General features: G+C 72.0%; 90 protein-coding genes, 1 tRNA gene and 1 pseudogene (1 of these 92 running past the window's edge). 40 read left to right on the top strand and 52 right to left on the bottom strand.

The genetic code is table 11. The features are described from left to right. A protein-coding gene (locus Dsi01nite_RS07500; RefSeq protein WP_203845295.1) for a nucleotidyl transferase AbiEii/AbiGii toxin family protein crosses the window boundary here: on the top strand, nucleotides 1-114 show its 3' end. It extends 1,410 nt beyond the left edge of the window; the window shows 114 of its 1,524 coding nt (coding positions 1,411-1,524); its start codon lies off the left edge, out of view; it ends in the stop codon at nucleotides 112-114. 11 nt (nucleotides 115-125) lie between these two features. On the opposite strand, the gene Dsi01nite_RS07495 is transcribed toward Dsi01nite_RS07500, so the two are convergent. After that, nucleotides 126-887, bottom strand: a complete 762-nt coding sequence (locus tag Dsi01nite_RS07495) for a helix-turn-helix domain-containing protein (RefSeq protein ID WP_203845294.1) — start codon at nucleotides 885-887, stop codon at nucleotides 126-128. A 114-nt stretch (nucleotides 888-1,001) separates the two neighbouring features. Here Dsi01nite_RS07495 and Dsi01nite_RS07490 point away from each other — a divergent pair, with 114 nt between their 5' ends. Continuing rightward, nucleotides 1,002-1,946, top strand: coding sequence for a phytanoyl-CoA dioxygenase family protein (locus tag Dsi01nite_RS07490; RefSeq protein ID WP_203845293.1), 945 nt, complete (start codon nucleotides 1,002-1,004; stop codon nucleotides 1,944-1,946). A gap of 16 nt (nucleotides 1,947-1,962) precedes the next feature. Here Dsi01nite_RS07490 and Dsi01nite_RS07485 read toward each other — a convergent pair whose 3' ends face one another. After that, nucleotides 1,963-3,003: a LacI family DNA-binding transcriptional regulator gene (locus Dsi01nite_RS07485; protein WP_203845292.1), complete on the bottom strand. Its 1,041-nt coding sequence runs from the start codon at nucleotides 3,001-3,003 to the stop codon at nucleotides 1,963-1,965. A gap of 227 nt (nucleotides 3,004-3,230) precedes the next feature. Here Dsi01nite_RS07485 and Dsi01nite_RS07480 point away from each other — a divergent pair, with 227 nt between their 5' ends. From Dsi01nite_RS07480 to Dsi01nite_RS07445, 8 genes are all read left to right on the top strand, one after another. After that, on the top strand, nucleotides 3,231-4,778 hold the full coding sequence (locus Dsi01nite_RS07480; RefSeq protein ID WP_203845291.1) for a sugar ABC transporter ATP-binding protein: 1,548 nt from the start codon (nucleotides 3,231-3,233) through the stop codon (nucleotides 4,776-4,778). Further along, nucleotides 4,778-5,749 carry an ABC transporter permease gene (locus tag Dsi01nite_RS07475; RefSeq protein WP_203845290.1) on the top strand — a complete coding sequence of 324 codons (972 nt, stop codon included), beginning with the start codon at nucleotides 4,778-4,780 and terminating at the stop codon, nucleotides 5,747-5,749. The genes Dsi01nite_RS07480 and Dsi01nite_RS07475 overlap by 1 nt, the downstream gene beginning before the upstream one ends. Then, nucleotides 5,746-6,825 carry an ABC transporter permease gene (locus tag Dsi01nite_RS07470; protein WP_203845289.1) on the top strand — a complete coding sequence of 360 codons (1,080 nt, stop codon included), beginning with the start codon at nucleotides 5,746-5,748 and terminating at the stop codon, nucleotides 6,823-6,825. Before Dsi01nite_RS07475 ends, Dsi01nite_RS07470 begins: the two co-directional genes overlap by 4 nt. Nucleotides 6,826-6,925: 100 nt before the next feature. After that, nucleotides 6,926-7,894 (top strand): substrate-binding domain-containing protein, encoded by a 969-nt coding sequence (locus Dsi01nite_RS07465; RefSeq protein WP_203845288.1) that lies wholly within the window; start codon nucleotides 6,926-6,928, stop codon nucleotides 7,892-7,894. Nucleotides 7,895-7,979: 85 nt separating this feature from the next. Continuing rightward, nucleotides 7,980-9,146, top strand: coding sequence for an L-rhamnose isomerase (gene rhaI / locus Dsi01nite_RS07460; protein WP_203845287.1), 1,167 nt, complete (start codon nucleotides 7,980-7,982; stop codon nucleotides 9,144-9,146). Nucleotides 9,147-9,150: 4 nt separating this feature from the next. Continuing rightward, complete coding sequence (locus Dsi01nite_RS07455; RefSeq protein ID WP_203845286.1) at nucleotides 9,151-11,184, top strand: bifunctional aldolase/short-chain dehydrogenase; 2,034 nt, start codon at nucleotides 9,151-9,153, stop codon at nucleotides 11,182-11,184. Nucleotides 11,185-11,207: 23 nt separating this feature from the next. Further along, entirely contained in the window at nucleotides 11,208-12,653 is a 1,446-nt protein-coding gene (locus tag Dsi01nite_RS07450) for an L-fucose/L-arabinose isomerase family protein (protein ID WP_203845285.1), read from the top strand. Next, on the top strand, nucleotides 12,650-14,119 hold the full coding sequence (locus Dsi01nite_RS07445) for a rhamnulokinase (RefSeq protein WP_239135752.1): 1,470 nt from the start codon (nucleotides 12,650-12,652) through the stop codon (nucleotides 14,117-14,119). The genes Dsi01nite_RS07450 and Dsi01nite_RS07445 overlap by 4 nt, the downstream gene beginning before the upstream one ends. A gap of 67 nt (nucleotides 14,120-14,186) precedes the next feature. Here the strand turns inward: Dsi01nite_RS07445 and Dsi01nite_RS07440 are convergent, their stop codons facing one another. Beyond that, a complete protein-coding gene (locus Dsi01nite_RS07440; RefSeq protein WP_203845284.1) occupies nucleotides 14,187-16,523 on the bottom strand; it encodes a family 43 glycosylhydrolase in 2,337 nt (778 codons plus the stop codon). Nucleotide 16,524: 1 nt separating this feature from the next. Continuing rightward, nucleotides 16,525-18,510 (bottom strand): family 43 glycosylhydrolase, encoded by a 1,986-nt coding sequence (locus Dsi01nite_RS07435; protein WP_203845283.1) that lies wholly within the window; start codon nucleotides 18,508-18,510, stop codon nucleotides 16,525-16,527. A gap of 258 nt (nucleotides 18,511-18,768) precedes the next feature. Here Dsi01nite_RS07435 and Dsi01nite_RS58690 point away from each other — a divergent pair, with 258 nt between their 5' ends. Together Dsi01nite_RS58690 and Dsi01nite_RS07425 are read left to right on the top strand one after the other, a co-directional pair. Beyond that, nucleotides 18,769-19,959, top strand: coding sequence for a ThuA domain-containing protein (locus Dsi01nite_RS58690; RefSeq protein WP_308442022.1), 1,191 nt, complete (start codon nucleotides 18,769-18,771; stop codon nucleotides 19,957-19,959). An 88-nt stretch (nucleotides 19,960-20,047) separates the two neighbouring features. Further along, nucleotides 20,048-22,840 (top strand): PQQ-dependent sugar dehydrogenase, encoded by a 2,793-nt coding sequence (locus tag Dsi01nite_RS07425; RefSeq protein ID WP_239135751.1) that lies wholly within the window; start codon nucleotides 20,048-20,050, stop codon nucleotides 22,838-22,840. 54 nt (nucleotides 22,841-22,894) lie between these two features. On the opposite strand, the gene Dsi01nite_RS07420 is transcribed toward Dsi01nite_RS07425, so the two are convergent. Then, entirely contained in the window at nucleotides 22,895-24,016 is a 1,122-nt protein-coding gene (locus Dsi01nite_RS07420) for an acyl-CoA dehydrogenase family protein (protein ID WP_203845282.1), read from the bottom strand. Nucleotides 24,017-24,287: 271 nt separating this feature from the next. On the opposite strand from Dsi01nite_RS07420, the gene Dsi01nite_RS07415 reads away from it, so the two are divergent. Next, complete coding sequence (locus Dsi01nite_RS07415) at nucleotides 24,288-25,511, top strand: outer membrane protein assembly factor BamB family protein (RefSeq protein WP_203845281.1); 1,224 nt, start codon at nucleotides 24,288-24,290, stop codon at nucleotides 25,509-25,511. A 48-nt stretch (nucleotides 25,512-25,559) separates the two neighbouring features. Here Dsi01nite_RS07415 and Dsi01nite_RS07410 read toward each other — a convergent pair whose 3' ends face one another. Then, nucleotides 25,560-26,042 (bottom strand): GNAT family N-acetyltransferase, encoded by a 483-nt coding sequence (locus Dsi01nite_RS07410; RefSeq protein WP_203845280.1) that lies wholly within the window; start codon nucleotides 26,040-26,042, stop codon nucleotides 25,560-25,562. Nucleotides 26,043-26,201: 159 nt separating this feature from the next. Between Dsi01nite_RS07410 and Dsi01nite_RS07405 the strand changes: the two genes are divergently transcribed. Further along, nucleotides 26,202-26,975 carry a hypothetical protein gene (locus Dsi01nite_RS07405; protein ID WP_203845279.1) on the top strand — a complete coding sequence of 258 codons (774 nt, stop codon included), beginning with the start codon at nucleotides 26,202-26,204 and terminating at the stop codon, nucleotides 26,973-26,975. Nucleotides 26,976-27,005: 30 nt separating this feature from the next. Next, complete coding sequence (yidD, locus tag Dsi01nite_RS57200) at nucleotides 27,006-27,398, top strand: membrane protein insertion efficiency factor YidD (RefSeq protein ID WP_239135750.1); 393 nt, start codon at nucleotides 27,006-27,008, stop codon at nucleotides 27,396-27,398. 28 nt (nucleotides 27,399-27,426) lie between these two features. On the opposite strand, the gene Dsi01nite_RS58265 is transcribed toward yidD, so the two are convergent. Together Dsi01nite_RS58265 and Dsi01nite_RS07390 are read right to left on the bottom strand one after the other, a co-directional pair. Further along, nucleotides 27,427-39,858, bottom strand: coding sequence for a beta strand repeat-containing protein (locus tag Dsi01nite_RS58265; RefSeq protein WP_203845278.1), 12,432 nt, complete (start codon nucleotides 39,856-39,858; stop codon nucleotides 27,427-27,429). A gap of 188 nt (nucleotides 39,859-40,046) precedes the next feature. After that, complete coding sequence (locus tag Dsi01nite_RS07390; RefSeq protein WP_203845277.1) at nucleotides 40,047-40,640, bottom strand: metal-dependent hydrolase; 594 nt, start codon at nucleotides 40,638-40,640, stop codon at nucleotides 40,047-40,049. A gap of 196 nt (nucleotides 40,641-40,836) precedes the next feature. On the opposite strand from Dsi01nite_RS07390, the gene Dsi01nite_RS07385 reads away from it, so the two are divergent. Together Dsi01nite_RS07385 and Dsi01nite_RS07380 are read left to right on the top strand one after the other, a co-directional pair. Then, nucleotides 40,837-42,699, top strand: a complete 1,863-nt coding sequence (locus Dsi01nite_RS07385; protein ID WP_203845276.1) for a sensor histidine kinase — start codon at nucleotides 40,837-40,839, stop codon at nucleotides 42,697-42,699. Further along, nucleotides 42,696-43,301 (top strand): response regulator transcription factor, encoded by a 606-nt coding sequence (locus Dsi01nite_RS07380; RefSeq protein ID WP_203845275.1) that lies wholly within the window; start codon nucleotides 42,696-42,698, stop codon nucleotides 43,299-43,301. Before Dsi01nite_RS07385 ends, Dsi01nite_RS07380 begins: the two co-directional genes overlap by 4 nt. Before the next feature lie 15 nt (nucleotides 43,302-43,316). Here the strand turns inward: Dsi01nite_RS07380 and Dsi01nite_RS07375 are convergent, their stop codons facing one another. Next, the gene (locus Dsi01nite_RS07375; RefSeq protein WP_239135749.1) at nucleotides 43,317-44,159 is read right to left on the bottom strand and encodes an SDR family NAD(P)-dependent oxidoreductase; all 843 of its coding nucleotides are present in this window, start codon (nucleotides 44,157-44,159) and stop codon (nucleotides 43,317-43,319) included. A 104-nt stretch (nucleotides 44,160-44,263) separates the two neighbouring features. Between Dsi01nite_RS07375 and Dsi01nite_RS07370 the strand changes: the two genes are divergently transcribed. Continuing rightward, a complete protein-coding gene (locus Dsi01nite_RS07370; protein WP_373318741.1) occupies nucleotides 44,264-44,629 on the top strand; it encodes a winged helix-turn-helix transcriptional regulator in 366 nt (121 codons plus the stop codon). Nucleotides 44,630-44,732: 103 nt separating this feature from the next. On the opposite strand, the gene Dsi01nite_RS07365 is transcribed toward Dsi01nite_RS07370, so the two are convergent. From Dsi01nite_RS07365 to Dsi01nite_RS07355, 3 genes are read right to left on the bottom strand one after another with little or no spacing between them, the layout of a single operon-like run. After that, nucleotides 44,733-45,506 carry an ABC transporter permease gene (locus Dsi01nite_RS07365; protein WP_203845273.1) on the bottom strand — a complete coding sequence of 258 codons (774 nt, stop codon included), beginning with the start codon at nucleotides 45,504-45,506 and terminating at the stop codon, nucleotides 44,733-44,735. Then, nucleotides 45,503-46,438 (bottom strand): ATP-binding cassette domain-containing protein, encoded by a 936-nt coding sequence (locus Dsi01nite_RS07360; RefSeq protein ID WP_203845272.1) that lies wholly within the window; start codon nucleotides 46,436-46,438, stop codon nucleotides 45,503-45,505. Before Dsi01nite_RS07360 ends, Dsi01nite_RS07365 begins: the two co-directional genes overlap by 4 nt. A 29-nt stretch (nucleotides 46,439-46,467) precedes the next feature. Next, on the bottom strand, nucleotides 46,468-47,136 hold the full coding sequence (locus tag Dsi01nite_RS07355) for a DUF4097 family beta strand repeat-containing protein (protein WP_203845271.1): 669 nt from the start codon (nucleotides 47,134-47,136) through the stop codon (nucleotides 46,468-46,470). A 286-nt stretch (nucleotides 47,137-47,422) separates the two neighbouring features. Here Dsi01nite_RS07355 and Dsi01nite_RS07350 point away from each other — a divergent pair, with 286 nt between their 5' ends. Beyond that, nucleotides 47,423-48,319, top strand: a complete 897-nt coding sequence (locus tag Dsi01nite_RS07350; protein ID WP_239135748.1) for a LysR family transcriptional regulator — start codon at nucleotides 47,423-47,425, stop codon at nucleotides 48,317-48,319. A 111-nt stretch (nucleotides 48,320-48,430) separates the two neighbouring features. Here Dsi01nite_RS07350 and Dsi01nite_RS07345 read toward each other — a convergent pair whose 3' ends face one another. Genes Dsi01nite_RS07345 through Dsi01nite_RS07335 form a run of 3 tightly spaced genes read right to left on the bottom strand, consistent with a single transcriptional unit; the run spans nucleotide 48,431 to nucleotide 50,659 of the window. Continuing rightward, nucleotides 48,431-49,204 (bottom strand): phosphotransferase, encoded by a 774-nt coding sequence (locus tag Dsi01nite_RS07345; RefSeq protein WP_203845270.1) that lies wholly within the window; start codon nucleotides 49,202-49,204, stop codon nucleotides 48,431-48,433. Between the two features lie 52 nt (nucleotides 49,205-49,256). After that, nucleotides 49,257-50,138 carry a hypothetical protein gene (locus Dsi01nite_RS07340; protein WP_203845269.1) on the bottom strand — a complete coding sequence of 294 codons (882 nt, stop codon included), beginning with the start codon at nucleotides 50,136-50,138 and terminating at the stop codon, nucleotides 49,257-49,259. Further along, nucleotides 50,135-50,659, bottom strand: a complete 525-nt coding sequence (locus Dsi01nite_RS07335; protein WP_239135747.1) for a SigE family RNA polymerase sigma factor — start codon at nucleotides 50,657-50,659, stop codon at nucleotides 50,135-50,137. Before Dsi01nite_RS07335 ends, Dsi01nite_RS07340 begins: the two co-directional genes overlap by 4 nt. A 101-nt stretch (nucleotides 50,660-50,760) precedes the next feature. Between Dsi01nite_RS07335 and Dsi01nite_RS07330 the strand changes: the two genes are divergently transcribed. Next, nucleotides 50,761-50,834, top strand: a tRNA-Met gene (locus Dsi01nite_RS07330). A gap of 258 nt (nucleotides 50,835-51,092) precedes the next feature. Further along, entirely contained in the window at nucleotides 51,093-51,776 is a 684-nt protein-coding gene (locus tag Dsi01nite_RS58855) for a DUF4365 domain-containing protein (RefSeq protein WP_203845268.1), read from the top strand. On the opposite strand, the gene Dsi01nite_RS07320 is transcribed toward Dsi01nite_RS58855, so the two are convergent. Beyond that, nucleotides 51,767-53,038: a DUF6615 family protein gene (locus Dsi01nite_RS07320; protein ID WP_203845267.1), complete on the bottom strand. Its 1,272-nt coding sequence runs from the start codon at nucleotides 53,036-53,038 to the stop codon at nucleotides 51,767-51,769. The genes Dsi01nite_RS58855 and Dsi01nite_RS07320 overlap by 10 nt on opposite strands. A gap of 269 nt (nucleotides 53,039-53,307) precedes the next feature. Between Dsi01nite_RS07320 and Dsi01nite_RS07315 the strand changes: the two genes are divergently transcribed. After that, nucleotides 53,308-56,544, top strand: a complete 3,237-nt coding sequence (locus Dsi01nite_RS07315; protein ID WP_203845266.1) for a class I SAM-dependent DNA methyltransferase — start codon at nucleotides 53,308-53,310, stop codon at nucleotides 56,542-56,544. A 578-nt stretch (nucleotides 56,545-57,122) separates the two neighbouring features. On the opposite strand, the gene Dsi01nite_RS07310 is transcribed toward Dsi01nite_RS07315, so the two are convergent. Beyond that, a complete protein-coding gene (locus Dsi01nite_RS07310; protein ID WP_203845265.1) occupies nucleotides 57,123-57,311 on the bottom strand; it encodes a hypothetical protein in 189 nt (62 codons plus the stop codon). 14 nt (nucleotides 57,312-57,325) lie between these two features. Next, nucleotides 57,326-57,805 (bottom strand): hypothetical protein, encoded by a 480-nt coding sequence (locus Dsi01nite_RS07305; protein WP_203845264.1) that lies wholly within the window; start codon nucleotides 57,803-57,805, stop codon nucleotides 57,326-57,328. 749 nt (nucleotides 57,806-58,554) lie between these two features. On the opposite strand from Dsi01nite_RS07305, the gene Dsi01nite_RS07300 reads away from it, so the two are divergent. Together Dsi01nite_RS07300 and Dsi01nite_RS07295 are read left to right on the top strand one after the other, a co-directional pair. Beyond that, nucleotides 58,555-59,055 carry a hypothetical protein gene (locus tag Dsi01nite_RS07300; protein WP_203845263.1) on the top strand — a complete coding sequence of 167 codons (501 nt, stop codon included), beginning with the start codon at nucleotides 58,555-58,557 and terminating at the stop codon, nucleotides 59,053-59,055. A gap of 107 nt (nucleotides 59,056-59,162) precedes the next feature. Then, nucleotides 59,163-59,555 (top strand): SRPBCC family protein, encoded by a 393-nt coding sequence (locus tag Dsi01nite_RS07295; RefSeq protein WP_203845262.1) that lies wholly within the window; start codon nucleotides 59,163-59,165, stop codon nucleotides 59,553-59,555. On the opposite strand, the gene Dsi01nite_RS07290 is transcribed toward Dsi01nite_RS07295, so the two are convergent. From Dsi01nite_RS07290 to Dsi01nite_RS07275, 4 genes are read right to left on the bottom strand one after another with little or no spacing between them, the layout of a single operon-like run. Then, on the bottom strand, nucleotides 59,552-60,568 hold the full coding sequence (locus tag Dsi01nite_RS07290) for a LacI family DNA-binding transcriptional regulator (protein ID WP_203845261.1): 1,017 nt from the start codon (nucleotides 60,566-60,568) through the stop codon (nucleotides 59,552-59,554). The genes Dsi01nite_RS07295 and Dsi01nite_RS07290 overlap by 4 nt on opposite strands. Before the next feature lie 20 nt (nucleotides 60,569-60,588). Beyond that, a complete protein-coding gene (locus Dsi01nite_RS07285) occupies nucleotides 60,589-61,422 on the bottom strand; it encodes a carbohydrate ABC transporter permease (RefSeq protein WP_239135745.1) in 834 nt (277 codons plus the stop codon). Next, on the bottom strand, nucleotides 61,419-62,336 hold the full coding sequence (locus tag Dsi01nite_RS07280; protein ID WP_203845260.1) for a carbohydrate ABC transporter permease: 918 nt from the start codon (nucleotides 62,334-62,336) through the stop codon (nucleotides 61,419-61,421). Before Dsi01nite_RS07280 ends, Dsi01nite_RS07285 begins: the two co-directional genes overlap by 4 nt. Continuing rightward, nucleotides 62,333-63,634: an ABC transporter substrate-binding protein gene (locus Dsi01nite_RS07275; protein WP_203845259.1), complete on the bottom strand. Its 1,302-nt coding sequence runs from the start codon at nucleotides 63,632-63,634 to the stop codon at nucleotides 62,333-62,335. Before Dsi01nite_RS07275 ends, Dsi01nite_RS07280 begins: the two co-directional genes overlap by 4 nt. 176 nt (nucleotides 63,635-63,810) lie before the next feature. On the opposite strand from Dsi01nite_RS07275, the gene Dsi01nite_RS07270 reads away from it, so the two are divergent. After that, the gene (locus tag Dsi01nite_RS07270) at nucleotides 63,811-65,748 is read left to right on the top strand and encodes a beta-galactosidase (RefSeq protein ID WP_203845258.1); all 1,938 of its coding nucleotides are present in this window, start codon (nucleotides 63,811-63,813) and stop codon (nucleotides 65,746-65,748) included. Nucleotide 65,749: 1 nt separating this feature from the next. Beyond that, nucleotides 65,750-66,439: a DeoR family transcriptional regulator gene (locus Dsi01nite_RS58260; protein WP_203845257.1), complete on the top strand. Its 690-nt coding sequence runs from the start codon at nucleotides 65,750-65,752 to the stop codon at nucleotides 66,437-66,439. On the opposite strand, the gene Dsi01nite_RS07260 is transcribed toward Dsi01nite_RS58260, so the two are convergent. Continuing rightward, the gene (locus Dsi01nite_RS07260; protein ID WP_203845373.1) at nucleotides 66,411-67,493 is read right to left on the bottom strand and encodes a glycoside hydrolase family 53 protein; all 1,083 of its coding nucleotides are present in this window, start codon (nucleotides 67,491-67,493) and stop codon (nucleotides 66,411-66,413) included. The genes Dsi01nite_RS58260 and Dsi01nite_RS07260 overlap by 29 nt on opposite strands. A 186-nt stretch (nucleotides 67,494-67,679) precedes the next feature. After that, the gene (locus Dsi01nite_RS07255; RefSeq protein WP_203845256.1) at nucleotides 67,680-68,807 is read right to left on the bottom strand and encodes a glycosyltransferase; all 1,128 of its coding nucleotides are present in this window, start codon (nucleotides 68,805-68,807) and stop codon (nucleotides 67,680-67,682) included. Between the two features lie 310 nt (nucleotides 68,808-69,117). Between Dsi01nite_RS07255 and Dsi01nite_RS07250 the strand changes: the two genes are divergently transcribed. Both Dsi01nite_RS07250 and Dsi01nite_RS07245 read left to right on the top strand, forming a co-directional pair. Then, nucleotides 69,118-69,321 carry a cold-shock protein gene (locus Dsi01nite_RS07250; protein WP_203845255.1) on the top strand — a complete coding sequence of 68 codons (204 nt, stop codon included), beginning with the start codon at nucleotides 69,118-69,120 and terminating at the stop codon, nucleotides 69,319-69,321. Between the two features lie 255 nt (nucleotides 69,322-69,576). Next, nucleotides 69,577-72,399, top strand: coding sequence for an AbfB domain-containing protein (locus tag Dsi01nite_RS07245; protein WP_239135744.1), 2,823 nt, complete (start codon nucleotides 69,577-69,579; stop codon nucleotides 72,397-72,399). Here the strand turns inward: Dsi01nite_RS07245 and purE are convergent. The 7 genes from purE to Dsi01nite_RS07210 all read right to left on the bottom strand — a co-directional run bounded on the left by purE (nucleotide 72,380) and on the right by Dsi01nite_RS07210 (nucleotide 79,738). After that, on the bottom strand, nucleotides 72,380-72,883 hold the full coding sequence (purE, locus tag Dsi01nite_RS07240) for a 5-(carboxyamino)imidazole ribonucleotide mutase (RefSeq protein ID WP_203845254.1): 504 nt from the start codon (nucleotides 72,881-72,883) through the stop codon (nucleotides 72,380-72,382). The two genes, Dsi01nite_RS07245 and purE, sit on opposite strands and share 20 nt — an antisense overlap. Continuing rightward, nucleotides 72,880-74,010, bottom strand: coding sequence for a 5-(carboxyamino)imidazole ribonucleotide synthase (locus Dsi01nite_RS07235; protein WP_203845253.1), 1,131 nt, complete (start codon nucleotides 74,008-74,010; stop codon nucleotides 72,880-72,882). The genes purE and Dsi01nite_RS07235 overlap by 4 nt, the downstream gene beginning before the upstream one ends. A 65-nt stretch (nucleotides 74,011-74,075) precedes the next feature. Continuing rightward, nucleotides 74,076-74,624 (bottom strand): ATP-binding transcription factor AbmR, encoded by a 549-nt coding sequence (gene abmR, locus Dsi01nite_RS07230; RefSeq protein ID WP_203845252.1) that lies wholly within the window; start codon nucleotides 74,622-74,624, stop codon nucleotides 74,076-74,078. Between the two features lie 99 nt (nucleotides 74,625-74,723). Continuing rightward, a complete protein-coding gene (locus Dsi01nite_RS07225; protein ID WP_203845251.1) occupies nucleotides 74,724-76,688 on the bottom strand; it encodes a thioredoxin domain-containing protein in 1,965 nt (654 codons plus the stop codon). Nucleotides 76,689-76,770: 82 nt separating this feature from the next. Beyond that, nucleotides 76,771-77,910 carry a Fic family protein gene (locus Dsi01nite_RS07220; RefSeq protein ID WP_203845250.1) on the bottom strand — a complete coding sequence of 380 codons (1,140 nt, stop codon included), beginning with the start codon at nucleotides 77,908-77,910 and terminating at the stop codon, nucleotides 76,771-76,773. A gap of 137 nt (nucleotides 77,911-78,047) precedes the next feature. Beyond that, entirely contained in the window at nucleotides 78,048-78,146 is a 99-nt protein-coding gene (locus tag Dsi01nite_RS58850) for a DUF255 domain-containing protein (protein ID WP_373318740.1), read from the bottom strand. Between the two features lie 131 nt (nucleotides 78,147-78,277). Continuing rightward, on the bottom strand, nucleotides 78,278-79,738 hold the full coding sequence (locus tag Dsi01nite_RS07210) for a hypothetical protein (RefSeq protein WP_203845249.1): 1,461 nt from the start codon (nucleotides 79,736-79,738) through the stop codon (nucleotides 78,278-78,280). Nucleotides 79,739-79,903: 165 nt separating this feature from the next. On the opposite strand from Dsi01nite_RS07210, the gene trpB reads away from it, so the two are divergent. The 3 genes from trpB to Dsi01nite_RS07195 are packed head-to-tail and all read left to right on the top strand — an operon-like array spanning nucleotide 79,904 to nucleotide 82,579. Continuing rightward, nucleotides 79,904-81,112, top strand: a complete 1,209-nt coding sequence (trpB, locus tag Dsi01nite_RS07205; protein ID WP_203845248.1) for a tryptophan synthase subunit beta — start codon at nucleotides 79,904-79,906, stop codon at nucleotides 81,110-81,112. After that, on the top strand, nucleotides 81,109-81,840 hold the full coding sequence (trpA, locus tag Dsi01nite_RS07200; protein WP_239135743.1) for a tryptophan synthase subunit alpha: 732 nt from the start codon (nucleotides 81,109-81,111) through the stop codon (nucleotides 81,838-81,840). Before trpB ends, trpA begins: the two co-directional genes overlap by 4 nt. After that, on the top strand, nucleotides 81,803-82,579 hold the full coding sequence (locus Dsi01nite_RS07195) for a GntR family transcriptional regulator (protein ID WP_308442024.1): 777 nt from the start codon (nucleotides 81,803-81,805) through the stop codon (nucleotides 82,577-82,579). The genes trpA and Dsi01nite_RS07195 overlap by 38 nt, the downstream gene beginning before the upstream one ends. Nucleotides 82,580-82,673: 94 nt before the next feature. Here Dsi01nite_RS07195 and Dsi01nite_RS07190 read toward each other — a convergent pair whose 3' ends face one another. The 8 genes from Dsi01nite_RS07190 to mca all read right to left on the bottom strand — a co-directional run bounded on the left by Dsi01nite_RS07190 (nucleotide 82,674) and on the right by mca (nucleotide 90,540). Continuing rightward, nucleotides 82,674-83,336, bottom strand: coding sequence for a hypothetical protein (locus Dsi01nite_RS07190; protein ID WP_203845247.1), 663 nt, complete (start codon nucleotides 83,334-83,336; stop codon nucleotides 82,674-82,676). Between the two features lie 55 nt (nucleotides 83,337-83,391). Continuing rightward, entirely contained in the window at nucleotides 83,392-83,976 is a 585-nt protein-coding gene (locus Dsi01nite_RS07185; RefSeq protein WP_203845246.1) for a TIGR03086 family metal-binding protein, read from the bottom strand. A 99-nt stretch (nucleotides 83,977-84,075) separates the two neighbouring features. Then, a complete protein-coding gene (locus Dsi01nite_RS07180; protein WP_203845245.1) occupies nucleotides 84,076-84,861 on the bottom strand; it encodes an ABC transporter permease in 786 nt (261 codons plus the stop codon). Nucleotides 84,862-84,931: 70 nt separating this feature from the next. Next, nucleotides 84,932-85,705, bottom strand: a complete 774-nt coding sequence (locus Dsi01nite_RS07175; RefSeq protein WP_203845244.1) for an ABC transporter permease — start codon at nucleotides 85,703-85,705, stop codon at nucleotides 84,932-84,934. A gap of 40 nt (nucleotides 85,706-85,745) precedes the next feature. Next, nucleotides 85,746-86,711: an ABC transporter ATP-binding protein gene (locus Dsi01nite_RS07170; protein WP_239135742.1), complete on the bottom strand. Its 966-nt coding sequence runs from the start codon at nucleotides 86,709-86,711 to the stop codon at nucleotides 85,746-85,748. A gap of 87 nt (nucleotides 86,712-86,798) precedes the next feature. Beyond that, the gene (locus tag Dsi01nite_RS07165) at nucleotides 86,799-89,264 is read right to left on the bottom strand and encodes a putative bifunctional diguanylate cyclase/phosphodiesterase (RefSeq protein ID WP_203845243.1); all 2,466 of its coding nucleotides are present in this window, start codon (nucleotides 89,262-89,264) and stop codon (nucleotides 86,799-86,801) included. Between the two features lie 186 nt (nucleotides 89,265-89,450). Then, nucleotides 89,451-89,690: a hypothetical protein gene (locus Dsi01nite_RS07160; protein WP_203845242.1), complete on the bottom strand. Its 240-nt coding sequence runs from the start codon at nucleotides 89,688-89,690 to the stop codon at nucleotides 89,451-89,453. A 4-nt stretch (nucleotides 89,691-89,694) separates the two neighbouring features. After that, entirely contained in the window at nucleotides 89,695-90,540 is an 846-nt protein-coding gene (gene mca / locus Dsi01nite_RS07155) for a mycothiol conjugate amidase Mca (protein WP_203845369.1), read from the bottom strand. Nucleotides 90,541-90,663: 123 nt separating this feature from the next. Here mca and Dsi01nite_RS07150 point away from each other — a divergent pair, with 123 nt between their 5' ends. Beyond that, complete coding sequence (locus Dsi01nite_RS07150; protein ID WP_203845241.1) at nucleotides 90,664-91,080, top strand: DUF4307 domain-containing protein; 417 nt, start codon at nucleotides 90,664-90,666, stop codon at nucleotides 91,078-91,080. 85 nt (nucleotides 91,081-91,165) lie between these two features. After that, nucleotides 91,166-91,669 (top strand): transcription elongation factor GreA, encoded by a 504-nt coding sequence (greA, locus tag Dsi01nite_RS07145; RefSeq protein ID WP_203845240.1) that lies wholly within the window; start codon nucleotides 91,166-91,168, stop codon nucleotides 91,667-91,669. Between the two features lie 3 nt (nucleotides 91,670-91,672). On the opposite strand, the gene Dsi01nite_RS07140 is transcribed toward greA, so the two are convergent. From Dsi01nite_RS07140 to Dsi01nite_RS07120, 5 genes are read right to left on the bottom strand one after another with little or no spacing between them, the layout of a single operon-like run. Next, nucleotides 91,673-92,806 carry a M48 family metalloprotease gene (locus tag Dsi01nite_RS07140; RefSeq protein WP_203845239.1) on the bottom strand — a complete coding sequence of 378 codons (1,134 nt, stop codon included), beginning with the start codon at nucleotides 92,804-92,806 and terminating at the stop codon, nucleotides 91,673-91,675. Between the two features lie 9 nt (nucleotides 92,807-92,815). Next, on the bottom strand, nucleotides 92,816-94,042 hold the full coding sequence (ilvA, locus tag Dsi01nite_RS07135; protein ID WP_203845238.1) for a threonine ammonia-lyase: 1,227 nt from the start codon (nucleotides 94,040-94,042) through the stop codon (nucleotides 92,816-92,818). Further along, the gene (locus tag Dsi01nite_RS07130; RefSeq protein ID WP_203845237.1) at nucleotides 94,039-94,752 is read right to left on the bottom strand and encodes a hypothetical protein; all 714 of its coding nucleotides are present in this window, start codon (nucleotides 94,750-94,752) and stop codon (nucleotides 94,039-94,041) included. Before Dsi01nite_RS07130 ends, ilvA begins: the two co-directional genes overlap by 4 nt. Before the next feature lie 2 nt (nucleotides 94,753-94,754). Next, nucleotides 94,755-96,131, bottom strand: a complete 1,377-nt coding sequence (locus tag Dsi01nite_RS07125) for an amidase (RefSeq protein WP_203845236.1) — start codon at nucleotides 96,129-96,131, stop codon at nucleotides 94,755-94,757. Between the two features lie 40 nt (nucleotides 96,132-96,171). Then, nucleotides 96,172-97,314, bottom strand: a complete 1,143-nt coding sequence (locus Dsi01nite_RS07120) for a cystathionine gamma-synthase (RefSeq protein WP_203845235.1) — start codon at nucleotides 97,312-97,314, stop codon at nucleotides 96,172-96,174. Nucleotides 97,315-97,560: 246 nt separating this feature from the next. On the opposite strand from Dsi01nite_RS07120, the gene msrA reads away from it, so the two are divergent. Continuing rightward, nucleotides 97,561-98,157, top strand: a complete 597-nt coding sequence (msrA, locus tag Dsi01nite_RS07115) for a peptide-methionine (S)-S-oxide reductase MsrA (RefSeq protein WP_239135759.1) — start codon at nucleotides 97,561-97,563, stop codon at nucleotides 98,155-98,157. A gap of 26 nt (nucleotides 98,158-98,183) precedes the next feature. Here the strand turns inward: msrA and Dsi01nite_RS07110 are convergent, their stop codons facing one another. Beyond that, nucleotides 98,184-99,971, bottom strand: a complete 1,788-nt coding sequence (locus Dsi01nite_RS07110) for a substrate-binding domain-containing protein (RefSeq protein WP_203845233.1) — start codon at nucleotides 99,969-99,971, stop codon at nucleotides 98,184-98,186. A 125-nt stretch (nucleotides 99,972-100,096) separates the two neighbouring features. Beyond that, nucleotides 100,097-101,743 carry an IPT/TIG domain-containing protein gene (locus tag Dsi01nite_RS07105; RefSeq protein ID WP_203845232.1) on the bottom strand — a complete coding sequence of 549 codons (1,647 nt, stop codon included), beginning with the start codon at nucleotides 101,741-101,743 and terminating at the stop codon, nucleotides 100,097-100,099. 280 nt (nucleotides 101,744-102,023) lie between these two features. Between Dsi01nite_RS07105 and Dsi01nite_RS07100 the strand changes: the two genes are divergently transcribed. Continuing rightward, nucleotides 102,024-103,220 carry an IPT/TIG domain-containing protein gene (locus Dsi01nite_RS07100; RefSeq protein ID WP_203845231.1) on the top strand — a complete coding sequence of 399 codons (1,197 nt, stop codon included), beginning with the start codon at nucleotides 102,024-102,026 and terminating at the stop codon, nucleotides 103,218-103,220. 290 nt (nucleotides 103,221-103,510) lie between these two features. On the opposite strand, the gene Dsi01nite_RS07095 is transcribed toward Dsi01nite_RS07100, so the two are convergent. Beyond that, the gene (locus Dsi01nite_RS07095; RefSeq protein ID WP_203845230.1) at nucleotides 103,511-103,834 is read right to left on the bottom strand and encodes a hypothetical protein; all 324 of its coding nucleotides are present in this window, start codon (nucleotides 103,832-103,834) and stop codon (nucleotides 103,511-103,513) included. Nucleotides 103,835-103,995: 161 nt separating this feature from the next. Here Dsi01nite_RS07095 and Dsi01nite_RS07090 point away from each other — a divergent pair, with 161 nt between their 5' ends. Both Dsi01nite_RS07090 and Dsi01nite_RS07085 read left to right on the top strand, forming a co-directional pair. After that, nucleotides 103,996-105,669, top strand: a complete 1,674-nt coding sequence (locus Dsi01nite_RS07090) for an aminotransferase class V-fold PLP-dependent enzyme (protein WP_203845229.1) — start codon at nucleotides 103,996-103,998, stop codon at nucleotides 105,667-105,669. A gap of 38 nt (nucleotides 105,670-105,707) precedes the next feature. Further along, complete coding sequence (locus tag Dsi01nite_RS07085; RefSeq protein WP_203845228.1) at nucleotides 105,708-106,637, top strand: S1C family serine protease; 930 nt, start codon at nucleotides 105,708-105,710, stop codon at nucleotides 106,635-106,637. A 21-nt stretch (nucleotides 106,638-106,658) separates the two neighbouring features. On the opposite strand, the gene Dsi01nite_RS07080 is transcribed toward Dsi01nite_RS07085, so the two are convergent. Both Dsi01nite_RS07080 and Dsi01nite_RS07075 read right to left on the bottom strand, forming a co-directional pair. Next, nucleotides 106,659-108,023 carry a cystathionine beta-synthase gene (locus Dsi01nite_RS07080; RefSeq protein ID WP_203845227.1) on the bottom strand — a complete coding sequence of 455 codons (1,365 nt, stop codon included), beginning with the start codon at nucleotides 108,021-108,023 and terminating at the stop codon, nucleotides 106,659-106,661. A gap of 27 nt (nucleotides 108,024-108,050) precedes the next feature. Continuing rightward, complete coding sequence (locus tag Dsi01nite_RS07075) at nucleotides 108,051-108,401, bottom strand: YkvA family protein (protein ID WP_203845226.1); 351 nt, start codon at nucleotides 108,399-108,401, stop codon at nucleotides 108,051-108,053. Between the two features lie 285 nt (nucleotides 108,402-108,686). Here Dsi01nite_RS07075 and Dsi01nite_RS07070 point away from each other — a divergent pair, with 285 nt between their 5' ends. From Dsi01nite_RS07070 to Dsi01nite_RS07060, 3 genes are all read left to right on the top strand, one after another. Then, nucleotides 108,687-109,733, top strand: coding sequence for an SGNH/GDSL hydrolase family protein (locus Dsi01nite_RS07070; RefSeq protein WP_203845225.1), 1,047 nt, complete (start codon nucleotides 108,687-108,689; stop codon nucleotides 109,731-109,733). After that, complete coding sequence (locus Dsi01nite_RS07065) at nucleotides 109,730-110,515, top strand: SGNH/GDSL hydrolase family protein (protein WP_203845224.1); 786 nt, start codon at nucleotides 109,730-109,732, stop codon at nucleotides 110,513-110,515. The genes Dsi01nite_RS07070 and Dsi01nite_RS07065 overlap by 4 nt, the downstream gene beginning before the upstream one ends. 85 nt (nucleotides 110,516-110,600) lie before the next feature. Further along, a complete protein-coding gene (locus Dsi01nite_RS07060; protein ID WP_203845223.1) occupies nucleotides 110,601-111,848 on the top strand; it encodes an acetyl-CoA C-acetyltransferase in 1,248 nt (415 codons plus the stop codon). Nucleotides 111,849-111,914: 66 nt separating this feature from the next. On the opposite strand, the gene Dsi01nite_RS07055 is transcribed toward Dsi01nite_RS07060, so the two are convergent. The 3 genes and pseudogenes from Dsi01nite_RS07055 to Dsi01nite_RS07045 all read right to left on the bottom strand — a co-directional run. Then, nucleotides 111,915-112,232 carry a hypothetical protein gene (locus tag Dsi01nite_RS07055; RefSeq protein WP_203845222.1) on the bottom strand — a complete coding sequence of 106 codons (318 nt, stop codon included), beginning with the start codon at nucleotides 112,230-112,232 and terminating at the stop codon, nucleotides 111,915-111,917. After that, the gene (locus tag Dsi01nite_RS07050) at nucleotides 112,232-113,050 is read right to left on the bottom strand and encodes a Bax inhibitor-1/YccA family protein (protein WP_203845221.1); all 819 of its coding nucleotides are present in this window, start codon (nucleotides 113,048-113,050) and stop codon (nucleotides 112,232-112,234) included. Before Dsi01nite_RS07050 ends, Dsi01nite_RS07055 begins: the two co-directional genes overlap by 1 nt. A gap of 121 nt (nucleotides 113,051-113,171) precedes the next feature. After that, nucleotides 113,172-115,343, bottom strand: a pseudogene (locus Dsi01nite_RS07045) (hypothetical protein); the annotation flags it as partial.

The raw sequence follows: 115,343 nt of genomic DNA, 5'->3' as shown, positions 1-115,343 counted from the left end.
GCGTCGATCGCACCGTTGGCGGTCGACTGGGCGAACTTCCTCGACGAATACCCGCAGGTCCGCGGCGACTGCGAGGAATGGAAGGAGCGGCTGTCCCGCGCGCTGGACCGGTGAGGCCGGCGGGTTCAGGGAGGGGTCGCCTGGCTCCGGTAGGCGCCGGGTGCCACGCCGGTAGCGGCCGCGAACGCGGCGTAGAACCGGCTCGTCGATCCGAAGCCGACCCTGGCGGCGATCACCGCCGGCGGCAGGCCGGTCGTGATCAGGAGCCGCTTGGCCTGTGCCACCCGGCACTCGGTCACGAAGGCGCCGATCGTCGTGCCCATGACGGTCTTGAACACCGTCATCGCCCGGCTCGCCTGAAGATGGGCGGCAGCCGCGACATCGGCGCTGGAGATCTGATCGCAGTAGCGGGCGGCGACAAAGCTGACCATGGCGGCGGCCTGGGTGACGGCCTGGACTCCGACGCCGTGGTGGCCGGCGTCGGCGCCGGGCCGGGACAGCGCCAGACGGCGCAGGCGGGCCTGGATCTCCAGTTCGGCGATCTGCCGGTGCTCCGGACCGGAGGTGAGGTCCCGGGCCCACTGTGTGAACAACGCCGGGTCCTGGCCGAGGGCAGCGGCCGAGTCGTCGACCAGCGGCCGGGCACCGAGCAGGTCGGTCAGCACCTGCTCGGGCACGCCCCAGCCGAGGAAGGTCCGCAGTGGCACGGTCAGCCAGTGGACCCGGGTGCCGGGACGGAAGTCCAGGAGCTGATGGGGCATCGTCGCCCAGAAGGCGATCACGGAGTCTTCCCGCACTTCGAGCACATCACCGCCGACGGCGTACGCGAGCCGGCCGGAGGTGACGAGGTTGACCTCGATCTCGCCGTGGCGGTGCGGCGACCGCATCGCTGTCGGCGTCCCCGACCAGCAGGCCAAGCCATATTCCGAAGCCGTGGAATCCGGGAACACGACGCGAAGATACCGGAGTTTCCGACCCGCTCCCGGACCTAGCGTCGAAGGATGTCAACGAACCTTCGACCGTCGTTCGCGCTCGATGCGGACCAGCTCGACTTCTTCGACCGCAACGGCTATCTGATGCTCCGGGGCCTGATCCCCCCGTCGACGATCGACCGGCTGCGCGTCGACTCCGAAGCCTGGATGACCGCCGGACCTGACACCGGCAACCTCGCGCCCGGCGTGAATCCCGATGATTTCGACGTCGCCCACCGCGACGGCGTCGACGTGCCGTTCCGAATCAACTATGTACACGACAAGGGCGGTGCGGCGTCCCTGGAGCTGCTCGGCTGCCCCCGACTGCTGGGCGTCGCGCAGAGCCTGGCCGGGCCGAACTTCGTGCCCACGTACGAGTCGCTGGTCTTCAAGGCGGCCGGTGACGGGGCTCCGGTGCACTGGCATCAGGACGCGACGCATCCGCGGCACTGGCGCATCGCCAACCTGGATGTCTATCTCGACGAGTCCCGGCCCGGCGAGGGCGCGTTGCGCGTGCTGCCCGGCTCCCACCGCGACGTTCCCGACCTGTGCCGGCTGGAGACCGACCACGGCTGGGATCCGCCCGGCGCCGTCGAGATCGAGGCGCACCCCGGTGACGTGCTCGTCCACGACGTCATGCTGGTCCACGGCTCGCCACGGGTCCGGGGCAACCGCCTGCGCCGCACCCTGTACTACGAGTTCCGCGCGGCTGAGCAGATCCTCGCGGAAGGGCCCTGGGACGCCGGGTGGATCGAACGCCGGATGCGGTTGATCCCGCTGGCACTGGACGCGTGGGCCCACGCCAATCCCGCCGAGCCGGTCTTCCCCTGGCAGGCAGACGAACGCTGGCGCCCGGGAGCGGGTGCGGATGCGGCGCAGGAGCTACGGATCGTGCACCAGTGGCACTCGCCCGGCAATTACTGCAGTGCCGGTGATGTCCGCCCGGCTCCCGACGAGCCTGCTGCTCCACACTGAGACCGCCAGGATCGGCTCACCGGCTCCACGAAGGGTCCGGGCGGGTGGACGGCCCGGCCGGGGCGCTCGACTCGCGCACGACCAGCTCGGGCTGGAAGACGACGTGCCGGTGCTGGTGCTGCTCGGGTTCGTTGGCCTCTTCCAGCAGGAGCTGGGTGGCCGCGCGGCCGAGCTGCTCGCGGGGCTGGCGCATCGAGGACAGCGGCACCGCCGAGGCGGCGGCGAAGTCGATGTCGTCGTAGCCGACGATCGCGACATCCTGCGGCACCCGCACCCCGCGCATGGTCATCTCCTGGAGCACGCCGAGCGCCACCAGGTCGTTGGCGCAGAAGACCGCGGTCGGCCGGATCTCGGCGGGCAGGTCGGCGAGGTGTTCGCCGGCGAGGCGGCCCGCGGCGGCGGTGAGGTTGGCGGTCGGGATGACCCGCAGCTGCTGCCCACCGGTGAGGGCCTCGCGCAGGCCGGCGTGCCGGTCGGTGACCTGCGCGAGGGTGAAGGGACCGCCGGCGAAGGCGATCCGTTCGTGGCCCTGCTCGACGAGGTGGGTGCCGGCGAGCCGGCCGCCGAGCACGTCGTCGACGGCCACCGAGCAGCGGTTGTGGCGGCCGGAGCCGCGGTCGACCAGCACCACCGGTATGCCGCGCTCGATCAGCTGGTCCAGCCGGGGGTCGACGCTGCCGTCGAGCGGGGTGATGAGCACGCCGAGCACTCGCTGCTCTTCCAGGACGTCGAGGTGGCGGCGTTCGCGGGCGGCGTCCTCACCGCTGTTGAAGATCATGATATTGACGCCGCTCTCCTCGCCCACGATCTCGGCACCGCGCAGCACGTCGGTGAAGAACGGGTTGGCCAGGTCGAGGGCGACGACGGCGATGGTCCGGCTGCGCCCGGCGCGCAGTTGCCGGGCGGAGTCGTTGCGGACGTAGCCGAGCTCGGCGATCGCCTTGAGCACCCGCTGGCGGGTGGTGGAAGCGACCATGTCGGGATGGTTGAGCACGTTGCTCACGGTGCCGATGGAGACGCCCGCCCGCCGCGCAACCTCCTTGATGCTGGTCGCCATGGCTCCTCGAGTACGTGCGGGTGTTGGAAGCGTTGAGCTTACGTCCGAGATGAAACGTGTCAACCCCGGCGACGGTTGCGACACCGGGGCCTGACCCAGCTCGCACCCCGGTCTCCGAAACGATCCATTGACAGCCCTGCAACGGGATCGTAGCGTTCGAGCCGCAAAACTTCGAAACGATTCATTTTGATCTTCAGAGGCTCGGCGTGGTGGAGGGAGGTGGGGACATGACAGCCGACAACACGTCGCCGGAAGATCCGCCGTTGCTGCACGTCGACCGGTTGACGGTGGAGTTTCCCGGGGTCCGGGCCCTGGACGGGGTGCACTTCGACGTGCGCGGTGGCGAGGTGCACGCGCTCGTGGGCGAAAACGGCGCGGGCAAGTCCACGCTGCTGAAAGTGCTCGGGGGGTTGCACCGGCCCAGTGCCGGCGAGGTCAGGCTCGGCGGTCAGCCGTACCGTCCGCGTCGGCCCGCCGACGCGTTGCACGCCGGTATCGCCGTGATCTACCAGGAGTTCAACCTCTATCCCGACCTCACGGTGGCGGAGAACGTCTACTCGGGCCGCGAGCCTTACGGCAGGTTCTCCCGCGGCATCCGCTACGCCGAGATCAACCGCCGCTCGGCCGAGCTGTTCGGCATCCTGGGCGTGCACATCGACCCGGCGGCGACCGTGGACAGCCTCACCGTTTCCGAGCAGCAGCTCGTCGAGATCGCCAAGGCGCTGTCGGTGGACGGACGCATCATCGTGATGGACGAGCCGACCGCGGCGCTGTCCGCCGACGAGGCCACCCGGCTGCTGGACGTCGTGCGGCGGCTGCGCTCCGAGGGACGCAGCGTCGTCTATGTCAGCCACCGCCTGGACGAGGTCTTCGCCGTCGCCGACCGGGTCACGGTGCTGCGCGACGGCCGGCACGTGCGCACCGCGGCGCTGGCCGACACCGACCCGGACGAACTGGTCCGGCTGATGGTGGGCCGCGACATCGCCGCGGCGGCGCCGCGGGCCGGGGTCGCCGGCGACGAAGTGGTGCTCGACCTCGCCGGGGTGAGCGCGGGGCGGCAGTTGCGCGACGTGTCGTTGACCGTGCGCGCCGGCGAGATCGTCGGCATCGGCGGCGTGGCGGGAGCCGGCCAGCCCGAGGTGTCGCAGGTCATCTTCGGCGCGTTGCCGATCACCGCCGGCACCATGACCTTCGACGGCGCGCCGTACCGCCCCGGGAGCCCGGCGGACGCGATGGCGGCCGGCATCGGCTTCCTGCACGAGGATCGCAAGGCCGCGGGCCTGCTGCCCGACCTGTCGGTGCGGGACAACCTCACCATCTCGGTGCTGGGCCGGCTGCGGCACGCGCTCACCCGGCTGCTGTCACCGGCGGCGCAGGCCGGCGTCTTCGCCGACTACCGCAACCGGCTGGCCATCCGCACGACCGGCCCGGACCAGCTCATCGGCCAGCTCTCCGGCGGCAACCAGCAGAAGGTCCTGCTCGGCCGGGCGTTGGCGCCCGGTGGCCGGCTGCTGATCCTCAACGAGCCGACCCGGGGCGTCGACATCGGCGCCAAGTTCGAGATCCACCAGCTGATCAACGAGCTGACCGCCGACGGTGCCGCCGTGCTCATGATCTCCAGTGATCTGCCCGAGCTGCTGGGGATCAGTGACCGGGTCTACGTGCTGGCCGGTGGCCAGGTGGTCGGGCACCTGACCGGCGCCGACCTGACCGAGGAGAACGTCATCATGTGCGCCACCACCGAGCGTCGGATCTTCTCGCCGGCGGGCGTCTGATGTCCGCCGCGCTGCGCAAGGCCCCGCTGGTCGTCCCGCTGCTGCTGGTCGTGCTGTTCCTGGCACTGCGCACCGACAGCTTCCTGTCCGGTGGCAACATCGAGAACGTCCTGGTCAACGCGGCCATCGTGGCGGTTCCGGGGCTGGCGATGACCTTCTGCCTGGCGATGGGAGAGTTCGACCTGTCGGTCGGCTCGACGGTCTCGCTGGCCGCGGTGGTCTGCTGCTCGGCGATCATCGACGGGGTGCCGGTGCTGCTGGCGATGCTGCTGGCACTGCTGGCCGGCGCGCTGATCGGCCTGGTCAACGGGATGGTGGTCACCAAGCTCGGCGTGACACCGTTCATCGCCACCCTGGCCACCCTGGTCATCGTGCGGGGGCTGGCGCTGGCGTACACCGACGGTCACGACCAGATCGTCAGCTCGCCGGCCTTGAAGTACCTGGTCGGTGGCCGGCCCCTGGGGGTACCCATGCCGATCCTGCTGGCCGTGCTGGCCACCGCCCTGGCCTGGTGGAGCATCAACCGGACGAGGTTCGGCCGCTGGGTCTGCGCAGTGGGCTCCAACCGCGAGGCGGCCCGGGTCTCCGGCCTGCCGGTCGACCGGATCAGGATCGCGATCTACGTGCTGGTCGGCACCGCCGGCGGGTTCTGGGGCCTGCTGATCGCCAGCCAGCTGCAGAAGGGCAACGGGCAGCTGGGCCTGGGCTTCGAGCTGGACGCGATCACCGTGGTGGTGCTCGGCGGCACGGCACTGCTCGGCGGTCGCGCCTCGGTCCTGGGCACCGTGCTGGCCGCGGTGCTCATCGAGACCATTCGCAACGGGCTCAACCTGCTCAACACGCCGCCGGCCTACCAGCGCATCAGTGTCGGGCTGCTGCTCATCGCCGCGCTCGCACTGCTCGGACTGCGCCGGCGGGTCACCGCCGGCCCGGCCACCGTCCCCGCTGCCGTGAAGGAGGCTGTCGTATGAGCACCGACACGCAGACGCCCAAGCCGGCCCGGAGCGCCCCGGCCTCCCGCGCGGACCGTGCCGGTCGGCCGACACTGGGCAAACTGTGGGACACCTGGGGAATCACCGCGATCCTGGCGCTGCTGCTGGCGGCGACCCCCCTCGTCGCCCCGGACTTCCTCGAGTTCTCAAACCTGCAGTCGGTGCTGCGGGAGAGCGCCTACCTGGGGATCGTGGCCGCCGGCATGACCTTCGCCATCGCCAGTGGCGCGTTCGACCTCTCGGTCGGCGGGCAGCTGGCCCTGGTCAGCGTGGTGACCCTGATCGGCTATTCGGCCGGCGGCACGGCGCTGGCCGTGGCCGCCGCGGTGGCGACGGGCCTGGCCTGCGGCCTGGTCAACGCCGGTCTGATCACCGGGCTGCGGGTGCCGCCGTTCGTGGCCACCCTCGGGACGCTGTTCGTCTTCCGTGGCGTGGCGTACATCCTCACCCAGGACGGGCCGAAGACGCTGCCGTACGACCAGATCGGTTCGCCGTTCGTCAAGATCGGCGGGTTGAACGTGGCCGGCATCCCGTTGCCGTTCGTCATCATGCTGGTCGTCTACGGCGCCGCCTGGCTGCTGTTGCGCCGCACCGCGACCGGCCGGCGGATCCTGTCCTACGGCTCGTCGCCCGCGGCCGCCAGGTTCTGCGGCATCTCCGAGACCCGGATCAGGATCTTCGTCTTCGCCCTGGTCGGGGTGAGCGTCGGCATCGCGGCGCTGACCTACATCACCCGGGTCTGGACCGCCGACGGCTCGGCGCAGGACGGATTCGAGCTCAAGGTGATCGCCGCGGTGGTGCTCGGTGGCACCAGCCTCAAAGGCGGCAAGGGCACGCTGATCGGGACCTTCTCGGCGGTCCTGCTGGTCAGCGTCCTCAACGACATGCTCGTCAGCCAGGGTGTCCCATCGGCATACCAGCGCATCGTGCTGGGTTGCGTGCTGATCGTCGCCCTGACCATCGACGGGCTGCGGACCCGCTTCGCCGCGCCGGGATCGTTCCGGCGGGCGCTGTCGGTTCTGGTTCAACGGCCTTCACCCGTGGACGGCGCCTGACGATCGGCGCCGATGGCCGCAGCACTACCGTTCGGTTCGAGTTGAAACGTTCAAACACACCCCCGTAGGACACTCGAAAGGAACCTCCACGATGCGCAAGATGGGCCTCCTCCCGATCGCCCTCGCCGCCGCGCTGGTCATGGCGGGCTGCTCCGACTCCAATGCGACCGACCCGAAAACCGCCGGCAAGGACGACAAGGTCGTCGTCGGGTTCTCGGTCTACGACATGCAGTACGAGTTCTTCCAGAAGATGGAGGCCGGCACCCGCGCCGCCGCCACCGCCAAGGGCTGGGAGTTCAAGCTGCACGACGAGAAGAGCGACGAGAACGAGATGGTCACCGGCGCCCAGGCGCTGATCGACCAGGGCGTGGACGTGCTGATCATCAGCCCGTTCAAGCCGAGCGCGCTCGGACCGATCATCGCCAAGGCGAAGGCCAAGGGCGTGCCGGTCATCGTCGACGACATCGGCGGCGGCGGCGCGCCGTACGACGCGATCGTGATCTCCGACAACGCCGGCGGTGGCAAGCTCGCCGCCGACTACATGGTCAAGCAGATCGCCGCCAACAACAAGACCAGCAAGAACGTCGCCTCGATCACCTGCGAGCCGTCCGCGGTCTACGCCGCCCGGCGCAACGCCGGTTTCAAGGAGGCCATCGAGAAGGCCGGCTTCAAGGTCGTCGCCGAGCTCTCGGGCAACTCCAAGGCCGAAGAGGGCTACAAGGTCATGAAGGACATCCTCGCCAAGAACCCTGACGTGGCCGGCGTGTTCTCGTGCAACGACCCGATGGGTGTCGCCGCGGCCAACGCGATCAAGGACGCCGGCAAGAACCCGGTCACCGACATCGTCTCCGTCGGCTTCAACGCCGACCCGGAGGCGATCACCGCCATCAAGGCCGGTGGCCTGGCCGCGACCGTGGCACAGGACCCCAAGGCGATGGGCGAGCTGACCGTCAAGCTGGCCGAGCAGGCCATCAAGAAGCAGGCGATCACCTTCAGCAACCCGGCCGAGCGTGAGGTCTTCAACCCGGTTGCCCTGATCACCAAGGAAAACGCCGACACGGTCAAGTAACCCGGCGGGTCCGGCGGGCGGGCGCCAGCCAAGCACCCGCCCGCCGGGCCCTCTCGAGCCCTTCGGCGCACTACAGGAGAGATTGATGACCGACCACGCCGCTGTTATCGCCGCCGTCGCGGCCATGCGCATCGAGACGCCCTCGTGGGCGTACGGCAACTCCGGAACGAGATTCAAGGTGTTCGCCCAGTCCGGCGTGCCCCGCGACGCCTATGAGAAGGTGGCGGACGCCGCGATGGTGCACCGGCTCACCGGGGCCGCGCCCAGCGTCGCGTTGCACATCCCGTGGGACGCCGTCGACGACTATGCCGACCTCGCCCGGTTCGCCGCGGCCGAGGGCATCGCGATCGGCGCCATCAACCCCAACGTCTTCCAGGACAACGACTACAAGCTGGGCAGCGTCTGCCATCCCGACGCCGGGGTCCGCCGCAAGGCGATCGACCACCTGCTGGAGTGCGTCGACATCATGGACGCCACCGGCTCGACGATCCTGTCGGTATGGCTGGCCGACGGCACCAACTACGCCGGCCAGGACTCGATCGCGGCCCGGCAGGACCGGCTGGCCGACGCCCTGAGCGAGGTCTACGACCGCCTCGGCGACGGCCAGCGGATGCTGGTGGAGTACAAGCTGTTCGAGCCGCACTTCTACTCGATGGACCTGCCGGACTGGGGCACCTCCTATGCGCACTGCGTGGCGCTGGGTGACAAGGCGCAGGTCCTGGTCGACACCGGCCACCACGCGCCGGGCACCAACATCGAGTTCCTGGTCAGCGTGCTGCTGCGGTTCGGCAAGCTCGGTGGGTTCCACTTCAACAGCCGCAACTACGCGGACGACGATCTCATGGTCGGCGCCGCTGATCCCTTCCAGCTGTTCAGGATCGCCCACGAGCTGGTGCGCGCCGACGCGATCCGCCCCGAGGCCGAGGTGGCCTTCATGCTCGACCAGTGCCACAACCTCGAGGCGAAGGTGCCGGCGCTGATCCGTTCGGTGCTCAACGTGCAGGAGGCGGTCGCCAAGGCGCTGCTGGTCGACGCCGACGCACTGGCCGCCGCACAGCGGTCCGGCGACGTGCTCGGCGCGCACGCGGTGCTGATGGACGCGTTCGCCGGCGACGTGCGGCCGTTGCTCGCCCAGATGCGGGTCGAGCAGGGTCTGGACCCGGATCCGGTCGCGGCCTACCACCGGTCCGGCTACCAGCAGAAGATCGAATCCGACCGTGTCGGTGGCCAGCAGGCCGGATGGGGAGCCTGACCTGATGAGCAACTCCCCCGCCGAGCTCGTCGCCCGGTCCAACCGGCTGGGCGCCGACCCGCGCAACACCAACTTCGCCGGCGGCAACACCTCGGCGAAGGGCACCGACGTCGACCCCGTGACCGGCAAGGACGTCGAGCTGCTGTGGGTCAAGGGATCCGGTGGCGACCTGGGCACCCTGACCGAGGCCGGCCTCGCCGTGCTGCGCCTGGACCGGGTCCGGGCCCTGGTCGACGTGTACCCGGGGGTCGAGCGCGAGGACGAGATGGTCGCCGCATTCGACTACTGCCTGCACGGCAGGGGCGGCGCCGCCCCGTCGATCGACACCGCGATGCACGGTCTCGTCGACGCCGCGCACGTCGACCACCTGCACCCCGACGCCGGGATCGCGTTCGCCACCGCCGCCGACGGGCCGGCCCGCACGGCCGAGTGCTTCGGCGACCGGGTGCGGTGGGTGCCCTGGCGGCGGCCCGGATTCCAGCTGGGACTCGACATCGCCGAGATCCGCCGCGCGCATCCGGAGGCGATCGGCGTCATCCTCGGCGGGCACGGCATCACCGCCTGGGGCGAGACCAGCGCCGAGTGCGAAGCGCACGCGCTGGAGATCATCGAGACGGCCGACCGGTTCATCCGGGCCCACGGCAGGCCCGAGCCGTTCGGCCCGGTGCTGCCCGGCTACGAGCCGCTGCCCCCGGCCGAGCGCCGCGAACGGGCCGCTCAGCTGGCGCCGGTGCTGCGCGGTCTGGCCTCGACCGACCGCCCGCAGGTCGGTCACTTCACCGACAGCGACGAGGTGCTGGACTTCGTCTCCCGCCGTGAGCACCCGCGGCTGGCGGCGCTGGGCACCTCGTGCCCCGATCACTTCCTGCGCACCAAGGTCGCCCCGATGGTGCTGGACCTGCCGCCGACCGCGCCGCTGGCCGACACCGTCGCCCGCCTGCGCGAGCTGCACGCCGCGTACCGCAAGGACTACGCCGGGTACTACCACCGGCACGCGGACGCCGATTCGCCGGCGATGCGCGGTGCCGATCCGGCGGTCGTGCTGGTGCCGGGCGTCGGCATGTTCACCTTCGGCGCCACCAAGCAGACCGCCCGGGTGGCCGGCGAGTTCTACGTCAACGCCATCAACGTGATGCGCGGCGCGGAGGCGCTGTCGTCCTACGCGCCGATCGACGAGAGCGAGAAGTTCCGCATCGAGTACTGGGCGCTCGAAGAGGCGAAACTGGCCCGGCTGCCCAAACCCAAACCACTGGCGGCGCGGATCGCGCTGGTCACCGGCGCCGGGTCGGGCATCGGCCGGGCCATCGCGCACCGCCTGGCGGCCGAAGGCGCCTGCGTGGTCGTCGCCGACCGCGACACCGCCGCCGCCGACCGGGTGGCCACCGAGCTCGGCGGGCCCGACGTCGCGGTCGCGGTGACCGCCGACGTCACCGACCCGGCCGCGGTCGGCGGGATGGTCCGGGCGGCCGCGCTGGCCTTCGGCGGCGTGGACCTGGTGGTCAACAACGCCGGCCTGTCGGTCTCCAAACCGCTGCTGGAGACCACCGAGGCCGACTGGGACCTGCAGCACGACGTGATGTCCAAGGGCTCGTTCCTGGTCGCCCAGCACGGCGCCCGGCTGATGATCGAGCAGGGGATGGGCGGCGACATCGTCTACATCGCCAGCAAGAACAGCGTCTTCGCCGGGCCGAACAACGTCGCCTACAGCGCCGCGAAGGCGGCCCAGGCGCACCAGGTCCGGCTGCTCGCGGCCGAGCTCGGCGAGCACGGCATCAAGGTCAACGGCATCAACCCCGACGGCGTCGTGCGCGGCTCCGGCATCTTCGCCGGTGGTTGGGGCGCCCAGCGGGCCGCCGTCTACGGGGTTCCCGAGACCGAGCTCGGTGCCTACTATGCCCAGCGCACCCTCCTCAAACGGGAGGTGCTGCCCGAGCACGTCGCCAACGCGGTGTTCGTGCTCACCGCCGGCGAGCTGGCGCACACCACCGGCCTGCACATCCCCGTGGACGCGGGTGTCGCCGCCGCGTTCCTGCGCTGAACCGATCCTGAGGAGCGTAGCCAATGACCGCCACCGATTCGCCATCCGTCCTGCTCGAAAGGGTGCCGGCCCGGCCGGTGCGGGTCGGCCTCGTCGCCGGCGGGCTGGGCGCCTACTGGCCCCAGTTCCCGGAGCTGCTGCCCCAGTTGCAGGACAGCGCCCGGGTGGTGAGCCGACGCCTGTCGGGCATCGGCGCCCAGGTGACCGACGTCGGGTTCATCTCCGACGCGCCCGAGGCGGCGCGGGCCGGCGAGCAGCTGCGGGTGGCCGGCTGCGACGTCGTCGTGATCTTCATGACCACGTACATGACGGCCAGCATGGTCCTGCCGATCGCGCAGCGGGTCGGCGCGCCGGTGCTGTTCATCAACCTGCAGCCGACCGAGGCGATGGACCATCCGGCGATGACCACCGGCACCTGGCTGGCCTACTGCGGGGCGTGCCCGCTGCCCGAGGTGGCCAACGCGCTGCACCGGTCGGGGATCGAGTTCCGCTCGGTGTCGGGGTACCTCGCCGACGAGCAGGCCTGGGAGAAGATCCTGCGGTGGGTGCGCGCCGCCGGTGTCCGGGGCTCGCTGCGCGACTCCCGCCACGGTCTGATGGGGCACCTGTATCCCGGCATGCTCGACGTGTCCACCGACCTGACCATGGTCAGCGCCCAGTTCGGCGGGCACATCGAGGTGCTGGAGGTCGACGACCTGCGGGTCCGGGTGGCCGCGGTGAAGCCGGCGCAGGTCGCCGACAAACTGGAGCAGGCCCGGCAGGTCTTCGAGATCACCGACAGCGTGGTGGACGAGGACCTGCAGTGGGCGGCGACCGTCGCCTGCGGGCTCGACGCCCTGGTCGCCGACTTCGGGCTGGACTCGCTGGCCTACTACCACCGGGGGCTGGAGGGCGAGCTGCACGAGCGGCTCGGCGCCGGCCTGATCCTGGGCGCGTCGCTGCTGACCGCCCGGGGCCTCCCCGCGGTGGGCGAGTATGAGCTGCGCACCAGCCTGGCGATGCTGATGATGGACCGGCTCGGGGGCGGGGGCAGCTTCACCGAGCTGCAGGCGCTCAACTTCCGCGACGGCGTCGTCGAGATGGGCCACGACGGGCCCGGCCACCTCGCGATCAGCGACAGCCGGCCCCTGCTGCGCGGCCTGGGGGTCTACCACGGCAAGCGTGGCTGGGGTGTGTCGGTGGAGTTCGCGGTCGCGCCCGGCCCGGTCACGGTGTTCGGCGTCGGCCAGCGCCGGGACGGCCGCTACGTCTTCGTCGCCTCCGAGGGGACCGTGGTGACCGGACCGCTGATGCGGATCGGCAACACCACCTCGCGCGTCGACTTCGGCTGCCACCCCGGCGAGTGGACCGACCGGTGGAGCGCCAGCGGGGTCGGGCACCACTGGGCGCTGGGCACCGGGCACCGGGTGGCCGACCTGCGCTGCCTCGCCGAGCTGCTCGACATCGACCTCGTCGTCGTCGCACCGTGAACCAGGCGAGTGTCGCCGCGGTCGATCTCGGTGCGTCCAGCGGCCGGGTGATGCTGGCCCGCGTCGGCCCCGACGTGCTGGAACTGACCGAGGCGCACCGCTTCGCCAACCGGCCGATCCGGGTCGGCCCGACCCTGCACTGGGACGTCCTGGGCCTCTACCAGGGCGTCCTGGACGGGCTGCGGACGGCCGGACGGACCGGCGCGGGACTGCACAGCGTGGGGATCGACTCCTGGGCCGTCGACTACGGGCTGCTCGACGCGACCGGCGCCCTGATCGGCAACCCGGTCTGCTACCGCGACAGCCGCACCGACGGCGTGATGGACCGGGTGCTGGACCAGCTGGGAGCGGCGCGGCTGTATGCCGGCACCGGGCTGCAGAACCTGCCGTTCAACACCATCTTCCAGCTGGTCAGCGCGGCCGGCACACCCGCCGCGCGGACGGCCCGGCGGATGCTGCTGCTGCCCGACCTGATCGCGTACTGGCTCACCGGCGAGCAGACCTCCGAGATCACCAACGCGTCGACCACGCAGCTGCTCGACGCCCGTTCCGGTGGATGGTCCGCCGACCTGATCGCGGACCTCGGCCTGGACCCGGGGCTGTTCGCGCCGCTGTGCCGGCCCGGTGACCGGATCGGCGAGCTGACCGCGCCGGTGTGCGCCGAGATCGGCCTGCCGGGTCCGGTGCCGGTGATCGCGGTCGGCTCGCACGACACGGCGTCCGCGGTGGTGGCGGTCCCGGCGCGCGGCGACCGCTTCGCCTACATCTCCTGCGGCACCTGGTCACTGGTCGGCGTGGAGCTGGCCGCGCCGGTGCTCACCGACGCCAGCCGGCAGGCCAACTTCACCAACGAGACCGGCGTCGACGGCACCGTGCGCTACCTGCGCAACGTGATGGGGCTGTGGCTGCTGCAGGAGGCGATCCGCGGCTGGCAGGCCGACGGCTCCACGGTGGACCTCGAGGCGCTGCTGGGCCGGGCGGCGGCCGAGCCGGCGCTGCGCAGCGTGGTGGACCCGGACGACCCGGTGTTCCTGTCGCCGGGCGACATGCCGGCGCGGATCGACGAATGGTGCCGGCGGACCGGCCAGCCGGTGCCGTCGTCGCGGGCCGCGACGGTGCGCTGCATCATGGACAGCCTCGCCGTCGCCCACGCCCGGGCCGTCCGGCAGGCCCAGCACCTGGCCGGCACCACGGTCGACGTGGTGCACATCGTCGGTGGCGGGGCCCGCAACGAACTGCTGTGCCAGCTCACCGCCGACGCGTGCGGCCTGCCGGTGACGGCCGGCCCGGTCGAGGCCACCGCGCTGGGCAACGCACTGGTGCAGGCCAGGGCGCTCGGCGCGGTGCACGGCGAGCTGGACGACCTCCGCCGGCTGCTCACCCGGCACCTGCCGGTGCGGCACTTCCAGCCGCGGCCGGAGACCCGCGGGGACTGGGCCGGCGCCGAGGCCCGGCTGCACGCCTGACGTCAAACGGCGAAGGACCGGGACGCTGTCGGCAGCGTCCCGGTCCGTCCATGTGCCGCGCCGGACCTTACGGGGTCAGGTAGCAGGACTTCGCGATGCCGAACGCCGGGTCACCGCCGAACGCCGCCGCGGTGCACGCCGTGCCGCCGGTGAACGAGCGGTACGCGTACTGCCCGGCCGCGCCGTAGGCCACCGTGCGGAAGCCGCCGAACGAGCACGTGCCGCCCTCGCCGGAGCACGTGGTGCCGAAGCCGGCCGGTGCGCCGCCGCGCACGTAGCAACCCTTCACCACCCCGTCGACCGGGTCGCCGAACGTCGCGTTGTCGCAGGCGATCGAGCCGGTGCTCCACCGGGTGCCGAACGCGCCGCGGGCGCCGTAGATCACCCGCTGACCGCCGCTGACCGTGCACGTGCCGCCCTCGCCGGCGCAGGAGGTGTACCCGGGCGGCGCGCCGGCCGGGGGCAGGTAGCACGCCTTGGCCACGCCCGGGATCGGGTCCACCCCGCCGAACGCCGCCAGACCGCAGGCCGCGCCGCCGCTGAGCTTGCGGTGCACGAACGCGCCGTTCGCGCCGTAGGCCACCACGTTCGACCCGCTGAACGCGCAACTGCCGCCCTCGCTCCCGCACTGGGTCCAGCCGCTCGGGCCGCCCAGCGGGGCGACGTAGCACGACTTGAGCACCCCCACCGCCGGGTCGCCACCGAACGCCGCGATGCCGCACGCGGTGCTGCCCCCGGTCCTGTACGCGTAGGCGCCCGCGCCGTAGGCGACCCGGCGCGTCGCGGTGAAGGTGCAGGTGGCCCCTTCACCGGCGCAACTGGTCCAGCCCGCGGGCAGTTCGTCGGACACCAGCGCCGGGGTGGCGCTGACCTCGGTGGAGAACTTGAGGTCCCGGCCGTTCTCGGCGGTGAACGAGCCGCCGGCGCTGGTGCTGTACGACTCGACGCCGCCCGCGTACGGGTTCCCGTCGTTGTACTCCCAGCCGTAGCAGCCGCTGGTGGTGGCGGAGTGCGCCCGGAGCAGGTACTGGTGCCCGGCGGTGACGGTGATGCCCGGTCGCGCGGTGATGCCGGTCGGCGCCCACGGCACGGTGTTCACCGCGAACGTGGACCGGCCCAGCAGCACGCCGTTGGCCGCGTCCACCACGTCGAGGAGCAGCGGGGCGTTGGGCTTGCCGCTCTGGAAGCTCGTGACCGAGGCCGCGCTGAGCGTGCCGGTGCGCGACGGCGTGAAGCTCTGCTGCCGCCACACGGTGCCGGCGATGTCGCAGTAGTGCCGGAACCCGTCGAAGCCGCTGCGCTGGTCGAGGTCCGGCGGGTTGAGATAGGCGCCGCCGCTGCCCGGCAGGGAGATGGTGAACGAGTTGACGCACTGGATGTCCTGCAGCGTGCCGGCGCCGTCGAACGTCATCGGCCCGATGTAGAGGTTGGCCAGGGACTCGTTGGGCGCCCGGTTGTTCCAGCGGTCGGACACGAAGTAGTACCCGGTGCTGCCGTCGGCGTGCACGATCGGCAGGCTTGCCAGGGGCTGGCCGCCGCAGTTGGTGGCGTTGACGATCCGGGACCGCCAGCGCGGCTGCGGCCGGTTGTCGTTGAAGTTCCAGCCGTTGGGGTCGTACCACCGGCCGTTCCACGCGCCCAGCATCGAGGTCGCCGTCATCTCGCCGGTCTCGCCCGAGCAGTACGCACAGGTCGGGTCGGACATCAACGCGTGGTAGACGCCGTTGCGCTTGAAGACGGTGAACCCCTCGACGTTGCCCAGCCCGAGCCGGACGTACGCGCCGGTGGTGTTGAGGTAGTCGGGGGTGAGCTGCTCCACCACCATGTCGGCGGTGTCGCCGGCGGGCACCTGGACGGTGTTGTGGATGACGTAGGCGGTGCCGTCGTCGTCCAGGTACAGCGCCTCGTCGACGGCACCGCCGACCGCGAGGTTCGGGTCGGGCTGCCGCGTGAACAGCCCGGTCGGCGTGCCGCTGGTGTAGACGAGGTAGTGCCCGCCGCCGTCGGCCCACAGCACGTACTTCGCGGTCGCCGCGTTGTAGATGACGTGCGGCCGGAAGCAGTACCCGCAGGCGTCCGGGGCCACGACGTATCCGCGGTCGGTCCAGTGCGCCAGGTCCGGCGAGCTGTACACCTTGAACCCGCAGAAGTTCGAGTTGTGCTGGTACTCGTACCCGCACGAATAGCTGGTGCCGTACAGGTAGAACGTGTTGCCCACCTGGATCAGCGAACCGTCGTGCGCGTCGAGCGAGTTGCCGGCGACGTCGAACCGGCTGAGCTGGTTGCCGGCGGCGTCGCTGTTGGCGATGGTCGTGGTGACGTCGGCGTGTGCCGGCCCGGCCACCACCAGCGACGCGACGAGGACGAGCAGGGCGGCGACGGCCACCCGCAGGCGATGGGTCATCTCAGGCCACCTTCAGCTCGGCGAGCTGCATCCGGTACAGCGGGTCGTTCGGGTTGGTGTTGCGCAGGCCGGTGCCGACGACGCGGACGTAGCGCGCGGCCTGCGTGCCGAAGTCGAAGTGCTGGGCGACGGCGGCCGGCTTGGGGTAGCCGGTGCGGGCGGCGAGCACCGTCCACGTGACACCGTCCACCGAGGACTGCACGGTGAAGTCGGCCGGGAAGCCCTCGCCGGCGTTCCCGGCGTCGCCGCGCGGGAGCAGGGTGACGCGGCTGATGGCCTTGACCCCACCGAGGTCCACGGAGACCCACTCGGTGTGGTTGACGTTCAGCGAGTTGGTGCTGCTCCAGCCCATCGAGGTGGGTGTGGAGGCGTCCTGGCCGTCGGTGAGCGCGGTGAGCCGCCAGCCGCAGCAGCCCTCGAACGAACTGCTCGCGGTGGCGGTCGCGGTGAGCGCCGGGTTGGTGGTGCCGATGGAGGTCTGGAACTTGACGGTGCGGTTGCTCTCGGCGCCGAACGACGCGCCGTTGTTGCTGCTGTACGCCTCGCCGCCGCCCGGGTAGGGCGCACCGTCGTGGTACTGCAGGCCGTAGCAGCCGGTGGTGGTGCTGGACGACACGACGATGGCGTAGCGGGTGCCGGCGCTGACCGACAGTCCAGGATGGACGGTGATGTTCCGCGGTGACCAGCCGACCGCCGAGGCCGGCACCACGGTGGAGAACAGCGCACCGCCGGTCGGCCGGTACGCGGAGTCCGCAGTGTGGACGGCGATCCGCAGCCCGGCGTTCGGGTAGCCGCGCTGGAACGTGGTGTAGGAGACGGCGCTCAGCGTGCCGGTGCGTGACGCCACGAACGACTGCGAGCGCTGGACGTTGCCGCCGACGTCGCAGTACGTGCGGTAGCCGGAGACCCCGCCGTCCTGGTCCAGGTCGGCCGGGTGCACCTGGGTGCCGGCGGCGCCGCCGGTCAGGGTGAGCGAAGCCGTTGCCGAGCACGCGATCGCGTTGACCGAGCCGTCACCGGCGAAGCCGAGCGGCGCCCAGAAGAAGTTGGCGAGCGCCTCGTTCGGCGCGCCGTTGCTCCACAGGTCGCTGCCGTAGACGTAGGTGCCCTCGATGTCGGCGACGAAGGAGGGCTGGCCGCCGCAGGAGTCGGTGGTGAGCTTGGTGCCGGCCGACCACGGCCCGAGCGGCGAGGACGCCCGCTTCACCGAGGTGCCGGTGGTGCAGTAGCCGCAGTTCGGGTCGGAGTAGGCCAGGTAGTAGCCGCTCCCCCGGCGGAACAGGGCCGGCGCTTCGGTGGCGGACTGGCCGAGGCGGGCGTAGGTGCCGGTGCCGGAGGTGTACGCGCTGTTGAGCCGCTCCACGACGATGTCGCCGCCGGTCCGCCAGTCGGTGTAGGCGAGGTAGCCGGTGCCGTCGTCGTCCACGAACACGTCGTGGTCGCCGTTGTTGACGCCGGGCGGGATGCCGTTGTTGACCGCGAGGGTCGGGATCGCCTGCTCGGTGAACGGCCCGGTCGGGGTGGTGCTGGTGAAGACGTGGTAGCCGACGCCGATGTCGTACGTGTTGATCCACAGCACGTAGCGGGCGGTGGCGGCGTTGTAGACGACGTGCGGCCGGTAGCAGCCGAACGTGTTGCCGTTGCACCGGCTCTGCCAGGTGCTCGTGGTCGCGTCGAACAGCGCGCCGCGGTCGGTCCAGTGCACCAGGTCGGTGGACGAGTAGACCTTGAAGCCGCAGAACGGCGTGCCGCCCTGCTGCCAGCCGAAGCCGCAGTCGTACGAGGTGCCGTAGAGGTAGTAGCTGCCGCCGGCGGCGAGCAGGTCGCCGTCGTGGGCGTCGACCGCGTTGCCGGCGGTGTCGAAGCGGGTGACCTGGTTGCCGGCGGCGTCGAAGTTGGTCACGGTCGTGGCGTAGGACGCGGCGGCGGGTTGCGCGCCGACGAGTATCGCCGTGGCGAAGACGAGCAGGGCGAGGACTTTGCGCATTGGTTTCCTCCGTGGCGGGCGGAGCTGATGAAACGTTTCAATACGTCAGGCGTAATCGAAAGCTAGGACCGGCCGACCGGCCTGTCAAGGGGTGGCCGCCGGCGGGGCCCTCCCGCACCGGTCGCCATCGACCGGGATTGACGAGTGCGAGTCGAAGGCTTAGTTTCGTTGTCTAACTAACCGAAAATTCGGTACCCCTGCCCGCTCGGCGGCCGGCAGTCCCCCTGTCCCTGGACACACCCCACCAGGAGCTGAACCGTGGCACCCTCATCCGTGCCGCGCAGATGGGCGACGGCTGCTGCCGCCATCCTCTGCGCCGCGACCACCGTCTTCTTCGGCCCGGCCACCCCCGCCGCCGCCTACGCCCCGTTCAAAGTGCTCGTCTTCTCGAAGACGACCGGCTTCCGGCACGACTCCATCCCCACCGGCATCCAGGCCATCCGTGACCTCGGCGCGGCCAACGGGTTCACGGTCGACACGACCGAGGACGACGCGCAGTTCACCGACGCCAACCTCGCGCAGTACCAGACCGTGATCTTCCTGTCGGCGACCGGCGACCCGGTCGGCACCCAGGCCGGCAAGGACGCCTTCCAGCGCTACATCCAGCACGGCGGCGGATACGTCGGCGTCCACGCGGCCGCCGACAGCGGCTACTCCTGGGCCTGGTACGGCGGGCTGGTCGGCGCCTACTTCAAGCAGCACCCGGCGACCCAGGCCGCCCGCCTGGTGGTCGAGGACACGGCCCACCCGGCCACCGCCGGCCTGGCCACCTCCATCACCCGGACCGACGAGTGGTACGACTTCCAGGCCAACCCGCGCGGCACCGTCCACGTCATCACGTCGGTGGACAACTCGTCCTACAGCGGCTCGTCGATGGGCGCCGACCACCCCACGACCTGGTGCCACAACTACGACGGCGGCCGCGCGTTCTACACGGCGCTCGGTCACACGACGGAGAGCTACAGCGAGGCCGCCTTCCTGCACATCCTCCTCGGCGGCATCCTCACCACGGCCGGTGCCGTGGCCGCCGACTGCTCGGTCGGCACGCCGCCCGCGCCGTCCGTGATCAGCATCCGCGCCCGGGTCAACGGCAGATACGTCACCGCCGAGAACGGCGGCGCGGCGGCGCTGATCGCCAACCGGACCTCGATCGGGCCGTGGGAACAGTTCGACCGCGTCGACGCCGGCAACGGCCGCATCGCGCTGCGCGCCCACGCCAACAACCAGTTCGTGTGCGCCGAGAACGCCGGCGGCTCGGCCCTCATCGCCAACCGGGGCGGGGTGGGTCTCTGGGAGCAGTTCGACATCGTCGGCAACGCCGACGGCTCGGTGTCGCTGCGGGCGGCCGTGAACGGCAACTACGTGACCGCCGAGAACGCGGGCAACAGCCCGCTCGTCGCCAACCGGACCGCCATCGGCCTGTGGGAAGAGTTCGACCTCATCAGCTGACCCCGCCGCTTTCGCTCATCTCCCGGGAGAACCCGTGTCACCCTTCACTCGCGGGCTGCGTCGTGCTGCCCGTGTCACCGTCGCCACCTTGGCCCTGTCCACCGCCGTCGTGCTCAACACGGCCGCGCCGTCGGCGGCAGACGCCCCACCGGACAGCAGCTTCCAGAAGGTCCCACTGGACACCAACACGTCCAACCCGATGATGCTCGACATCGCACCCGACGGCCGCGTCTTCTACATCGACCGCCTCGGCGACGTCAACGTCATCCGGCCGGGCGGCGGCACCGTGCCGTCGGCCCACCTGGACGTCTTCACCTCCAACGAGAGCGGGCTGCTGAGCATCGCCCTCGACCCCGGCTTCGCCACCAACCACTGGCTGTACCTGTTCTACTCGCCCAGCGGCGCCCCGGTGGACCGGCTGAGCCGGTTCACCGTCACCGGCGACACCGTCGACCTCGGCAGCGAGAAGATCGTGCTCGATGTCCCGGTCCAGCGCGGCGACTGCTGCCACCACGGCGCCGGGCTGGCCATCGACCGGAACAATGGCAACCTGTGGCTGTCCACCGGGGACACCACCAACCCGTTCGCCTCCGACGGCTACACCCCGATCGACCACCGGCCGGGGCAGGCGAACTTCGACGCCTCACGCACCTCCGGCAACACCGACAGCCTCTCCGGCAAGGTGCTGCGCATCCACCCGGAGGCCAACGGCACCTACACCATCCCGGCCGGGAACCTCTTCCCGCCCGGCACGGCCAGGACGCGGCCCGAAATCTTCGCGATGGGTGAGCGCAACCCGTTCCGGCTCGGGCTGGACCCGAAGACCGGTTACGCCATGGTGGCCAACTATGGTCCCGACGCGGGAACGCCCAACGCGGCCCGGGGACCCGAGAACACCGTCGAATGGGACATCCTGAGCTCGCCGGAGAACTCGGGCTGGCCGTTCTGCATCGGGAACAACACGCCCTACATCGCCTACGACTTCGCCAGCGGCGCGTCCGGTGCGCCGTTCGACTGCGCCGGCGGTCCGACGAACAGCTCGCCGAACAACACCGGGCTGACGAAGCTGCCGCCCGCCGCGCCGGCGACCATCTGGTACCACTACGCCGCGGACCCCGCGCACTTCCCACAGCTGTCCGGCGGCGCGCCGATGGCCGGACCGGTGTACCGGTACGACGCGGGCCTGGTGTCCGACCGCAAGTGGCCGGAGTACTTCGACGGCCGCGCCCTCTTCTCCGAGTGGAACACGAGCCGGATGTACACCTTCCAGCTCACCCCCGACGGCAAGGGTGTCAACGCGATCGACTCCCTGCTGACATCGATGTCGTTCCTCAAGCCGATGGACTTCAAGTTCGGCCCCGACGGCGCGCTCTACATCATCGAATGGGGATCGGGCTTCGGCGGGGACAACACCGACTCGGGCATCTACCGCATCGACTACGTCACCGGCGGCGCCTCTCCGGTCGCCCGCGTGACGGCCGACCGCACCAACGGCCCCGCCCCGCTGACGGTGAACTTCTCCGGCGCCGGCTCGTCCACCCCGGACGGCGGTCCGCTGACGTACAGCTGGACCTTCGGCGACGGCGCCAGCTCCACGGCGGCGTCCCCGGCACACACCTACACCGCCAACGGCAACTACACCGCCGTGCTCACCGTCACCAACGCCGCCGGCAAGACGAACTCCGCGAGCGTCCCCGTCACGGCCGGCAACACCGCGCCGTCCGTGACGCTCAACGCGCCACCGGACGGCGGCTTCTTCCAGTGGGGCGACAAGATCAACTTTTCGGCGACCGTGACCGACCCCGAGGACGGCACGATCAACTGCGGCGACGTCCGCCTGCAGGCCATCCTGGGCCACGACACCCACGGCCACCCGCTCGAGGCGTACACCGGCTGCAACGGCACCGTGAGCACCACGCTGTCCAGCGGCCACTCGGAGGGCGACAACGTCTTCTACGTCTTCGAGGCGACCTACACCGACCGGGGCGCCCCCGGCGCCGCCCCGCTGACCACCCGCAGCCAGGTGATCCTGCAGCCCAAGCGCAAGGGTGCGGAGTTCTTCACCAACACCGGCCGCACCCCGGCCGGCAAGGGCGACGACAGCCCCGGTGTCACGGTCGAGCCGGGATCGGACAGCGCCGGCGGCGGTCCCGACATCGGCTTCATCCAGGACGGCGACTGGTGGAGCGTCGAGCCGGCGGCACTGACGAACATCAACCAGATCCGCCTCCGGGCCGCGTCGGCCGCCGCCGGCGGCATCGCCGAGGTGCGGTGGAACTCCCCCACCGGAACCCTGCTCGGGTCGGCCACGATCCCGGGCACCGGCGGCTGGCAGACCTACACCGACGTCACCGTCGACCTGACCAACCCGCCGGCCGGCACCGGGAAGCTGTACTTCGTCGCCCGCAACCCGGCCGGCACGCCGGGGTACCTCTTCAACGTCAACTGGATGGACTTCGTCGGCGCCGGCGTGGCCGCCCCCGCCGGCCAGGTGATCAGCCTCCGCGCCCACGCCAACGGCCAGTACGTCACGGCCGACGACGGCGGCAACAGCCCGCTCATCGCCAACCGGGGCGCTGTCGGCCCGTGGGAACAGTTCGACGTCGTGGATCTGGGCGACGGGTTCGTGGCGCTGCGCGCCCACGCCAACGGCCAGTACGTCTGCGCCGAGAACGGCGGCAACAGCCCGCTCATCGCCAACCGGGGCGCCGTCGGCGCCTGGGAGAGGTTCCAGATCGTGCACAACGGCGACGGCAGCGTCTCGCTCAAGGCCGGCGTCAACAACCAGTACGTCGCGGCGGAGAACGCCGGCGCCGGCGCGCTGATCGCCAACCGCGGCGCCATCGGCTCCTGGGAGGAGTTCGACCTGATCACCTCCTGATCACCTCCTGAAACACGACCGCCCGGCCCCCGCGGGGGCCGGGCGGTCGGCCGCCTACAGCCGGGCGGTGGGCACGGGCTGGTCCAGCAGCACCGCGCCGGCGAGTTCCAGCACGTCGCTGCCGACCATCGCGTGCTGGGTGGCCGCGTGGACGTCCCGGAAGTGCCGCTGGAGCGGGCTCGACAGGAACAGCGACGAGCCGCCCGCGGCGTCGTAGAGCAGGTCCACGGCTCGCGCCGCGCCGCGGGTCGCGTAGGCGACGGCCAGCCGCAGCCGGGCCCGCTCGGCGGCGCCGACCTCCTCACCGGCGGTGACCCGGCGCCAGACCGACGCGAGCTCCCCGGTCAGGAAAGCCCGCCCGGCGCCGACCAGCGACTCGGCCTCCGCGAGCGCCGTCCGCGCGGCCGGCTTGGCGGCCAGCACCTCCCCCGTCGCGGGATTGCGCTTGCCGGCGGCGAGCCGGGTGAACTCCGCCACGGCGGCCCGGGCGATGCCCAGTGACACCGCCCCGATGCCGAACGCCAGCAGCCCCGGCACCGGGAAGGCGAAGAGCGGCCCGGGTCGGGTCGCCGGCCGCTGGAGCGAGAAGGCCCGCTCGGCCGGCACGAAGATGTCGACGGCTTCGATGTCGTGGCTGCCGGTGCCACGCAGGCCGACCACGTCCCAGGTGTCGTGCACGGTGACGTCGGCGGCGGGCAGGATGACGTGCAGCGGCTCCGGCTGCTCGCCGGTCATCACCAGGCAACCGCCGACCAGCCAGGTGGCCTGGCGGCTCGCGCTGGCGAACGGCCAGCGGCCGCTCACCCGGTAACCGCCGGGAGCCGCCACGGCCCGGCCGAGGGGGGCGGCCACCCCGGCGATGAGGAAGCGGGGGTCGGCGAGCAGTTCGGTGGCGGTGCTGTCGGCGAGGCGGCCGAGCGCGATCCCGGTCGCGGCGCCGATCATGGCGAACCAGCCGACCGACCCGTCGGCGTGGCCCAGCTCCTCGAAGACCTCGAACATGGTGATCGGGTCGGCCTCCCCGCCGCCCGCCGCCCGCGGCGCGGCGAGACGGAACACACCGAGCCCGGCGAGGCGATGGACGAGGTCCCCGGGCAGGGACCGGTCGCGTTCGATCTGCTCGGCGCTGGCGCGGACGTCCGGGGTAAGGGCACGAACCTCGTCGAGGATGGGCATCTGCCGCCTGCTCACTGTGGGATCGGTGGATAGGGGTGTGGAGGCGCCGGGAGCGCGGTGGGTCAGAGGTTCATGGTCCTCGTTCCGGTGGCCGTCCGCGTGCCACGTCGCTTCGGGAGAAGACGGGCGGCGGGCGCGTTCCGGACGTCAGGTAGCCGACACCCGAAAGCCGGCCCTGCACCGGGGGGGCGCGCCGCGACACTGCGACCAGCAATCAGCGTGTTGCGATCTGTCGATACGATGACCGGCGATTCGGGCGATGGGGGACGCGATGCGGGTTCGGGTGCTGGCGGCGCTGTGTGTACTGGCCGGGCTCAGCGGATGTGGCGGCAGCAGCGGCGGGGCGGCCGCGACACCGGAGGCCGGAACGGCGAGCCCGCCGGCGGCGGCGCGGAAGTTCGACCCGCCGACCAGGTTCGACCCCGCGACCGGCGTCGCGTTGCCCCGGGAGGCGATCGAACCGCAGGTCAACCTGGCGGGCGCGGCGGTGGCGCCGCTGACGATCGCGCTGGTCGACTCGACGGCGTTCATCGTCACCGCCGTCCAGGTGCTCGTCGTCGACGTGCTGACCGGGAAGACCACCGCGACGGTCACGCCCGAGCACAAGGCGGCGCCGGCCGGGCTCGGCAACACGGTGTGGGCCGGGCCCAACGGGGCCAGCATGCCGCTGCTGGCGAAGGTCGACGGCAGGACGCTGGTGCTGGCGACGTTCCGGGTCGACGGATCGGCGTCCTCCGAGCTGGTCGCCATCGACGCGCAGACCGGAGCGCGGGCGTGGACCCTGCTGCTGGACACGGCGACGACGCAGCTCGGGGTCCACGACCGGACGCTGATCCTCGGCAATTTCGGCACGAACGCCGTCACCACGGCACTGGACCTGTCCACCCGGAAGGTCGTGTGGAGCAAACCCGGCGTCGAGACCACGGCGGTCGCGGGCGACTCGGTGATCGTCATCGACGGGCGGGCACGGGCGGCGCTCAGCGTGAGCGACGGCGCACAGCGGTGGCGGACCCCGGCGGACGTCGAGGTGCAGAGCGTCACCCCGGCCGGCGACAGGCTTGTCGTGATGCAGTGGATCACCAAGGAGAACAAGCGGCGGTTCAACGTGCTCGACACCGCCACCGGCGCCGTGAAGACGGCCGAGGACACCGGCAACCAGCGCGTCGACTGTGTCGATGACCAGGCCGGTGTGGTTGTCTGCCACGCCGGCGGCGGGCCCGTCGCCGACTGGGTGGGTGCGCTCGACCCGGGCACCGGCACGTGGCGGTGGGAGCTGCCGGCGCAGGGCCGGGAAGCGCCCGGTTTCACCGCCGCCTGGCACGGCGCCGTCTACGGCCGGGCCGGCGGCAAGCCCGTCGTCCTGGACGCCCGGACCGGCACGGAACGCGAGGCGAGCCCGGGCATCGCGCCGCTGTTCGTCAGTGCGTACGCCGGCCTGGCGATCGCCGGCGAAGCGGGGAACTACGACCTGCGGGCGTTCCACCCGACGGCGTGACCTCGCCGGGTCCGGGGCGGACGCCGGCCCGCCCCGGACCGGCGATCGTCAGAGCTCGCGGTAGTAGACCGTGACCGGGAACGGGGTGCAGCCGAGGCGTTCGTAGAGCGCCCGGGCCGGAGCGTGGAAGGCGTCGGCACCCGTGCCGATCTCCACCACCTCCGCGCCGTGGGTGCGCATGTCGGCGAAGGCGTGCTCACACAGGACGGTGGCCGTCCCGTGGCGGCGGTGCCCGGCGGCGACCGCGAGGTGCGAGACCGTGCCGTTGCGCCGGTCCGGGTCGACGCTCCACGCGACGTACCCCGCGACCGCACCGCCGGCCTCGGCCACCGCGACGTGCCTGTGCGCCTCCGGCTGGTGCAGCTGTGCGACCTGCGTGCGGTAGTCGCCGCGCCAGTCGCCGTGCTGGTTGGCGAAGACGACCTCACCCACCGCGGGGCGGAAGGACTCCTCGTAGAACGGCCCGAACGTCTCGATGGTGAGCTCGACGAGCGGTGTCAGGTCATGCGGCAGGAACGAACGGATCAACATGGAATGGTGCCTTTCGGGCTGAGGGTCGGGTACCGACAGGGTCGGCCCACTCGCGCCCAGCAACGGCGACGAGCGGACCCTCAGCGACGGGTGCGATCGGCGGCGAAGCATTCCATGCCCCGCACTGTACCGGGTCGCTCCGTGCGGGAGCATGGTCGGATGACGCCTGCCGAGCCGCTCACGGTCGACGTGCCCGACGGGCTCGGTGTGGTCGAGGTGCTCGGCAACGACGCGGCCAGTGTGCTGTACCTGGCGGGGGCGCCGGTCTGGGTGCACGCCTACGACGACCACGGCAGCGTGGGCGAGCTCGCCGCCCGGGCCGGTGCCGCCGGCTGGGACGCGCCGCGTCCGGCCGAGCTGAGCGCGTTGCGGGACTGGCTCGCCGAGCCCGGCCTGACGGTGGAGCGCGGCAGGCGCGGCAAGTGGCCGGTGGACCGGGTGCACGGCCTGCGGACCGAGCCGCTGCTGCCGCTGCTGCGGTTGTTCTGCCGCGGCCGCTACCTGGTCTCGGCCCGGACGATGTCGCCGACCGTGACGGTGTTCGACCGGGGCGAGGCGGACTGGTTCGGCTGGTATCCGGACTACGCCGACGAGGACGAATACATCCTCGCCACCGACCGCTGGCCACCGCCCGGCCTGGGCACCGTCGAGGAGCACCGGGCCAGGATCGCCCGCGGCATCCGGCCGGCCCTGGTCACCGCCGGGCCGCCCGGCGGCGCGGGCCGCTACCTGATCGACGGGCACCACAAGCTCGCCGCCTACCGCAGGGCCAGGGTCCGGCCCCTCGTCATCGACATCGTCCCGGCCGAACCCCGCCCGCTGCCCAAGGCCCTCTTCGAGGATCTCCTGCCACCGGCGGCCCGCGGCGAGTTCAGGCAGGCCCTGAACGGCTGGCACTCGGGCGGCCCGCTCCCGGACGGTCCCGGCACCTGACCGGAGCGGCACCCGTCTACGATTCGCGCCATGGCTGTCGCTGAACCGCCCTTCGGCTGCGTCGGCGAGTGCTGCGGCGGTTGCCTCTCCACCGATCTGGTGCACGCGGCCGCCAAAGGTGCGCTGCTCTGCGTGGGCGACCTCGCCGCGACGGTGGTCCACCATCCACTGTGGATGCTGCGGGTGCTCACCGCACCGGCGAGCGTGGCCGGGCTGGCGGCGGCGATGATCCGGCGATACCAGACCGGGATCTCGGCACATCGTCCGGCGCGTTGCCCGTTCACGCCCAGCTGCAGCAACTACGGCCTGGCGGCGTTCGAGACGCACGGGTTCCGGCGCGGGCTCGCCCTGACGGCCGGCCGGCTGTGGCGCTGCCGGGCCGGTGTCGCGTGGGGCACCCCGGATCCGGTGACGGCGGCCTGACCGGTGCGGCGACCGCCCGGACCGCAGATCACGGTCTGCGGGAGGAGCCGGCCCGCCGGACGAGCGCACCGGCGACGAGCAGCAGCAGGCCGCTGAGGACGATCGGAGCCACGGGCACCCCGGTGGTCGCGAGCCCGCCGGCCCCGCCCGCACTGCCGGCCCGCCGGGACGGGGCCGGGCCGCGCACCGGGACCGTCGCGGGCGACGTCACGGGCGTCACGGGCGTCGTCAGGTCCGGCGATGTCGGTGTCGGTGCCGTCGGGTCCGGCGGGGTCACCGGGTCGGTGGGGTTCGCCGGCGTGCTCGGGACGTTCGCCCACAGCACGAGGCTGCGCACCGTGTCGTCGGGTCCGACGCCGCGGGCCAGGTACGCGAAGGCTTCCACCGCGTCGTGTGCCGCCGGCACCGTCGTCTGCAGCCGGACCGTCCCGTCGGGTCCGACGGTGGGCGTGCCGAGCAGGTCGATCCGCACGCCGCTGCCGGACGCGCCCGCGTCGGCGCGCCCGCTGGCGGGGGTGGCGTACAGGGCGAAGCGCACCGAGGAGTTGGGTGCGAACCCTCTCCCGGTCAGTGTGATCGGCTCGCCGTGGGTGAGCCTGACGGTGGCGGCGCCGTAGGTGCTGTCCAGCGGGCCCGCCCCGGTCGAATCCGGTGCCGTCGGCGGCATGTCCGGGAACGTCGGCCGGGTCCGGGTCACCGCCCGGACCGGCGGCGAGTCATGGCCGTAGACGCCGTTGGCGACGACGCTGACCTGATAGTCGGCGCCGATCGGCACGAACATCATGCACTGGCTGGCGGTCGCGGTGGTGGTGACGCAGCGGCCGTTGCTGGCGTTGGACGTCGCGGTGAAGTGGTCGATCCCGGACCCGGTGGCGGCGGGCAGCCGCCAGCGCACATACAGGCCGCTGTTGCGGGCGACGGCGACGACCGCGGTCGGCACGTCGGGTGCGACGCCGGGATAGACCGGCGCGCTCGGCGGGCTGGGCGGCGAGTTGCCGTCCGGGGAGTGCGCGACGACGGTGAAGGTGTAGGCGCGGCCGTTCGTCAGTCCGGTGATCACGCACGTGGTGCCGGTGGTGGTGCAGGTCAACCCGCCGGGGGCGGCGGTGACCGTGTAACCGGTGGGCGTCGCGCCGGTCGCGGCCGGGGTCCACGTGACGGTGGCCCGCCCGTCGGCGGAGACCGCCGTGACCGTGACCGGCGCGTGCGGCACGAGGCCGGACTGGCCGTAGGGCGCGGTGGGCACGACCGGGTTGGACGGCGCGCTGCCGGCCGACGTGCCGGACGGGCCGTGCGCCACGGCGGTGAACTCGTACGCCTGGCCGTTGACCAGCCCGGTGATCACGCACGTGGTGCCGGTGGCGGTGCAGGTCAGGCCGCCGGGCACGGCGGTGACGGTGTACCCGGTGACGGGCGGCCCGCCGGACGGGGCGGTCCAGCTGATCGTGGCGGCGGCGTCGCCCGGCACGGCGGAGACCGCGGTCGGGGCGAGGGGCTGCCCGGCGCTCGGCGTGACCGGCGCGGTGAGGTCGCCCGAGATCGGCACGCCGGGATCGTCGACGGCCACGACCCGCACCCGGAACCGGTAGGCCCGGCCGTTGGTCAGGCCGGTCACCGTGCAGCTGATGGTCGTCGTGACGCAGCTCTGCCCGTCGTCGGTGACGACCTCGTAGTGGTCGACGCCGTCGCCGGTGACGGCCGGTGGGGTCCAGCTGACGTCGGCGGAGCCGTTGCCGGCCGTGACGGTCACCGCGACGGCCGGGCCGGGCCGCGTGCCGGCCGGGGTGACCGGCGCCGACGCCTGGCTCGGCGCGGACGACCCGGCCGCGCCGACGCCGTGCGCGACCACGGTGAAGGTGTAGGTGACGCCGTTGGTCAGGCCGGTGACGGTGCAGCCGTACGCCGCGGTGGTGCAGCCGGCGCCGCCGGGGGCGGCGGTGACCGTGTAGACGTCCACGCCCGCCCCGCCGCCGGTGGGCGGGTCCCAGCCGACGCTCGCGGTGCCGTTGCCCGGCGTGGCGGCCACCCCGTCCGGCGCGGCCGGCGGGCCGGGCACCACGGGCGCGGTGGCGGCCGGCAGGGACGCGCCGCCGTTGCCGTACGCGACGACGGCGAAGCTCACCGGGGTGCCCGGGGCGAGGCCGCCGACGACGCAGCTGGGGCCGCTGGTCGTGCACGTCTGCCCGCCGGGTGTGGCGGTCACGACGTAGTGGGTGATGCCGGCACCGGCGGTCGCCGGCGTGGTCCAGCTGACGGTCGCCGCGTTCGGCGCGGGCGTCGCCGTGGCGTTGCCGGGCACCCCGGCCGGTCCCGGGACGGCCGGCGCCGCGGCGGTGGCCCCGGAGGTGCCGCCGGGTCCGTCGGCCACGACCGTCACCGTGTACGTGACGCCGTTGCCGAGCCCGGTGATGGTGCAGCGGGTGCCGGTGCCGGTGCACGTCAGGCCGCCGGGCGAGGCGGTGGCGGTGTACCCGGTGACGCGCGAGCCGCCGGACGGGCCGCTGCCGGGCACCCAGGCGACGGCCAGCTGACCGTTGCCGGGCGTGACGGTGACACCGGCCGGCGCCGCGGGCGGGCCGGGCACGACCGGCGCCGACGTCACCCCGGGCGCCGACGCGCCGGCGGAGCCGGTGGCGACCACCGAGAACGTGTACGGGGTGCCGTCGAGCAGCCCGTTGACGGTGCACGACGTGCCGGTCGTCGCGCACCCGGCGCCGCCGGGCGACGCGGTCACCGTGTAGCCGGTGATGCCGTCGCCGGTGACCTGCGGCGCGCTCCAGCTGACGGTCGCGGAGGCCGTGCCGGGCGCGGCGGTGACGTCGGTGGGCGCGCCCGGCAGCCCGGCGGTCGGCGTCGCCACGGCCGACGGCAGCGAAGGCCCGGAGTCGCCGCCGGGGCCGGTCGCGGTCACCGTGAAGGTGTACGAGACGCCGTTGATCAGGCCGGTCACCAGGCAGTTGGTGTCCGTCCCGGCGCCGGTGCAGGTGGCGCCGCCGGGCGACGCGGTCACCGTGAAGCGGGTGACACCGCCGGCGGCCGGCCCGGTCCAGGACACGTTCGCCTCGCCGTTGCCGGCCACGGCGAGGACCGCGGTGGGCGCGGCGGGCGGCCCGGGCACGACCGCCGGCGACGCGGCGCTGGCCTGGGACGTGCCGCCGGGGCCGGCCGCGGTCACCGTGAAGGTGTAGGAGAGGCCGTTGGTCAGCCCGCTCACGGTGCAGGTGGTGGCGCCGGTCGTGGTGCAGGTCCCGCCACCCGGCGCGGCCGTCACGGTGTAGCCGGTGACGACCCCGGTGGCCGGCGGCTGCCAGGACACGACGGCGCTGCGGTCGCCCACAGCGGCGCTCACCCCGCCGGGCGCGGCGGGCGGACCGACGACGACCGGGGCCGCCGTGGTCACGGTCGCCGACGTGCCGGTGCCGGCCGGGCCGGTGGCCACCACAGCGAACGTGTACGAGGCGCCGTTGACCAGGCCGGTGACGGTGCAACTGGTCGCGATGCTGGTGCAGCCGGCGCCGCCGGGTGAGGCGGTCACGGTGTAGTGGTCGATGCCGGCGCCCTGGTTCGCCGGCGGCGTCCAGGAGACGGTGGCGGCGCCGTTGCCGGGTTCGGCGGTGAGTCCGCCGGGTGTGCCGGGCGGGCCCGGCAGGATCGCGACGGACGGCGTGCTGGCCGGCGAGTCGCCGCTGACCCCGTTGGCGGTGACGGTGAACGTGTAGCTCACCCCGCCGGTCAGGCCGGTGACGGTGCAGCTGGTCGCGTTGCGGGCGGTGCACGTCATGCCGCCGGGATCGGCCGTGACGGTGTAGTGGTCGATGCCCGCGCCCGCGAGGGCCGGGGCGAGCCACGTGACGGTCGCGGTGCCGCTGCCCGCGGTGGCGACGACGGCGGCGGGAGCGCCGGGCGGGCCTGGGCTCACCGACGCGGACGCGACCGCGGGCGCCGACACACCGGTCCCGGCGACGCCGGCCGCCACCACCGTGAACGTGTAGGCCACGCCGTTGGTCAGGCCGGTGACCGTGCAATGGGTGAGACCGGTGGTGCAGTTCAGGCCGCCGGGCGCGGCGGTGACGACGTAGTAGCTGATCCCGGCGCCGGCGCTGACCGGCGGGGTCCAGGCCACGCTGACCTGTCCGGCGCCGGCGGTGGCGATGACGGCCGTGGGCGCGCCGGGCGGTCCGGGCACGACCGGAGTGGACGCCCCGGAGGGCGCGGAGGTCCCGGAGGTGCCGACGCCGACGGCGGTCACGACGAACGTGTACGGGACGCCGCGGGTCAGCCCCGTGACGGTGCAGCTGGTCGCCGAGGTGTCGCAGGTCGCGCCGCCGGGGCCGGCGACGACGTGGTAGTGGTCGATCCCGGGGCCGGTGACCCCGGACGGCGCCCATGAGACGACCGCGCTGCCGTTGCCGGGGACGGCGGTCGGCACCCCGGGCGGTCCGGGCGGTCCGGGGGTCAGCGAGCCGGGGGCGGCCGCGGCGGAGGAGACCCCGGTGGCCCCGGTGCCGACGGTGACGACGCTGAACGTGTAGGCGGTCGCCGGGTCCAGGCCGGTGACGGTGCAGCTGGTCGACGTCGTGTTGCAGCTCGCGCCGCCGGGCGCGGCGGTGACCGTGTAGCGGGCGATGCCGGCGCCGGCGTTGCCGGGCGCGGTCCACCGCACCGTGGCCGAGCTCGGACCGGCGGTGACGGTCACCGCGGTCGGCGGCCCGGGCGGCCCCGGCACGACGGGGGCGGTGGCCGCGCTGGCCGGTGCGGCGCCGCCCGGCCCGCTCGCCCGGACCGTGAACGTGTAGGGGTCCCCGGCGGTCAGCCCGGTGATGGTGCACGACGTCGCGGTCGTGACGCAGGTCTGCGCGCCGGGCGTGACGGCGACCTCGTAGGAGGTGACACCGGCCCGCGTGATGCCCGGCGGCTGCCACGACACGGTGACCGCGTGGTCCCCGGGCACCACGGTCACGGCGGTGGCCGCGTCCGGCGGACCCGGCGTGACGGGCGCCGACGGCGCGCCCACCAGCGACGTGCCGGTGCCGTCGGCGCCGACCGCGGTGACGGTGAACGTGTACGCCACACCGTTGGTCAGGCCGGTGACGACGCACTGGGTGGCGCTGGAGGAGCAGGCGCCGGCGCCGGGTGCGGCGGTGACGTCGTAGTGGTCCACGCCGCCGCCGGTGTTGCCGGGCGGGGTCCAGCTGACGGTCGCGGTGCCGTCGCCGCCGGCCGCGGTCACGCCGGTCGGCGATCCCGGCGGCCCGGGCACGTCCGCGGCCGACGGCGCGCTCGCCGGTGACGTCCCGCCCGGGCCGACCGCGACGACGGTGAACGTGAACGGGGTGCCCGGCGCGAGGCCGGTCACGGTGCAGGCGGTGCTCGCCGCTCCGCTCGCGGAGCAGGTGCCGGACGGGGAGCCGGTCACGAGGTAGCCGGTGATGCCGGCGCCCGGGTTGGCCGGCGCGGTCCACGACACGTCCACGAGACGGTCGCCGGCGACGCCGGACACGGCGGTCGGCGCGCCCGGCGCGCCGGCCAGGCCGCCCACCGCGACGCTCGGCAGCGAGCCGCCGGTGCCGGTGACGCCGGTGGCGACGACCGTGAACAGGTAGGGCACGCCGCCGGTGAGCCCGGTGACGACGCACGAGGTGCCGGTCGTGGTGCACTGCGCGCCGCCGGGTGCGGCGGTCACCGTGTAGGAGGCGATCCCGGCGCCCAGGTTCGCCGGCGCCGTCCACGACACGGTGGCGCTGCTGGCCCCGCCCTGCACGGTGACGCCGGTCGGCAGGCCCGGCGGGCCGACCGCGACGCTGCCGGAGGGGTCGCTGGCCGACGAGCTGCCGCCCGGCCCCAGCGCGACGACGTCGAACGTGTACGCGGTCCCCGGGACCAGGCCGGCGACGGTGCAGCTGGTGCCGGAGGTGGCGCAGAACGCACCGCCGGGCGACGCGGTCACCAGGTAGCTGGTGACGCCGGCCCGCACGACGAGCGGCGCGGACCAGGACACGGTCGCGGAGGCGATGCCGGGCACGGCCGAGACCGCGGTCGGCGGGTCGGGCGCCGTCACCGGGACCAACGCGGCCGGCAGGGACGGCAGGGACGTGCCGGTGCCGGCGACGCCGACGGCCACGACCGTGAACAGGTAGCCGATCGAGCCGGACAGCCCGCCGACGGTGCAGCTGCTGCCGGAGGTCGTACACGAGGCGCCGCCCGGTGCGGCGGTGACCAGGTAGTGGTCGATCCCGGCGCCGAGGTTGCCCGGCGCGGTCCAGCTGACGAGGGCGTCGCCGCCGCCGAGGTCGGCGACGCCGGTGCCGGTCGGCGCGCCGGGCGGGCCGGGCACCACCTGCGGCGACGGCAGCGAGGGCCCGGAGCCGCCGCCGGGGCCGGTGGCGACCACCGTGAACGTGTAGGCGACGCCGCCGGTCAGCCCGGGCACGGTGCAGCCGAGGGTCGCGGTGACGCAGGTGGCGCCGCCGGGCGACGCGGTGACGGTGTAGGTGGTGACGCCGGCCCGCACGACACCGGGCGCGCTCCACGACACGTCGGCGGAGCGGCTGCCGGCGGTGGCCACGACGGCCGTGGGCGCGTCCGGCGGCCCCGAGGTCACGGGCGCGCCGGTGCTGCCGGCCGCCGAGGTGCCGGTGCCGAGCAGTCCGTTGGCGACGACCGAGAACGTGTACCCGGTGCCGTCCGTGAGCCCGGTGACGGTGCAGGAGGTGCCGATGGTGCTGCACTGCGCACCGCCGGGCGCGGCGGTCACCGTGTAGGAGAGGATGCCGGCGCCCGGGTTCGCCGGTGCCGTCCACGACACGGTCGCCGTGCCGCTGCCGCCGGTCGCGGAGACCGCGGTCGGCGCGCCGGGCGGCCCGGCGTGGACCGGGTTGGAGGGCCCGCCCGCCGCCGACGAGCCGCCGGGACCCCTGGCGACGACGGAGAACGTGTACGTGGCGGCGTTGCTGAGCCCGGGCACGGTGCAGGTGACGCCGGTGGTCGTGCAGTTCGCGCCGCCGGGCGCGGCGGTGACGAGGTAGTCGGTGACGCCGGCCCGCGCGATCAGCGGCGGGGTCCACGACACGGCGGCGGAGCGGTCCCCGGCGACCGCGACGACGACCGTCGGGGCGTCCGGCGGCCCGATGACCGTCAGGCCGCTGACCCCGGCGGCCGACGTGCCGGTGCCGGTGACGCCGTTGGCGACGACCGAGAACGTGTAGGCGAGGCCGTTGCCGAGGCCGGTGACGGTGCAGCTGGTGCCGGCGCTGGTGCAGACGGCGCCGCCCGGTGAGGCGGTGACGGTGTAGCCGGTGATCCCGGCGCCCGGGTTGGCCGGCGCGGTCCAGGACACGGTCGCGGTGCCGTTGCCGCCGATCGCGCTGACCGCCGTCGGCGCGCCCGGCGGCCCGGGGGTGACCTGCGGCGAGGCGGTGCTGGCCGGCGAGTCGCCGCCGGGACCGCTCGCCACGACCGTGAACGTGTACGCGGTGCCGCCGGACAGGCCGGGCGCGGTGCAGCCGAGGGTCGCGGTGGTGCAGGACGCGCCGCCGGGGCTCGCGGTGACGGTGTAGGCGGTGATGCCCGAGCCGGGCTGCGCCGGGGCGGTCCAGGACACCGCGGCGCCGCCGCTGCCCGCGGTCGCACCGACGGCGGTCGGCGCGCCGGGCGGGCCGGGCCGCAGCACGGCGGACGTGCCGGGGTCGGAGTCGCCGGTGCCGGGCACGCCGTGGGCCACCACGGTGAACGTGTACGCGACGCCGTTGACCAGGCCGGTGACCGTGCAACTGGTGAGCAGCACGGTGCCGCAGGTGGCGCCGCCGGGGTTCGCGGTGACCGTGTATCCGACGATCCCGGCGCCCGGGTTGGCCGGGGCGGTCCACGACACGGTCGCGGTGCCGTTGCCGCCGGCGGCGGTGACCCCGGCCGGCGGGTCCGGCGGGCCGGGCAGCACCGGCAGCGACGGCAGCGACGGCCCGGAGCTGCCGCCGGGGCCGCTCGCCACGACCGTGAACGTGTACAGGGTGCCGCCGTCCAGGCCCGGCACGGTGCAACCGAGGGCCGCGGTGGCGCAGCTGGCGCCGCCCGGCGAGGCGGTGACCGTGTAGCCGGTCACGCCGGCCCGCCGCACCAGCGGCGCGGTCCACGACACGGCCGCCGCGCCGTCGCCGCCGGCGGCGAGGACCAGGACGGGCGCGTCGGGCGGGCCGGGGCTCACCGGGACGACGGTCACGCCGGGCAGCGAGGCGCCGGTGCTGCCGGTGCCGACCGCCACGACGGAGGCGGTGTACCCGACGCCGTCGGTCAGGCCGGTGACCGTGCAGGACGCGCCGGAGCTGGTGCAGGACGCGCCGCCGGGGGTCACGGTCGCCACGTAGTGGTCGACGCCGCCGCCGAGGTTCACCGGCGCGGTCCACGACACCGTGACCGCGGCGCTGCCGCCCTGCACGGCGACGCCGGTCGGCGCGCCCGGCGGTCCCGGCCGCGTCACGGGCGACGACGCGCTCGGCGGCGACGTGCCGCCGGGGCCGGTCGCGGTCACGGTGAACGTGTAGACGGTGCCGCTGACCAGCCCGGCGACGGTGCAGCCGAGGGTCGCGGTGGTGCAGGACGCGCCGCCGGGGTTCGCGGTGACCGTGTAGTTGGTGAGGCCGGCCCGGGTGGTGACCGGCGCGGTCCAGGACACCGCCGCCACGCCCGCGCCGGGGGAAGCGGTCACGGCCGTCGGGGCGTCCGGCGCGCCGGGGGTGACGCCCGCCGACGCGGAGCTCGCCGCCGACGTGCCGGTGCCGGGGAGGCCGTTGGTCACGACCGTGAAGCTGTACCCCGTGCCGGCGGTGAGACCGGTGACGGTGCAGGTGAGCAGCACGGTCGTGCAGGACGCGCCGCCGGGGCTCGCGGTGACGGTGTAGGAGCCGATGCCGGCGCCGGGGTTGGCCGGCGCGGTCCACGACACGGTCGCGGTGGTGCCGGCCGCAGTGGCGGTCACGCCGGTCGGCGCGCCGGGTGGTCCGGGCGTGACCGGGGTGGTGCTCGTGCCCGTCGAGGACCCGCCCGAGCCGGTGGCGACGACCGTGAACGTGTACGCGGTGCCGCCGGTCAGGCCGGTCACGGTGCAGGCCGTGCCGCTGGTCGAGCAGCCGGCGCCGCCGGGGGACGCGGTGACCGTGTAGCCGGTGACACCGGCCCGCTGGATCAGCGGCGGGATCCACGACACGGCGACCGATCCGTTGCCGGCGACCGCGAGCACCGCGGTCGGCGGGTCGGGCGCGCCGGGCGCCACGAGCGCGGTCGGCTGGCTCGGCGGGGAGTCCCCCGTGGCGGCCACGCCGTTGGCGACGACCCGGAACGCGTAGCCGATGCCGTTGATGAGCCCGGTGACGGGGCAGCTGAGGCCGCTGGTGACGCAGGTGGCGCCGCCGGGCAGCGCGGTGACGGTGTAGCCGGCGATGCCGCCGCCCTGGTTGGCCGGCGCGGTCCACGACACGGTCGCGGTGCCGCTGCCGCCGGACGCCGTGACGCCGGTCGGGACACCGGGCGGGCCGGGCGTGACCGCCGCCGACGGCGTGCTCGCCGGCGACGAGCCGCCGGGGCCGGAGGTGAGCACCGTGAACGTGTACGCGGTGCCGCTGGTCAACCCGGACACGACACAGCTGACCGCGGCCGTGGTGCAGGTCGCGCCGCCGGGGCTCGCGGTGACCAGGTAGGTGTCGACGCCGGCCCGGGCGGTGCCGGGCGCGGTCCAGGAGACGGTCGCGCTCGTCGCGCCGGCCACTGCGGTCACGGCCGTGGCCGCGTCGGGCGGACCCGGTGTGACCGGGGCGCTCGGGGTGCTCGGCGCCGACGACCCGGTCAGCCCGAGGCCGACGGAGACCACGGCGACGGTGTAGGCGGTGCCGTCGTCCAGGCCGGTGATGGTGCAGGTGTGCTGCGCGGCGTTGACGGTGGCGCAGGCGTGCAGGCCCGGCAGGGCGGTGGCGACGTAGATGTTGACGAGGTTCCCGGACAACAGCGGCGGGGTCCACGACACGGTGAGCGCCCCGCCGAGGGCGACGGCCTGCACCCCGGTCGGCGCTCCCGGCGGCCCGGGGGTCGCGGTCGCGGCGGCGGCCGCCCCGCTCGAGGCGCCGCCGGGTCCGTTGGCCACGACCGAGAACGTGTAGGCGGTCCCGGCGCTCAGACCGGTGACGGTGCACGTGGTGCCGCTGGTCGAGCAGCTGGCCCCGCCCGGGGACGCGGTGACGGTGTAGCCGCTGAGCCCGGCGCGGGTGATGAGCGGCGCGGACCACGACACGGTCGCGGTGCCGATCCCGGCGGCGGCGACGGGCAGCACCGGCGGGTCGGGTGGCCCGGGGACGACCAGGGCGGACAGCGCACTCGGCAGGGACGTGCCGGTGCCGCCGGCGCCGGTCGCGACGACCGCGAACGTATACGCCACGCCGTTGGTCAGGCCGGGCACGGCGCAGCTCGTGCCGGTGGTCGTGCAGGTGGCGCCGCCCGGCGCGGCGGCGACGGTGTAGCCGCCGATGCCGGCCCCGGTGGCCGCCGGCGCGGTCCACGACACGGTCGCGGTGCCGTTGCCCGGGGTCGCGGAGACCCCGGTGGGCACGCCGGGCGGCCCGGGGGTCACCGCGTTCGACGCGGCGCTGACCGGGGACGGTCCGGCGAGGCTGTTGGCCACGACCGTGAACGTGTACGACGTCCCCGGGGTCAGCAGCGGCACGGTGCAGCCCGGGCCGGCGCTGACGCAGCCGCTGCCCCCCGGTGCCGCGGTCACGGTGTAGCCGGTGACGCCGGTGCCGGGGTTCGCCGGCGCGGTCCACGACACGGCGGCCGAGGCGTTGCCCGGGGTCGCGGTGACGGCGGTCGGCGCGCCGGGCGGCCCGGGGGTCACCGGGGCGCTCGCCGGGCTCGCCGCCGAGGTCCCGGTCAGCCCGACCCCGACGGCGACGACCGTCACCGTGTAGCTGGTGCTGGGGATCAGGTTGAGGATCGTGCAGTCGTGGTCGGCGGCGGTGAGGGTGCCGCAGGGCAGCAGCCCGGGGCTCGCGGTCGCGACGTAGCTCCCGATCCCGGCGCCGTCCTCGTCCGGCGGGTCCCACTCCACGTGCAGCGTCAGGAAGCCCGGGGTCACCCGGACGTTCTTCGGCGGCCCGGGCGGCCCCGGCGTGACGGCGGAGGACACCGTCGCCGTGGAGGTGCCGGTCGTCCCGGGGCCGACGGAGACGACGGAGAACGTGTAGTCCGTGCCGCTGGTCAGCCCGGTGACGGTGCAGGTGAGCAGCACGCCGGTGCAGGTCTGCCCGCCGGGGCTCGCGGTCACCAGGTAGTGATCGACGGGCGCGCTGAGCAGCGGGCCGACCCAGGTGACCTGCGCCGAGGTGGGCAGCGCCACGACGACCAGGGCGGTCGGCGGCCCGGGCGGCCCGACGGTGGTCAGCGGCGACGGCAGGCTCGACCCGGAGGTCCCGGCACCGTTGACGGCGGTCGCGGTCACCTGGAACACGTAGGTGCCGCCCATGGTGAGTCCGGTGACGGTGCAGCTGGTCGCGCTCGTGGTGCACGAGGCGCCACCCGGGCTGGCCGTCGCGGTGTAGCTGCTGATGCCGGCGCCCAGGTAGGCCGGCGCCGTCCAGGAGACGGTGGCCTGGCGGTTGCCGGGGCTCGCGATGACCCCGGTCGGCGCGCCGGGCGGGTTCGCCGGGTCGACGACGGTGGCGGCGACCGCGCCGGAGGCGACCGAGGTGCCGCCGACCCCGGTGGCGGTGACGGTCACCGACCAGGCGCCGGCGGTGACGTTCGACATGGTGCAGCCGATGGCGGCGGCGGTGCAGGTCTTGGTGAGGGCACCGCTGGTGGCGGTCGCGGTGTACCCGGTGGCGCCGGACGACCCGGCCCAGGTGACGACGATGGTGTTGACGCCGCCGACGGCGCCGATGCTGCCCGGGGGGTTCGGCGCGGCCTGGATGCCGCCGACGCCGCCCGGATCCCCGGCGACCCGGGCGGAGGGCTTCGCGGTGGTGACCGGTGATTTCGATGCGGAGGGTTTGGTACGGGTGACTGCCGGTGGCCCGCGCGGTGCCGGAACTCCTGCCGAGGTGGTGGGTGGGCGGCTGACCACGGGCGGGGCGATCCGCGCCGTCGTCGCGTGCGGCCCGGGATGGGCCGGCGGCGAGACCTGGACCGCCTGTCCCGTGGAAGCCACCCGTGTGGTCCCGACCTTCGTCGCGACCGTCGCTTTCGGAGCCGGCGTCGTCACCGTCTTCCCGGCCGTCTGCGCCGCCGTCTGCGCCGCTGTCGTTGCCGCCGTCTTCGTGGCCGGCGCGTCCTTGGCGGCGGCGGTGGCCGCGGGAGGTTTGTGCCCGCCGGGCGGGTCTGACGGGGGGACCTCGGCGGCCATGGCCCGTAGCGCGAACCCGAGAACGGCAATACCTGCACCGGCGGCGACACTCACGCCGAACATGACCAGCCGCGACACGTCGCGACGCCCGTACGCAGGCAATTTGCACCCCCCGAGGCTTCAACTCCGAGACTTCCTCACAACTCGGTCGAATACATCGGGAATTCGTGACGTCTGATGTTTCAGAACGGCCGGACACCGAGCCGGCCGCGACGGGTGTGGCCGTGGGTACGGATGGGACCCGTCGCGGCCCGGCCGGTGCCGGCTCAGGACGCGACGTCGACCGCCAGGATCAACAGCAGCAGCGCCGCCGTCGTGAACGCCCAACGGCGGTCCACACCGTGCCGCCGCGCCGAGCGCAGGTACAGGACCGCTCCCGTCAGGACGAGCGCCAGTTCGACCGCCGCACTGGCCCACGGGGTGCGCCACAGGCCGAGGCCGAGCAGCGGCAGGTCGCCCGCGTTGCCGGGCAGGATCGGCAGGTCCGCGCGGTGCACGAGCAGGTCGAGCAGCCAGTGGCTGAACACCGTCGCGCCGATGACCAGACCGGGCCGGCGGCCCCAGCGCCACCCGGCGACACCCGCGGCGGCCGCCGCGATACCCAGGGCGCCGATGAGCGAGTGCGTCCAGTACGCGTGGATCAGCGCCTCGCCGTAGCTGCCGCCGGTCACGTCGGTGAGCCCTTCGACACCACCGGCGAGGAACAGGATCACGAAGATCACGTCGAGGAGCTGGGTCGCGAGCATCAGCGCCCAGAGCGGCGTGCGCGGCTGGCCGGCCTTGACGGCGGCGGCCAGCGCGAAGTGGCCCGCCATCATCGCGCGGCCCTCCGGTGGCCGGTCGCCCGGCGGTCGAGCCATCCGCGGAGGACGACGAAGCAGAGCAGGAACAGGATGAAGTCCATGCCGGACAGGCTCGCAACGCGCGGCCGCCGGTGACAGTGCGCCGGTCACGGGTCCGTCCGTGACGTCCGCACGCTGGTCAGCCCACGGATCCAGGTGTTCGTCACGGGTCGCGCCATGAGATCATCACGGGCGGTTCGAGGGGGGTGGTCGCGTGGACGGGCAACCGGGCGTCGCCGCGCCCCGGCTCGGCACCGCCGTCGTCGTGACCGTGCTGAGCTGCGTGTTCGCGGTGTCGGCGTATGACGTGCTGGCCCACGTGCCGGCACCGGCCGGCCTGGCCGCGCTCGCCCTCACGGCGGCCGGCCTCGCCCTGGCCGCCGTCAACGTGGTGGGCGTGCCCGTGCGCCGGTGGCGGCTCGCGCTGGCGGTGCAGGCGGTGCTCGCGTATCTGCCGGTGCTGCTGTGGCCGCAGGCACGCACCCTGTGGGGGCTGATCGCCTTCCTCGGCTGCGCGTGCCTGGTCCGGCTGCGCGCGCCGTGGTCCTGGACCGGTTTCGCGGTCGCGTCCGGGTCGTCGGTGCCGGTCATCTGGTGGACCGAGCCGACAGTGCCCGCGGTCTGCTACGGGCTGGTGTTCACCGCCACGCTCGGCTACCTGTTCGCCGTGCTGGCGTGGCTGCACCGGCTGGCCGTCGAGATGCCGCTCACCGAGGCCCGGCTCACCGCCGTCGAGGTGGCCCGCGAGCGCCGGCGCCTGCTGCGCGACGCCCACGACGTGCTCGGCTTCCGGCTCTCCGCGATCGTGCTCAACCTGGAGCTGACGCGGCGGGCCGGTCCCCCGGCCGCCGGCCGGGCCCTGCGCGAGGCCGGCGACCAGGCCGCCGCCGCCCTCGCCGAGATCGAGGCGCTGACCGCGGACCGGCCCGGTCCCGGGCTCGCCGCCGAGCTCACCGCGGCCCGCGCCCTCCTCGCCCGCGCCGGCGTCGCGGTCGTCGCGCCGCGCGACGTCGCGCCCTTGCCGGCCGACGTCGACGCCGCGCTCGCGCTCGTGCTCCGCGAGGCCGTCACCAACGTCCTCCGGCACGGGACCGGCGGGCCGTGCACCATCGCCCTGCGCTCGACCTGGCGGCGGGCCCGCCTGGTCGTGACCGGCCCCGCCTCGTCACCGGCGACGGCCCCGACCGGCGGCAACCGGCCGCACAACCCGCCGCCGGCGACGGCCCCGACCGGCGGCAACGGACCGCGCAACCCGCCGCCGGCACCGGCCCGGACCGGTGGCAACGGGCTGCGCAACCTGACCGAGCGGGTCACGGCGCTCGGTGGCCGGCTCGGCACGACCGTGCGCGGCGGGGAGTTCCGGCTCACCGCCGAGGTGCCCGTGCACCGGTACCGCGGCCCGGACCCGACCACGCTGCTCCAGACGACCGGCGGCACCCTCGCCCTCGTAGGGCTCTACCTCTCGGCCCTCGTGCAGCTCCCGGCCGATGCCCGGACCCTGGCGCCGGCGCTGGTGTTCGGCGCGGGGCTGCTGCACCTGTGCCGGCCACGGACGGACGCCCGGCGCCCGCGGGCCTGGGCGGTGGTGCTCGCCGGTCAGGTGCTGCTCGCGTACCTGCCGCTGGTGCAGTACCCGCCGGACGCGTGGGTGCTGCGGCACTACGTCGGCGGGATGCTCCTGGTGCTCGTGCGGGGGCGGCTGCGCTGGCCGGCCGCCGCCGCGGCCCTCGCCGCCGAGGTCGCGATCGCGCTCGGCACCGGCAACACCGGCACCCTCGCCTACCACCTGGCCGCCGACGTCGACGACACTCTGCTGATCTTCGCCGTGGTCCAGTTGCCGCTGCTCGCCGGGGCGCTGATCCGGGGCCGGGCCGAGCTCGCCGCCGCCGAGGTCGCCAGGGAACGCACCCGCTTCACCGACCGGCTCGGCGACCACCTCGGCGCCCGGCTGGCCGAGGTGACGCGGGTGCTCACCGGCCCGGAGCCCGGCGTGGAACGGGCCCTGGCCCTCGCCCGGGCGGCGGCCGACGACGTGCGCACGGTGGCGGCCCACGACGTCCGCCCGGTGGCGGCGTGATCAGCGTGCTGCTGGCCGAGGATCAGCACCTGATCCGTGGTGCACTCGCCGCGCTGCTGCGCCTGGAGGCCGACATCACGGTGGTCGCCGAGGTCGGCGACGGTGACGCGGTGGTCGGGCTGGCCCTGCGGACGCGGCCCGACGTGGCGGTGCTCGACCTCGGCCTGCCCGGCCGGGACGGGCTGAGCGCGGCGATCGAGCTGCGTTCGGCCCTGCCGTCGTGCCGCTCACTGCTGGTGACGGGCGTGGCACGCCCCGGCGACCTGCGGCGGGCGATGGCGGCGCATGTCGCCGGCTTCCTGCTCAAGCACGCCACGCCCGAGCAGATGACCGACGCGATCCGCCGCCTCGCCGCCGGTCAGCGGGTCATCGACCCGGCGCTCGCGGTGCTCGCGTGGGAGACACCGGACAACCCGCTGACCGAGCGCGAGCTGCAGGTGCTGCGCCTGGCGGCGACGGGCGCCCCGGCGGCCGACATCGCGCGGCAGCTGTTCCTGTCGGTCGGCACCGTGCGCAACCACCTGACCGCGGCGGCCACGAAACTGCACGCCCGGAACCGGGTCGACGCGATCCGGATCGCGACGGAGACCGGCTGGCTGTAGCCCGCCGCCCAGCCGTCAGGGCGTCCCGTCGGTGCCCGGCCCGGTGGCCTCGAGAAGCTCGGCGGTGACGGTGGCGAGGCGGGCGGCGGCGGCCGGATCCAGGGTCGGCAGGTCGAGCGGCACCGACCGGCCGCGGTCGACGGCGGTCAGCGGGGCCGCCGGGGGCGCGTCGATCCAGTCGACGACCGGCCGCACGGACGCCTCGACGGGCCGGGCCGCGACCTTCGCCGCCACCCGGATCACCGCCCGCAGCGGGGCGGGCAGCGGGCTCAGGTCGCCGCTGCGGGTGAAGCCCGGGTGGTAGAGGACGTAGCGCGCCCTGGCGCCCGAGGTCGTGGCGAAGTCCACGCCCAGCAGGTCGTTCGCGCGGCCGGCCTGCAGTTGGGCGGTGATCATCCGGTACCGGCGGCGCAGTTGCAGATCGTCCCACTGGATCGCGCCCTTGGTGATGCCGACGCCGGCCACGTTGACGATCACCGGGGTGGGCGCCCGGTCCAGCGCGTCGCGCAGGCCGTGACCGAGCAGGTGGCGGCTGAGGTAGTACAGCGCGAACGTGGCCTCCAGGCCGTCCACCGTCGAGACCCGTTGCGGCGTCGGCCGGTTGGCGAACAGTGCCAGCGCGTCGACGACCGGCCAGCGCTCCCGGACGGTGGCGATGACGCGTCGCGTCTCGGCGATCGAGGTGAGGTCGGCGCGCAGGAACGTGATCCCGTCCGGCAGGGTCCGTCCCTTGTCGGGGTTGCTGCCGATGGCGACGACCCGGTCGCCGCGGGCGAGGCGGGCGAGCGCGAGGGCCCGTCCCATGCCGTCGGTGCCGCCGCTGATGACCGTCACGCGGCCGTTGGTTCCTGTGCTCACGCGGGCTCCTGGTTACGATCGGTGGGTATCCCCATCGTCAGGAACCGGTCCGGAACCCGGAAGAAGGCAGTTTCATGTCGGCAGGGAACACCGCTGTGCCCTCCATGCTCGGCACCCGCCTGCCGATGCCGGTGCCGGCGGCCGAGCACGAGCAGTGCCCGGTGACCGACGTCCTGCGCCGGGTCGGCGACAAGTGGACGGTGCTCGTGGTGGTCCTGCTCGGGCAGCGGCCATTTCGGTTCAACGAGCTGCAGCGCGGCATCGAAGGGATCAGCCAGCGGATGCTGACCCGGACCCTGCGCGGCCTGGAGACCGACGGGCTGGTCCTGCGCACGGTCCATCCGACGGTGCCGCCGAGCGTGGAGTACCGGCTGACCCCGCTCGGCGAGAGCCTCCTGCACCCGCTGTCCGCGCTCGCCGACTGGGCGGTTGCCCACCAGCCGGAGATCGCGGCGGCCCGCGCCCGCTAGCCAGGCACGGCAGGGCCGCCGGACCCGGAGGTCTGGCGGCCCTGGCCCGCGTGCGCTCAGGCCGTTGTCGAAGGTGCTGCCGAAGGTGCTGCCGAACGTGTGCTCAGGCCTTGTCGAAGGTGCGCTTGGCCCAGAGGTACGACACCGCGGCGATGCCGGCGCACCACGCGACGGCGATGCCGCCGCTGTTGCCGATCGGGGTGCCCAGCAGCAGCCCGCGGACGGTTTCCATGATCGGGGTGAAGGGCTGGTACTCGGCGAACCAGCGCAGGGCGGTGGGCATGGAGTCGGTGGGGACGAAGCCGCTGCCGAGGAAGGGCAGCAGGATCAGCGGCATCGGGGCGTTGCTGGCCGCCTCGGGGGTCTGGGCCTTCAGGCCGAGGGCGACCGCGAGCCAGGTGACGCCCACCGCGAACAGGGTGAGCAGCCCCGCCGCGGCCAGCCACTCGAGGACGCCGGCGGCCGGGCGGAAGCCGATCGCCAGGGCGATGCCGATGAGGACCGCCATGCCGAGCAGCTGCTGGATGACGCTGCCGACGACGTGCCCGGTGAGGACCGAGGCCCGGGAGATGCGCATGGTGCGGAAGCGGGCGACGATGCCCTCGGTCATGTCCGAGGAGACCATGACGGCGGTGCCGGTCGCGGCCGTGGCGACCGCCATGAGCAGGATGCCGGGGACGACGTAGTTGACGTAGGCGCCGCGGTCGCCGCCGAGCCCGGCGCCGAGCGTGCCGCCGAGGACGTAGACGAACAGCAGCAGGATGATGACGGGCGTGATGATGAGTTGCACGGTCATCGACGGGTACCGCAGCAGCCGCCGGAGCTGCCGCCGGACCATGGTCGAGGAGTCGCGCGCGGCGAGGGCGATGGTGCTCATCGGGTGGCCTCCTGCCGGCCGGTGAGGGTGAGGAAGACGTCGTCGAGGTCGGGGGTGTGGACGCTCAGGTCGTCGATGTCGATCGAGCGTTCGTCGAGGCGGGCGAGCAGTTCGCGGATCGCACGGACCCCGCCGTCACTGGGCACCTGCAGGGTGAGCGCGTCCGGGTCGGCGATCCCCGCGCCGAACAGTTGCCGGGCGGCGTCGAGCCGGACCTGGTCGGCGAAGGTGAGCGCGATGTGCCCGCCGGGGATGCGGCGCTTGAGCTCCTCCGCGGTGCCCTCGGCGATCAGCCGGCCGTGGTCGAGCACCGCGATACGGTCGGCGAGCTGGTCCGCCTCCTCCAGGTACTGGGTGGTGAGGAAGATCGTGACGCCGGTCGCGACGAGGTCCCGCACGATCTGCCACATGGCGCGGCGGCTGCGCGGGTCGAGCCCGGTGGTGGGCTCGTCGAGGAAGATCAGGCGCGGGTCGCCGACCAGGGTCATCGCCAGGTCGAGCCGGCGCTGCATGCCGCCGGAGTAGGTGCTGGCCGGCCGGCCCGCCGCCTCGCCGAGGTCGAAGCGGTCGAGCAGCTCGGCGGCCTTGCGGGCGCCGTCCCGGCGGGACAGGTGCCAGAGGTCGGCCATGAGGAGCAGGTTCTCCTCGCCGGTGAGCAGCTTGTCGACGGCCGAGTACTGGCCGGTGACGCCGATCGCGCCGCGCACGTCGTCCGGGTGGCGGTCCAGGTCGTGTCCGGCGACCCGGACCGAGCCCCCGTCGGCCGGGACGAGCGTGGACAGGATCTGCACGGTGGTGGTCTTGCCCGCGCCGTTCGGCCCGAGCAGGGAGAAGATCGTCCCCTCGGCGACGGCGAGGTCGACGCCGTCGAGCACGACCTTGTCGCCGTAGGACTTTCGCAGGCCGTGCGCCTCGATGGCCAGGTTCGTCATGGCTGATACCTCTGTCGGTGTGGTTGCGGTCAGTTGCTGCTGGCGGTGATGTCGCCGTAGGCGGTGCTGGCGTTGATCGCGAGCTGGGCGGCCGCGCCGTCGGTGTTCTTGAGGGCGTTGCTGATCCGGCCGAACCCGGTGCCGGCGTCCAGCGAGGCGGAGACCCCGGCGGCCGCGCCGACCGTCACCGCGCCGGCCTCGGTGCGCAGCACGACCGCGCCCCGCACCGCCTCGGCGACGTGGATGTCGCCCTTGCCGACGGTGATCTCGGCGGGGCCGTTGAGGCGGCCGACGAAGATGTCGCCCGCCGAGGCGGTGAGCCGGACGCTGCCGGCCTCGTCGAGCTTGACCGGCCCGTAGGCGCCCTCGAACGCGACGTCGCCGAGCCGGCCGACGCCGCGGAACTCGGCGGCGGCCGCCTTGGCCTCGACCCGGGACCCGGCCGGCAGCTGCACCGTCACCTCGACGGACCCGGTCGCGCCGAGGATCCGGTGCTTGGCCGGCAGCTCGACGCGCAGGACGCCGTCGCGGTAGTCGACCTTGGCCTGCTCGGCCGCCTGCACGTCGCGGTGCTTCGTGGGGTCCGCCGGCCGGATCTCGACCGTGGTGTCGGCGCGGTCGGCGGCGATGAGCTGGATACGCCCCGCGGGGATGTCGAGGACGGCGGCGATCGGGGCGGGAGTGGCGAACTGCTGCATCGTGAGCTCCTGATGTCTCGTTGTGCTGTCCGGTGTTTCGAACAATGGAAACGCTACGTTGCCTTTCTATTTTAGGCAACACGCTCGTTGCGCACTGCCCTTATAACAGCAGCTCAGAGGCTGATAATCGTTGCAACAGTTGTACATTCAATGCAACGTTGCGTTGCAATGAAGTACGATGAACGCCATGTCTATGACCTGGGAGCCCAGCATGCCGGCCCGGCCTGATGCTGATCAACGACGACCTGCAGCACAGACTGTTGAGCGAACCGGCAATAATCGCCGCATGATCGACCTGCGGGACATCGAGATCTTCCTTGTCCTGGCGGAGGAGCTGCACTTCGGCCGGACCGCCGCGCGGCTGCACCTCACTCCGGGCCGGATCAGCCAGTCGATCGCGAAGCAGGAGCGGCACGTCGGTGGCCTGCTGTTCGAACGGACCACGCGCACGGTCCTGCTCACTCCGCTCGGCGAGCAGCTCCACCGGGACTTCAGCGCGGGCTACCGGCGGATCATGGCCGGGATCGACGCGGCCGCCGCGACCACCGCCGGCATCTCCGGCGCGCTGAAGCTGGGCCTGATGGGTCCGATGGCGCTGGTGCTGAGCGACGTCCTCCGCCGGTTCCAGGACCGCCACCCCGCCGCGCAGATCCACGTGCGCGAGGTCCAGCCCCCGGATCCCCTCGTCCCGCTGCGCTCCGGCGAGGTGGATCTGGCGTTGCTCTGGCTCCCGGTGCGCGAACCGGACCTGACCGTCGGGCCGGTCCTGCGCACCACCGAAGTGATGCTCATGGTGGGCGCCACGCACCCCCTCGCGGGGCGCGGCTCGGTGTGCCTGGAGGACCTCGGCGACCACGCGGTCGTGGGCGGGGGTTCGATCCCCGCATACATGGAGGAGGTCCTCAACCCGTTCCACACCCCGTCCGGCCGTCCGATCGCCCGCGGCCCGCGCGTCACCACGCTGCACGACGCACTGGCCGCCGTCGGCTCGGGACGGGTCGTCGCAGCCGTCACCAGCGACATCCCCGCGTTCTACTCCTGGCCCAACCTGGTCTTCCTGCCCGTCCGCGACGCCACACCGGTCGGGTGGGCCCTCGTCTGGCGCACCGCCGCCGAGAACCGGCTGATCCGCGCCTTCGTCGACCTGGCCGGGGCTTCGCCACCGGGGGCGGCGGAGGCGTGACGCGGACCGCGGGTCAGCCGGCGCTTCGCCGCTCAGCGCGGTGTGACGCGGACCGCGAGTCAGCCGGCGCTTCGCCGCCGGGAGCGGCGGAGGCGTGACGCGGACCGCGGGTCAGCCGGGTCCGAGCAGGTGGCGCCACCGGTCGCGAATCGCGTCGAGGCCGGCCGGGCCGGGCAGGCCGCGGTGGATGCGGATCTCGCGGCACAGCAGCAGGCCGAGGTTGACCGTGAACGCCTCCCGCAGCGCGGCCGTCTCGGCCAGGATCGCGGCGGCGAGGGACGGGCTGCCGGTCGCGCCGGTGACGAAGAGGACGGCCCAGTCGTATCCGGGCAGGCGCGGGCCGGCCAGCTCCCAGTCGACGAGCGCGGCGCCACCGTCGTGCAGCAGGACGTTGGTGGGGATGGGGTCGCCGTGCGCGAACACGCGGGCCGGGCCGAGCCGCTCGACGAGCCGGTGCAGTTCGCCGCGTTCCGGCTCGCTCAGCAGGCCCGCGGCGTGCTCCGCCTCGATCGTGTCATGCGGGTCCGGCAGCCGCTCCGTGTCACCGGGCGGGGTCCAGGTCGCGACGGCGGCCACCGCGGCGCGGACCGCGGCGACCGTGGCCGGCGGGAGGTCGGCGTCGAGGTGGCGGCGGTCGTGCAGCCGTGCCCCGGGCAGCCGGGCGAACACCGTGGTCCGCTCCCCGGCGAACAGCACCTCCGGAACCCGGAACCCGGGCGGGCGCTCGGCGAAGGCGGCATGGACGGCCAGCTCCCGCGACCGGCACCGCACCCAGTACGGGTCGTCGGTGGTGATCGTCTTGATCACCACGGGCGCGCCGGCGGTGGTGGTGCCGGCCCTCACGACCGACTTGTCGGTCCGGTGCAGCAGCTCCCCCACCCGCATGGATGTCATCGTCGCAGGTCCGGCGGGCGCGCCCGCCGGACCTGCGGGTGGGTCAGTTCGCCGGCACGACGTCCGCGGGGCGCTCGACGTGGACCGGCAGCCCGTAGTCGGACAGTTCGAGCGTGGCGTGCACGGTGCCGGTGTCGAGGCGGCCCTTCGCCGTCGTCTGCCAGGTGCTGACGAGGGTCACCTTCGCGATACGGCCGTCGGCGTTGAGCGTCACGTCGCCGGCGTTGGTGGTCGAGTCCAGCTCGTGCTGCGTCGAGTAGGTGAAGTGCAGGGTGCCGTCGGCGGCCTGCGTGATGGTCGCGTTCACCTGCTCCAGGGCCTTCACCAGCACCGCCGGATCGGGTGCCGCCGCGCTGAGCAGGCTGTTCTCGCCGAACAGCGACAGGCGGTCGTACCTGCCCGGATACTGGCCATAGCGGCTGTACTTCTCGCCGGGTCCCTTGTCCGGGGGCAGCGGGGCGAGCGGCGGCTCGGCGCCCATGTACCGGGTGCCGTCGATGAGCAGCTCGACGGCGACGGAATCGTCCCTGGAGTTGCTGACGCGCCCGGTGGCGGTCAGCGGGTCGAAGGCCCCCTCGTAGACGTTGAACACCTCCCCCGCGGGGTTGGTCATCGTCAGTTTCATCCGGTAGCTGATGTTGTCGCTGGCCGCGGCCGCCTTCTGCAGCCGCAGCGAGGCCGGCGCCCCGGCCTGCACCGCGGGTGGGTCCTGGGTGGCACGGCCACCGGTGCCACCGGCCGTCAGCCCGACGGCGAGGACCCCGGCGAGACCGGCGACGCCCAGCGCGTAGCCGGTGCGGATCACGGCGACACGGCGACGGTGCCGCCGGGTCGCCCGCCCGAGAACGGCGGCGCCGTCAACGGTCAGATCCGTGACGTGCTCGTGCATGCCGGCCGCGAGCTGCGTTTCAAGGTCGATGCTCATCGTTGCGCTCCACTGGAGATGGGAAATGGCTGGAGGTCCCAGGTCGCGGTGAGCTCGCGGAGGCGGGACAGACCCCGCGAGGCGGTCGATTTGACGGTGCCCACCGAGCAGCCGAGGACCTCGGCGGCCTCGGCCTCGCTGAGCTGCTCCCAGTACCGCAGCACCAGCACCGCGCGCTGCCGCGGCGGCAACTGCGCGAGCGCCTGCATCAGCGCCTGCCGCAGCGCGACGGTGTCGGTCGCGTCGGGCTGCCCCTGCGGCTCCGCGTGCACGAACACCTCGGGCCGCCGACGGCGCACCCGCCACTGATCGACGGCGAGGTGATACATGGTGCGTCGCAGGTACCGTTCGCGGTCCTCACGGACCCGCCCCCACGAGCGCATCAGCCGCTCCAGCGCGCCCTGCAGCAGGTCCTCCCCCGCCGCGCGGCTGCCGGTGAGCAGCACCGCCGTGGCGAGCAGCGCACTGCCACGCTCCGCGACGAGGGCGTCGAGGCCATCGAAGCTGCGTTTCCAGAACACGGGCTCTCCTTTCGTCGCGGTCAAGACGACAGCACCACCCGGAAGGTTGAGTGCCCCGCCGAGAAACCATTGGCACCCATCAGGTAAGGTTGAGAAACCGACGCGGGGTGGAGCAGCTCGGTAGCTCGCTGGGCTCATAACCCAGAGGTCGCAGGTTCAAATCCTGTCCCCGCTACAAAGAAGATGCAGGTCGAAACGCCGCACCTCGGTCGAGGGCGGCGTTTTTGATCTCCTTCCGGGCGCTGTCCGGGCAAACGAGACAGCACGAGATGTCATGGGCCAGCACGATTTTGTTCTCAGCCGATCGGGACGGCCAAATTGGCCTGCACCGGGGTGTGACTTAGGCAACCGTGGTCGGCTACGTACTGTAGGCCCGAAGTTCGGGATCGTTCGGTGGATCGCACCGCGGCACCGATGAACGGCGGCGAGGCGTATGCAGGGAACGGCTGAGGATGAGACCGGGGAACTGGGTGTCGATGCGATCTCGTTCGATTTCAGGCGTATCCACTGGTCACCGATGGTCAACGCGCGAGGCGACCTGGGCACGGATATGTTCGTGCAGGTCCGCGACGCCCAACGGTTCAGTCTTGGCCTGATGGTTGGTGTACAGGCGAAGGCCGGGCCCAAGTGGTTCAGACAACCTGTCCATGGCGAGGACGGTGCGTTGGTCGGATGGTGGTTCTACGAGGATCACAAACGCCATTTCGACAAGTGGGTCCAGCACGGCCTTCCGCTCATGTCGGTCGTCTCGTACCACCAGGACGCCGCCGGCCGCCAACACGTCGTCCACCAGCCGCTGCGCTGGCCCGGTTCTCCGCGGCGCGGACTCAGGTGCGGTCGCCGACATGTCCGACGCCGGACCCTGTGCTGGGCCTCACGCTGGGTCTTGCGCTGGTTTCCGTGCCGGGCGCTGCCGGGTTGTGGCCGCGGTGCCGGCACGCCCCTTGCCCGGGTGGGCGGCGACGGGCACGGTACAGGCCGGCACCGGGACGGCGACCTGAGTCAGGCCCGCCGGACGCCGCACGAACGAACGACCCCGGGACCCAGGGCCTGGGATCCTCGCGCCTGGTGCGTCGTTGTCCATGAACGTTCACCGGGTCAGCGGCGTCACGCATAGATCACCGGGCTTCGAGTCCCCGGAGTCAGTCCCCGGACTCTGCTCCGGGCCCGCTCACGAAGCTCTTCGGCTAGATCGGCGTCGGTGAAGTCCTGCAGCCTGAGGTTCCAGATCCAGCGGTTGCCCGACACCCGCTCCTTGACGGGGCCATTGGGTGAGATCTGGTAGATGCCGACCACGTCGTCTCGAAAGGTCGCTACGACGTGCCTGACGGCGGCAACCTTTCTCTCGTCCAGGATCCACCCTTTGCTCGCGGAGTCCTTGACCTGCTGAGGGTTCATGTCCGGGCTGTAACCGATCCAGCGCCCGTCCGGTGACTCCCTGGTCGTTCCAAGTCGGACGATCAGGATTTTCCTGTCGTCACCGGCCGCCCCTCCTCGTCGGGGGGATCGATTCGGCGCCTCCACCACAGCGGCCCGGCCGTCGTCGATCGAGACGGCGGCCTGTCCGGCAGGCAGTGGACGCAGATCTTCCTGGGGTTGGTAGCCAGGAAAATCCTGATGGACAAACGCGAGGGCAGCGTCGAAGGTCACTGCCGTGGTGCGGGTTCCGCAGCAAGGGCACCCGGTCATACACAGGAGAGGGCGGCCGACCGCAATCGCATCCTCGGCCCGGGAATTGAGGAGTCCGCGGTCGGGGTGCGCGGGGGCCAGGACGATGGCTGTATCGGCTGCGGACTCGCTGGTGTAGGGGCAACGGGTCTCCGACACTCTGTGCGCGTCAGGGTGCTGAACGTAAAGGGCGTAGTAAGGGACGGCACCGTATTCGTCGGCGCTCGTGATGAGCTGCCTGAACTGTCTGTCCTCAGCAGGAGTCGTCAGGATCCGGCCCACCGGGAGGACTGCTCGCTTGGCCTGGATCAGAAGGCGGACGCCGGGGGCGCCGCCGGTCGCTGTGGAGTTATGGAAGGTCATCGCGAAATCCGCTCCGACGGCCTTCTTCTTGCGGTTGCCGCCTTCCTCGGCCTTCGTCAACGGCCGGATCAGCAACCTGGCTTCCGAAGACTTGGCCACGCCGTTCCAATGAGCGCAGTCAGCACTCTCGGGTAAACAATCCGGGCAGGGTCCTGCCACCTCGTACGCGACCCCGGCCATGTCGGCGATGAGAAGGTCCGTGATCGTCTCTTCGGCCAACGTATAGCCCCGCCCAGGGGAGTCCGCCTCCGAGTCGCGGTTGCGGCCCAGATGCTCCAGCCGGTGGTATGAGCGACTTCCGCGAAGTACGGCGCTTCGCAGATTGACGAAGACGTCTGGGTATTCCATCTGCCCTCCTGGTGAACCCGATACTGAACTGCGATGCGGCTGTGGTCGATCACCAAATTGCTCACCGGGTCTCTCTCTGGGGAGGGTTCGGGACCGCCGCAGCGAAGGTACCTCCGGTTCCGACCCGGATGGTCTCCCGGTTTCCGGCGGACACGTACCGGAACCGCCGCGTGCCGTCCACGTATCAAGCCCGCCGAGGCAGACTTCGTTGGCTGACGACAAGGTGGAATGATCGATGGCTTCGGCACGTCGCGGGGCGGGGGGAGTTCGTGAGCAGCGAGGCCAAGGATCTGAGCGCGCTGGTCTGGTCGATCGGAGATCTGCTGCGGGGTGACTACCGGCCGTCGGAGTACGCCAGTGTGGTCGAGCCGTTCACCCTGTTGCGTCGGCTCGACCTGTTGCTGCAGCCGACGGCGGGGGAAGTGGTCCATCGTTTCGGTCAGCTGCATGCTGAAGGTTTCGCCGATCTCGATGCCGTGTTGTGCGAGACGACGGGCCTGCCGTTCTACAACACGAGTCAGATGAGCTTCCAGTCGGTGGCGTCGGATCCGATGGAGGTTGCCAGGAATCTCCGGTATCACGTTGCCGGGTACTCGGAACTCATCGCCGACGTGCTACGGGCGTACGACTTCGACCGGCAGATCAGCCGTCTGGACAGGGCTCGGTTGCTGTATCCGGTGGTGCGTCGGTTCGCTGACCTCGATCTGGGCCCGCAGGCGGTGAGCGCCCGCCGGATGGGCGCCGTCTTCGAGGAGCTCGTACAGGCCTTCGCTGCGGCCAACTACGACGCTGCCAGCGAGAACTTTACACCGCGGGACGTTGTTCGGGTGATGGTGGAGCTGCTGGTGCCGCAGGACAAGGGCACCGGTCGGCGGACCGTCCACGACCCCGCGTGCGGTATCGGGGGAGCGTTGTTGGAGGCGCGTCGGCAGATCGAAGTATGCAATCCGTCCGTCGTCGTCGAGACGTTCGGTCAGGAGATCAACGCGCGGACGTACGCGATCTGCCGTTCGAATATGTTGATGCGGGGCGACGGCGGCGGTCGTGTCGTGCATGGCAACTCGTTGAGTCAGGACGGTTTTCCCGGCGAGGTGTTCGACTATTTGATCTCGGCTCCGCCGTTCGGTCTGGACTGGCGAAACGTTCAGGACGTCGTCAGGCACGAGGCCGAGATGCTCGGGTCTGGCGGCCGTTTCGGCGCGGGCCTGCCTCGCATCGGCGACGGGTCGTTGCTGTTCCTGCAGCACATGGTAGCGAAGATGAAACGGCCGGAGGACGGTGGCAGCCGCGTGGGCGTCCTGTTCAGCGGATCGCCGTTGGACGTGGGCGGTCCCGGATCGGGCGAGTCGGAGATCCGTCGGTGGATCCTGGAGAACGACCTGCTTGAGGGCATCGTCGCGCTGCCGGAGCAACTGCTGTACAACACGGCCATCGAGCCGTACTACTGGCTCCTGAGTAATCATAAGGACGTCGACCGTCGCGGCAGGGTCGTGCTGGTGAACGCCCGCGACGAGTGGCAGCAGATGCGCCAGTCGCGCGGCAGGAAACGCCGATACCTTGCGCCGGACCAGATCGCCGCCGTCACCGACGCGTATCAGAACGCGGTCGCCATCACGCGAGATCCGCAGCATCCGTGGAACGCCCGCGTGCGGTTGCTGCGCACAGAGGAGTTCGCGGTCCGTAGGATCGTCGTCGACCGGGCGCTGCGAGCCCGGTTCGATCTGACCGAGTCGACCGCTCGCCGCCTGGCCACCGAGGCTCCGTGTCGCAACGTGTTCAGCCGAGATACCCTCGCCGAACCGTTGCGCCAGCTTATCGGGTCCTCCTGGGCGACCAGGAACAAGGCCCTCGGCGTACTGCGTGCGGCGGTGCGCGACGCCGGCGAGACGTGGCCAACGACGGCCGGGTTCCAGAACGCGGTGAGTCGACTGCTGCGGGTGCCGGACCCGGCTGGGGAGATTCAGAAGAACGGCCGGGACGTCGAGGCGGACCCGGCGTTGAGCACATCGGTCGACCTTCCGGCCCACCGCGATCCGCAGGATCACCTACGCGACGAGGTCTGGCCGACGGACCCGGACGCATGGTTCGACCCCGGCAAGACCCGGTTCGGCTACGAGATCTCGCCGACCCATTTCTTCGTCGCCCGGATCAACGCGGACTTCGACTCACTAAAGCGGTTCGCGCGGCGGGAGACGGCCAGGGTTCGGATAGTCGGGGAGAACAGCGGCTGGCGGCACCTGAGCGTCAGGCACCTGCACGACGTCGAGTCCGCTGCCGCCCTGCCGGAGGCCTCCGAGGCCCGCCTGCCGATGACCGTGTGCCGCGACGGTGACCTGGTTGGCTGGCCCGGCAACTGGCGACTGCTTCCGCCGAACTTCGGCGAGGCCGTCACCTCGATGTTCGTGCTCCATCCCGTCGAGGGGCGCGGCCGCCTGCTGTGCGAATGGCTGAACTCGCGTCCGGAGGACTCGTCGGCCGCGTTGCGGATGACCGGCCGCAAGCTGATGGACATCCAGGTCCCCGTCGACCTGTTCGACGGAGAGATCGAGCGCGACCTCGAGGCGGTGCAGGAGAGCCGACGTAGGATCCGGGCGGCGGCGTCGAACACCCTGCCGAACGTGTTCAGCGCAGGCCAGACGGACGTTCAGCGGCTCCGTGACGAAATCCGGTCGGCCGCCTCCGAGGCCGCGCTCGTCGCCGACCTGATGCGGCCGGTCGAGGACCCGGTCGGGCGAGCCGAATGGACTTACCCATTTCACATCGCGTCCCTCGCCCGGCGGTACCGGATCAGCACCCATCCCGCCGAACAGCAGGACGGCCTGCTGAAACTCGGCGAAGGCGTCGCCCGCGTGCTCGGCATCCTCGCGCTGGGCGAGCTGATCGCCGACCAGGGCGGGTTCACCGCGGCGCTACGCGGCCAGTTGCGGACTGGCGCCACCTTCGGTACCTGGACGACGTTCATCGGCCGGTTCGCCGACGGCGCCGCCACGCCGCAGGTCACCGACCTCGGCCGGCTCCGTGACGCGGGTGGCATCCGCGACGCGCTCGCCGCGATCAAGCAGGTCCGCAACCGCACCCACCACTCGCACGGCGTCCGCGCTCACCATGAAATCGAGAAGGACGTGGAGACCCTCGAACCCCATGTCATCTCGGCGCTCACAACAGCGAACTGGCTCGCCGCGAACCCCTGGGACTGGGTGGAACGCTGTGAGTACCTGGACGACTCCTCGTACCGGATCGTCGGGCTGACACTGAGGGGCAGCCATCCCAGCTGGGAACCCTTTGACCGGCCCAGCCTTTCCCCGCTGCGACCGGACCGGATCTACGTCAATGGCGCCGGTGGGAACCCCGTCGACCTGTGGCCGCTGGCCGCGGTCAGACTGTGCCCGCAATGCCAGACCCGCGAGCTGTTCCTGCTCAACCAGTGCCAGGACGAGACCCTGATCCTGCGAAGCCTCGAAGAACACGAACTACAGATCAGGCACCCGCTGCCGGTGCCCACATAGCCGGTGCCGGCCGCAACAGACGACATGCCTGCATGGTCGGCGTGCGTCGGTCGTGAATTATCCGAGCAGTGCTTGGACGACGATCTGGCGGTCAGCCGTCGGCCAGGCCGCGAACATGGCGAGGATGGCCTGGGCGACGACTGCGCGGGGGAGCCGTCCTGGCGTAGGTGTCGCGGAGCAGCGTGACGCACGTCGGCAGCAGATCAGGACTGGGGACGTCGTTCGGCGGTCCGTCCGCCGACGTAGACCCGCTGATCTGTGGGTCGGCGGCAAAATGGAGCACTCCGGCGGGCGTGCTCGATCGTCAGTATCGAGTCCGGCTGGCTGACGACGATCCGGAAGACGACGTCAAGGCACAACGGGCAGGTGTACCAGTATTACCGATCGGGAGCTGCTCCCCTTGACCCCAGGCGGGCAGCTCGGCGCGCAACGCGCGAGCCCCGACCATGAAGCCCGCCCGACCTGCCCAAACAGCACCACCACCGTCTGCAGCTGACTTCCGGCCGTTCGGATGGCGCCTGATGCGCATCGGTTGTACCGGGGGCCAGCAGAACCTGCCCCCGTGCAACCGATGCGCATCAGATCGACCGAAGGTCGGCGAGCAGGATGCCGCTGGCGAGGAGCAGGCCGATCAGGTTCTCTGGGGTTGGGTTGGCACGTACCCGCCGTGCGTTGTTCGCCCACCGCTCGGCGTCCCTGGACAGCGCGGCGAGGTGGTAGAGAGTGGCACCAACCGCGACCAAGGCCAGGATCTGCTTGCTTTTCATCAGGATCTCCCTTGCTACTTCTTGGTGGACAGATAGGCGATCGCAAGCACTGCACCGAGCGCGCCGACCAGCAGCAGCATCTCCCGCTGGTCGAGCGTCGAGACAGCACCAGCCTTCGGCGCGAGCAACTCGGTCAAGGGCTGCTTGCAGGCCGGGCAGCGAGTAACAGCGAACAAGTCGGCTCCAGTGATCGGCTTGCTGCAGCTCGGGCAAGTGCCAACGCGCTGGCCCGCTCGATCGGCGAAGGTTGACAGCGTGGCCAATTGCGCTCGTGCGGTCACTAGTTCGGCTTCGACGTCGGCCTTCTCAGCGGTGGTACGGGCCAGGTTCGCGAGCAGGTCGTTGATGGATTTCTCATCGGCGACCGCTTCAAGCCCGCGTCCGAGCAGATCCACCACTGCGCTGGTCAGCTTGGTGCCCCGCTCTGTGGCGTAGGTGTCGATCGCTTCCTTCATCGCGGTCGGGACCCGTGCGTAGATCGTCTCGGAGCTCATAGGCAAATCCTAACGTCGAGCGTTAGAAAACGCCAGAGAATGCCAGAGAATGCCAGGATTACTGCTGGGTCGCGCCACGTCGCAAACGAGGCACTGGGTCGGCCTTGTTGACTGCCGCGAGCGGCGGGGTGGCCGGCGACGACTCTGGCGCCTCGAACAGCCGTCCACCCGGCCGACCGCAAGTCCACAGAGGTTCCATGTCCAGTGCGCGACTGACGGAGACTCTCGACAGGCAAGAAGCTCCGTTACGGTGAGTAGCTGAAGTTGGGTGTGCATCAATCGGATCTTGATCCTGCGCGGCCTCCACGCAGATCATTCCGTCTGGGCAAGATCCGGGCAGAGGTCCCACCACGAGGCATCACGAGACGCAGAGGTCGCAGGTTCAAATCCTGTCCCCGCTACAACCCTTGGTGGCCCCTGCTTCGCGGCGGGGGCCTCTTGCGTCCGGGGGTTCTCCGCGTTCTTCGCGCTTGGCTTCGCCTTCGCTCCCCGTGGGGGAGCTGCGCTCCACCCACACCCCCTCAACCGCGTCCGGGGCGCTCTTCGTTGGAAAGGCGCTGTGACTCCATCCGGCCAGCCGGCTGGGCGATCGCGAATCCGCATCTGGTTCAGGTAGCCGGGTGCGGCTACGGGTCGTGATGTGCCGGGCGGTCGGCTTGGCATCGATGTCTGCCTATGGTAAAAATTGCACTGGCCGGCCTCCGCTTCGCAAGAAAGTTACCCCTCTGCTGCGAATCAGGAGATGCCCCATGCCTATGACCCTGCGCGCCGGGCGCCGCGTGCTCACTGTGTTGCTCGCCAGCTTTGGTGCGATCGCGATCGTCCTCGGTTTCGGGACGCCCGCGTTCGCTGTCAGTCACTCCAGCGCTGCCTCGCAGTTGCGTGCCGCTGGGATCAGCTGGACCTCCAGCGGCAACTGCAGCGACCGCAACAACGCCACCTGCACCTCGTTCGAGGGCATTCGGCAGGCCACGATCACCGGCATCATCACGTTCAAGCGGGCCAGCGGCTGCGCCGTCACCATCACCGCCGGCACGGAAACCGGTCACGCCGGTGGCACGTACAGCCACTGGAACGGCTACAAGCTCGACATCCAGAAGACCTCGTGCGTCAACGGCTACATCACCGGGCACTACGCCTACGTCGGATACATCCCCGGGTGGGGTTACCAGTACCAGGCCGCCTCGGGCAACCTCTACACCGACGAGGGCAACCACTGGGACATCCTCTACTACACCTGCGGCTGCTGACCCTCAGGCACGAGGGCCGGGACGCCCCGCGGGGCGTCCCGGCCCGGGCACCGTGGACAGGCCGCGGCGGGTCGCGGAGGAGGCGGTGACGGGGCAGGATCGGGGGTATGACGGAGTCGCGGCATGTCAGCACGCACATCGATCGGTCGGCGGCGGAGGTTTACGCCTATGCGTCGGATCCGAGGAACCTGCCGGCGTGGGCGCCGGGGTTGTTGAAGTCCGTCGAGCAGGTCGACGGACAATGGGTCGCCGAGTCGGACATGGGGCGGATCCTGCTGGACTGGGCGCCGGAGAATCCGTTCGGTGTCATGGATCACCACGTGACGGTGCCGTCGGGGCAGACGTTCTACAACCCGATGCGGGTGACGGTCGACGGTGACGGCAGCGAGGTCGTGTTCAGTGTGCGACGGCAGCCGGAGATGACCGACGAGGAGTTCGAGCGGGACTGTGGCGCGGTCCAGGCCGACCTCAACGCCCTGCGGGACATCCTGGAGCGTTAGGCCGACTCCCGGACGACCAGTTCGGTGGGGACGATGACGGCGGCGGGGCTCTCCCCGTCGATGAGACTCAGCAGCAGCCGGACCATTTCGGCGCTGATGCGGGGGTACGACTGGCGCACCGTCGTCAACGGCGGCTGGGTCGTCAGGGCGACCTGACTGTCGTCGAAGCCGCCGACCGCGACGTCCTCGGGGATGCGCTTGCCCGCGAGTTGCAGCACGGTGATGGCGCCGGCGGCCATGAGATCCGAGGCGACGAAGACCGCGTCCAGGTCCGGGGTCTGCGAGAGGAGGCGGCGCATCGCGGCCTCGCCGCCGGCGCGGGTGTAGTCGCCGTGGGCGATCAGGGCCGGGTCGGAGTCGCCGAGCGCCTCGCGGTAGCCGGCGAGGCGTTCGATGCCGCCGGGGGTGTCGAGGGGGCCGGTGATCGTGGCGATCCGGCGGCGGCCGGTGGAGCGCAGGTATTCGACCATCTGCCGGGCGCCGTCGCGGTCGTCGGCGGCGACGTAGGCGGCCTGCCGCTCGTAGCCGAGGGGCTTGCCGCACGCGACGACCGGCAGGCCGCGGCTGAGCAGCTCCGGGATGAGCGGGTTGCCGCTGTGGGTGGAGACGAGCAGGGCGCCGTCGACGTGGCCGCCGGTCAGGTAGCGGCCGAGGCGCTTGCGGTCCTCGAGGCTGCTGGCGAGGGTCAGCAGCAGGGTGATGTCGTGCTTCGCGAGGGCCTGGGTGCAGCCGTGCAGCAGGACGTTGAAGTTGGGGTCCTCGAAGAGCCGGTCCTGCGGCTCGGACAGGATGAACGCGACCGACTGCGAGCGCTGCGTGACGAGGCTGCGGGCGTGCTGGTTCACGACGTAGCCGGTCTTGCGCATGGCCTTCTCGACCGCCTCCTGGGCGGCGTCGCTGACGTCGCGGCCGCCGTTGAGGACGCGGGAGACGGTGCCCCTGGACACCCCGGCCGCCGCCGCCACATCGTTGATGGTGGGACGGCGGGCGGGGCGGCGACGCGGTTCGGGCACGACGACATTGTGCACCAGCGCTAGCCCTTGACCGCTCCGGACAGCAGGTCGACCCGCCAGTACCGCTGCAGCGTCAGGAAGAGCACGACCAGCGGCAGGATCGACAGCAGCGCCCCGGTGACGACCAGGGTGTAGAGCGCGGGCGTGGTGTTGCCCTGGTTGAGCATCGTGTAGAGCCCGACGGTGACGGGGAACCGGTCGTCGGAGGTGAGCATGATGAACGGCAGCAGGAAGTTGTTCCAGATCGCGACGAACTGGAACAGGAACACGGTGACCAGTCCGGGGACCATCGACGGGGCCGCGATGCTGGCGAAGATCCGCAGTTCGCCGGCGCCGTCGGCGCGGGCCGCCTCGATGAGCGAGTCGGGCACCGCGGCGGCCGCGTAGATCCGGGCGAGGTAGATGCCGTAGGGGCTCAGCACGCTCGGCAGCAGCACCGACAGGTAGCTGTCGGTGAGCTGGAACTTCGCCAGCAGCAGATACTGCGGGATCGCCAGGACCACGGCCGGCACGAGGACCCCGGCGAGCAGGACGTTGAAGACCACCGAGCGGCCCGGGAAGCGGTACTTGGCGAGGGTGTACCCGGTGAGCCCGGACACCGCGGTCGACAGCAGCGCCCCCACGCCGGCGTAGAGGGCCGTGTTGAGGATCCACCGCCAGTACATGCCGGACTGGTAGCTCGACAGCTCGCCGATGTTGTCCAGCAGCGCGGTGCCGGGGGCGAGGGTGAAGCTGTGGAACAGCTCCGCGTTGGTCTTCGACGCGGCGGTGACCACCCACACGATCGGCAGCAGGCAGTAGAGCGCCCCGATCAGCAGCACCGCCGTCGGCAGTGTGAAGAAGCGCGGCTTCACTGCTCGGATCCGAACGCGCGGCGCTGCACCAGTTGCAGGAAGCCGAACGAGAACACCAGCGTGACCAGGGCGAGCACGACCGAGGCGGCGGCCGCCGAGTGGATGTCGTCGCGGGCGAAGGCATCCTGGTAGATCTTCATCAGCGGGGTCCAGTTCGACGGGAGGGCGTTCGTCAGCGGGCGCAGCGTCGTCGGCTCGCTGAACACCTGGAGGGTGGCGATGAGCGAGAAGACGAAGGTCATGATCAGCGCGGGCATCAACATCGGGATCTTGATCCGCCAGGCGATCTGCGCCTCGGTGGCGCCGTCGAGGCGGGCGGCCTCGTACATCTCGGTCGGCACCGCCCGCAGCGCGGTGTAGATCACGATCATGTTGAACCCGGTGCCGCCCCACACGGCGATGTTCGCGATGGAAAAGTAGATGCTGGTGGGGCCGAGCAGGTTCACCGGGTCGCCGCCCGCCTGGACCAGCAGCCACTGGCCGGGGCCGACCGACGGCAGGTAGATGAACCCCCACATGAGGCTGGCGATGACGGCCGGCACCGCGTAGGGCAGGAAGATCGCGATCCGGGAGAACCGCCGGGCCCGGGCCCGGGGCAGGTCCAGCAGCAGCGCGAAGAGCAGCGCGAGGCCGAGCATCGTCGGCACGAGCAGCCCGCCGTAGATGAGCACCCGCACCGCGCTGCGCCAGAACTCGTCGTCGTCCAGCACGGCCCGGTAGTTCGCCAGGCCGGCGAAGGACTCGCTGCGGGCGGCGGCGCCGAGCCCCAGCCCGGTCACCTTCGCCCGGCGCAGCGACAGGTAGACGGTGTAGCCGATGGGCACGACCATGAAGACGGCGAAGAGCACGATGGCCGGGCTGAGGAAGGCGTACGGCACCCGGGCGGGCGCCGTACGCGTCGGACGTCGTGTCATCCCGAGACCTTGAAGCCGTTCTTCTTCAGGTCGTCGACGGTGGCCTTCTGCATCTGGTCCACGGCCGGACCGAAGGCGGTCCTACCGGTAATGGCCTTGGCGAAGGCGTCCTTGTACGTGGCGTAGGTGACGTTCACGTTCGGGCCCCACGTGACGCCGGCGGCGGTGCCCGCGAACTGCTGGGCGAGGGTGTAGAACTCGGGCTGGTTGCTGAAGAACGCCGGCGGCTTGGCGAGGGCCCCGCCGGACTGCGCGGCGGTCGCGGCCGGGTAGATGCCGCCCTCGGTGATCAGGCCGGTGACGGCGGCCGGGTCGGTGTTGAGCCACACGGCGAACTGGGTGGCCTGCGCGATGTGCTTGCTCTTCGCGGCCACGGCGGTGGACGAGCCGCCCCAGCTGCCGGTCTTGTGCTCGCCGGCGGTCCACTGCGGCAGCTCGGCGATGGCCCACTTGCCCGCCGTGTCGGGTGCGTTGCCGGCCAGGACGCCCGGGCCCCAGACCGCGCTCGGCCAGGCGATCAGGGTGCCGTCGTTGAGTGCCTTGTTCCATTCGGGGGTGTACATCGGCTGGCTGTCGACGTCACCCGCGGCGACGAGGCCGCTCCAGTAGTCGGCGAGCTTCCTGGTCGCCGGGTCGTCGACGTGCACCGACCAGGTGTCGCCGCTGACGCCGAACCACTGGGCGCCGGCCTGCTGGGCGAGGCCGGCGAACCAGCCGGGGTCACCGGCGGAGAACGTGGTCAGGCGGCGCTTCGGGTCCTTCTGCTTCACCTGCTTGGCGACCTGCGCGAACTCGTCCCAGGTCGTGGGGACCTGCAGGCCGAGGTCTTTGAACAGGTCGGCGCGGTAGTACAGCATCATCGGCCCGGAGTCCTGCGGGATCGCGTAGACCGCGTCGGTGCCGAGCGTGATCGTGCTCCACACGCCGGGCGCGAACTTCGATTTGGCGTCGCCGGCGTGCTTGGTGAGGTCGGCCGCGGCACCGTTGCTGACCAGGGTCGGCAGCGCCTGGTACTCGGCCTGGAAGAGGTCCGGCGGGTTGCCGGCCTTGTGGGCGGTGAGGACCTTCGTGACCTCCTCGTCGCCCTGCGCCTGCTTGCTGACGGTGACGTGGATGTCGGGGTGGGCGGTGTTCCACTGCGCCACGACCTTGTCGATGCCGGGCACCCAGGACCAGAAGGTCAGCTCGACCTTGCCGCCGGTCTCGGCGGCGTCACCGGAGCCGCAGGCGGAGGCGGAGGAGAGCAGGAGGGTGCCGGCCGTGGCCGCGAGCAGGAGTGCGCGGAACTTCGGCTTCATGAGGTCTCCAACTAAGCGATCGTCGTCGGGGGAAGACGGGGGTGAACGACCGTGAGCGCTCCCAGTTTTGGCTCGGTCCTGCACGGTGTCAAGACGTTGCGCATCCCCGAATTGAACGGGTAGAACATGCGATACTGATTCTGGGAACGTTCACGGTAAGCGGTAGGGAGCACGAGATGGGGCCGTATCCACGAGGGCTGGACGCGATCGCGTACGGCGGTGACTACGCCCCGGAGCAGTGGCCCGAGGAGATCTGGGCGCAGGACGTCGAGCTCATGCGGGTCGCCGGCGTCAACCTCGTCAGCATCGGCATCTTCAGCTGGGCGCTGATCGAGCCCGACGAAGGCCGCTACACGTTCGAGTGGCTCGACCGCGCCCTCGACCTGTTGCACGGCAACGGGATCCGGGTCGACCTGGCCACGCCGACGGCGGCGCCGCCGCCCTGGTTCGCGCACCGCCACCCCGGCGCCCGGCTGGTCGACCGCGCCGGGCACGTCCTCGGCCAGGGCGGCCGGCAGAGCTTCTGCCCCAGCTCGCCGGACTACGCCCGGGCCTCCGCCGCCGTCGCCGAGCAGCTCGGCCGGCGGTACGGCGCGCACCCGGCCGTCGCGCTGTGGCACGTGCACAACGAGTTCGCCGGGGTCAACGCGCACTGCTACTGCGACACGTGCGCGGCCGCCTTCCGGGAGTGGCTGCGGGACCGGCACGGCGACCTGGCGACGCTCAACGCGGCGTGGGGCACCACGTTCTGGGGGCAGCGCTACGGCGACTGGGCCCAGATCGAGCCGCCGCGGATCGCGCCGACCGCGGTCAACCCCGCCCAGCAGCTGGACTACCTGCGCTTCTGCTCCGACACGCACCTGGCCAACTACCGGCGCGAGCGCGACGCACTCCGGCGGCACTCGCCGGGCGTACCGATCACGACCAACTTCATGATCGCCAACTGCAAGTGGCTGGACTACTGGAAGTGGGCCGGCGAGGTCGACATCGTCGCCAACGACCACTACCTGGACGCCGCCCGCGAGGACCGGCACGTCGAGCTGGCCATGTGCGCCGACCTCACCCGCAGCCTCGCCGGCGGCGAGCCGTGGCTGCTGATGGAGCACTCGACGGGGGCGGTCAACTGGCAGCCGCGCAACATCGCCAAGCGCCCCGGCGAGCTGGCCCGCAACAGCCTGTCCCACGTGGCCCGCGGCGCCGACGGGGTGCTGTTCTTCCAGTGGCGGGCCTCGCGCTTCGGCGCGGAGAAGTTCCACTCGGCGATGCTGCCGCAGGGCGGCACCGGCACCCGGATCTGGCGCGAGGTCACCGAGCTCGGCGGGCGGCTGGCCGGGCTCGGCGCGCTGCGCGGCACCCGGGTCGCGGCCGACGTCGCCGTCGTCTGGGACTGGGAGTCGTGGTGGGCCCTGGAGCTGGAGTGGCGACCGTCGGTCGACCTGCGGTTCCGGGAGCGGGTCGAGGCCTACTACGGGCAGCTGTGGCGGGACCACCTGACCGTCGACTTCGTGCACCCCGAGGCCGACCTCGGCCGCTACCGCCTGGTGGTGGTGCCGACGCTGTACCTGACCACCGAGGCCGCCGCGAAGAACCTCGACGCCTACGTGACCGGCGGCGGGACGCTGCTGGTGTCGTACTTCTCCGGCGTGGTCGACGCCAACGACACCGTGCCCGACGGCCCGTATCCAGGCGCGCTGCGCGACCTGCTCGGCCTCACCGTCGAGGAGTTCCTGCCGCTGCGGGCCGGCGAACGCGTCGCGCTCAGCGACGGCTCCACCTGCGACGTCTGGGCCGAGGACGTCGTCGTCACCGGCGCGGAGACGGTGCTGCGCTACGTCGACGGACCGGCGCCGGGCGGCCCCGCCGTCACCCGGCACGCGCACGGGCGCGGCACCGCCTGGTATGTCTCCACCCGCCTCGCCGAGGAGGATCTCGCGCGGCTGATGCGGCAGGTGTACGACGGTGCCGGGCTGGACGCGCGACCAGACCTGCCGGACACCGTCGAGCTGGTGCGCCGACCACCGTTCCGGTTCGCGATCAACCACGGCACGACCCCGGTCGACGTGCACGGTGTCACCGTCGAGGCCGGCGCCGTCGCCGTGGTCGAGGAGGGGTGACGTGCTCACCGATCTGCGCCGCGCCCAGATCCTCGCCGACGCCCGGGCGCAGGGCGGCGTCAGCCTGCGGGAGCTGAGCCACCGGTTCGAGGTGTCCATCCCGACGATCCGCCGCGACCTGTCCGCCCTCGCCGACCAGGGTCTGGTCCAGCGGGTGCACGGGGGTGCGGTCGTGGTGCGCGCCCGGGCGGAGCGCGGCCCGGTCAGGATGCGCACCGCCGTGACCCACGCGCCGGTTCCCGCTGCGGGGGGTGCTGCGGCGCCGCCCGCCGGCGAGGTCTTCGTGGCGCGGCCGGTGCTGGCGCCGGAAGAGGCCGCGGCGCTGGTGATGCCCGGGATGGCGGTCGGCATAGCGGGCGGCTGGGCGGCGGTCCGGCTGGCGGAGCTGATCGACGGGGTGGCCGACCTGACCGTGGTGACGCCGGTCGTCGCCGTCGCCGCGGCGATCCGCAACCCCGCGACGGTCGTCGTGCTGGTCGGCGGGGTCCGCACCCCCAGCGGCAGCCACGCCGGCCCGCTGACCCAGGCGACCCTCGCCGCCCTCAACCTCGACCTCGCGGCGGTGGAACGTTCGGACCCGGCGACGACCGGTGACGCCCTGGCCGCCCAGACCGACCTGGCCCTGGTCCAGCGCGCCACCGCCGCCGTGTTCGTCCAGGGCGCTACGGGGTCCAGACCACGTTCGGGTTGACCTGGCCGGTCCAGTTGAAGACCGCCATGTTGTCCCACTGGTTGCCGGTGCCGTTGATGTTCGCCGGGTCCCAGCCGTTGCCGGGGACCGCATACCAGGTGGGCTCCCAGTAGAAGACCCCGATCGCGCCGGCGCCGCGGGCGGTGTTCTGCACGGCGGTGAAGTTGGCCGCCTGCCCGGCCCAGGTCGCCGGGTAGCCGGAGCACGTGCTGCCCACCGAGTTGGCCTCGCCGTCGGCGTTGGCCGAGGTGAACGGATACGCGGTCTCCGCGAGCACGACCGGCTTGCCGTAGCGGGTGCGCACGTCGGTGATGACCGTGGCCAGGTTCGACAGCGTGCCGTGCCACATGCAGTAGTACGACAGCCCGGTGAGGTCCCAGGCGACACCCTTGGCGGTGATGCCGTCGTAGAACCAGCGGGCGTTGGCCTGGCTGTCGGCGTCGGCCGTGTGGATGATGACCTTGGTGGCGCTGTTGCACGCCTTGGTCGCGTTGTAACCGGCCTTCAGCAGCAGGCTGAGGTTGGTGAAGTTGTTGTTGACGACCTTGCCGTCGTTCCACAGCATGCCGACGTTGATCTCGTTGCCGATCTGCACGCTGTCCGGCGTGGTGCCCTGCGCCTTGAGCGCGGTGCAGACGTTGTACGTGTAGTTGTAGACGTCAGTCTGCAGCGCCGCGATGCCGTGGCTCGCCCACGCCGCCGGCTTGTACTGCTTGCCCGGGTCGGCCCAGGTGTCGGAGTAGTGGAAGTCGACCATCAGCGCGAGGCCCTTGGCCTTGACCCGCTTGGCGTCGATCAGCACCTTCGCGAGGTTGTTGTAGCCGCTGGCGGGGTTGTTCCAGATCCGGAGCCGGGCGTAGTTGACGCCGGCGCCCTTGAGCACGTCGAGCGGGTCGGCGGCGGCGCCGGCCGCGGTGTAGTACCTGGCGCCCAGGTCGAGGCTGCGCTGCAGGGACGAGACGTCCGCGCCGCGCATGGTGAGGGTGGTGGCCGCGGTGGCGGGCGCGGCCGGGGTCAGCGCTGGGGCGGCGGCGCCCAGCAGGAGCGCGCCCATGAGGGCGGCCAGGCGGGGACTTCTGCGCACGGGAACTCCTTCGGGGTGATGTTCCGTGAACGCTCCCAGTCTCAATTCGGCCATCTACATGTGTCAAGGATCCACGTGGCGCGCTGATTCCGGGAGCGCTCACGGAGTAACGACACACGGACCCGCCGCAGGGCGGGTCCGTGTGTGCGAGGGTGCTCAGGCCTTGGAGGTGGCGTCCTGCAGGGTCGCAGCCAGGGCGAGATAGCGCGTGGCGATGGTGTCCCAGTCGGTGCCGGCGGTGCGCCGCAGGCCTTCGGCGCGCATGCCCGCCACCAGGTCCGGGTCGGTGAGCAGCCGCTTGAGCGCGGCACCGATCGCGGCGCCGTCGCGGTGCGGCACGAGCAGGCCCGCGCCGGTGCCGAGCAGCTCCACCGCGTGCTGGAACTTGGTCGCGATGACGGGCTTGCCCGCCGCGACCGCCTCGTGCAGCACGCCGGAGGACACCTGGTCGGTCGTGTCGTAGGGCAGGACCACGACGTCGGCCCGGTCGACCAGGCGGGCGAGCGCCGACGGGTCCGCATACGAGCGCTCGAACCTGACCAGGTCCGCCACGCCGAACGCCCGGACCTTCTTGTACAGCCCCAGCCGGTAGGACTCGCCCTCCTCGGCGAGCACCTTCGGATGGGTCTGGCCCGAGATCACATACCGCGGGCGCGGCGAGAGATGCCTGACCTCGCGCATCCCGGCGATGGCCCACTCCACGCCCTTGCCCGGGCCGAGCAGCCCCCAGGTGAGGACCATCGGCTCCCCGGACGAGCTGATCGTGCGGATCGCCGGCTGCACCAGCGCACCGTGCGGGATGACGTGCACCTTGCCCGGGTCGACCGTGTAGGTCTCGTGCAGGCGCGTCCTGGCCGACTCGGTCGTGATGACCACCGCGCCGGCGAGCGACGCCACGGTCTCCAGGACCCACTGCTGGTGCGGGGTCGGCCGGCGCAGCACGGTGTGCAGCACGATGATGCTGGGCGAGCGGAGCCGGTGCAGCAGGTCGAGCACGCCGTCGCCGTCGTTGCCGTCGAAGATGCCGTACTCATGGTTGACGATCACCACGTCGTGCCGGTCCAGCGCGGCGGCGGCGACCTCGGCGGAGCCGGCCGCGTTGGCCTGCAGGTGGGCGATCACCTCGGGCCGGTCGGTGAAGGTCGGCGAGTCGACGACCCGCACGACACCGACCCGGTCGACGCCCGCCGCGGCGGACAGCGCGGTGCTGAGCGCCCCCGCGAACGCGGCGACACCGCACTGGGTCGGCGGGTATGTGCTCAACAGGCCGAAGGACGTGTTCACCGCGCCCACCTTTCGTCGGCGGGCTCGGCGCCAGGGATGAAAATGGCCGGACCTTCCGGGGTCACGGTACACCCGCCGGCCGGAACGGTCCTCGTCCGGTTCCCTCGTTCTGGCCGTTAGGCGGCTTTTGCCGTGGTAGAGTGTGAAGCGTTGCAGTTTTGGTTTCCGCATACTTTGCCAGCGCCTGGGTGGGTATCAGATGCCCTGGGCGCTTTTTTGCGTTCCAGCCCTGTCTTGGGATGAGGGTAATCAGCCGCAGCGACGCGGCGTCCGCACGGTGTGGACGCCATCAACCTGCGAGGAGCATCAAATGACTGTCGGCACCGTGAAGTGGTTCAACGCCGAAAAGGGCTTCGGATTCATCACGCCGGACGGCGGCGGCGCGGACCTGTTCGCGCACTACTCGGCCATCGCCACGGGCGGCTTCCGCAGCCTCGAGGAGAACCAGCGGGTCGAGTTCGAGGTGACCCAGGGCGCCAAGGGCCCCCAGGCCTCGAACATCCGTCCCGTCTGACAGCACCACGCTGAAAGCTCACGCGCCCGCACCACGGGTGACGTGAGCTTTTTCGTGCCCGCGTGTGATGGGTTTTGTTTGATTCTTGGGCACATGTGAGCTGTTCCGTTCGGGAATGTTTCATGTTACGTTCCCGGAACCCGGACTCCACCCAAGTCCGTCGATGTTCACTGCCACGCCCGCCACCAGCGCGCGACCGACCGCCAACCGGCCGCGCGCCGGTTCCGCGTGCTCTTTCCCGCCAGAAGGAGTTCGATGCGTCATCTTCTCGCCCGTACCCTCGCCGCCCTGACCCTCGCATCATGTGCGCTGGTCACAGCCGGTACACCCGCCTCCGCCGTGGTGCCGAAGACGCCGCCGCTGACGACCCCGTGGACCAACCAGGTCTCCACCACGAACCCGCTGCCGGAATACCCCCGGCCGCAGATGACCCGCCCGGACTGGCAGTCGCTCAACGGCGAGTGGGAGTTCCTCAACCCCGCCACCGATGGCGCAGGCAATGTGAACCGCAACGCGGCGCCGCCGCTGGGCCAGACGCTGCCCGAGCGGATCCTGGTGCCCTACCCGGTCGAGTCGGCGCTGTCCGGCATCATGCGCAACGACAACCGGGACCTGATGTTCTACCGGCGCACGTTCACCGTGCCGGCCGGCTGGACCGGCCGCCGGGTCCAGCTGCACTTCGGCGCGGTGGACTACGAGGCCACCGTCTGGGTCAACGGCGTGCAGGTGACCACCCACAAGGGCGGCTACGACCGGTTCGAGGTCGACATCACCCCGCAGCTCAACGGGGGCGTCAACGAGATCGTGGTCCGGGTGTACGACCCGACGGACGGCCGCGGCGAGAAGCAGCCGATCGGCAAGCAGACCAACAACCCGAGCGGCATCTTCTACACCCCGACGTCCGGGATCTGGCAGACGGTCTGGCTGGAGCCGACCCCCGTGTCGTCGATCTACTCGGTCGACATCTACGCCAACCTGGCCGGCAACACCGCCCGGGTCCGGGTGTTCACCCGCGGCGACGTCACCGGCCATACGGTCTTCGCCGAGGCGCTCAACGGTTCGACCGTCGTCGGCAGCGCCACCGGCGGGTTCACCGAGTTCACCGTGCCGGTGCCCAACGCGCGGCGCTGGTCGCCCGACGACCCGTTCCTCTACAACCTGCGGGTCTCGCTGCGCAATTCGAGCGGGGCGACCGTCGACCAGGTCGTCAGCTACTTCGGCATGCGGGAGATCGGCAAGAAGCTGGTCAACGGCGTGCTGCGGCCGACCCTCAACGGCGAGTTCATCTTCCAGGCCGGCACGCTCGACCAGGGCTTCTGGCCCGACGGGCTCTACACCGCGCCGACCGACGCCGCGCTCGCCTCCGACCTGCAGAAGCACAAGGACCTCGGCTTCAACATGGTCCGCAAGCACATCAAGGTCGAGCCCGCGCGCTGGTACTACCACGCCGACCGGCTCGGCCTGCTGGTGTGGCAGGACATCCCGTCGACCCAGGCGTTCGACGCGAACCGCACGCCGGCACAGATCGCGGAACTGGAGTCGGAGGCCCGGGAGATCATCGACGAGCACCGCTTCTCCCCCGCGGTCGTCACCTACGTGCCCTTCAACGAGGGCTGGGGTGAGTGGAACCTCGCTGACACTGCTCGGATCACCACGGATCTCAAGAACTACGACCCGACCCGCCTGATCAACCCGCACAGCGGCTACAACTGCTGCGCGTCCAAGGGCGATCCCGGCACCGGCGACATCATCGACTGGCACATCTACACGGGCCCGGACGCCCCGCTGCCGTCAGGCAACCGCGTCTCGGTGCTCGGTGAGTTCGGCGGCATCGGCCTGCGCTCCCCCGGCAACGAGTGGAGCCCGGACAACCAGTTCTTCGCCTACGAGCAGGTGTTCAGCAACGCGCAGCTCAACGACCGGTTCACCGGCATGATCCGGGACACGCAGGCGCTCATGACGACCAGGGGACTCTCGGCCTACGTGTACACCGAGATCACCGACGTCGAGGGCGAGTACAACGGCCTGCTCACCTACGACCGGCGGGTGCAGAAGGTCGACACCAACCTGGTCCGGGCGGCCAACACCAACCTGATCAACGCGTCGAAGAACCTCAACGCGGCGGTGCCGCTGACGCTCGGGCACGTCCGGTCGTTCCAGGTCACCACGGCCGGGCTGACGAACCGCTACCTGCGGCACTCGAACTCCTTCGCCCGCACCGACGTGCTCAGCTCCGCCGGCGCCGACGGGGCGCGGCAGGACGCGTCGTTCCGCACGGTGACCGGCCTGGCCGACCCGCGGTGCTCCTCGTTCGAGTCGGTCAACTTCCCCGGCCAGTACCTGCGGCACAGCAACCTGCGGGTCCGCATCGACGCCAACACCGGCGGCAGCTTCGCCGCGGACGCGACCTGGTGCAGCCGGCCCGGGCTGGCCGCCGGGGGCACGTCGTTCGAGTCGCTCAACTTCCCCGGCTCGTACATCCGCCACTACGCCGACAACGTCTACCTGGCCCGCAGCGGCGGCCCCAACGCGTGGGACACCGCGTCCGGCTTCGCCGCCGACGCGACCTGGAACACCGCGGTGCCGGCCCTGTGGCGCAGCTCGGTGCTCCTGCAGACCGACGTGCGCAAGTCGCTGCAGGTCACCACGTGGGGCTTCACCGACCGGTACCTGCGCCACGCCGACAGCCTCGCGTACACCGAGATCGTCAACGGTGGCAGCAGCGCGTTGCTGAAGGCCGACGCCACGTACACGGTCCGCCGGGGTCTCGCCGACTCGTCCTGCTACTCGTTCGAGTCGGTGAACTTCCCGGGCCAGTTCCTGCGGCACGCCGACAGCCGGGTCCGCAACGCGGTGAACGACGGCTCGGCGCTGTTCTCCGCCGACGCCACCTTCTGCGCCCGCCCGGGCATCGGCGGCACCGGCATCACCTTCGAGTCGATCAACATCGCGGGCGCATACCTGCGGCACTTCGAGTCGGCGGTGTACATCTCCGCCGGCAACGGCACCGGCTTCCAACGGCCGCAGGCGCTGAGCGCCGACAGCAGCTGGAACCTGGCTAACCCCTGGAGCCCGTGACCTGCTGAGTGAGGGCGGCGTCCTTCTCCGCCACCATCGTTCGCAACGCATCCTGGAAGTCGCGGACCTTCGCCCGCAGGGCCGGGTCCGCGGCGGCCAGGATGCGCACGGCCATGAGGCCGGCGTTGCGGGCGCCGCCGATCGCCATGGTGGCGACCGGGATGCCGGCCGGCATCTGCACGATCGACATCAGCGAGTCCATGCCGTCCAGGTACTTGAGCGGCACGGGGACGCCGATGACCGGCAGTGGGGTCACGGAGGCGACCATGCCGGGCAGGTGCGCCGCGCCGCCCGCGCCGGCGATGATGACCTTCAGCCCGCGGTCGGCGGCCTGGCCGGCGTAGTCGAGCATCAGGTGCGGCGTGCGGTGCGCGGACACGACCCGCACCTCATGGGCGATGCCGAACTCGTCCAGCGCCTCGGCGGCCAGGCGCATCACGGGCCAGTCCGAGTCGCTGCCCATGATGATGCCGACGTCGGTCAATGCTCATACCCTTCTTCGAGGATGCGGGCGGCCCTGGCGGCGCGCCGGCGGCAGTCTTCCAGGTCGTCGCCCAGGACCGTCACGTGGCCGATCTTGCGGCCGGGGCGGACCTGCTTGCCGTAGAGGTGGACCTTGGCGCCGGGCTCCTCGGCGAAGAGGTGGTGCAGCCGCTCGTCGATCGACATGCCGCCAGGTGCGCCGCCCAGCACATTGGCCATCACCACGGCCGGTGCGGTGAGCCGGGTGTCGCCCATCGGGTAGTCGAGCACGGCCCGCAGGTGCTGCTCGAACTGCGAGGTCCTGGCGCCCTCGATGGTCCAGTGCGCGGAGTTGTGCGGGCGCATCGCCAGCTCGTTGATCAGGATCCGGCCGTCGGTCGTCTCGAACAGCTCGACGGCGAGCACGCCGACCACGCCGAGGCGGGTGGCGAGGTCGATGGCGAGCCGCTGCGCCTCGATCGCGAGGTCCTCGTCCAGGTCCGGGGCGGGCGCGAGCACCTCGACGCAGATGCCGTCCTTCTGGACGGTCTCGACGACCGGGTAGGCGGCGACCTGGCCCAGCGGCGACCTGGCGACGACGGCGGCCAGCTCCCGCTTGAGCTGGACCCTTTCCTCGCCGATCAGGTCGGGATGGTCCGGGATGTCGTCTTGTGAGTTCGCCACGAAGACTCCGCGGCCGTCGTAGCCGCCGGTTGCGGTCTTCACGATGATCGGCCAGCCGACCTCGTCGCCGAAGGCCTTGATGTCCCCCGCCGTCCACCTGGGCACGGGGAAGCCCAGCTCGGCCAGGTGCGTGCGCATCTCGCGCTTGTTCTGGGCGAACCGCAGCGCGTCCGCGCCGGGCAGCAGGGTGACGCCCTCGGCGGCGAGGGTGCGGATGAGGTCGCCGGGCACGTGCTCGTGGTCGAAGGTGACCACGTCGCAGCCCTTCGCGAAGGCCCGGACCGCGTCGAGGTCGTCGTGCCGGCCGATGACCACGTCGGCGGCGACGAGCGCGGCCCCGTCGTCGGCGGAGACGGCGAGCACGCGCAGCGACTGGCCGAGGGCGATGGCGGCCTGGTGGGTCATGCGGGCCAGCTGGCCGCCGCCCACCATGCCCACGACGGGGAGTCCGGTTCGCGAGTCCATAGGCTGGTGAGCCTAACGTTTTCCGGTCGCGGCGCCCGCGTCGCGGGCGCCGCGACCGGCGCGGATCACACTGTGGGGCCTTGCTTGCGCAGTTCCTCCACCTGGGTCATGGCCTGGCGGAGCTCGGCCAGCCAGGACTCGGTGTGCTGGCCGACCAGCGCCACGCACCAGGCCAGGGCCTCGGATCGGGACCTGGCCACACCGGAGTCGACGAGCGTGTCCAGGACCTGCCGCTCCGCCTGCCGGAGGCGGGTCATCACCGGCGCGGAGAACGTGGTGAACAGCTCGCGGGTCTCGCCGACCCGCACGCCCCACGCCACCTTGCGCTGGTAACGCCGCTCCAACTGCTGCGCGATGCCGATCCGCTGGTCCCGGGTGGTCTCCCGGAACCCGGCGATGCGGCCCTGCTCGGCGGCGGCCCGGTCGCCGTCGCTCGCGTCGTCGGCCAGGGTGGGCTCGCTGAGCCGCCCGACGATGGTGATCTCGTCACGGTCGATGGTGATCTCGGCGGGCCCGGTGAACCAGCCCTCGGGCAGCGCGCCGCCGATCCAGGCGGGCGCGTCGGTGGCCGGCGGTGGCTGCTCGGCGCGGGGCCGCCATTCTCCTCGTCGCATGTGCTTACTCCCTTGCTCGCGTATCGCTGATTACACGATTACACCGTTACAAGGGCATGCCAAGGGCAGGCGTGTTCGCCTGACGCTGAACTGTTCGTCTCAGCCCAGACCCGCGACCAGGTCCTCCAGGGCGGTCACCGGCGTGTCGCACACGAAGTTGCGGCAGACATAGGCGGTGGGCAGGTTGTCGCGCTGGATCCGCGCCTCCAGCAGCGGCACCCCCGGCGCGTCCGGCGGGCCCGCGACGACCACGGCACCCGGCGGCGCGTGCCACCAGGCGGCGGCGACGAGCGGGTCGTTGCGGTCGTCGGTGGCGATGGCGATCTCGTACGGGCCGGACAGCAGCGCCTCACCGACCGAGCAGGCGTAGCCGGTGAACCGGCCGTGGGTCGCCGCGACCATCGCCACCGTGGCGAGTGCCCGCTCCGCCGCCTCCCGCCGGGTCACGTCCGCCGTCAGCGCCGAGTACGTGACCAGCGCGGCCGCGATCGCGGACAGGCCGGACGGGGTCGCGTTGTCGGTGACGTCGGCGGGCCGGCTGACCAGTTGCTCCGCGTCGTCGGCGGTGTCGAAGAAGCCACCGGCCGGGTCCGCGAACCGTTCCAGGGCCACGTCCAGCAGCCGTCCCGCCAGGGCCAGCCACTCGCCCTCGCCGGTCGCCTGGTGCACCGCGCAGAACGCCTCGGCGACCGCGCCGTAGTCCTCCAGGACACCGGCGGGCGTCCCGACGACACCGTCACGGGACACCCGTCGCAGCCGGCCGTCGACGATGTGCACGTCGGCCAGGTACCTGGCCGTGTCAATGGCGAGCTGGACGGCCTGCGGATCGCCGTACACCTGGCCGAACTCGACCAGCGCGGTGATCGCCAACCCGTTCCACGCCGCGACGATCTTGCCGTCGCGGCCCGGCTGCGGCCTGGCGTCCCGGGCGGCGAGGAGGCGTTGCCTGATGTCCAGCCAGCGCTCCAGGTTGAGCGGGTCCTCGGGCAGCTGCAGCACCGAGGCACCGTGCTCGAACGTGCCGTCCGCGGTCACCTCGAGCAGGTAGCGGGCCCAGGCGCCGTCGATCTCGCCGAGGACCTCGTCGATCTGCGCCCGCGTCCACGCGTAGGTCAGGCCCTCGACGCCGTCGGTGTCCGCGTCCAGCGCCGAGATGAACCCGTGCCCGTCGTGCAGGTCACGCCGCAGGAAGTCGGCGACCTCCCCGGCGACCCGCCGCGCGGTGCCACCGCCGGCGATGCGGTGCAGCTGCACGTACACCCGCAGCAGCAGCGCGTTGTCGTAGAGCATCTTCTCGAAGTGCGGCACCGTCCACGTGCCGTCCACCGCATACCGCGCGAACCCACCGGCGAGCTGGTCGTACATGCCACCACGGGCCATCCGCTCGCAGGTGTACCGCACGATGTCGAGCACCTCGTCGTCTCGGGTGCGCTGGTAGTGCCGCAGCAGAAAGAGCAGATTCATGTGCGGGGGGAACTTCGGCGCGCCACCGAACCCGCCGTGCTCCTTGTCGTAGCTCTTGACGAGGCTCTGCGCCGCCGCGTCCAGCACGCCCTCGTGCATCGGGTTCGCCTGCGGTTTCGCGGCGATCTGCCGGATCGCCTCGACCACTTTCGCGCTCTGCTCCAGCACCGCTTCCCTCTGCCCGCGCCACGCGTCGGACACCGCTCGCACGAGTCGCTCGAACGCGTCGCGCGGGAAGTAGGTGCCGCAGTAGAACGGCTCCCCGTCGGGCGTGGCGAACACGGTCATCGGCCAGCCGCCCTGCCCGGTCATCGCCTGCGTCGCGGTCATGTACACCGCGTCGACGTCGGGCCGCTCCTCCCGGTCCACCTTGACCGGCACCGTCAACTCGTTGACGAGCGCGGCGACGCCCTCGTGCTCGAACGACTCGTGCGCCATGACATGACACCAGTGGCAACTTGAATACCCAACTGAAATCAAGAGGGGTACGTCGCGTCGTTTTGCCTCGGCTATCGCCTCCTCCCCCCACGGCCACCAGTCCACGGGATTGGCGGCATGCTGCTGGAGGTAGGGCGACTGGGAGCCGGCCAGTCGATTCATTTGCCCATCCTGCCACGAGAGGTAGTCCGGCATCCGCCGTGTCACGACCCGTGACCGATACCCAGTGAGAGCCGCGCGGCACCTAATCCGGGTAGGGCTCGACCGGCGGTGCGGTCACCGCCGCGCTGATCTCGTCATGAGCTCGTTTGAGGTCGCCTGCGGCGACGTAGTGCAGCGTCGCACCGTATCCGACCGACTCCACGAGTCCCGCCTGCTCCAGCCGCCGGATGTCACGGATCGACTGGTCGCGGGACAGCCCCTCCTCGTTTTGATAGACATCCCGCCGCAGTTGATCGGTGGCGGCCGCATAGAGCGCGGAGACCGTCCGCTCGTTCAGCGCGAGCCGGTCGGCCATCTCCTCGGCCGCTGTCCATACATCCCGCCCGAGCTTCAGCCTCTTTCCGACCAGCTGGGCTTGGAGGTGGTGGGCCCGCAAGCAGAACCGCACCCATCCGCTCGCGCTGAGTTCCGGCTGGTAGGTGCCACGGTTCGTCTCGCGGAGCACCCGGTAGTAGTCAAGCGTATTGACGTCGTGTCCCAGCCATTCCTCAATCGAGCAGAATTCCGGGTACACCCGGCCGTCTCGCGCGATGACCAGCGTTTGCACACACCGTGACATCCGCCCATTCCCGTCGCGCCAAGGATGGATGGCGACGAGGTTGAGGTGCGCCATCGCGGCCCGTACCAGCAAGTGGGTGTCCAGGTCGCCGGCGTTGAGCCATTCGACCAACTCGCGCATAAGACCGGGCACCTCATCCGCGCCGGGCCCGACGTAAGCCGGCGCGAGCGGGTCCGTGCCGGTAACAACGATGCCTTTCCGGCGGTATCGCCCCGGAGACTTGTCCTTCCAGAACCGGGTCATCATGAAGTGCAGCGCCGACAGCACGGTTTCGCTATGCGCAAAGAAGTCCATATCAGGGGTCTGCATGACCCAGGTGAGCGCGTCCCGGTAGCCGACCACGGCCTCCCTGGACTCTTCCGGAACACTCGCTGGAACCGGCGCCCCGGTCACGATCGCCGACGCGGTACTCAATTCGACCGTATAGCCCTCAATCGTGTTCGAGCCCCGAATCGCCCCAGCGACGAGTCGCTTCCGAACGCCACTGATCCACTCGCTTGCCTTGGACCCGCCGGTCGAACGCTGGAACTCAGCGTAGAACTCGTCGATCTCGGCCAGGACCCGTCGGTCGTCAGCGGTCACAGGCGGCACGGCGTACAGCATGCGACAATGCTACGACGATCATAGCAACCGCGCCAACGCCGCCGACGTTTCGCCACTCTGCGGCTTACGCCGCAGCACACAGCGATGCCGAACGAGCAGCGCATAGTCGCCGGAGAACAGCCACTAGGTTGACAACTTCACTGACACCAGTGGCACGCGGAATACCCCACGCCGATCAGGACCGGCACGTCCCGCCGCCGGGCTTCCGCGAAGGCGTCGTCCCCCACGGCCACCAGTCGACCGGGTTGTCCTTGTGCTGCTGCAGATAGGGCGAGGTCGCGTCGGCACGACGGTTGGCCATGCCCCCAACCCTATGCTCATCCCGTCCGGCGACCTTGGGTCAGCCGCCGCGTTGACGGGCGGGTCATCAGCCTTGCGCGGCCCTCGCCCGGACCTCGTCCCAGGGCATGGCCCGGACGGCGCGGGTGAGGCGGGTGGACCAGGCGACGATCGTGTCCGGGTCGCCGGGGCCTTCGCACAGCAGATACTGGCCCTCGATCCACCACGGCGGGACGGACATGAGCAGCTCGGGGAGCGGGACCCGGCCGGCGAAGAGGCTCGCGAGGGCCGGGTCGGGCGCGGCTGCGGTGACCTGTCCGGCGCCGTCGAAGGCGGTGTGCGGCAGGAAGGGCAGCGGGGTGGGCAGCGGCACCATCCAGATGGTCTGCACCGGGTCCGAGCGACGGGGTTTACGCCGGTACCGGTCGCCGACGAGCACCGGGACGCCGTCGACGGTGCCCCGCAGGACGTCGTACAGCTCGACGGACTGCGCGCCTTCCTGGACCCCGATGACCTTGCGGGCGCTGTTCGGGCCGGGGATGGGGACGGGCAGCGTCGGCAGGTACTCCCAGCTGTAGCGGGCGGCGATGCGCTTGCGGCCGCCGGTCGGGGACAGCGCGGGAAGTCGCCGGTACGCGTTGAGGACGGCGGCCAGGATGCCCATCTCGATGATGAGGACGACGGTCGCCACGAGGTATCCGTTGAGCTGTGGCAGGGCGCGGGCGGCGGCGATCATGGCGACCAGGCCGCCGATGGAGGCGTGGATCCCGCCGACGACGGCGAAGCGTGGGTCCAGTCGCGCGCCGAGCAGGCCCGTGGCGGTGCCGATGACCAGGAAGCCGATGACCGCGGCGACGGCGCCGGGCAGGCCGGCCTTCGCCAGCGGGACGGCGACCGCGGCGATGAGGATGCCACCACCGATGACGGCGATGCCGGCGATCGCCTTGTCGCTGATGCCGAGGCCGACGGCGCCGCGGGCCGGGGGCTTGCGGCGCTCGGGCCGGATCAGGCGGCCGCGGGCGGTGAGCTCCGCCTCGATCCGCTCGACGAAGGCCGCGTAGTCCGCCTTGTCGGCGCCGGTGATGTCGACAGCCCGCCCGTCGAGCGTGACCAGGCCGGCGGCGGTGATCTTCGAGCCGGTCGCGGCGTCGCCGGTGGCTTCCTTGCGGGTGACGTACATCTCGTCGATCCATGAGAACGGGACGGCGTCGACGCTGCGGTTGCGGGTCCACACCAGGCCGTGCTGGTAGTGGTGGACGATCACGTAGGCGCCGAAGAGCCGGAAGAAGGCGTAGCCGGCCGCGGCGAGGCCGCCGATCGCCAGCAGGACCACCGCCATGGCGAGCAGCTTGAACTGCAGGAACTCGACATTCGAGACGATCCAGCTGATGCCTGCGGCGGCGCCGAAGAGCACGGCCGAGATGACGAGGCCGGTGCCGCACTCCACCAGCGGGTGGTCACCCTTGTGCGCAGCGATCAGGCTGCCGAGCTGCTGGCGCTGGGCGAGCGCCGCGACCCGTGGCGGCACCTGGTAGGTCGATGCGTCCATGTCTCCCCCGTGCTGTTCGAACAATCCGATCGACGCTGGACAGTACGCCACCGCGGCGGGCGGCCGCTGCCCCGCCCGTTTCGCATCCGCTTTACATCCGCGCCCGAGTCTGTCACTGTTCTAGAACAGTCACGACAGTTCTAGAACTCTTGGAGCGACCACACCATGGGTGATCTGCTGATCCGGCCGCACCGCGCGCCGGCCCGCGTGCAGCTGATGGACGATCCGGGACCGCTGGGCAGGTTCGGGGAATATGGCGGGCGCTATGTGCCCGAGTCGCTGATCGGCGCCTGCCGGCAGGTCGAGGAGGCGTTCCGGTCCGCGTGGGCCGACCCCGCGTTCCGCAACCAGCTCGCCGGACTGCTCGCCACGCACGTCGGCCGGCCGACGCCGCTGACGCCGGCGGTGCGGCTGTCCGCCGAGCTCGGCGTGACGCTGCTGCTCAAGCGCGAGGACCTCACCCACACCGGCTCCCACAAGATCAACAATGTGATCGGTCAGGCGCTGCTCGCGACCCGGATGGGACACAAGCGGCTGATCGCCGAGACCGGGGCGGGGCAGCACGGGGTGGCGACCGCGACCGCGGCGGCCATGTTCGGGCTGTCGGCGACCGTGTTCATGGGCGAGCGCGACATCGAGCGGCAGGCGCTCAACGTGTTCCGGATGCGGATGCTCGGCGCCGAGGTCGTGCCGGTCCGCACCGGCGCCAGGACGTTGAAGGACGCCACCAGCGAGGCGATGCGCCACTGGGTCGGCGCCACCGAGGACAGCTACTACTGCATGGGTTCCGTGCTCGGCCCGATGCCCTATCCGTGGATGGTGCGCGAGTTCCAGCGGGTCATCGGCGACGAGGCCCGTCGCCAGTGCGCCACCGCCCTGCCGACCGCCGTGCCCGACTACGTCGTCGCGTGCGTCGGCGGCGGGTCCAACGCGGCCGGGACGTTCGCCGGGTTCGTCGACACCACGGCGAAGCTGGTCGGGGTCGAGGCCGAGGGCGGGGCCGGCGCCAGCCGCGGCACCCTGGGCGTGCTGCACGGGGTGCGTTCGATGTTCCTGCAGGACGACGACGGGCAGGTCCTGGAGGCCCACTCGATCGCGGCCGGCCTGGACTACCCGGGCATCGGCCCGGAGCACGTGCACCTGCGCGACCTCGGCCGGGCGCGCTATGTGACGGTCGACGACGCCGAGGTCGTCGAGGCGGTCGTCCGGCTCGCCCGCACCGAGGGGATCGTGGCCGCGCTCGAGTCCGCGCACGCGGTCGCGTGGGTGATCCGCGCCGCCGCCGACGGCACGCTGCCCGCCGGTTCGACTGTGGTGCTGACCCTGTCCGGCCGGGGCGACAAGGACATCTCCGCACTGAAGGAGCTGCTGTGAAGCTGCCGAGCGACCACAAGATCCTCATGCCGTATCTCACCGGCGGCGCCGTCGCCGACTGGACCGATCACCTGCGTGCGCTCATCGACGCCGGCGCCGACGCGATCGAGATCGGCCTGCCGTTCTCCGATCCGACGCTGGACGGCGCCACGATCCAGGAGGCCACCCACGCCGCGCTGACCCGGGGTGCCACCCTGCGCGGCATCCTGACCCGCGTCTCGGAGGTCGCCGGCACCGTGCCGCTCGTCGCCAGCACGTATGCCAACCTCGTCGTCCGGGACCGCGACTTCTGCGGCAACCTCCGCGACGCGGGCTTCGACGGGCTGATCGTGCCCGACCTGCCGCTCGAGGAGTGCGCCGAGTTCGAGAATCAGGACCTGGACCTGGTGCTGCTGGCGTCCCCGGCCACGACGGACGAGCGCCTCGACGAGATCGCCCGCCGCAGCCGTGGCTTCGTCTACGCGGTCACGGTCATGGGCACCACGGGCGAGCGCGAGACACTCGCGGCGTCCGCCGCCGACCTGGCCCGGCGGCTCACCAACCGCTGCGAGCTGCCAGTGTTGCTAGGATTCGGCATCTCCACTCCGGCGCAGGCCGCGCAGGCCGCCCAGCTCGCCGACGGTGTCGTCATCGGCGCCGCGATCATGCGCCGGGTGCTCGACGGCGCCGGACCGGCCGAGCTCGGGGCCTATCTCCGGTCGATCCGGGAGGCCATGGACGAAGGGTGAGCCGATCAGCTCCGAGCCGCGCTATCGCAGCATCGCCGCCGACCTGGCCGAGAAGATCCGCGCCGGCCAATACGCGCCGGGCGACGCCCTGCCCGCGCAGCGGGACCTCAGCCACAGCTACGGCGTGACCCTGATGACGCTGCGGCAGGCTCTGCGCCACCTCAGCGACGAGGGGCTGATCGTCCAGCAGGCGGGCAAGGGCACCTATGTGTCGCCGCCGCACCTCGCGTATCGGCTCGGGTCGCTGCGCAGCCTCGCCGACGACCTGCGCGACCAGGGACACGAGGTGCACACCCGGGTGCTGGACAGCAGCCTGCGCCGCCCGCCGTCCGCGGTCGCGGTCCAGCTGGGGGCACCGGCGCTGCGGCTCGAGCGGGTGCGGGAGTTCGCGGGGCGGGCCGCCGTGCACCAGGTGTCGTGGGTCCGCAAGCCGTTCGGCAACCGGCTGCGTCCGGTCGACTTCACCGTCAAGTCGCTCTACGCGGCCCTCGCGGACGCCGGGGTCGCGGTCGCCCGGGCGACGGAGACGATCCGGCCGGATGTGCTGGACGAGACCGTGGCGGGACACCTGCGGGCGGCGGTGGGCACGCCGGTCTTCGTCAGTGACCGCACCACGTTCTCCCTCGACGACACCATGGTCGTCGTCGACCGGGCCGTGATCCTGGGCGACATGATGGAGATCCGGGCGGCCCGCGCGGCGACTGGGCTGTCGCTGACCTGGTCCGGTTCCCAGCCGTAGCCGACCCGGCGACGTCCGGATCAGCCTCGCCGCGCCAGGAGCGGATCTCCCCTGGCTGTCGGGCCGGCTGTGACGCCGTCGGCGGGGGTGAGGGTCAGACGTGGCCGCGGAGGGACTCGTCGTAGATGACGGCGGGTGGGGTGTCGAGCAGGTCGTGGGCCGCCCGGCTGAAGGTGCTCGCGTCGCGACGCCGGCGCAGCTCCACCGTCACCGCGTCACAGGGCGCCCCGCCCTCCAGCGCCGCCACCGCGCCCGCGGGGAGCAGGAACACCGCATCGCGCGCGCCGACGGCGTGGTCCGTGGGGCGGGCCGCGATCCCGACGACCGCTGCGTTGGTCACGACCTGCCCGCGGGAGAGGGTGACCCGCTCACCGGCACGGATGTCGTGGGCGGTGGCGGTCCGCTCGTCGATCAGCAGCTGCGCGTCCGTCGCCGGATACGCCCCCGACCGCAGCTCCGACCAGCGCAACCCCGGCCGGTTCGCGGCGGTCAGCACCGTCGCGCCGTTGAGCACGCCGCGGGAGGTGACGGCCGTGACGCCGTACAGGGTGGCGCCGCACTCGACGGCGGCCGCTTGGGGCAGCGACGCCAGCCGGTCGACCTGCCGGGGCGTGAACTTGCCGACGAGTTTCACGTCGGCATCGCCCGGCAGGTCCGCGAACTGGGCCGATCCCCCATACCGGTCGAGGACCACGAAGGCGGCGACCGCGACCACCCCGACCACGAAGACGGCGAGCACCGTGCGTTCCCCGCGCATGCGGCCGACGGTACCGGAGCCATCACCCCTGGTCGGGGCGCCACGCGGCCGAACGTCAGGCGGCGCGACCCAGGTAGCGCAGGAGCGTCACGGCCGGGCCGCCGGCGTCGGCGGCGGAAAGCGCGGGGGCGTAGGCGCCATACGCCCGCAGCGGCTCGACGATCTCCCGCGCGACCGGCAGCAGCTGCTCCGCGAGGGCGTCGGACAGCGGCGAGGGCTGGCCGGTGGCGACGGCGACGTCCCAGGCGTGGACGGCGGCGTCGAGACCGCACGCACCGGCGCCGATCCAGCCGGCCAGCTTGCCCTGCGGCAGCGGCGTGGGCGCCTCCGCGGCGTCGGTGGCGATGGTCGACCAGGCCGCGGCGGACGCCCGCATGGTCTCCTCGATGTACGCCACGAACGCGTCGAAGTCGCCGTCGAGCTCGCCCGACGGGGCGAACGGGTCATACGTCGGCCAGCCCTCGCCGGTGATCGTCGCGGCGAAGCCGAGCTGGTCGCCCGCCGCGTGCTGCAGGACCTGGGTGACGTTCCACCGCTCGCACGGCGTCGGCAGGTGCAGGTCCGACGGCCGCAGACCGGCGAGCACCGCCCGCAACGCGGCGTGCGACTCGTCCAGGACGGTCCAGGTGTTCGAGCTCATCGCGCACTCCTCAACTCGGTGACTGCGTCCAGTCTATCAGAACGGAATACTCCATTCCATTAATTGGCGCGCAGACTTTCCGCAGTGGAGCGGTGACGGTCAGGCGACGTCGAGGGTGGCCCTGCGCCGGCTCTCCCGCTCGAACCAGGCGAGGAGGATCAGGCCGACCAGCACGTACAGGGTGCCGAGCGCGGCCTCGGCGAGCACGTCGTCGCGGACGGAGGCCAGGCCCGCACCGGCCGCGACCTCGCGGGCCGCGGCGATGCCGTGGGTCAGCGGGAGCCACTGCGCGACGGCGGCCATCCAGCCGGGCAGGTCGGACAGCGGGACGTTGACGCCGGCGAAGACCAGCAGGACACCGACGACCAGGTTGGACAGGACGGCGACCTCGCGGACGCGCAACGACAGGGCCGCGTTGGCAAGGCCCAGGCCGGTGCACGCGAAGGCCGACACGGCCACCACGCCGGTGAGGGACAACAACGACGAAGCATGGATCGGCACGTCCAGCAGCACCGACCCGGCGCCCAGCGCGACGAGCGCGACGGCGAGGCCGTTGACGACGACCGGCAGCGCCCGGCCGAGGAAGAGCGGGATGCGGCGCGCCGGCGAGACCAGCAGCAGCCCGAGCGTGCCCTGGCGGCGCTCGTCGCCGACGGTGATGCCCATCGCGAAGATGCACGGGATCGCGGCGTTCTGCACGGCGTTGCCGATGACGTAGAACGCGTCGTCGCCGACTCCCGCGGCGCGGCCCGCGTAGGCGAAGAAGAGGATCTGCGCGATCGGCCCGACGATGAACGTGGGGATCAGGATCCACGGGCTCAGCCACGAGAACAGCGCCCGGTAGCTGGTCAGCCCGCCCAGCAGGAACAACCTGAAGCTGCTCATGCCTCCCCCTCCACCGCGCTCCGGCGCCGACCTGAGCCAGACCTGCGCCCTCCGCTGCATTCCGGACCGCTCATGTCAGCGCCAGGGTGGCGTGGCGGCGGGCGGCGTCGACGAGGCGGACCGCCAGGAGCGAGCCGATCACGCCATACGCCACGGCGAGGCCGAGACAGGCGGCCAGCGACGGCAGGGTGTCGCGGCCCTCCGCGGCGGCACGGATCGCGTCGATGCCCCAGGTCGGTGCGAGGAGCCAGGAGATCGGCCGGGTCCAGGCGGGCAGCAGGTCGAGGGGCACCAGGAAGCCGCAGATGAGCCAGACCGGCATCTCCAGGGCCGTGCCGAGCGCCCACGCGGTGCGGTATCGGACCGAGGAGACCGCGAGCAGGAAGCCGAGGACGCCGATCGAGACGACGGTGACGACGGCCGCGACGACGAACTGGACCGGGCGCTGGACGGCGAGGTCGACGCCGAACACGAACCGGCCCCACAGGAGCGTGACAACGAGGCTGTAGGCACCGATGGTGGCCATCGACAGCGTGACGGGCAGGATCACCACCGGCAGTGGGGTCGGCGCCGCGACCAGCAGCTCCAGGGTGCCCTGCCGGCGCTCCTGCTGCAGGGCGGCCGAGGCGGTGGTGCTGGTCGAGGACCACACCCCCATGACACTGGCGCCGACGGCGGCACTGAGCAGGGCCGGGCCCTGCGCGCCGCCGTGGGTGAACATCATGAACACGACGGTGGAGAAGAACAGTGGATACAGGATGCCGAGCAAGCCGTCGAAGGCGGAGCGGCTGCGCATCTTCAGCTGCAACCACCACGCGACGCCGATCACGCGGAAGACCGTCACGCCGCCACCTCCGCGGTGCGGCCGGCCCGCCGGGATGCGGTCACGCCCCACCGACCAGCTCGACATAGGCGTCCTCGAGGGTCGGCTGGCGGGTCGAGACCCGGCCGACCTGGGCACCGTCGAGGGCGCTGAGCACCGGCTGGGTCAGCTCGGAGCCGGGCTCGGCGTGCACCAGCAGGACCTGGGCCGGGCCGCGCTCCTCGACGACCAGCGAGCGCACCCCGGGCAGCGCACGGATCCGCTCGTCGGTGCCCCCCGGCAGGCCGAAGACCTCGACCTCGACCACGCTGCCGAGGCTGACCTTCTGCTTGAGCTGCTCGGGGGTGCCTTCGGCGACGATCCGCCCGCCGGCGAGCACGGCGATGCGGTCGCAGAGCTCGTCGGCCTCGAACATGTAGTGCGTGGTGAGCAGCACCGTGGTGCCCTGCTCGATGAGGGCCTTGACGGTCTGCCGCAGCTCGCGGGCGCCGACGGGGTCGATGCCGATGCTGGGCTCGTCGAGGAACAGGACCTCGGGGCGGTGCAGCAGCCCACGGGCGATGTGCAGGCGCTGCCGCATGCCACGCGAATAGCCCTCGACCCGCTCCCGTTCGCGGCCGGTCAGGCCAACGAGCTCGAGCAGCTCGCCGATGCGGGCTCGCTGCTCGCGGGCGGGCACCGCATACAGCTCGGCGAAGTACCGCAGGTTGTCCAGACCGGAGAGGCGCTCATACAGGCCACGGTCGCCGCCGAAGACATAGCCGACGCGCCGCCGCACCTCGCGGGGCTTGGCGACCACGTCATGGCCGAGGACCTCGATCCGCCCGCTGGTCGGCAGGAGAAGCGTGATGAGCATCTTGATCGTGGTCGTCTTGCCGGCGCCGTTGGGCCCGAGCAGACCGAACAGCTCACCTCGCTCGACCTGGAACGATATGCCGCGCACGGCCTCGACGACCTTCTCCGTGCGGCGCAGGCCGCTGCGCGAACGGAACGTCCGCCCCAGGTCCGATACATCGATGACGCGCAATCCCAGCCCCCGCTCAAGGAATGATGCGGCGACCTTAACACCAGCGCCCGGACACCGAGGTCCCTCGATCCGGAGCGTGACAGATCGCTAACCGGCGCCTTCGGCGCGCAGGTGACGGCGCTGGACCTGGCGGCGTTCGCGCAGGACGGCGGCGAGCCGGTCGGCCGACAGCGGCGGGTGGAACAGGAAGCCCTGCGCGGACGTGCAGCCCAGCGTCGCCAGGGCGGCGCGCTGATCCGGGTTTTCGACGCCCTCCGCGACGACCCGCAGGTTGAGCCGGAGCCCGAGCTCGACGGTGGCCCGGACGATCGCCTCGGCCTTCGGCGAGTCGATCATCTGGGCGACGAACTCGCGGTCGATCTTCACCTCCTGCACGGGCAGCCGCGTGAGCACCGTGAACGACGAGAACCCGGTGCCGAAGTCGTCGACCGCGAGCTGGACGCCGAGCCGCCGGACCCGGGCGAGGACGTCGTCGATGACCGGCGACTTGGACAGCATCACGGTCTCGGTGATCTCCAGGACCAGCAGCTCGGCGGGGAGGCGGTGCCGGGCGAGCAGGTCGCTGATCGTCTCCGGCAGCTGCCGCTCCAGCAGGCTGCGGGCGGAGATGTTGACCGACACCGGGACGGCCAGACCGGCGCGCCGCCAGCCGGATGCCAGGCCGATGGCCCGGTCCAGGACCCACCTGGTCAGCGGGCCCATCAGCTCGCTGGCCTCCACGACCGGCAGGAACTGGTCGGGGGCGAGCCGGCCGCGCCGCGGGTGCTTCCACCGGATGAGGGCCTCGACGCCGGTGATCTGCTGGGCGCCGGCGGCGAGGGACACGGCCGGCTGCAGCTCGACGGTCAGCTGCTCCTCGGAGTGCAGCGCCTCGCGCAGTTCGGCGAGCAGGGCCAGCCGGTCGGTGCTGGCGTCGTCGCGGGCGGCGTCATACCAGGCGACCGGCTGCACGGCGCGCTTCGCCTGATACATCGCGATGTCGGCGCGGCGCAGGAGCTCGGTGAGGTCGACCTCGCCGGCCGCGGCGACGACCACACCGATGGACGGTTCCTTCGACAGCAGCACCCCGTCGATCCGCATCGGCACGGCGAGCTGCGCGCCGAGCTTGCGGGCCCGCTCGACCGCGGCGGCGAGGGCGAGGTCGGCGCCCCCGGTGTCCAGGTCGGTGATGAGCAGCGCGAACTCGTCGCCGCCGAGCCGGGCGAGCAGGTCACCGGCGTTGCCGGCCTCGGTGACCCGGCCGGCGATGACGCGCAGCACCTCGTCACCGGCGGCGTGGCCGAGGGCGTTGTTGACCTCTTTGAAGTCGTTGACGTCCAGCAGCAGCATCGCGACGGGGTCGTCGACGCCGCGGCGGCGCAGCAGGGCGTTCCCCCGCGACAGCAGCGCCGCCCGGTTGAACAGGCCGGTCAGCGGGTCGTGGATCGCGTCGTACGTGGTGCGCTCGCTCATCGTGCGCAGCGCGTCCTGGGTGATCGCGTCGTGCAGCGCGGCGGCGAGGGCGTCGCCGAACGCGTCGAGCATCCGCTGGTCGCGGGGCCGTAACCGGCCGACGCCGGTCAGCTCGAGCTCCCCGACCGCGAGGGCGCCGACGGCGAGGGCGTGCCCGACCGGGGCGGCGGAGGACGCGGTGGAGGACATGTCGGAGGACGTGGAAGCGGCGGAGGCGGTGCCGAAGACGGTGCCGTCGGCGAGAATCACCCGCGCGCCGGTGACGCCGAAGAGCCGCCGGGCCCCGTCGATGCCGGCGTCGGCGGTGCCGCGCACGTCGAGCCGGTTGAGGTCGCGGGTCGCCTCGGCGAACTCGTGCCAGGTGCGGCGCTCCTCGCGGTCACCGATGCGGCTGGCGTAGAGCTGCTGCAGCAGCCACAGCACTGGCGGCAGGAGCAGCAGCAGGAGCGCGTCGGTGAGGCAGGACCAGACGATGACCAGGCCGACCGCGATGTTGCCGACGACCATGAGCAGCTTGCCGCGCAGCAGCTCGACGGCGACGGTGGCCGGCCGGCCGCCGCGCGAGGTCGCGACGTGCGCGGCGACCAGGCTGATCGCGACCACGCAGTACACCAGCGCGCCGGCGCACAGGGCGAGGACGCCCCGGGTCGTGAGGGGGACGTCGTGCACCGGCTGGACGAGGACCGTGGTGAGGGCGGCGAGGCTGCCGGCAACGGTGAGCGCGGAGACGCTGTAGAGCAGGTCGCGGGCGCTGCGGACGCGGCCGGCGCGGGCGTCGACGACGCGCAGGACGGCGTGGGACACACCCACGCCGGCGAGGATGACCAGCGGGATCACCGCGGGCGGCAGGTTCACGCACAGCACGACCATCGCCGCCTCGCCCCAGGCGAGGGTGGCGTGCCCGGCCCCGGCGCGGACCCTCAGGCGGGCGAGCTGCGCGATGACCACCACGCCGAAACCCGCCGCGACGGCGGCGAGGACACCTTGGGATGCGGCATACGGGGTGGTCGGGAGCCCGGCGGTGAGCAACGCGGCGAGGACCACGCTGACGGCAGCGGCGGACGCCACGGCGGCGGTCAGCCGCGCCGGAACCGGTCTCATCGATGCGCCGAATCGATGAACGACAATAACGCTAGGCGCTGGCGCGAATGCGCAGCGTGAGCAGATATACGGACAAACGGGGTGTCCACCATTTGCCCCCCTTCCCTGCCCCACAGGGAGACGCGTCCAGCGAAAGGAACGCGCACCCCGTGAAGGCTAAAGCACGGAAGAAAGGCACAACAGTGGTCAGAGCCGCGCTTCTGGCTCCGATCCGCCGCCAAGGTCACGCTCGTCGGCCGAGGTGGCGGGTTTGTCGGGATCCGGGAACTCGGCGGGAAGCCGGCGGATCCGGGCGGTCATGTTGCGGATCAACAACACCGTCGCGATCGCGAGCAGCACGATGATGAGCAGCCCCATCGGACCGGCCAAACCGCCCGAGCGGGTGTCCCCGAAGTTGTTCTCGGCGAGGATCTGCAGGGCGTGCATACCGCTACCTTACGCCCGCGAAAAGATCGTCTTCCGGCGTGCGGGTGTCGACGTGCGACTTCACCAGCTCGTAGTCCTCGGTGGGCCACACCTTCTGCTGGATGTTGAGCGGGACGGCGAACCAGAAGCCGTCCGGGTCGACCTGGGTGGCGTGCGCGCGCAACGCGTCGTCACGGGCCTCGAAGAACTCGCCGCACGGCACCCGGGTGGTGACCCGGTCGCCCTTGTCGGTGCGCTCCTCGTCCCACTGCTTCATCCACTCGGTGTAGGGCGACTCACCGGTGGCCTCGATCATCGCCTCGTGCAGGGCGAGCATGCGGGCCTTGGACCAGCCCATGTTGTAGTAGAGCTTCAGCGGCTGCCAAGGCTCGCCCTGGTCCGGATAGCGGGTCGCGTCGCCGGCCGCCTCGAACGCCACCATGCTCACCTTGTGCGTCATGACGTGGTCGGGGTGCGGGTAGCCGCCCTCCTCGTCATACGTGGTGACCACGTGCGGGCGGAACCTTCGGATCAGCTCGACCAGCGGCGCCGCCGCGTCCTGCGGGTCCATCAGGCCGAAACACCCCTCGGGCAGCGGCGGCAGCGGGTCACCCTCCGGGAAGCCCGAGTCGACGAAGCCCAGCCACGCCTGATCCACCCCGAGGATCTCCCGCGCCCGGTCCATCTCGGCGCGGCGGATCGTCGCGATGTTCTCCCAGACGTCGGGCCGGTCCAGCTTCGGGTTGAGCACGCTGCCGCGCTCGCCGCCGGTGCACGTGACAACCAGCACCTCGACGCCCTCGGCGGCATAGCGCGCCATCGCGGCCGCGCCCTTGCTCGACTCGTCGTCGGGATGCGCGTGCACCGCCATCAATCGCAGTTGCTCGCTCACGAGCTCTCCTCAAGGTGTCCGTCAACCCCGCTGCCGGGGCTCCCCGGGTTACGACCCTATTGTGGTCGGTACCTCCGACGAAACGACGAGGACCTCCTTCCCGTGACCGAGACGCACGCCACAGCCAAGTACCCGCCCGGCCGCTACGGCCGCCGCCGGGAGCCCCGACCACGCCGCACCTGGCTGGTCGTGCTCGTCGCCGCCGTCGCCGGCATCGCCGGGGTGCTCATCGCCGTGAAGCTGTTCCAGCAGTACGGGCCGCAGGAGTACGAGCCCCAGGTGCAGCGCTTCTACGCGATCAGCGACGACGGCATCACGGTCGACTTCGTGGTCCGCAAGGACGCGGAGAAGGAGGCCACCTGCCGGGTCCGGGCCCGCTCCGCCAGCGGCGAAGAGGTCGGCCTGGCCGAGGTGAACGTGCCTCCGGGCGCCGAGGCGCTGGTCACCTACCGCCTGGCGACCAGCGACCGGCCGGTCACGGTGGAGGTCCCGGCCTGCGGCCCGCGCCGCGCCCGCTGAGCACCCGGCATTTTCCATGCCGGCGGTGATGCGGCTCACTGGTACGTTGGTGGTTTGACCCAGCGTGCCCGTAAGGAGATCTTCAGTGTCGACCACCGACGGCGACCAGGGGACAACCTGGCTGTCGCAGGAAGCATATGACCGGCTGCAGGCCGAGTTGGACGAGCACATCGCCAACCGGCCGGCGATCGCCGCGGAGATCAACGCACGCCGCGAAGAGGGCGACCTGCGCGAGAACGGCGGCTACCACGCCGCCCGCGAGGAGCAGGGCAAGGCCGAGGGCCGCATCCTGTACCTGAAGGAGTTCCTGCGCAAGGCGGTCGTCGGCGATGCGCCGACGACCAACAAGGTCGCGCCCGGCACCGTCGTCACGATCCAGTTCGACGACGACGACGAGGACGACACCGAGACGTTCCTGCTGGGCTCCCGGGAGATCGCGGCGACGACGGATCTCACCGTCTACAGCCCGGAGTCCGCGCTGGGCAAGGCGATCCTGGGCGCGAGCAAGGGTGACCAGGTGAAGTACACCGCCCCGAGCGGCGCCCAGATCAAGGTGAAGATCATCAAGTTCGAGCCGTTCGGCGGCTGAGCCTCACAGCGCTTTCAGGGTCCGCGCCGAGCTGGCGCTGTGTTTGGCCAGCTCGGCGTCGATCCGCTCGTTGCGGATCGGGTCGAGCACCACGGCGGCCGACTCCAGCGCGGTCGCCTCGACCAGCCGCGCCCGCAGTCCCGACGGCGGGTGGCTGGCGAAGAGCGTGGTCTCGCGCAGCGTCGCGGCTTCGCGCCGCACGGCCAACTGCGGGCGGACCTCCGCCAGCAGCCGGAGGGTGGTCTGCGGCCACTCGGCGACCGGCCGGCCGGCCCGGGCGTCCCGCAGGATCAGCATCGCCAGGCTGTCCATGACGACGAGCGTGTCGAGCAGCTCGACGGTGGCCGCGCGCCCCGCCATCCGCGCCGCGACCAGGTCGGCCCGGTATTCCGCCCGCTGCCCCTCCCGCAGCGCCAACACCGCCAGTGCGGTCCGGGGCGCCCAGAGCAGCGTCCGCAGCACCAGCTTGACCAGGTTCAGCAGCGGCCGGACGATCCAGACGACGAGGAAACCGTCGGACCAGCCGCCGGTGTCCCGCGCGGACTCGGGCTCCAGCAGGGCGTCGAGCTCGGCCAGGCTGGTCAGCGACGGCTGGGTGAGCAGGCGGCGGCGCGGATCGCCGTTGACGAAGTGGCCGAGCTCGTGGCCCAGCAACGCCACCCGCGACTGCCGCGGCAGCGCGTTCCACAGCGGCAGGCCCAGCACCAGGACCGGACGCCGGCGCAGGCCGACCATGCCGGCCGCGGCGTCGAACGCGTCGCCCTCGACGTAGATCCGCGGGACCGGCGCGCCGGCCGCGCCGGCCGCCTCCCGCACCAGCGCGTGCAGCTGCGGCGCCGCCGCCTCGGTGATCTCGTCCGCGTACTTCGGCACCCGGCCGAACTGGGGGCGTAGCAGGACCGCGACGCCGATCACGAGCAGGCCGGCGACCGCGCCGGGGACCGAGATCGTGCACAGCCAGATCCCGGTCGCGAGGAGGGCCAGGATCAGGCCGTACAACAGGATCGACGAGATCAGCAGGACCCTGGATCCGGCCGTCCCGGCCCGACCGGCGCCGCCGCTGAAGGCCTCGAAGGTGGCGAGGGTGTGGCGACGGGCGGAGCGGTGCGCGATGCGGTCGAGCCAGCCGAGAGTCACATTGATCTTTTACGCGCCGAAGGTCACCGTGTATCCAGCCGAACGGAGCGCGTTGACCAACCGGTCAGAGTGTTCGGAGCCGCGCGTCTCCACCGACAGGTGGATCTCGACCTCGCCGAGCTGCAGCCGCGGGTCCTGCCGCCGGTGCGCGACGTCGACGACGTTGGCGCCGTGCTCGGCGATCTGCGCGAGGATCTTCGCCAGGTGGCCGGGGCGGTCGCCGCAGCGCACGGTGAAGGCCAGGTAGCGGCCGGCGGCGGCGAGGCCGTGCTCGATCACCCGGAGCATGAGCATCGGGTCGATGTTGCCGCCGGACAGCACGGCGGCGACCGGCGTCTCGACCTGGACGGCGCCGGCGAGCAGGGCGGCGACGCCGACGCTGCCGGCCGGCTCGACGACGGTCTTGCCGCGCTCCAGCAGCATCAGCAGCGCCCGGGAGATGTCCTCGTCGGTGACCGTGACGATCTCGTCGACGAGCTTGCTGACGTGCGCGAACGTCAGGTCGCCGGGCCGGCCGACCGCGATGCCGTCGGCGATCGTGCCCAGCGCCGCCAGCCGGACCGGACGCCCGGCGCGCAGCGACCCCGGGAACGCGGCGGCGCCGGCCGCCTGCACCCCGATGATCCGCACGTCCGGCCGCAGCGCCTTGACCGCGACGGCGAGCCCGGAGATGAGTCCGCCACCGCCCACGCCGGTGACGATGGTCCGCACGTCGGGCAGCTGCTCGATCAGCTCCAGGCCGAGGGTGCCCTGCCCGGCGATGATGTCGGGGTGGTCGAACGGGTGGATGAGCACCGCTCCGGTCCGCTCCGCGAACTCGTGCGCGGCGACGAGCGCCTCGTCCACCGACGATCCGGCGAACTGAACCGCGGCGCCGTAGCCCTTGGTCGCGGCGATCTTCGGCAGGGGCGCGCCGACCGGCATGAAGACGGTGCTGGTGGTGCCGAGCAGCCCGGCGGCGAGGGCGACGCCCTGCGCGTGGTTGCCGGCGCTGGCCGCGACCACGCCCCGGCTCCGTTCGTCGTCGCTGAGGCGGGAGATCCGCACGTACGCGCCGCGGACCTTGAACGATCCCGCGCGCTGCAGGTTTTCGCACTTGAGCCAGGCGGGGCCGCCGAGCTTCGCGGTGAGGGGCCGGTTGGGCTCGACCGGCGTCCGGCGGGTCACACCGGACAGCAGGTCACGTGCCGCTTCGATGTCAGCGAGCGTCACGAGCCCAGACGCGAGTTCAGTCATTCCCTGATCGTGCCACCCACCGAGAGCGGCAGCACCACCGTCCAGTCCTCATCGCCTGCCCGCAGTGCCTGCAGGGTCGCCCGGGAGGCGGCGGCGCCCCGGATGCGGGCGACGCGGCCGTACTGGGCGCTGGTCACCCTCGCGATCAGCACCAGGGCGAACGCGGCCGCGGCGATGCCCAGCGCGGCCCCGGGCAGGCGGAGCAGCAGCTGCCGGCCGAACAGGTGCGACACCAGCGCCCGGTCGACGGTCCCGCCGGCCGCGACCCGCTCGCGCACGTCGTCGATCTCGCGCAGGTTGTCGAGCCCGGCGAGGACGCCCAGCCCGACCGCGGCCAGCGCCAGCAGCAGGCTGAGCCACCACAGCCAGGTCAGCGTGTTCATCCTGCGACGCAGGGCCGGTGCCCGGCCGACGCTGCCGACCGCGACGTCCATCAGCGGCAGTTTGGATGTGGTACGGATACCGAACGCGACCAGGTTGGACCGGGCCCGCCTGGACCACCCGGCGAACACCACCCAGGCCGTGACCACCGTGGTGGCGAGGACGGCCCAGGCGGCGATCCGGACGGCGCCCACGTCGCTGCCGGGCCGGTGCGCGGCCCAGACGTCCACGAGGGGCAGGAACGCCACGCACAGGTGGGTGAGCGCCGCCGCGGCGACGGCGAGCATCGCCGCGGTCGCCCAGCTCGAGATGGCCCTGATCTGCCGCACCGTCACCGCCGGGCGGCCACGCGCGGCCAGCCGGGCGCGTGCCGTCGCCAGGGCGCGGCCTGCTCCACCTGCCCCGCGAGGGCGAGCAGCAGCAGCTCGCTGCCCGGCGGCCCGACGAACTGGACGGCGACGGGCAGGCCGTCGGGGCGGACCCCGACCGGGACCACGATCGCGGGGAAGCCGGCGAAGTTCCACGGCGCGTTGTAGGGCGCGTATCGGGCGTTGACCAGCATGTTGGCCGACCAGGACCGCTCCGACCAGCGGTAGGCGCGCGGCGGGGCGGTGGCGAGCGCCGGGGTGACGAGGACGTCGAAGCCGCCGTCGATGAACCAGTTGTGGCAGCGTTCGCGCCACTCGTCACGGTCGGCGGCCCGGACCAGGCCGCGCCGGATCGCCTGCTCGCCGAGCTTCGCGTGCTGGCGGGTGCGCCGCTGCAGCCGGATCGGGTTGAGGCCCTCGGCGTCGACGTGGGCGCCGGCGAACCAGGTGGCGAGGACCTTCGCGGCCAGCGCCGGCGGGTACACGGGGTCGGCCCGCACCGCGTCGTGGCCGAGGCGCAGCAGCAGCCGCGCGGCGTCGCTGAGCCCTTTGCGCGCGCCCGCGTCGGGCCGGACACCGGCCGCGGGGCTGCGCGGGGACACCGCCACGCGCAGCTTGCCCGGTGTTTTCAGGGCTTCCGGGGCACGCCCGGCGAGGACCGAGAAGCCCAGCGACGCGTCGCCGACGGTGGTGGCGAGGATGCCGTTCTCGGCGAGCCCGTGCCAGTCGTTGGCGCCGATGCCGGCGGGGACCACGCCCCGGCCGGGTTTCAGCCCGACGAGCCCGCAGCAGGCGGCCGGGATCCGGATCGAGCCGAGCCCGTCGTTGCCGTGCGCGATCGGCACCAGCCCGGCGGCGACCGCGGCGGCGGAACCGCCCGAGGAGCCACCGGGGGTCCGGTCGGTGCGCCACGGGTTGCGGGTGATCCCGTCGGCGTCGTCGGTAAGGGCCCAGATGCCGAGCTCCGGCATCTTCGTCACGCCGACGACGATCGCGCCCGCGCCCCGCAGCCGCCGCACGACCTCGTGGTCGCCCTCGGCGACGGGCCCGCGGGCGGCCGCCGAGCCGTTCCAGGTCGGCAGGCCGGTGACCGCGATGTTCTCCTTGACCGCGATCGGCACCCCGGCCAGGGGCAGGTTGCGCAGCTCCGGCTGGTCGTCGACGATCTCCGCCTCGGCGATCGCCTCGCCGGCCCGGACCTGCCGGAACGCGCCCACGACCCGGTCATACGCCCGGATCGAGTCGAGGTGGTCGGCGACGACCTCCGTGGCGGACGTGTCACCGCGGCGCACCGCGCGGGCGATCTCCCGCGCGGTGCTGCCGACCCAGGTAGTGATCATCTCTTGAAACACCTTCCGGCCGAGGGGGCACCAAAGTGTCTCAACGAGCGAGGGCCTGCTCCAGATCGGCGAGAAGATCGTCGATCGTTTCGATACCGACGGACAGCCGGACGAGGTCCCCGGGGACCTCCAGGGGCGAGCCGGCGGCGCTCGCGTGCGTCATCCGCCCAGGGTGCTCGATCAGCGACTCCACGCCGCCCAGGGACTCGCCGAGCACGAACAGTTTCGCCCGGTTGCAGATGTCCACGGCCGCCTCCTCGCCGCCGGCGGCCCGGAAGCTCACCATGCCGCCGAAGCGCCGCATCTGCTTGGCCGCGATCTCGTGCCCGTGGTGGTCCGGCAGCCCCGGATACAGCACCTGGCTCACGGCCTTGTTCCTGGTCAGGAACTCGACGACCTGCTCCGCGTTGTCGCAGTGCCGGTCCATGCGGACACCGAGCGTCTTGATGCCGCGCATCGTCAGCCACGCGTCGAACGGGCCGCTGATCGCGCCCATCGCGTTCTGGTGGTACGCGAGGCGCCCGAGCAGCTCGTCGTCGTTGCCGACCAGCGCGCCGCCGACCACGTCGGAGTGCCCGCCGATGTACTTCGTGGTCGAGTGCACCACCACGTCGGCGCCGAGGTGCAGCGGCTGCTGCAGGTACGGCGAGGCGAACGTGTTGTCGACCACCAGCAGCGCGCCCCGGTCGTGCGCGACCTGCGCGAGCGCGGCGATGTCGGCGATGCCGAGCAGCGGGTTCGTCGGCGTCTCCAGCCACACGATCTTCGTGCGGTCGGTGATCGCGTCACGGACCGCGTCGACGCTGTGGATCGACGCCGGCGTGAAGTCCAGCCCCCAGCGCTGGGCGACCTTCGCGAACAGCCGGTACGTGCCGCCGTAGGCGTCGTCGGGGATGACCACGTGGTCGCCCGGCTGGCACACCGTGCGCAGCAGCGTGTCCTCGGCGGCGAGCCCGGACGCGAACGACAGGGCCTTGCGGCCGCCCTCGATCGCGGCGAGACACTCCTGCAGCGCGTCACGGGTCGGGTTGGTGGTCCGGCTGTACTCGTAGCCGCGGCGGGGGTGGCCCACCGCATCCTGCGCGTACGTGCTGGTCTGGAAGATCGGCGGGACCACCGCACCGGTGGCGGGGTCCGGCTCCTGGCCGGCGTGGATGGCGAGGGTCTCGAAGCCGTGCGTCATGGACCGACCATAGTGGGGGATCGCGTGAGCCGGGTCACTGGCCGTCCTTTCCGCCCGATCGCGACCCGTCCTGCCGCCCGGAATGGCCCGACGCCGTAATGGCTTGATAAGGCGGACGGCGTTTCCCCGAGGCAGACTTGAGCCCAAGCACCTCAAGTTGTATAGGAGCTGATCGTGTTCCCGTGGTCCCGCAAGCCGCTCGACCTGCCCACCGCCGAGACCGCCCTGCCCGGCCGCGACACCGAGATGCCGGTCGCCGCGACCCACACTGTGCTCGGCACCCCGCTGCGCGGACCGTGGCCCCTGGGCCTGGAGGTCGCGTACTTCGGCATGGGCTGTTTCTGGGGCGCGGAGCGCATCTTCTGGCGCATCCCCGGCGTCCACTCCACCTCCGTCGGCTACCAGGGCGGTTTCACCGCCAACCCGACGTATGAGGAGACCTGCTCCGGCAGGACCGGCCACACCGAGGCCGTCCAGGTGGTCTACGACCCGTTGAAGGTCTCCTACGAGGCCCTGCTGAAGGCATTCTGGGAGAACCACGACCCGACCCAGGGCATGGCCCAGGGCAACGACGTCGGCACCCAGTACCGCTCGGCGATCTACACCACCACCCCCGCCCAGGCCGCCACGGCCGCCGCGTCCCGGGAGGCGTTCGCCCCGGTCGTCCGCGCCGCCGGCAAGGGCGAGATCACCACCGAGATCACCACCGCCGGCCCGTTCTACTACGCCGAGGACTACCACCAGCAGTACCTGTCCGACGTGAAGAACCCCTACGGCTACTGCAACCACGGCCCGAACGGCATGACCTGCCCCATCGGCGTCGGCTCCCTGCCCACCCTCTGACGAGCCCACCGACGGTCGCCTTCGGATCAGGCGCTGATCAGGGTCAGGGTCAGCGTGCCGGTGTAACGGCCCCTGGGGGACGTGTCGGGCATCCACAGGTGCACGGTGGCGGCGACGTGCTGCACGCCGAGGCCGGCGCCGCGGGGTGCGCCCGCCAGGACGCCTGCCTCGGCGAGGCCGGGGCTGGTCGCGGTCTGCAGGGCCGGGCGGACCGCAGGGCCGGCGGTGACCGCGCCCTCCGCGTCGCTGCCGGCCCGGACCAGGACGGGTGACCAGCCGAGGTTGCCGGCGGCGACCGTCGTGGTGCCGTTGACCATGTCGGTGGCCTGGCCGGTCACCGTCCAGCCGGGCTGCACCGGTCGGGTGTCGACGACCGCGACGCCGGCGAGGTCACCCTGGAAGACCCACGCGTGGCGGTGCCCGGTCGGGTCGATGGCCTGCGCCGGGTGTCCGCCCGGGGTCGCGGGGTCCACCTGGGTCAGTGACACCCGGGTGCCCAGCGTCACCCGGATGCTGACCTCGCCCGCGCACGGCGCGGTGTCGTTCTGTGCCAGTGCCGGCACCGCGCCGGGCACCCCCGCGTCGGCGCCCGGCGGCATCGGGACGATCTCGCCGAGCCGGTCCCGGGCCACGTCGCCGGTGGAGAAGGTCGGGTTGTTGCAATGGGCCGGGTCCAGGGTGCTCACGTCGACCGCGGGATCGATGTCGTGCAGCGTCCTGAGCTGGTCGAACTGGGCGCGGACCAGGTTCAGCGGCAGCGGCGCGTAGCCCATCGAGCCCACGCTGTGCTGACCGCCGCACGCGGTGTAGGCGAAGAAGTCGACCATCGTCTGTCGCTTCTCGGTGGTCATCCGCGCGTCGTTGCCGGTCGGCAGGATCAGGTACGTGTACCCGGACAGCGGGTACACCCGGGGGTCCTCGGACGCGTAGACGCCGTCGAGGTTCACGGTCAGGTCCGGGTTCAGGGTCGCGCGGGTCAGCGAGAGGCTCACGTTGAGCGGAGCCGGCGCGATGAAGTAGCCGGCGGCGTTGCCGACCTTCGCGACCGGGTAGCCGGCGCCGAGCGCGTAGGAGTTTTCGGTGTACCCGATGGCGCCGTTGCTGCTCCCGGCGGAGACGGTGTTCATCACGCCGTCGGAGCCGTTCACGGCATACGCGCGGGGGCGGGTGCCTGTGTTCGGCGTGGTCGGGAAGTACTCGGTCCACGCCGACGTGCCGTAGTACTGCTGCCACAGGATCGGGTACTGCTTCGCGAGGTACGCGGTCAGCTGGGCGGTCGCACCGGAAGCCTCCGAGTGGACAACGACGATGATGGAAAGCGACGGCAGTTTCCGTCCGGCGTTGTCGGCGGTGATCTGCGGGTCGTTCCAGTTCGTGATCTGCCCGAGGAAGATCCTCGCCAGCGTCAGTCCCGACAGCCGCAGGTCGCGCACCATGACGCCACCGATACGCACCTGGTACGGGAAGGCGACCGCGCCCGCGACCAACGGCGCGTACGCGTACGGCCGGCCCTGTGCGTCGTCGATCTGGTTCGTCCTCGGATCCCTGCCGCGGAACGGCAGGTCGGAGACGCCGAAGTCGTTCGCCACGGCGGCGAAGTCCCTGCGCCCCGTGGCCGAGCCGGTCGGGGTGTAGTCGGCCGGCAGGCCCTGGAGCTGCGCTCGGGCGACCCAGTCGTTGAGCGCGTTGCCCGCGAACGACGAACCGGTGCCCTCGATCCGGGCGTGCCCCGCAGCGGCCTGGGCGGTCCCCGGAATGGTGGCCACGACCAGGACGGCCGCCAGACACGACGCGACGATGCTCTTCCCCCGCATGAGCAAGATCCGATCGCGGCCGGGTGAACGGGGCGGAAACGACCGGCGTGCGGCGGACACGGCGTCAACGGCGCAGCGGCCCGGGAACCTGAGGTGGTTCCCGGGCCGCGCTCTTGCCGACAGGGTCAGCTGGTGATCACGTAGTCACCAACGGTGAAGGTGGAGCCGCTGGAGATGACGGACTGGTTGTAGTTGGGGTTGCTGGCGACCGCGTTCAGGCGCCCGTCGTTGACCACGGTGACCACGTAGGCACCGTCCGGCAGGACGTTCTTGAGCACCGTGGACGCCGACGAGAGGTCGGTCGCCAGCGGGCCGGACAGGACCGCGGTGTCGGTGTCCGTGATCGACGTGATGTAGACACCGGTGTTGTTCACCATCCGGCCGATGTCGGCATTGGTGAACAGGCCCGTGCCGACGGCCGCGGCGAGCGTCGTGACGCCACCGGTGGTGGCCGTCGTGCCGGACGCGATCGTCCGCGTGCTGGCGATGGTGACGAGGTCGACCAGGCCGTTCGTGCCGGCCGCGGACAGCGTCGCCGACGTCGGGCTCTGCACCGATGCGATCGTGGTGCTCGCGGCGATCACGCCGGGACCCGCGGTGGCGGTGACCGAGCTGGTGATCGCCAGGCCGACGTCAGCCTGCGTGAAGTTCGCCGTGGGCGACGTGATGGTGGTGCTGGCGACGGTGACGTCCGTCGCCGTCCGGGTGAACGGCACCATGTTGACCTTGCAGATCAGCAGGCCGTCGTTCATGACCAGCACGTCTGAGCACTCGGTCATCTGCGCGTTGGTCTTGTGGCCGGCCACGGTCGCGCTGTTGTAGGCGCCGCGGCTCAGGAAGACGTGCGCGCCGAGGGTGTCCGGCGTGGTGCCGCCGGCGGTGTTCTGCGGGTTGAGCGAGGAGAACCCGACGCCCGTGATCTCGATGACCCTGCCCGTGCCCGCCTGCACCTTGGGCATCGTGCTCGGTGAGACGTTGATGCCGTTGGAGTACGTGAACGCGCCCGTCTTGTTCACCGTGCCACCGGCGGTGGTGACCGAGAGGGTCACCGGCTGGCCGTCGGCCGCGTGGGGCGGCGTGACCGCGGTGAAGCTGAGGCCGTCGGAAGCGATCGTCGGCGTCATCGAGACACCGCCGAGCGTGACCGTGGCGCCGGTCAGGCCCGTGCCGGTGACGACGATCGGTGTGCCACCGCGGGCGGGACCGCTGGCCGGGGACACCGACGTGACCTGCGCGGCCGCGGAGACCGAGTAGCCGCTCGAGAGGTTGGCGAGCAGCGCGCTGCCCGGCGCGACGGCAGACACCCACGGGTCAGCGCCGGCGTAGACGCAGACGTTGTACTTGGTCGGCGCGGTGCCGACGATGGGCAGGCTCGGCACCTTCACGTACAGCTTCGTCGACGAGAACATGGCGACGCTCGTCGAGTTGACGACACCGGCCGCCGCGGCCGTGGTCGGGGTGATGTTCGCGGCGTAGCTCGGCCAGCAGCCGTTCAGCGAGGTGGGCGGCGCCGCGGCCACCTGCGGCGTGGCCGGCACTGCCGTGCCGGCGAGCTGGAAGCTCACCGTCGGGGTACCGCTGAACACGGCCGTCGTCGTGTTGATCGTGACGGTCGGGCCGTTCGCCGATGCGGCGGGGCCCGTGGCCGGGACGATCGTCAGCGGCACGGCGGCCGATGCCGGGTTCCCCGTCACGATGACGGCCGTTGCTACGACGCCCAGCACCACCCCCGCGCGGGCGAGCTTCGAGCGTGTGAGTGATCGGAAATGCATGTGGTCTCCTCCGGTGGTCACCACGGCATGAGCAATGAGGGCGTGCGATCACCAAGGGACCGTTGATACACCCAACGTCACGCAACGTAACAGCACAAATGCTGAAAGTGACTCACTTTCGCCCAACTGACCGGGTGGACCGCCGTCATGGCGAGTGCGCCGCAGACGGCCATCTAAACCAGCTACACAGCGTGATTCTAATGTTACTTTGGGTTGTCCAGTGGATCGTGCGGCCGGCCGCACCGGATGCGCCGTACAGCACTCGAGAGGACCTCGCTCAATGTCCCATGTCCATTCCTGGCGGCACTCCCGCCTTGCCAGAGCCGTGAGCATCGGCGCCGCCGCGGCGACCCTCCTGGTGGTCGTCCAGCCACTTCCCGCGCATGCCGCAACCCTGACCGGCACGCTGGCCCTGACCTCTCCAGCCAACGGCAAGCTCGCCGCACTCACGAAGAACCAGGTCGTCACCCTGACCGTCTCCGGGGCCGGCGCGACCGCCCTGTCGGAGGACAACGTCGTCGCCGTCAAGCTCGGCGCCGACCCCAACTGCGACGACCTGACGAACTACGTCGTCACCAGCGCGACGACGATCACCGTCAAGACCCCCTCGACCGGCTGCATCGCCAGCAGCGCCGCGGAGGAGGTCGCCATCCTGTTCAACGACATCGCGTCGCCGGACACGATCGCGAAGGCGTCGGCCATCACGTTCGTCTCCCCGCCGAAGCTCGGCCTGCTCGCCACCAAGCCGGTGATCAACGACAACAGCAGCGCGATCTCGGACGTCACGAAGCAGGCGCAGCGGTTCCTCACCAGCGGCGCCCAGGTCGTGCGGGTCAAGGCCGCCGCCGACTTCGCCTTCGACCCACGCACCACCGCCGGTCTGAAGGCCAACCTGGGCGGTAAGGACGGCACCGACGTCAAGGTGTACGACGCCACCACCGGCCTCACCCAGCGCACGGCCGCCACCGCGACCGACCAGACGGTGACCGCCGACGTCGGCAACTACCTGACCTTCAAGACCGCGACCGGCATGGACGCGACCAACGACACGATCGTCATCACGCAGAACGGCGTGAGCAAGTCGTTCCTGAAGGCGGACACCGGCGCCGACGTCGTGCTCGGCCCGTCCATCACCTCGCTGAACGTCACGTCCGGCAAGGCCACCGGCGGCACCGTCGTCGCCATCACCGGCGCCAACTTCAACAAGACGCTCAGCGCGTACGCCAATGACGGCAGCAACACCGTCAAGGTGATGTTCTGCGGCATCGAGGCGGACAACTACGGCGTGACGTCGCCGGCCACGCCCGCGGTCAACAGCACCGGCACGATCATCACCGTCATCACGCCGAACGTCACCGCCGACGCCCTGGGCGTCGGGGCCACCAACTACGCCGGCGTCTGCCCCGTGTCGATCCAGGAAGGGTCATGGGTCAGCCCCCTCAACGGGGCGACCTCGTTCTCGTTCCTGAACGAGTAGGCGCTCGCACCCAGACACACGAACGGCCCGGTCCCCGCAATGGGGCCGGGCCGTTCGTGCACAGGTTTTGGCAGGCGAGGGCACTCCTGTCGCGATATATGCGGGGGAACCACGAAGGTGTGCCCTCGCCTGCCGTGTAGACCCGCCCGATCCCTGGGGAGGACGCCTGGCCGGAGGCGTTCGGAGTCGGCGGAGGCATGCCGACAACCGTGCCCGGGCGGGTCTTTGTGTCGCGGTGTCCACAGGGCGTGGCGGGCGCGCCCAGGTCACCGCTGAGATCAACGATCGTGCTAGAGAAAGGTTCCCCGGTTGCCGCCGGCGCGATGCCATCCACCCCGGGACCGCTGCGCGGCGCCGAGGTCGATCCGCCAGTCGGGCATCGTCCGTAGGCTGTAGAGGTCGTGCCGGGCGGTCCAGGCCTCGTTCCACGGCCGCCGGGAGGCGGCTTCCGCGTTCTCGGCGAGCCGGCGCGGCGCGCAGGGCCACTCCCGCCCGCACCAGATGCACTGCCCGTCACCGTCCGACTCGTTGTGCCGGCTCAGGATCTGCGTGGCGTCGCGCCACAGCAGCCGATCGACGACGTCTGTTGGCTCGGACTGGTCAACACTGACCAACTTCCCTACCCCCAAACTCTGCGAAACCCTGAGAAGGCCTCTGAGAGTGCCTCTGAGAACCTCCGGACGAAACGTTAAACAGTCGGGGTGCTCGCGTGGGCGGACAGCCTGTGCGATTCCGGTGTGACCACCCGAAAGTGGCGGCGCGGATAATGGCGGCCATGGAGAGCCCCCTGCTGCAGCGGATCCGCGATGCCGTCATCGGCGACGACCAGGTGATGTGGGGGCCATACGGCGCGCGCCGCGTCACCTACGCCGACTACACGGCGTCAGGACGGGCGCTGGACTTCATCGAGCGGTTCATCCTTGACGAGGTGTTGCCGCGGTACGCCAACACGCACACCGAGTCCTCCGGAACCGGGCTGCAGACGACCCGGCTGCGGGAGGACGCCCGCCAGATCGTCAACGACGCGGTCGGCGGAGACGCGGAGACGGTAGTGATCTTCACCGGATCGGGGTCGACCGCCGCGATCGACAAGATGGTGCACATCCTGGGGCTGCGGGTGCCCGCGGAGCTCGAGGACCGCTACGACCTGTCGGCCCACATCCCGCCCAGCGATCGCCCGGTGGTGTTCATCGGGCCGTTCGAGCATCACTCCAACGAGTTGCCGTGGCGGGAGTCCATCGCGGACGTCGTCGTCATCCCGGAGGATCACAACGGTCACATCGACCTGTCGCGCCTGCGGGCGGAGCTCGCGCGGCACGCCGACCGACCACTGAAGATCGGGTCGTTCTCCGCGGCCTCCAACGTGACCGGGATCGTCAGCGACACGCACGCGATCTCGGCGCTGCTGCACGAGCATGGCGCGCTGTCGTTCTGGGACTTCGCGGCCGCGGCGCCGTACGTCGACGTGGCGATGTACGGGTCCGGGCCGGGCCAGTACAAGGACGCGGTCTTCATCTCGCCGCACAAGTTCGTCGGCGGGCCCGGGACGCCCGGGGTCCTCGTCGTGCGGCGGGAGGTGCTGCGCAACCGCGTGCCCACGGTGCCCGGTGGTGGCACGGTCGACTACGTCAACCCGACCGACCACCACTACATCGCCGACGCCGCGCACCGTGAGGAGGGCGGCACGCCGGCAATCGTCGAGTCGATCCGGGCCGGCCTGGTGTTCCAGCTCAAGCAGGCCGTCGGCACCGACACCATCCGGGAGCTCGAGGAGGGCTTCCTGCGCGAGGCGATCACCTCGTGGAAGACGAACCCGAACATCGAGATCCTCGGCAACCTCGACGCGTCCCGGCTGTCGATCGTGTCGTTCGTGGTCAAACGACCCGGCGGCCGGTACCTGCACCACAACTTCGTGGTGTCGCTGCTCAACGACCTGTTCGGGATCCAGGCGCGGGGCGGTTGCTCGTGCGCCGGCCCGTACGGTCACCGGCTGCTCGGCATCGACATCGAACGCTCGCAGCGCTTCGAGCAGGAGATCATCGCCGGCTGCGAGGGGATCAAGCCCGGATGGGTGCGGGTCAGCTTCAACTACTTCATCTCCGACGCGGTGCTGCGCTACATCGTCGACGCCGTGCACTTCGTGGCCACCCACGGCTGGTCGTTGCTGCCGCAGTACCGCTTCGACCCGTACACCGGACTCTGGAAGCACCGCGACGGCCTGGTGGAGCCGCCCCTGCGGCTGTCGGAGCTGCACTACGACGCCGACGGCGAGCTGCGCTGGCCGGCCCGGCACGAGCGGGCGTCGGAGTCGGCCCTCGCGGGCTACCTGCACGAGGCGGCCCGCATCGTCGAGGCGGTCGAGCAGCACGAGCAGCCCGACGGCGTGGTCTCCGCGAACTTCGAGGCCCTGCGCTGGTTCGACCTGCCCGCGATATCGCTGTCGGCATAACCGGGTATGGATGTCGCGGGCGCGGTGTTGCCAGCGACATGGAACCCGAAACCGACGCGCTCGACGCGTACAGCCGGGTCGTCACCAGCGTGGCGGCGGCCGTGCTGCCCAGCGTCGCCAGCCTGACCGTGCGCAGCCACCGCGGCGAGGGCGCCGGCTCGGCCGTCGTCTACACCCCGGACGGCTTCGTGCTGACCAGCGCCCACGTCGTGGCGGGCGCGGACGGCGGCGTCGCCGAGTTCACCAACGGCACGTCCAGCCGCTTCGACGTCGTCGGCGCCGATCCCCTCGCCGACCTGGCGGTGCTGCGCATCCACGAGACCGGGGTGCCGCCGGCGACCCTCGGCAACGCCGACGACCTGCGCATCGGTCAGCTCGTCGTGGCCGTCGGCAACCCGCTCGGCCTGGCCGGCTCGGTCACCGCCGGCGTCGTCAGCGCCCTCGGCCGGTCGCTGCCGGTCCGCGACGGGCGGCACGTCCGGCTCATCGACGACGTGGTGCAGACCGACGCCGCGCTCAACCCCGGCAACTCCGGCGGCGCCCTCGCCGACTCGACCGGCAAGGTCGTCGGCATCAACACCGCCGTCGCCGGCATCGGGCTCGGCCTCGCCGTGCCGATCAACAGCACGACCCGCCTGATCATGTCGGAGCTGATGTCGACCGGGAAGGTCCGCCGTGCCTGGCTCGGTGTCGCCGGCACCCCGGTGGCGCTCGCCCAGCCCGTCGCGGACCGGGTCGGCCAGCGCAAGGGCCTGCGGCTGGTCGAGGTGGTGCCGGGCAGCCCCGCGGGCCAGGCCGGCCTCTACGTGGGCGACGTGATGCTGTCCGCCGGCGGCCGGCCGATCCTGGGGGTCCAGGACGTGCAGCGGCTCATGCTCGGCCCGGCCATCGGGCAGCGCCTGCAGATCACCGTCCTGCGCAAGGCCGCGCTGGTGGACGTGGTGGCCGTGCCGGAACCCCTGTCGTAGGGGTTCCGGCTTGGTGGAAGCTCAGCTCAGGTGGGTCAGCAGGTCCTGCCGGGTGATGACGCCGGCCGGCTTGCCGTCGACCAGGACCACCGCGGCGTCGGCCTTCTCGAGCAGGGCGACGGCCTCGCTCACCGGCTGGCCGCCGCCGATCATCGGCAGCGGGTCGCCCATGTGCCGCTCCACGATGTCGTGGAGGTGGGCCTGGCCGGTGAACAGCGCGTCGAGGAGGTCACGCTCCGCGATCGAGCCGGCCACCTCGCCGGTCACGACGGGCGGCTCGGCCTTGAGGACGGGCAGCTGGGAGACGCCGTACTCACGCATGTAGTCGATGGCGTCGCGGACCGTCTCGTTGGGATGCACGTGCACCATCTGCGGCAGGCCGCCGTCCTTGCCGACGAGGACGTCGGCGACGGTCGGCAGCTCGGCGGCGGTGCGCAGGAAGCCGTAACGGGCCATCCAGCCGTCGTTGAAGATCTTGCTGAGGTAGCCGCGGCCGCCGTCGGGCAGCAGGACGACCACGACGTCGTCGGGGCCGGCCGCGCGGGCGACCTTCAGCGCCGCGGCGACCGCCATGCCGCAGGAGCCGCCGACGAGCAGGCCCTCCTCGCGGGCCAGGCGGCGGGTCAGCTCGAAGGACTCCTTGTCGGACACCTCGACGATCTCGTCGCAGACGTCGCGGTCATACGTAGTGGGCCAGAAGTCCTCGCCGACACCTTCGACGAGGTACGGCCGGCCGGTGCCGCCCGAGTAGACGGAGCCCTCGGGGTCGGCCCCGACGATGCGGACCGCGCCGCCGGAGACCTCCTTGAGGTAGCGGCCCACGCCGGAGATCGTGCCGCCGGTGCCGACGCCGGCGACGAAGTGCGTCACCTTGCCGGCCGTCTGGTCCCAGACCTCCGGCCCCGTGGTCTCGTAGTGCGAGCGGGGATTGGCCGGGTTGGCATACTGGTCGGGTTTCCAGGCGCCGGGGATGTCCCGGGCGAGCCGGTCGGAGACGTTGTAGTAGGACCGGGGGTCCTCGGGCGCGACCGCGGTCGGGCAGACCACGACCTCCGCGCCGTAGGCCCGCATCACGTTCTGCTTGTCCTCGCTGACCTTGTCGGGGCAGACGAAGACGCACCTGTACCCGCGCAGCTGGGCGACGAGCGCGAGACCGACCCCGGTGTTGCCGCTGGTCGGCTCGACGATCGTGCCGCCGGGCTTGAGCAGGCCGGCCTTCTCTGCCTCCTCGACCATGCGCAGCGCGATGCGGTCCTTCACGCTGCCGCCCGGGTTGAGGTATTCGACCTTCGCCAGGACGGTCGCGGAGATCCCGGACGTCACGTTGCGGAGCCGGACAAGGGGCGTATTGCCCACCAATTCGACGACGTTGTCGTAGTAGCGCACGCGGCCAGCGTATAGCGCCGGAATCGGCTACTTGACGACGTGCCCGGGAATCACGTTGTCGCGCTGCTTCTCCCACTCCAGGAAGCGCTCCGTCTCGTCCAGCAGCGCGCCGGCGAAGTAGGTCGCCATGGCGAGGTCGTCGACGACGCCGAGGATCAGCAGGAACAGCTCCGGCACGGCGTCGATCGGGGAGATGATGTAGACGGCCGAGGCGGCCAGCAGCGCCAGGCGGGTGCCGCCGTCGTATTCGCCCTTCAGCGTGGCCTTGATCATCCGCGGGATGGCACCGAGCCGCTTGCCGAGCCCGGGCGTGCCGGGCTTGAACACCCTCAGCAGCGCCGTCCACGCCATCCGCCGTCGCAGCGTGCTGTCCGCCATGATCGCCGCCCTCTCTCGTCTGGCTATGAATGTAACGGTGCCGGGCCACAACAGCGCGCGGTAGAAATGACGCGTGGAGCGCGGAGGTTTGGTCGGCCGCCACCGCCGGGCAACCGAAAGTGACCACTCGCCTGGGACGATGGCCGTGCGGCGAAGATCCGGGCCGGTGAGGGCCCCGATCGGTCGGGATGAGGACGATCGGGATCTTTACTTCAGCGTGGCGGATACTTGCGGAGTGGGGGTTAGCCTCGGAGGTCGCGCGGATGGCGGGAGGCGGGAAGGGCAGTGGGGGCGTTGAAGCTTCGGTCGGAACAGGTGCGGCGGATCGCCACGGCGGCCGCGGTCGGTGGCGGTGGGATCGCGGGCGCGAGCGCGCTGTTCTACGGCGTGGTCATCGGGCAGGCACTGCTGGCCCGGCGGGTCATCCCCCAGGTCGTGAGCCCTCCCCCGCGCGCCGACGGTACGTATGGCGCACACTTCGACGGTGAGCCGATCCGCCTGGTCGTGCTCGGCGACTCCTCCGCCGCCGGGTATGGCGCGGAGCTGCCCAGCGAGACCTTCGCCGCGGCGGTCGCGGCCGGCCTCGCGCAGCAGCAGCGGCGTCCGGTGTGGATGCGCTGCCTCGCGGTCGTCGGCTGTGAGTCGCGCGGACTGTCGCCGCAGGTGGACGTGGCGCTCCGACACCGGCCCGACGTCGCGGTGATCTGCATCGGCGGCAACGACGTCACGCATCGCGTCAGCGTGCCCCTCGCGGTGCGGCACCAGGTCGACGCGGTGCGCCGGCTGCGGACCGCGGGCATCCAGGTCGTCGTCGGCACCTGCCCCGACCTGGGCACGATCCGGCCGATCCAGCCGCCGCTGCGCTGGCTGGCCCGGCACTGGAGCCGGCAGATGGCGACGGCGCAGACGATCGCGGTGGTCGAGGCGGGCGGGCGGACCGTGTCGCTGGGCGACCTGCTCGGCGAGCTGTTCTACGCCGAGCCGGACCGCATGTTCAGCTTCGACCGGTTCCACCCGTCCGGCGCCGGCTACCTGGCGGCGGCGCAGGCGGTGCTGCCGACGGTGGTCGCGTCGCTGACCGAGCCCGACGTGGCGGCGCCGCTGACCGCCTCGCTGCGGGCCGGCGAGGGCGTGCGGTCCCTGCCGCGCGCCGCGGCGGAGGCGGCACAGCGCCCCGGCACCGAGGTCAGCGCCGCGCAGGTGGCCGGCAGCGAGCGCGGCCCGGCGGGCCGCTGGGCGCAGCTGCGCCACCGGGTCTGGCACCGGCTGCCGCAACAGGCGGCCCGCGAGCCCTCCCAGACTGAGGACCGCTACCCCCAGGAGTCGACATGATCACGATCAAGCGGCTGGCACGGATGGCCACGGTCACCGTGATCGCCGGCACGGTCGGCGGCGCCGCGGTCCTCGCGGCCCAGGCGATGGCCGCCCGTGCGAGGTCCTACGCCAAGCCCGACATGCGGCTGGCGATGCGCTCCTCGGTGGGCGCGGTCGGGAAGCCGCCGATGCGGCTGGTCCTGCTCGGCGACGCCACCGCGCTCGGCGTCGGCGTCGACCGGGTCGCCGACACCGTCGGCGGGCAGCTGGCCGCGCTCCTCGCCGAGGGCACCGCCGGCCGCCGGGTCGAGCTGTCCAGCGTGGCCGTGGCCGGCTCCCGCTCCGCCGACCTCGCCACCCAGGTGGCGCGGGCGCTGGTCGGGCCGGCGCCGGACGTGGCGGTCATCCTGGTCGGCACCAACGACGTGACGCACCTCGGCCGCGGCTCCGACGCCGCGGAGTATCTCGGGTCCGCCTGCCGGCGGCTGCGTGACGCCGGCATCCCGGTCGTCGTCGGCACCTGCCCCGACTTCGGCGCGCTGCGGGCGTTCGCGCCGCCGCTGCGGCAGCTGCTCGGCTGGCGCAGCCGGAGCGTGGCCCGGCAACAGGCCATCGCCGCCGCGGCGGCCGGCGCGGTCGTCGTGGACCTGGCCGCACGGACCGGTGCGGTGTTCCGGGCCGACGCGGGCACGCTGTGCCACGACGGGTTCCACCCGTCCGCCGACGGCTACCGGGTGTGGGCGCACGCGCTGCTGCCCGCCGTCGAGGAGGCCGCCGCGGTCCGCGGCTTCCTGCACTGAGAAAGATGCACGGATGATGCACTGAATCTGCAGATTTCTCACAGCCGCTCGCCGGGCTTCGTTACCCTGCAGTAGCGTCAGTGACATGCCGGAAGCTGTCATTGTCGCCACCGCCCGGTCCCCGATCGGCCGTGCGGCCAAGGGATCTCTGCGCGACCTCCGCCCCGACGACCTCGCCGCGACCATCGTCCGCGCCGCGCTCGCCAAGGTCCCCGAGCTCGACCCGCGGGACATCGAAGACCTCTACCTCGGTTGTGGCCTGCCCGGCGGCGAGCAGGGCTTCAACATGGCCCGCGTGGTCAGCACCCTGCTCGGGTTCGACCACCTGCCGGGCGCCACCACCACCCGCTACTGCGCCTCGTCGCTGCAGACCACCCGGATGGCGTTCCACGCGATCAAGGCCGGCGAGGGCGACGTGTTCATCTCCGCCGGCGTCGAATGCGTGTCCCGCTACGCGCGGGGCAACTCCGACGGGCTGCCGGCCGAGGCGCAGGCGGCCGTCGGCGGCCCGTGGCAGAACCCGGCGTTCGCGGACGCGTACGCGCGCACCACCAAGCGCGCCGAAGGCGGGGGCGAGCAGTGGCACGACCCCCGCGAGGACGGCGCGCTGCCCGACATCTACGTGGCGATGGGCCAGACCGCCGAGAACCTCGCCGAGATCGAGGGCGTCACCCGCGCGGACATGGACGAGTTCGGCGTCCGGTCGCAGAACCTGGCCGAGGCCGCGATCGGCAGCGGCTTCTGGGCCCGCGAGATCACGCCGGTGACGACGCCCGACGGCACCGTGGTGAGCACCGACGACGGCCCGCGCGCCGGGGTGACGCTGGAGGCGGTGGCCGGGCTCAAGCCGGTCTTCCGTCCCGACGGCCGGGTCACCGCCGGCAACTGCTGCCCGCTCAACGACGGCGCCGCCGCGGTCGTCATCATGAGCGACGTCAAGGCCCGCGAGCTGGGCATCACGCCCCTGGCCCGGATCCTGTCGACCGGCGTCACCGCCATGTCGCCGGAGATCATGGGCATCGGCCCGGTCGAGGCGTCCCGCAGCGCGCTCAAGCGGGCCGGGATGAGCATCGACGACGTCGACCTGGTCGAGATCAACGAGGCGTTCGCCGCGCAGGTCATCCCGTCCTACCGGCAGCTGGGCATCCCGATCGAGAAGCTCAACGTCAACGGCGGCGCGATCGCGGTCGGTCACCCGTTCGGCATGACCGGCGCCCGCATCACCGGCACCCTGATCAACTCGCTGAGCTGGCACGACAAGTCGATCGGCCTGGAGACCATGTGCGTCGGCGGCGGCCAGGGCATGGCCATGGTCATCGAGCGCTTGTCGTAGATGCGCCACAGCGTAGATTGACCGCAGCCGGGCGCGGGTGCTCTCAGCCTCACTGAAGCGCAGGCGTCAGAGCTGCCCGCGCACGGCCCGCACTTTCTCGGCGGCCTCGTCCACCAGGGCGGGGCCGCCGAACCGGGTCAGGTCCGCCGCCACCACCCGCAGCTGGTCCGGCAGGGCGAGGTCGTTGTCGAGGCGGGGCACCGGCCGGCGGTCCCGGCCCTCCGCGTCGGCGCAGCGGTCCGCCAGCCACTGCACCAGGTCGTGCACCGTGTCGGCGCGAGGGACCCCGGACGCACCGGACGCCGCCCATCGGGACGGCGTCCAGTGTCCGACCTGCCCGACCAGCCTGCCCACCGTCACGGTGAGGCGGTCGTCGGGCTGCATCAGCGTCGCAGGTAGCTGAGCATGCGCAGGATCTCCCAGTACAGGAAGATCAGCCCGACCAGGATGCCGAACGAGCAGTACCAGGCGTACTTCTCCGGCAGCCCCTGCCGGACGCCCTGCTCGACGGCGTCGAAGTCGAGCACGAACGTGAGCGCCGCGACCACGATGATCACGAGGCTGAACACGATCGGCAGCCAGCCGACCTTGCCCTCGGTGCCGTAGTCACGCAGGCCGAGGTTGAGCCCGAACAGGTAGAACACGAAGTTGGCCAGGCTCAGCACCACGACGCCGACGAGGGCGCCGATGACCATCTTCGTGAACCGTGGCGTGGCCCGCAGGATCTGCAGCTTGTAGAGCACCGCCATGATGGCGAAGATGCCGAACGTGCCGATGACCGCCTGGATGACGATGCCGCTGTAGGCATGCTCGTACCAGCGGCTGACCACGCCGAGCAGCACGCCCTGCAGGGCGGCGTAGGGGATGATGACGGCCGGGTTGGTCACCTGCGCGAACGAGATGACCAGGCCCAGGACCAGGCCCGCGATGAGCGAACCGAACAGCGCGAGGGTGGTGACGCCACCGGTGTCCGGCAGGAGCGCCCAGGCCCCGGCACCGAAGATGCCGGTGACGCCGAGCAGGGCGACGGTGCGCACCACGACGTCGTCGATGGTCATCGCCCGGGTGGCGGACGGGGCCGTGTAGCCGGACTGGGGATACCCGTAGCCGGGAGGCGCACCGAAGCTCGGCGGTTGCACTTGCGACCGCTCCTGTCGCGCCGCCTGTCCTAGGCGGTTGAGCACCGGGTTCGAACTCTGCACGATCAGCCTCCAGAGGCGTCGCATTCATGTGTACGACCAGCGTACCGCGCCTGCCCGGATCAAGTGGATCTCAGTTTCGCGGGGGCCGGAGCAAACCGCCCCGGCCCCCGCCGGTCGGGTGCTATACGCCGAAGGTCTCGCAGCGACCACCGGTGTTGGTGTTGTTGCCGCGGCCCGCGGCGGCGGTGTCGGCGCCCGCGCCGCAGTCGACGGCGTCGTTGCCGCTGCCGGTGCCGATCACGTCGTTGCCGGCGCCGGTGGTGACGGTGTTGTTGCCGTTCCCGGCGTCGACGCGGTCGTCGCCGGCACCGGTGGTGATGCTGTCGTTGCCCGACGCGGTGACGACGACGTTGGTGCCGTCGCCGGCCCGGATGACGTTGTTGCCGCCGCCGGCCTCGATCCGGTCGTCGCCGGCGCCGGTGGTGATCACGTCGTTGCCGGAGGCCGCGGTGATCGTGTTGGTGCCGGCGCCCGCGTCGACGACGTTGTTGCCGCCGCCGGCGTCGATCCGGTCGTCGCCGCCCGTGGTGGTGATCACGTCGTTGCCCGGGCCGGTCACGACGCAGTCGGCGCCGCCCCCGCCGGTGACGACGTCGTTGCCGCCGCGGCCGACGATCAGGTCGCCGCCGGCGGTGCCGGCGAGGCGGTCGTTGCCGGTGGTGCCGACCACCACGGTGTCGACGGCGCCGCACAGCAGCCCGGCGGCCTGGACCGTGACGGCGCCGGCGTGCTGGATGCCGGTCAGCGTGTCGGTGAACGCCAGGGAGCCACCGGCCGGGACGCCGAACGTGACCGGCACGGAGCGGAAGGTCACCGCCACGACCGCCGGGTCACCGGCGAGCGTCGACACGCCGACGGCACCCGTGATCAGGTACGACCCTTCGCCGAGCGTGATCGTGGCGAGGCTGCCGGTGACCGCGAGCTGGACGGGCGCCGTACCGCCGCCAACATCGAAACGGACCGCACCGCCGGAGCCGGCGGACACCGCGACCGCCCTGTCCCCGCGGGCCGTGATCCGGCCGGAGACCGCGGCGGCGGCGAATGCGGCCGAGTCGGTGGGTGCCGGGTCGACCTCGTCGAGGATGCCGTCGTCGTCCGCGTCGAGGTCGGTGCAGGCGATCGTGCCGCCGCGCAGGGCGTGCCCGTCGGTGCCGCTGTCGTCGGACCAGAACACCGGCTTGCGACCGGCGGCGCACGCCGACTGCGGCGCGATCGCGAAGCCCTCGTTGTTGAGGTTCGGCATGCCGGCCGGGCGTTCGTACAGGCCGCTGACGGCGAACGTGCCGGCGGTCACGTCGAGGGTGGCGACCCGGCCGTTGCAGGTGTCGTCGCAGACCGCCCACAGGTGCCCGGTCTCCGGCTCGAACTCCAGGTCCATCACGGACGGGAACCCGCTGGCGAACGTCGCGACCCGGGTGAAGCCGCCGCCCGGGGTGAGGGCGTAGGCGTACACGGCGCCGTTGGCCTCCAGGCCGACGAGGAACAGCCCGTCGCCGTGACCCGGGTACGCGGCCGGGTCGTACGCGCCACCCCGCTGGTCGGCGAACCCGTGCGCGGTGAGGTACGCGTCCGGCACCCAGGTGATCGCCTCGAGGCCACTGTTCGCGGCGACGGCGGGCAGGTCCGCGGTGAGGTTCCACTCGGCGGTCGCGGTGCCGCTGACGCCGTCGTACCGCTCGATCGTCGGCCGGCTGACGCCGCTCACGGCGTTGTTGCGCTCGGTCGACACGTAGATGCCGTCGGGCCGCCAGACCACGCCTTCGGCGTCGACGTCGCCCGTGCCGTCGGCGTAGTGCAGGACCGTGGTGGTCGCCGGCGTCCAGGCCGCGCCGTCCCAGGTCAGGCGGTACAGCGTGCCGGGGCCGTTCTTGACCGCCCAGAGGGTCGAGCCGCCCTGGTATGCCAGGCCGCTCAGGTTGCCGCCGAACACGTTGAGCTGGTCGGCGGTGGTGACCTCCGCGCCGCCCGGCCACGCCGTGGCGGGCGTCTGGCCGGCGCACGCGTTGGCCGCGCCCCTGGTGGCCGCCGTCGTCGCGGCGAACTGCCCCGTGCCGTCCGGGCAGCGCCCGTAGGTCACCGCCGCGTGGGCGGTCCAGGTGTACGAGTCGAGCAGCTGGACGCCGTCGGCCGCGAACAGGCGGGCGGAGTCGGCGCCACCGAGCCCGTACGCGGTCTCGACGTCGACCGGCAGGTAGCCGCCGGCGGCGATCGTCGTGCCGGCCGCGATCGTGAACACGTGGGTGTCGTCGTTGTCCTTGACCTGCCACCCCGAGATGTCCACGGCCGCGGTGCC

The organism is Dactylosporangium siamense (assembly GCF_016862795.1).
GTDB lineage: Bacteria > Actinomycetota > Actinomycetes > Mycobacteriales > Micromonosporaceae > Dactylosporangium > Dactylosporangium siamense.
Note: the sequence above shows the minus strand (reverse complement) of the source record. Positions and strands in the feature narration are given on the sequence as shown.

Coding starts and splice junctions, on each gene's coding strand:
- Dsi01nite_RS07495 (WP_203845294.1), bottom strand. CDS start 887: ATGCGGTCGCCGCACCGCCACGGCGAGATCGAGGTCAACCTCGTCACC.
- Dsi01nite_RS07490 (WP_203845293.1), top strand. CDS start 1,002: ATGTCAACGAACCTTCGACCGTCGTTCGCGCTCGATGCGGACCAGCTC.
- Dsi01nite_RS07485 (WP_203845292.1), bottom strand. CDS start 3,003: ATGGCGACCAGCATCAAGGAGGTTGCGCGGCGGGCGGGCGTCTCCATC.
- Dsi01nite_RS07480 (WP_203845291.1), top strand. CDS start 3,231: ATGACAGCCGACAACACGTCGCCGGAAGATCCGCCGTTGCTGCACGTC.
- Dsi01nite_RS07475 (WP_203845290.1), top strand. CDS start 4,778: ATGTCCGCCGCGCTGCGCAAGGCCCCGCTGGTCGTCCCGCTGCTGCTG.
- Dsi01nite_RS07470 (WP_203845289.1), top strand. CDS start 5,746: ATGAGCACCGACACGCAGACGCCCAAGCCGGCCCGGAGCGCCCCGGCC.
- Dsi01nite_RS07465 (WP_203845288.1), top strand. CDS start 6,926: ATGGGCCTCCTCCCGATCGCCCTCGCCGCCGCGCTGGTCATGGCGGGC.
- rhaI (WP_203845287.1), top strand. CDS start 7,980: ATGACCGACCACGCCGCTGTTATCGCCGCCGTCGCGGCCATGCGCATC.
- Dsi01nite_RS07455 (WP_203845286.1), top strand. CDS start 9,151: ATGAGCAACTCCCCCGCCGAGCTCGTCGCCCGGTCCAACCGGCTGGGC.
- Dsi01nite_RS07450 (WP_203845285.1), top strand. CDS start 11,208: ATGACCGCCACCGATTCGCCATCCGTCCTGCTCGAAAGGGTGCCGGCC.
- Dsi01nite_RS07440 (WP_203845284.1), bottom strand. CDS start 16,523: ATGACCCATCGCCTGCGGGTGGCCGTCGCCGCCCTGCTCGTCCTCGTC.
- Dsi01nite_RS07435 (WP_203845283.1), bottom strand. CDS start 18,510: ATGCGCAAAGTCCTCGCCCTGCTCGTCTTCGCCACGGCGATACTCGTC.
- Dsi01nite_RS07420 (WP_203845282.1), bottom strand. CDS start 24,016: ATGCCCATCCTCGACGAGGTTCGTGCCCTTACCCCGGACGTCCGCGCC.
- Dsi01nite_RS07415 (WP_203845281.1), top strand. CDS start 24,288: ATGCGGGTTCGGGTGCTGGCGGCGCTGTGTGTACTGGCCGGGCTCAGC.
- Dsi01nite_RS07410 (WP_203845280.1), bottom strand. CDS start 26,042: ATGTTGATCCGTTCGTTCCTGCCGCATGACCTGACACCGCTCGTCGAG.
- Dsi01nite_RS07405 (WP_203845279.1), top strand. CDS start 26,202: ATGACGCCTGCCGAGCCGCTCACGGTCGACGTGCCCGACGGGCTCGGT.
- yidD (WP_239135750.1), top strand. CDS start 27,006: ATGGCTGTCGCTGAACCGCCCTTCGGCTGCGTCGGCGAGTGCTGCGGC.
- Dsi01nite_RS07390 (WP_203845277.1), bottom strand. CDS start 40,640: ATGGCTCGACCGCCGGGCGACCGGCCACCGGAGGGCCGCGCGATGATG.
- Dsi01nite_RS07370 (WP_373318741.1), top strand. CDS start 44,264: ATGCTCGGCACCCGCCTGCCGATGCCGGTGCCGGCGGCCGAGCACGAG.
- Dsi01nite_RS07365 (WP_203845273.1), bottom strand. CDS start 45,506: ATGAGCACCATCGCCCTCGCCGCGCGCGACTCCTCGACCATGGTCCGG.
- Dsi01nite_RS07360 (WP_203845272.1), bottom strand. CDS start 46,438: ATGACGAACCTGGCCATCGAGGCGCACGGCCTGCGAAAGTCCTACGGC.
- Dsi01nite_RS07355 (WP_203845271.1), bottom strand. CDS start 47,136: ATGCAGCAGTTCGCCACTCCCGCCCCGATCGCCGCCGTCCTCGACATC.
- Dsi01nite_RS07350 (WP_239135748.1), top strand. CDS start 47,423: ATGATCGACCTGCGGGACATCGAGATCTTCCTTGTCCTGGCGGAGGAG.
- Dsi01nite_RS07345 (WP_203845270.1), bottom strand. CDS start 49,204: ATGCGGGTGGGGGAGCTGCTGCACCGGACCGACAAGTCGGTCGTGAGG.
- Dsi01nite_RS07340 (WP_203845269.1), bottom strand. CDS start 50,138: ATGAGCATCGACCTTGAAACGCAGCTCGCGGCCGGCATGCACGAGCAC.
- Dsi01nite_RS58855 (WP_203845268.1), top strand. CDS start 51,093: ATGCAGGGAACGGCTGAGGATGAGACCGGGGAACTGGGTGTCGATGCG.
- Dsi01nite_RS07320 (WP_203845267.1), bottom strand. CDS start 53,038: ATGGAATACCCAGACGTCTTCGTCAATCTGCGAAGCGCCGTACTTCGC.
- Dsi01nite_RS07310 (WP_203845265.1), bottom strand. CDS start 57,311: ATGAAAAGCAAGCAGATCCTGGCCTTGGTCGCGGTTGGTGCCACTCTC.
- Dsi01nite_RS07305 (WP_203845264.1), bottom strand. CDS start 57,805: ATGAGCTCCGAGACGATCTACGCACGGGTCCCGACCGCGATGAAGGAA.
- Dsi01nite_RS07300 (WP_203845263.1), top strand. CDS start 58,555: ATGCCTATGACCCTGCGCGCCGGGCGCCGCGTGCTCACTGTGTTGCTC.
- Dsi01nite_RS07295 (WP_203845262.1), top strand. CDS start 59,163: ATGACGGAGTCGCGGCATGTCAGCACGCACATCGATCGGTCGGCGGCG.
- Dsi01nite_RS07280 (WP_203845260.1), bottom strand. CDS start 62,336: ATGACACGACGTCCGACGCGTACGGCGCCCGCCCGGGTGCCGTACGCC.
- Dsi01nite_RS07275 (WP_203845259.1), bottom strand. CDS start 63,634: ATGAAGCCGAAGTTCCGCGCACTCCTGCTCGCGGCCACGGCCGGCACC.
- Dsi01nite_RS07270 (WP_203845258.1), top strand. CDS start 63,811: ATGGGGCCGTATCCACGAGGGCTGGACGCGATCGCGTACGGCGGTGAC.
- Dsi01nite_RS07260 (WP_203845373.1), bottom strand. CDS start 67,493: ATGGGCGCGCTCCTGCTGGGCGCCGCCGCCCCAGCGCTGACCCCGGCC.
- Dsi01nite_RS07250 (WP_203845255.1), top strand. CDS start 69,118: ATGACTGTCGGCACCGTGAAGTGGTTCAACGCCGAAAAGGGCTTCGGA.
- Dsi01nite_RS07245 (WP_239135744.1), top strand. CDS start 69,577: ATGCGTCATCTTCTCGCCCGTACCCTCGCCGCCCTGACCCTCGCATCA.
- Dsi01nite_RS07235 (WP_203845253.1), bottom strand. CDS start 74,010: ATGGACTCGCGAACCGGACTCCCCGTCGTGGGCATGGTGGGCGGCGGC.
- abmR (WP_203845252.1), bottom strand. CDS start 74,624: ATGCGACGAGGAGAATGGCGGCCCCGCGCCGAGCAGCCACCGCCGGCC.
- Dsi01nite_RS07225 (WP_203845251.1), bottom strand. CDS start 76,688: ATGAATCGACTGGCCGGCTCCCAGTCGCCCTACCTCCAGCAGCATGCC.
- Dsi01nite_RS07220 (WP_203845250.1), bottom strand. CDS start 77,910: ATGCTGTACGCCGTGCCGCCTGTGACCGCTGACGACCGACGGGTCCTG.
- Dsi01nite_RS07210 (WP_203845249.1), bottom strand. CDS start 79,738: ATGGACGCATCGACCTACCAGGTGCCGCCACGGGTCGCGGCGCTCGCC.
- trpB (WP_203845248.1), top strand. CDS start 79,904: ATGGGTGATCTGCTGATCCGGCCGCACCGCGCGCCGGCCCGCGTGCAG.
- Dsi01nite_RS07190 (WP_203845247.1), bottom strand. CDS start 83,336: ATGCGCGGGGAACGCACGGTGCTCGCCGTCTTCGTGGTCGGGGTGGTC.
- Dsi01nite_RS07185 (WP_203845246.1), bottom strand. CDS start 83,976: ATGAGCTCGAACACCTGGACCGTCCTGGACGAGTCGCACGCCGCGTTG.
- Dsi01nite_RS07180 (WP_203845245.1), bottom strand. CDS start 84,861: ATGAGCAGCTTCAGGTTGTTCCTGCTGGGCGGGCTGACCAGCTACCGG.
- Dsi01nite_RS07165 (WP_203845243.1), bottom strand. CDS start 89,264: ATGAGACCGGTTCCGGCGCGGCTGACCGCCGCCGTGGCGTCCGCCGCT.
- Dsi01nite_RS07160 (WP_203845242.1), bottom strand. CDS start 89,690: ATGCACGCCCTGCAGATCCTCGCCGAGAACAACTTCGGGGACACCCGC.
- mca (WP_203845369.1), bottom strand. CDS start 90,540: ATGGCGGTGCACGCGCATCCCGACGACGAGTCGAGCAAGGGCGCGGCC.
- ilvA (WP_203845238.1), bottom strand. CDS start 94,042: ATGACTGAACTCGCGTCTGGGCTCGTGACGCTCGCTGACATCGAAGCG.
- Dsi01nite_RS07125 (WP_203845236.1), bottom strand. CDS start 96,131: ATGATCACTACCTGGGTCGGCAGCACCGCGCGGGAGATCGCCCGCGCG.
- Dsi01nite_RS07120 (WP_203845235.1), bottom strand. CDS start 97,314: ATGACGCACGGCTTCGAGACCCTCGCCATCCACGCCGGCCAGGAGCCG.
- msrA (WP_239135759.1), top strand. CDS start 97,561: ATGCCGGTCGCCGCGACCCACACTGTGCTCGGCACCCCGCTGCGCGGA.
- Dsi01nite_RS07110 (WP_203845233.1), bottom strand. CDS start 99,971: ATGCGGGGGAAGAGCATCGTCGCGTCGTGTCTGGCGGCCGTCCTGGTC.
- Dsi01nite_RS07105 (WP_203845232.1), bottom strand. CDS start 101,743: ATGCATTTCCGATCACTCACACGCTCGAAGCTCGCCCGCGCGGGGGTG.
- Dsi01nite_RS07100 (WP_203845231.1), top strand. CDS start 102,024: ATGTCCCATGTCCATTCCTGGCGGCACTCCCGCCTTGCCAGAGCCGTG.
- Dsi01nite_RS07090 (WP_203845229.1), top strand. CDS start 103,996: ATGGAGAGCCCCCTGCTGCAGCGGATCCGCGATGCCGTCATCGGCGAC.
- Dsi01nite_RS07085 (WP_203845228.1), top strand. CDS start 105,708: ATGGAACCCGAAACCGACGCGCTCGACGCGTACAGCCGGGTCGTCACC.
- Dsi01nite_RS07075 (WP_203845226.1), bottom strand. CDS start 108,401: ATGGCGGACAGCACGCTGCGACGGCGGATGGCGTGGACGGCGCTGCTG.
- Dsi01nite_RS07065 (WP_203845224.1), top strand. CDS start 109,730: ATGATCACGATCAAGCGGCTGGCACGGATGGCCACGGTCACCGTGATC.
- Dsi01nite_RS07060 (WP_203845223.1), top strand. CDS start 110,601: ATGCCGGAAGCTGTCATTGTCGCCACCGCCCGGTCCCCGATCGGCCGT.
- Dsi01nite_RS07055 (WP_203845222.1), bottom strand. CDS start 112,232: ATGCAGCCCGACGACCGCCTCACCGTGACGGTGGGCAGGCTGGTCGGG.